Annotated in this window: 104 protein-coding genes, 2 tRNA genes and 4 pseudogenes (1 of these 110 running past the window's edge); 30 read left to right on the top strand and 80 right to left on the bottom strand. The window is 49.7% G+C overall.

Annotation, left to right across the window (positions count from 1 at the left end):
• The 3 genes from KQX66_RS24905 to KQX66_RS24895 all read right to left on the bottom strand — a co-directional run.
• A protein-coding gene (locus KQX66_RS24905; RefSeq protein ID WP_216795502.1) for a dihydrofolate reductase family protein crosses the window boundary here: on the bottom strand, positions 1–203 show its 5' portion. Its footprint begins 352 nt before the window's first position; only the first 203 of its 555 coding nucleotides appear in the window; it begins with the start codon at positions 201–203; its stop codon lies off the left edge, out of view.
• Between the two features lie 213 nt (positions 204–416).
• A complete protein-coding gene (locus KQX66_RS24900) occupies positions 417–1181 on the bottom strand; it encodes an SDR family oxidoreductase (protein ID WP_216795501.1) in 765 nt (254 codons plus the stop codon).
• A 130-nt stretch (positions 1182–1311) separates the two neighbouring features.
• Positions 1312–2133, bottom strand: coding sequence for a MerR family transcriptional regulator (locus KQX66_RS24895; protein WP_216795500.1), 822 nt, complete (start codon positions 2131–2133; stop codon positions 1312–1314).
• A gap of 358 nt (positions 2134–2491) precedes the next feature.
• Here KQX66_RS24895 and KQX66_RS24890 point away from each other — a divergent pair, with 358 nt between their 5' ends.
• On the top strand, positions 2492–3562 hold the full coding sequence (locus KQX66_RS24890; RefSeq protein WP_216795499.1) for an SDR family oxidoreductase: 1071 nt from the start codon (positions 2492–2494) through the stop codon (positions 3560–3562).
• Positions 3563–3610: 48 nt separating this feature from the next.
• On the opposite strand, the gene KQX66_RS24885 is transcribed toward KQX66_RS24890, so the two are convergent.
• The 3 genes from KQX66_RS24885 to KQX66_RS24875 form a co-directional block, all read right to left on the bottom strand.
• Positions 3611–3988, bottom strand: coding sequence for a winged helix-turn-helix transcriptional regulator (locus tag KQX66_RS24885; RefSeq protein WP_216795498.1), 378 nt, complete (start codon positions 3986–3988; stop codon positions 3611–3613).
• A 238-nt stretch (positions 3989–4226) separates the two neighbouring features.
• Positions 4227–4574, bottom strand: a complete 348-nt coding sequence (locus KQX66_RS24880; RefSeq protein WP_216795497.1) for a hypothetical protein — start codon at positions 4572–4574, stop codon at positions 4227–4229.
• A 167-nt stretch (positions 4575–4741) separates the two neighbouring features.
• Complete coding sequence (locus tag KQX66_RS24875) at positions 4742–5068, bottom strand: hypothetical protein (protein ID WP_216795496.1); 327 nt, start codon at positions 5066–5068, stop codon at positions 4742–4744.
• Positions 5069–6121: 1053 nt separating this feature from the next.
• Here KQX66_RS24875 and KQX66_RS24870 point away from each other — a divergent pair.
• Positions 6122–6799 (top strand): hypothetical protein, encoded by a 678-nt coding sequence (locus KQX66_RS24870; protein WP_216795495.1) that lies wholly within the window; start codon positions 6122–6124, stop codon positions 6797–6799.
• 448 nt (positions 6800–7247) lie between these two features.
• Here the strand turns inward: KQX66_RS24870 and KQX66_RS24865 are convergent, their stop codons facing one another.
• The 5 genes from KQX66_RS24865 to KQX66_RS24845 all read right to left on the bottom strand — a co-directional run bounded on the left by KQX66_RS24865 (position 7248) and on the right by KQX66_RS24845 (position 14280).
• On the bottom strand, positions 7248–8930 hold the full coding sequence (locus KQX66_RS24865; RefSeq protein ID WP_216795494.1) for a response regulator: 1683 nt from the start codon (positions 8928–8930) through the stop codon (positions 7248–7250).
• 12 nt (positions 8931–8942) lie between these two features.
• On the bottom strand, positions 8943–10676 hold the full coding sequence (locus KQX66_RS24860; protein ID WP_216795493.1) for a sensor histidine kinase: 1734 nt from the start codon (positions 10674–10676) through the stop codon (positions 8943–8945).
• A 38-nt stretch (positions 10677–10714) separates the two neighbouring features.
• A complete protein-coding gene (locus KQX66_RS24855; protein WP_216795492.1) occupies positions 10715–11599 on the bottom strand; it encodes a carbohydrate ABC transporter permease in 885 nt (294 codons plus the stop codon).
• Positions 11600–11630: 31 nt separating this feature from the next.
• The gene (locus KQX66_RS24850; RefSeq protein WP_216795516.1) at positions 11631–12491 is read right to left on the bottom strand and encodes an ABC transporter permease; all 861 of its coding nucleotides are present in this window, start codon (positions 12489–12491) and stop codon (positions 11631–11633) included.
• A gap of 145 nt (positions 12492–12636) precedes the next feature.
• Positions 12637–14280, bottom strand: a complete 1644-nt coding sequence (locus KQX66_RS24845) for an extracellular solute-binding protein (RefSeq protein ID WP_216795491.1) — start codon at positions 14278–14280, stop codon at positions 12637–12639.
• A gap of 424 nt (positions 14281–14704) precedes the next feature.
• On the opposite strand from KQX66_RS24845, the gene KQX66_RS24840 reads away from it, so the two are divergent.
• On the top strand, positions 14705–17305 hold the full coding sequence (locus KQX66_RS24840; RefSeq protein WP_216795490.1) for a DUF4855 domain-containing protein: 2601 nt from the start codon (positions 14705–14707) through the stop codon (positions 17303–17305).
• Between the two features lie 220 nt (positions 17306–17525).
• Here KQX66_RS24840 and KQX66_RS24835 read toward each other — a convergent pair whose 3' ends face one another.
• On the bottom strand, positions 17526–19934 hold the full coding sequence (locus KQX66_RS24835) for an S-layer homology domain-containing protein (protein WP_216795489.1): 2409 nt from the start codon (positions 19932–19934) through the stop codon (positions 17526–17528).
• 1563 nt (positions 19935–21497) lie between these two features.
• Here KQX66_RS24835 and KQX66_RS24830 point away from each other — a divergent pair.
• Entirely contained in the window at positions 21498–22646 is a 1149-nt protein-coding gene (locus tag KQX66_RS24830) for a response regulator (protein ID WP_216795488.1), read from the top strand.
• A 70-nt stretch (positions 22647–22716) separates the two neighbouring features.
• Here the strand turns inward: KQX66_RS24830 and KQX66_RS24825 are convergent, their stop codons facing one another.
• The 9 genes from KQX66_RS24825 to KQX66_RS24785 form a co-directional block, all read right to left on the bottom strand.
• Positions 22717–24114: an SMI1/KNR4 family protein gene (locus KQX66_RS24825; protein ID WP_216795487.1), complete on the bottom strand. Its 1398-nt coding sequence runs from the start codon at positions 24112–24114 to the stop codon at positions 22717–22719.
• Positions 24115–24171: 57 nt separating this feature from the next.
• Positions 24172–24969 (bottom strand): hypothetical protein, encoded by a 798-nt coding sequence (locus KQX66_RS24820; protein WP_216795486.1) that lies wholly within the window; start codon positions 24967–24969, stop codon positions 24172–24174.
• Between the two features lie 80 nt (positions 24970–25049).
• The gene (locus tag KQX66_RS24815; RefSeq protein ID WP_216795485.1) at positions 25050–25901 is read right to left on the bottom strand and encodes a DMT family transporter; all 852 of its coding nucleotides are present in this window, start codon (positions 25899–25901) and stop codon (positions 25050–25052) included.
• Positions 25898–26317, bottom strand: coding sequence for an NUDIX domain-containing protein (locus KQX66_RS24810; protein WP_216795484.1), 420 nt, complete (start codon positions 26315–26317; stop codon positions 25898–25900). Before KQX66_RS24810 ends, KQX66_RS24815 begins: the two co-directional genes overlap by 4 nt.
• Before the next feature lie 45 nt (positions 26318–26362).
• Complete coding sequence (locus KQX66_RS24805) at positions 26363–27052, bottom strand: class I SAM-dependent methyltransferase (protein ID WP_216795483.1); 690 nt, start codon at positions 27050–27052, stop codon at positions 26363–26365.
• 133 nt (positions 27053–27185) lie between these two features.
• Positions 27186–27602, bottom strand: coding sequence for a hypothetical protein (locus tag KQX66_RS24800; RefSeq protein ID WP_216795482.1), 417 nt, complete (start codon positions 27600–27602; stop codon positions 27186–27188).
• 172 nt (positions 27603–27774) lie between these two features.
• A complete protein-coding gene (locus KQX66_RS24795) occupies positions 27775–28020 on the bottom strand; it encodes a hypothetical protein (protein ID WP_253957419.1) in 246 nt (81 codons plus the stop codon).
• Positions 28017–28094 carry a hypothetical protein gene (locus tag KQX66_RS37535; protein ID WP_308647272.1) on the bottom strand — a complete coding sequence of 26 codons (78 nt, stop codon included), beginning with the start codon at positions 28092–28094 and terminating at the stop codon, positions 28017–28019. Before KQX66_RS37535 ends, KQX66_RS24795 begins: the two co-directional genes overlap by 4 nt.
• A 296-nt stretch (positions 28095–28390) precedes the next feature.
• Positions 28391–29719 carry a helix-turn-helix domain-containing protein gene (locus KQX66_RS24785; protein ID WP_216795481.1) on the bottom strand — a complete coding sequence of 443 codons (1329 nt, stop codon included), beginning with the start codon at positions 29717–29719 and terminating at the stop codon, positions 28391–28393.
• 306 nt (positions 29720–30025) lie between these two features.
• On the opposite strand from KQX66_RS24785, the gene KQX66_RS24780 reads away from it, so the two are divergent.
• From KQX66_RS24780 to KQX66_RS24770, 3 genes are all read left to right on the top strand, one after another.
• Positions 30026–30259, top strand: coding sequence for a helix-turn-helix domain-containing protein (locus KQX66_RS24780; RefSeq protein ID WP_306665892.1), 234 nt, complete (start codon positions 30026–30028; stop codon positions 30257–30259).
• A gap of 298 nt (positions 30260–30557) precedes the next feature.
• Positions 30558–31133 (top strand): sigma-70 family RNA polymerase sigma factor, encoded by a 576-nt coding sequence (locus tag KQX66_RS24775; RefSeq protein ID WP_216795479.1) that lies wholly within the window; start codon positions 30558–30560, stop codon positions 31131–31133.
• Positions 31123–32202: a hypothetical protein gene (locus KQX66_RS24770; protein ID WP_216795478.1), complete on the top strand. Its 1080-nt coding sequence runs from the start codon at positions 31123–31125 to the stop codon at positions 32200–32202. The genes KQX66_RS24775 and KQX66_RS24770 overlap by 11 nt, the downstream gene beginning before the upstream one ends.
• A gap of 201 nt (positions 32203–32403) precedes the next feature.
• Here KQX66_RS24770 and KQX66_RS24765 read toward each other — a convergent pair.
• From KQX66_RS24765 to KQX66_RS24740, 6 genes and pseudogenes are all read right to left on the bottom strand, one after another.
• Positions 32404–32559, bottom strand: a pseudogene (locus KQX66_RS24765) (NUDIX hydrolase); the annotation flags it as partial.
• A gap of 288 nt (positions 32560–32847) precedes the next feature.
• A complete protein-coding gene (gene ahpF / locus KQX66_RS24760; protein ID WP_216795477.1) occupies positions 32848–34377 on the bottom strand; it encodes an alkyl hydroperoxide reductase subunit F in 1530 nt (509 codons plus the stop codon).
• A 13-nt stretch (positions 34378–34390) separates the two neighbouring features.
• Positions 34391–34954 carry an alkyl hydroperoxide reductase subunit C gene (gene ahpC / locus KQX66_RS24755; RefSeq protein ID WP_108532544.1) on the bottom strand — a complete coding sequence of 188 codons (564 nt, stop codon included), beginning with the start codon at positions 34952–34954 and terminating at the stop codon, positions 34391–34393.
• 193 nt (positions 34955–35147) lie between these two features.
• Entirely contained in the window at positions 35148–36155 is a 1008-nt protein-coding gene (locus KQX66_RS24750) for an ABC transporter substrate-binding protein (RefSeq protein WP_216795476.1), read from the bottom strand.
• Between the two features lie 226 nt (positions 36156–36381).
• The gene (locus KQX66_RS24745) at positions 36382–37878 is read right to left on the bottom strand and encodes a malate:quinone oxidoreductase (protein ID WP_216795475.1); all 1497 of its coding nucleotides are present in this window, start codon (positions 37876–37878) and stop codon (positions 36382–36384) included.
• 399 nt (positions 37879–38277) lie between these two features.
• Positions 38278–38856 carry a TMEM175 family protein gene (locus tag KQX66_RS24740; protein ID WP_216795474.1) on the bottom strand — a complete coding sequence of 193 codons (579 nt, stop codon included), beginning with the start codon at positions 38854–38856 and terminating at the stop codon, positions 38278–38280.
• 194 nt (positions 38857–39050) lie between these two features.
• On the opposite strand from KQX66_RS24740, the gene KQX66_RS24735 reads away from it, so the two are divergent.
• Together KQX66_RS24735 and KQX66_RS24730 are read left to right on the top strand one after the other, a co-directional pair.
• Positions 39051–39641, top strand: coding sequence for a TetR/AcrR family transcriptional regulator (locus KQX66_RS24735; RefSeq protein WP_216795473.1), 591 nt, complete (start codon positions 39051–39053; stop codon positions 39639–39641).
• Positions 39642–39703: 62 nt separating this feature from the next.
• On the top strand, positions 39704–40870 hold the full coding sequence (locus tag KQX66_RS24730) for an MFS transporter (RefSeq protein ID WP_216795472.1): 1167 nt from the start codon (positions 39704–39706) through the stop codon (positions 40868–40870).
• A gap of 78 nt (positions 40871–40948) precedes the next feature.
• Here the strand turns inward: KQX66_RS24730 and KQX66_RS24725 are convergent, their stop codons facing one another.
• Positions 40949–41782 (bottom strand): glycosyltransferase family protein, encoded by an 834-nt coding sequence (locus tag KQX66_RS24725; RefSeq protein ID WP_216795471.1) that lies wholly within the window; start codon positions 41780–41782, stop codon positions 40949–40951.
• A 73-nt stretch (positions 41783–41855) separates the two neighbouring features.
• Positions 41856–43184, bottom strand: coding sequence for an SMI1/KNR4 family protein (locus KQX66_RS24720; protein ID WP_216795470.1), 1329 nt, complete (start codon positions 43182–43184; stop codon positions 41856–41858).
• Between the two features lie 95 nt (positions 43185–43279).
• Here KQX66_RS24720 and KQX66_RS24715 point away from each other — a divergent pair.
• Positions 43280–43402 (top strand): annotated as a pseudogene (locus KQX66_RS24715) (IS3 family transposase); the annotation flags it as partial.
• A 76-nt stretch (positions 43403–43478) separates the two neighbouring features.
• On the opposite strand, the gene KQX66_RS24710 reads toward KQX66_RS24715, so the two are convergent.
• From KQX66_RS24710 to KQX66_RS24700, 3 genes are all read right to left on the bottom strand, one after another.
• On the bottom strand, positions 43479–43943 hold the full coding sequence (locus KQX66_RS24710; RefSeq protein WP_216795469.1) for a DUF8821 family protein: 465 nt from the start codon (positions 43941–43943) through the stop codon (positions 43479–43481).
• 247 nt (positions 43944–44190) lie between these two features.
• Positions 44191–44970, bottom strand: coding sequence for a class B sortase (srtB, locus tag KQX66_RS24705; RefSeq protein ID WP_216795468.1), 780 nt, complete (start codon positions 44968–44970; stop codon positions 44191–44193).
• Between the two features lie 19 nt (positions 44971–44989).
• Positions 44990–51316 carry a DUF7601 domain-containing protein gene (locus tag KQX66_RS24700; RefSeq protein WP_216795467.1) on the bottom strand — a complete coding sequence of 2109 codons (6327 nt, stop codon included), beginning with the start codon at positions 51314–51316 and terminating at the stop codon, positions 44990–44992.
• A gap of 517 nt (positions 51317–51833) precedes the next feature.
• On the opposite strand from KQX66_RS24700, the gene KQX66_RS37530 reads away from it, so the two are divergent.
• Positions 51834–52130 carry a M13-type metalloendopeptidase gene (locus KQX66_RS37530; protein ID WP_308647269.1) on the top strand — a complete coding sequence of 99 codons (297 nt, stop codon included), beginning with the start codon at positions 51834–51836 and terminating at the stop codon, positions 52128–52130.
• A 14-nt stretch (positions 52131–52144) separates the two neighbouring features.
• Here the strand turns inward: KQX66_RS37530 and KQX66_RS24690 are convergent, their stop codons facing one another.
• Entirely contained in the window at positions 52145–53365 is a 1221-nt protein-coding gene (locus tag KQX66_RS24690; protein ID WP_216795514.1) for a hypothetical protein, read from the bottom strand.
• A gap of 94 nt (positions 53366–53459) precedes the next feature.
• Positions 53460–53837, bottom strand: coding sequence for a winged helix-turn-helix transcriptional regulator (locus KQX66_RS24685; RefSeq protein ID WP_216795466.1), 378 nt, complete (start codon positions 53835–53837; stop codon positions 53460–53462).
• A gap of 128 nt (positions 53838–53965) precedes the next feature.
• Here KQX66_RS24685 and KQX66_RS24680 point away from each other — a divergent pair, with 128 nt between their 5' ends.
• Positions 53966–55009 carry a zinc-binding alcohol dehydrogenase family protein gene (locus KQX66_RS24680; RefSeq protein ID WP_216795465.1) on the top strand — a complete coding sequence of 348 codons (1044 nt, stop codon included), beginning with the start codon at positions 53966–53968 and terminating at the stop codon, positions 55007–55009.
• A gap of 122 nt (positions 55010–55131) precedes the next feature.
• Here the strand turns inward: KQX66_RS24680 and KQX66_RS24675 are convergent, their stop codons facing one another.
• The 5 genes and pseudogenes from KQX66_RS24675 to KQX66_RS38025 all read right to left on the bottom strand — a co-directional run.
• Complete coding sequence (locus KQX66_RS24675) at positions 55132–57426, bottom strand: preprotein translocase subunit SecA (protein WP_216795464.1); 2295 nt, start codon at positions 57424–57426, stop codon at positions 55132–55134.
• A 55-nt stretch (positions 57427–57481) separates the two neighbouring features.
• Positions 57482–58192: an ABC transporter permease gene (locus tag KQX66_RS24670; protein WP_216795463.1), complete on the bottom strand. Its 711-nt coding sequence runs from the start codon at positions 58190–58192 to the stop codon at positions 57482–57484.
• Entirely contained in the window at positions 58189–59034 is an 846-nt protein-coding gene (locus tag KQX66_RS24665) for an ABC transporter ATP-binding protein (RefSeq protein WP_216795462.1), read from the bottom strand. The genes KQX66_RS24670 and KQX66_RS24665 overlap by 4 nt, the downstream gene beginning before the upstream one ends.
• Positions 59035–59172: 138 nt before the next feature.
• Entirely contained in the window at positions 59173–60108 is a 936-nt protein-coding gene (locus tag KQX66_RS24660; RefSeq protein WP_216795461.1) for a LytTR family transcriptional regulator DNA-binding domain-containing protein, read from the bottom strand.
• 480 nt (positions 60109–60588) lie between these two features.
• A pseudogene (locus KQX66_RS38025) lies at positions 60589–61747 on the bottom strand (ABC-F family ATP-binding cassette domain-containing protein); the annotation flags it as partial.
• Positions 61748–61766: 19 nt separating this feature from the next.
• Between KQX66_RS38025 and KQX66_RS24650 the strand changes: the two are divergent.
• Positions 61767–61943, top strand: coding sequence for a hypothetical protein (locus KQX66_RS24650; RefSeq protein ID WP_253957416.1), 177 nt, complete (start codon positions 61767–61769; stop codon positions 61941–61943).
• A 267-nt stretch (positions 61944–62210) separates the two neighbouring features.
• Positions 62211–62287, top strand: a tRNA-Met gene (locus KQX66_RS24645).
• 439 nt (positions 62288–62726) lie between these two features.
• On the opposite strand, the gene greA is transcribed toward KQX66_RS24645, so the two are convergent.
• The 6 genes and pseudogenes from greA to KQX66_RS24615 all read right to left on the bottom strand — a co-directional run bounded on the left by greA (position 62727) and on the right by KQX66_RS24615 (position 68394).
• Positions 62727–63206: a transcription elongation factor GreA gene (greA, locus tag KQX66_RS24640; protein WP_010501524.1), complete on the bottom strand. Its 480-nt coding sequence runs from the start codon at positions 63204–63206 to the stop codon at positions 62727–62729.
• 268 nt (positions 63207–63474) lie between these two features.
• Complete coding sequence (locus tag KQX66_RS24635) at positions 63475–64344, bottom strand: deoxyribonuclease IV (protein ID WP_216795460.1); 870 nt, start codon at positions 64342–64344, stop codon at positions 63475–63477.
• A gap of 79 nt (positions 64345–64423) precedes the next feature.
• A pseudogene (locus tag KQX66_RS24630) lies at positions 64424–65575 on the bottom strand (IS3 family transposase).
• A gap of 203 nt (positions 65576–65778) precedes the next feature.
• Positions 65779–66258 (bottom strand): 23S rRNA (pseudouridine(1915)-N(3))-methyltransferase RlmH, encoded by a 480-nt coding sequence (rlmH, locus tag KQX66_RS24625; protein ID WP_216795459.1) that lies wholly within the window; start codon positions 66256–66258, stop codon positions 65779–65781.
• Between the two features lie 623 nt (positions 66259–66881).
• The gene (locus KQX66_RS24620; protein ID WP_010501530.1) at positions 66882–67049 is read right to left on the bottom strand and encodes a CxxH/CxxC protein; all 168 of its coding nucleotides are present in this window, start codon (positions 67047–67049) and stop codon (positions 66882–66884) included.
• Positions 67050–67167: 118 nt separating this feature from the next.
• The gene (locus KQX66_RS24615; RefSeq protein WP_438804210.1) at positions 67168–68394 is read right to left on the bottom strand and encodes a S1C family serine protease; all 1227 of its coding nucleotides are present in this window, start codon (positions 68392–68394) and stop codon (positions 67168–67170) included.
• A gap of 176 nt (positions 68395–68570) precedes the next feature.
• Here KQX66_RS24615 and KQX66_RS24610 point away from each other — a divergent pair, with 176 nt between their 5' ends.
• A complete protein-coding gene (locus KQX66_RS24610) occupies positions 68571–68801 on the top strand; it encodes a hypothetical protein (RefSeq protein ID WP_216795457.1) in 231 nt (76 codons plus the stop codon).
• Positions 68802–68993: 192 nt separating this feature from the next.
• Here KQX66_RS24610 and KQX66_RS24605 read toward each other — a convergent pair whose 3' ends face one another.
• The 6 genes from KQX66_RS24605 to KQX66_RS24580 all read right to left on the bottom strand — a co-directional run bounded on the left by KQX66_RS24605 (position 68994) and on the right by KQX66_RS24580 (position 76214).
• On the bottom strand, positions 68994–69797 hold the full coding sequence (locus KQX66_RS24605) for an MBL fold metallo-hydrolase (protein ID WP_054975149.1): 804 nt from the start codon (positions 69795–69797) through the stop codon (positions 68994–68996).
• A 20-nt stretch (positions 69798–69817) separates the two neighbouring features.
• Entirely contained in the window at positions 69818–70564 is a 747-nt protein-coding gene (gene yycI / locus KQX66_RS24600) for a two-component system regulatory protein YycI (protein ID WP_216795456.1), read from the bottom strand.
• Positions 70565–70577: 13 nt separating this feature from the next.
• Positions 70578–71861 (bottom strand): YycH family regulatory protein, encoded by a 1284-nt coding sequence (locus tag KQX66_RS24595; RefSeq protein ID WP_216795455.1) that lies wholly within the window; start codon positions 71859–71861, stop codon positions 70578–70580.
• Positions 71858–73702: a cell wall metabolism sensor histidine kinase WalK gene (gene walK / locus KQX66_RS24590; RefSeq protein WP_216795454.1), complete on the bottom strand. Its 1845-nt coding sequence runs from the start codon at positions 73700–73702 to the stop codon at positions 71858–71860. The genes KQX66_RS24595 and walK overlap by 4 nt, the downstream gene beginning before the upstream one ends.
• 15 nt (positions 73703–73717) lie before the next feature.
• Positions 73718–74455, bottom strand: coding sequence for a response regulator YycF (gene yycF / locus KQX66_RS24585; RefSeq protein WP_216795453.1), 738 nt, complete (start codon positions 74453–74455; stop codon positions 73718–73720).
• A 187-nt stretch (positions 74456–74642) separates the two neighbouring features.
• Complete coding sequence (locus tag KQX66_RS24580) at positions 74643–76214, bottom strand: M23 family metallopeptidase (RefSeq protein WP_216795452.1); 1572 nt, start codon at positions 76212–76214, stop codon at positions 74643–74645.
• A gap of 308 nt (positions 76215–76522) precedes the next feature.
• On the opposite strand from KQX66_RS24580, the gene KQX66_RS24575 reads away from it, so the two are divergent.
• The gene (locus KQX66_RS24575; protein ID WP_216795451.1) at positions 76523–76786 is read left to right on the top strand and encodes a hypothetical protein; all 264 of its coding nucleotides are present in this window, start codon (positions 76523–76525) and stop codon (positions 76784–76786) included.
• 41 nt (positions 76787–76827) lie between these two features.
• Here KQX66_RS24575 and KQX66_RS24570 read toward each other — a convergent pair whose 3' ends face one another.
• The 12 genes from KQX66_RS24570 to rpsF form a co-directional block, all read right to left on the bottom strand.
• Positions 76828–77517: a hypothetical protein gene (locus tag KQX66_RS24570; RefSeq protein ID WP_216795450.1), complete on the bottom strand. Its 690-nt coding sequence runs from the start codon at positions 77515–77517 to the stop codon at positions 76828–76830.
• 168 nt (positions 77518–77685) lie between these two features.
• The gene (locus KQX66_RS24565) at positions 77686–78969 is read right to left on the bottom strand and encodes an adenylosuccinate synthase (RefSeq protein WP_216795449.1); all 1284 of its coding nucleotides are present in this window, start codon (positions 78967–78969) and stop codon (positions 77686–77688) included.
• Between the two features lie 284 nt (positions 78970–79253).
• A complete protein-coding gene (gene dnaB / locus KQX66_RS24560; RefSeq protein WP_025849860.1) occupies positions 79254–80612 on the bottom strand; it encodes a replicative DNA helicase in 1359 nt (452 codons plus the stop codon).
• Positions 80613–80729: 117 nt separating this feature from the next.
• Positions 80730–81173, bottom strand: a complete 444-nt coding sequence (gene rplI / locus KQX66_RS24555; RefSeq protein WP_127462024.1) for a 50S ribosomal protein L9 — start codon at positions 81171–81173, stop codon at positions 80730–80732.
• Positions 81170–83131 (bottom strand): DHH family phosphoesterase, encoded by a 1962-nt coding sequence (locus tag KQX66_RS24550; RefSeq protein WP_216795448.1) that lies wholly within the window; start codon positions 83129–83131, stop codon positions 81170–81172. Before KQX66_RS24550 ends, rplI begins: the two co-directional genes overlap by 4 nt.
• Before the next feature lie 28 nt (positions 83132–83159).
• Complete coding sequence (locus KQX66_RS24545) at positions 83160–84086, bottom strand: DUF2232 domain-containing protein (protein WP_253957415.1); 927 nt, start codon at positions 84084–84086, stop codon at positions 83160–83162.
• A 5-nt stretch (positions 84087–84091) separates the two neighbouring features.
• Positions 84092–84403 carry a MazG-like family protein gene (locus KQX66_RS24540; RefSeq protein WP_216795447.1) on the bottom strand — a complete coding sequence of 104 codons (312 nt, stop codon included), beginning with the start codon at positions 84401–84403 and terminating at the stop codon, positions 84092–84094.
• A gap of 49 nt (positions 84404–84452) precedes the next feature.
• On the bottom strand, positions 84453–84869 hold the full coding sequence (locus tag KQX66_RS24535) for a CBS domain-containing protein (RefSeq protein ID WP_054975162.1): 417 nt from the start codon (positions 84867–84869) through the stop codon (positions 84453–84455).
• 149 nt (positions 84870–85018) lie between these two features.
• Positions 85019–86731: a DUF4091 domain-containing protein gene (locus KQX66_RS24530; protein ID WP_216795512.1), complete on the bottom strand. Its 1713-nt coding sequence runs from the start codon at positions 86729–86731 to the stop codon at positions 85019–85021.
• Positions 86732–86844: 113 nt separating this feature from the next.
• The gene (gene rpsR, locus KQX66_RS24525; RefSeq protein WP_010501571.1) at positions 86845–87126 is read right to left on the bottom strand and encodes a 30S ribosomal protein S18; all 282 of its coding nucleotides are present in this window, start codon (positions 87124–87126) and stop codon (positions 86845–86847) included.
• A 44-nt stretch (positions 87127–87170) separates the two neighbouring features.
• On the bottom strand, positions 87171–87650 hold the full coding sequence (ssb, locus tag KQX66_RS24520; RefSeq protein WP_025849854.1) for a single-stranded DNA-binding protein: 480 nt from the start codon (positions 87648–87650) through the stop codon (positions 87171–87173).
• A gap of 83 nt (positions 87651–87733) precedes the next feature.
• Positions 87734–88018: a 30S ribosomal protein S6 gene (gene rpsF, locus KQX66_RS24515; RefSeq protein ID WP_036691811.1), complete on the bottom strand. Its 285-nt coding sequence runs from the start codon at positions 88016–88018 to the stop codon at positions 87734–87736.
• Positions 88019–88259: 241 nt separating this feature from the next.
• On the opposite strand from rpsF, the gene KQX66_RS24510 reads away from it, so the two are divergent.
• Positions 88260–88445 (top strand): YjzC family protein, encoded by a 186-nt coding sequence (locus KQX66_RS24510; RefSeq protein WP_163852889.1) that lies wholly within the window; start codon positions 88260–88262, stop codon positions 88443–88445.
• An 80-nt stretch (positions 88446–88525) separates the two neighbouring features.
• Positions 88526–88780, top strand: a complete 255-nt coding sequence (locus KQX66_RS24505) for a hypothetical protein (protein WP_216795446.1) — start codon at positions 88526–88528, stop codon at positions 88778–88780.
• 177 nt (positions 88781–88957) lie between these two features.
• On the opposite strand, the gene KQX66_RS24500 is transcribed toward KQX66_RS24505, so the two are convergent.
• Positions 88958–89272: a hypothetical protein gene (locus KQX66_RS24500; RefSeq protein ID WP_216795445.1), complete on the bottom strand. Its 315-nt coding sequence runs from the start codon at positions 89270–89272 to the stop codon at positions 88958–88960.
• A gap of 170 nt (positions 89273–89442) precedes the next feature.
• Between KQX66_RS24500 and KQX66_RS24495 the strand changes: the two genes are divergently transcribed.
• Together KQX66_RS24495 and KQX66_RS24490 are read left to right on the top strand one after the other, a co-directional pair.
• Positions 89443–89709, top strand: a complete 267-nt coding sequence (locus KQX66_RS24495; RefSeq protein ID WP_216795444.1) for a helix-turn-helix domain-containing protein — start codon at positions 89443–89445, stop codon at positions 89707–89709.
• 158 nt (positions 89710–89867) lie between these two features.
• Complete coding sequence (locus tag KQX66_RS24490; protein WP_308647271.1) at positions 89868–90110, top strand: helix-turn-helix domain-containing protein; 243 nt, start codon at positions 89868–89870, stop codon at positions 90108–90110.
• Between the two features lie 135 nt (positions 90111–90245).
• On the opposite strand, the gene KQX66_RS24485 is transcribed toward KQX66_RS24490, so the two are convergent.
• The 4 genes from KQX66_RS24485 to KQX66_RS24470 form a co-directional block, all read right to left on the bottom strand.
• A tRNA-Ser gene (locus tag KQX66_RS24485) sits at positions 90246–90336 on the bottom strand.
• 74 nt (positions 90337–90410) lie between these two features.
• Positions 90411–90644: a DUF951 domain-containing protein gene (locus tag KQX66_RS24480; RefSeq protein WP_216795442.1), complete on the bottom strand. Its 234-nt coding sequence runs from the start codon at positions 90642–90644 to the stop codon at positions 90411–90413.
• Positions 90644–91543: a mechanosensitive ion channel family protein gene (locus KQX66_RS24475; RefSeq protein ID WP_216795441.1), complete on the bottom strand. Its 900-nt coding sequence runs from the start codon at positions 91541–91543 to the stop codon at positions 90644–90646. The genes KQX66_RS24480 and KQX66_RS24475 overlap by 1 nt, the downstream gene beginning before the upstream one ends.
• Before the next feature lie 13 nt (positions 91544–91556).
• The gene (locus KQX66_RS24470) at positions 91557–91799 is read right to left on the bottom strand and encodes a putative Se/S carrier protein (protein ID WP_036691786.1); all 243 of its coding nucleotides are present in this window, start codon (positions 91797–91799) and stop codon (positions 91557–91559) included.
• 128 nt (positions 91800–91927) lie between these two features.
• Between KQX66_RS24470 and yyaC the strand changes: the two genes are divergently transcribed.
• Positions 91928–92542, top strand: a complete 615-nt coding sequence (yyaC, locus tag KQX66_RS24465) for a spore protease YyaC (protein ID WP_216795440.1) — start codon at positions 91928–91930, stop codon at positions 92540–92542.
• Here yyaC and KQX66_RS24460 read toward each other — a convergent pair.
• From KQX66_RS24460 to rpmH, 12 genes are all read right to left on the bottom strand, one after another.
• A complete protein-coding gene (locus tag KQX66_RS24460; RefSeq protein ID WP_216795439.1) occupies positions 92517–93011 on the bottom strand; it encodes a DUF4446 family protein in 495 nt (164 codons plus the stop codon). The two genes, yyaC and KQX66_RS24460, sit on opposite strands and share 26 nt — an antisense overlap.
• 20 nt (positions 93012–93031) lie before the next feature.
• The gene (locus tag KQX66_RS24455; RefSeq protein WP_216795438.1) at positions 93032–94186 is read right to left on the bottom strand and encodes an aminotransferase class V-fold PLP-dependent enzyme; all 1155 of its coding nucleotides are present in this window, start codon (positions 94184–94186) and stop codon (positions 93032–93034) included.
• Between the two features lie 104 nt (positions 94187–94290).
• The gene (locus tag KQX66_RS24450) at positions 94291–95151 is read right to left on the bottom strand and encodes a ParB/RepB/Spo0J family partition protein (RefSeq protein WP_054975171.1); all 861 of its coding nucleotides are present in this window, start codon (positions 95149–95151) and stop codon (positions 94291–94293) included.
• The gene (locus KQX66_RS24445) at positions 95148–95906 is read right to left on the bottom strand and encodes a ParA family protein (protein WP_216795437.1); all 759 of its coding nucleotides are present in this window, start codon (positions 95904–95906) and stop codon (positions 95148–95150) included. The genes KQX66_RS24450 and KQX66_RS24445 overlap by 4 nt, the downstream gene beginning before the upstream one ends.
• A 400-nt stretch (positions 95907–96306) precedes the next feature.
• Positions 96307–97128: a nucleoid occlusion protein gene (gene noc / locus KQX66_RS24440; RefSeq protein WP_216795436.1), complete on the bottom strand. Its 822-nt coding sequence runs from the start codon at positions 97126–97128 to the stop codon at positions 96307–96309.
• A gap of 158 nt (positions 97129–97286) precedes the next feature.
• Positions 97287–98009 (bottom strand): 16S rRNA (guanine(527)-N(7))-methyltransferase RsmG, encoded by a 723-nt coding sequence (gene rsmG / locus KQX66_RS24435; protein WP_216795435.1) that lies wholly within the window; start codon positions 98007–98009, stop codon positions 97287–97289.
• Between the two features lie 3 nt (positions 98010–98012).
• A complete protein-coding gene (mnmG, locus tag KQX66_RS24430) occupies positions 98013–99902 on the bottom strand; it encodes a tRNA uridine-5-carboxymethylaminomethyl(34) synthesis enzyme MnmG (protein ID WP_216795434.1) in 1890 nt (629 codons plus the stop codon).
• A gap of 30 nt (positions 99903–99932) precedes the next feature.
• Entirely contained in the window at positions 99933–101309 is a 1377-nt protein-coding gene (mnmE, locus tag KQX66_RS24425) for a tRNA uridine-5-carboxymethylaminomethyl(34) synthesis GTPase MnmE (protein WP_216795433.1), read from the bottom strand.
• An 84-nt stretch (positions 101310–101393) separates the two neighbouring features.
• Positions 101394–102011, bottom strand: coding sequence for an RNA-binding cell elongation regulator Jag/EloR (gene jag, locus KQX66_RS24420; RefSeq protein WP_036691758.1), 618 nt, complete (start codon positions 102009–102011; stop codon positions 101394–101396).
• Positions 102012–102023: 12 nt separating this feature from the next.
• Positions 102024–102758, bottom strand: coding sequence for a membrane protein insertase YidC (yidC, locus tag KQX66_RS24415; RefSeq protein ID WP_054975178.1), 735 nt, complete (start codon positions 102756–102758; stop codon positions 102024–102026).
• Between the two features lie 115 nt (positions 102759–102873).
• A complete protein-coding gene (gene rnpA, locus KQX66_RS24410) occupies positions 102874–103239 on the bottom strand; it encodes a ribonuclease P protein component (RefSeq protein WP_054975179.1) in 366 nt (121 codons plus the stop codon).
• 116 nt (positions 103240–103355) lie between these two features.
• Positions 103356–103490: a 50S ribosomal protein L34 gene (gene rpmH, locus KQX66_RS24405; RefSeq protein ID WP_054975180.1), complete on the bottom strand. Its 135-nt coding sequence runs from the start codon at positions 103488–103490 to the stop codon at positions 103356–103358.
• Positions 103491–103995: 505 nt separating this feature from the next.
• Here rpmH and dnaA point away from each other — a divergent pair.
• The 9 genes from dnaA to KQX66_RS24360 all read left to right on the top strand — a co-directional run bounded on the left by dnaA (position 103996) and on the right by KQX66_RS24360 (position 115039).
• Entirely contained in the window at positions 103996–105366 is a 1371-nt protein-coding gene (gene dnaA / locus KQX66_RS24400; protein WP_216795432.1) for a chromosomal replication initiator protein DnaA, read from the top strand.
• A 209-nt stretch (positions 105367–105575) separates the two neighbouring features.
• The gene (gene dnaN, locus KQX66_RS24395) at positions 105576–106718 is read left to right on the top strand and encodes a DNA polymerase III subunit beta (protein WP_216795431.1); all 1143 of its coding nucleotides are present in this window, start codon (positions 105576–105578) and stop codon (positions 106716–106718) included.
• A 16-nt stretch (positions 106719–106734) separates the two neighbouring features.
• A complete protein-coding gene (yaaA, locus tag KQX66_RS24390) occupies positions 106735–106950 on the top strand; it encodes a S4 domain-containing protein YaaA (RefSeq protein ID WP_216795430.1) in 216 nt (71 codons plus the stop codon).
• Between the two features lie 99 nt (positions 106951–107049).
• On the top strand, positions 107050–108156 hold the full coding sequence (recF, locus tag KQX66_RS24385) for a DNA replication/repair protein RecF (protein WP_216795429.1): 1107 nt from the start codon (positions 107050–107052) through the stop codon (positions 108154–108156).
• Between the two features lie 29 nt (positions 108157–108185).
• The gene (remB, locus tag KQX66_RS24380) at positions 108186–108434 is read left to right on the top strand and encodes an extracellular matrix regulator RemB (protein WP_010502242.1); all 249 of its coding nucleotides are present in this window, start codon (positions 108186–108188) and stop codon (positions 108432–108434) included.
• A gap of 57 nt (positions 108435–108491) precedes the next feature.
• The gene (gene gyrB / locus KQX66_RS24375) at positions 108492–110402 is read left to right on the top strand and encodes a DNA topoisomerase (ATP-hydrolyzing) subunit B (RefSeq protein ID WP_216795428.1); all 1911 of its coding nucleotides are present in this window, start codon (positions 108492–108494) and stop codon (positions 110400–110402) included.
• Between the two features lie 10 nt (positions 110403–110412).
• Complete coding sequence (locus KQX66_RS24370; protein ID WP_216795425.1) at positions 110413–111276, top strand: polysaccharide deacetylase family protein; 864 nt, start codon at positions 110413–110415, stop codon at positions 111274–111276.
• 65 nt (positions 111277–111341) lie between these two features.
• Positions 111342–113825, top strand: coding sequence for a DNA gyrase subunit A (gyrA, locus tag KQX66_RS24365; protein ID WP_216795424.1), 2484 nt, complete (start codon positions 111342–111344; stop codon positions 113823–113825).
• 146 nt (positions 113826–113971) lie between these two features.
• Entirely contained in the window at positions 113972–115039 is a 1068-nt protein-coding gene (locus tag KQX66_RS24360; RefSeq protein ID WP_216795422.1) for a cyclic di-GMP phosphodiesterase, read from the top strand.
• The last annotated feature ends 304 nt before the right edge of the window (positions 115040–115343 follow it).

The raw sequence follows: 115343 nt of genomic DNA, 5'->3' as shown, positions 1-115343 counted from the left end.
TCAAAATCCGTAGGTTCGATTTCCGGAGTAAATTGTCCCCATAAATCATAGCTTTTTCTTCCATAGAAAATGGCATCAATTTGATTTAAAAAATGATTAAACCCCAGCTCAGAGTCCATAATGCACCAATCAACTTCACCATTTTTCCCTTCAATAAAACCATCTAAAGTAACCGCTAAATCTAAAATAATTCTTCGTTTCATGATTTATTACTCCTTTCGTTAATCTACCACCCATTATAGACCTCAAATACGTCACCTTATGTCATATTAATAAAATTGGCTGCGACATCCCGTTCAACGATGTGTGGTATTATTCAACCATCAGGAACTTTACCATAAAGTAACGGCAAGTTTTACGATGATTAAACATAAAAACAGCCCCTCCATCTTGCCTAGAAGGGCTGTTGATTGAACTTATAAGTGTGATCCACCCGTAGCATCGACCATCTGTCCGGTAATCCAACGGCCGTCCGATGACGAGAGGAAAGCCACGATGTCCGCAATATCCGAAGCTTCGCCAATCCTGCCAAGGGCAGACATTTCGGCTGCATGCTGTTGGCCTTCCGGCGTATGCAGCCATTCCGCATTCACGTCCGTATCGACGATGCCAGGGAGTACGGCATTAACTGTAATGCCGCGGGGCCCTAATAGTTTCGCAAGATGCAGGGTAAACGTATTTATGGCACCTTTCGTCAAGTTGTACGCCATGATATGGGGATACGCAATTCGTGTAACGCCTGAAGAGATGTTGATAACTCGTCCTCCGTCACGCAGAAACTGTGAAGTTTGCTGGACGAGAAAAAACGGTGCTTTTACATTCACTGCAAATATCGCGTCGAATTCTTCCTCCGTAGTTTCCTCTAATGTTTTGGAAGTTCCTATACCGGCATTATTAACGAGAATATCGATTTGGTTCTGACCAGTTAGGCGAAGGAGCTCTTCCTTCATAGTTTGAACCAAATCCGTTACCCCGGCAACGGTTTCGAGATTTGCTCCTATAGCCAAAGCTTGTCCTCCATGCGCTTCAATGGTGCGGACAACTTCTTCTGCAGCAACACGACGATTGCCATAGTGAACGATAACCAGCGCGCCCTCTTGCGCCAGTCTCAGCGCAATTCCTTTTCCGATACCGCGACTTCCGCCTGTGACTAGTGCAATTTTTCCTTCCAATCGTTTCATAGATCTCACTCCCTTATGATGTGTAATGCTACTGTATACCTTCCCGTAAAGGGGAGAGTCAAGAGGGATTACAAAACTATTTTCAGAGAAAAAATGAACTCCGGAAGGAGGCATGGAGATACCAATGATCTTAACCAAGCTCAAGGGGAACGAGCAATTTGGCCAAGCGCATTTTTCCGTAAATATCTTTGTCCGAAGTTAAATAGGTTTCACGGATCGGATCTTTATAGGAACGGACATAGCCTTGAGACGAGATCCATGATGCTAACTGATCAGCAGCAAGGCAAGAGTCATCGTAAGGACTACAGAGGTGTACAAGGGATGCGGCCGCTTTTAACTCGGGCAGAAAGCGGACATTCACTCTTTCGCTGCTTGGAATAGCCTTTGTCAGCGGTACTGCAACCTCTAGATCGGCTTGATCCGTGTACGTGCCGCCATGATCATACCATAAAATCGTCAGATCTCGTCCTTCGTCCTCCCCATACGAATTGACGTACTTTGTAAGTTCGTCAAGCAGTAGACATAGGTGCGTACGCGGAACGATATCACGAATCGAAGCCGTAAGTTGTGGCTGTACGTTACGAACGGTTATCGGTGTTTCATGTTGGCGTTTATCCGCTTCTTCGACGCGGGCAATCCTGTTATCGATTTCTTTCAACTGCTGCTGCGCTTCCAGGATGGAACGCTCAAGTTCTTTCTTCTTATCGGCTAATTTTAGCTTTACTTCAGGTAATGGATGCTCTTCGAGAAAGGTTTTTATTTGATCCAGCGTGAAACCATGTTCCTTAAAGGCGGTAATGCGCTTAACGGTCAGAAGCTGCTCCTGGGTGTAGTACCGATAGCCATTATTAGGATCTATAACGGCGGGCTCAAGCAGCCTCACGCTATCGTAAAATCTTAACGCCTTGACAGAAATACCGCTCAACTTTGAAAAAGCACTGATCTTAAGCATTTCACAACTGACTCCTTTATCAGAGGCACTTTATCCAATGACTATACAATAACAAAAATCATAAAGAAATATCAGCGGGAAAAACTTGCCGTTACTGATAGCGCGATGATCCATATCATAAATACCATTAATCTGCTCGTTAACTTAATTTACCTTTGAAAAGCTAGCGCCGCCGAGTATACCCATCCACCATGATGATTAAGAAAGCAAAGAGGGGGTTGACTGACTTCTTTTCGTCTGAATATATCTCGATTACTTTAAAGTGCTTATGTCACTTTAAAGTGCGTACTTCCTATGTATGGTTAGTTGATGCAAAATAATGTTGTACAAAGAATAGTACAGAAGGAGCTGACACACTATGAATATTGAATCTACAACAACACGCAAAGTCGCCTTGGTCGTGGGTGCAAATGGTGTTATAGGTCGCAACCTCATCGATCACCTCATCACTCTCCCTGATTGGGACGTAATCGGCGTATCGCGTCGCGGTGGAGAATCTAGCAACCGTGTTCGATATGTGGCTGCGGACCTACTCAATATAGACGAGCTTCACGAGAAGTTAAGCGATTTAACTGAGGTAACACACATTTTTTATGCTGCTTACCAAGACCGTCCAACTTGGGCTGAACTTGTTCCACCGAATCTCGCCATGTTAGTGAATATCATAGAAGTGATCGAACCAATCGCGTCGGGCTTGAAACATGTCAGTCTGATGCAGGGATACAAGGTATACGGCGCACATCTCGGCCCGTTCAAAACTCCTGCTCGTGAGACAGACGCCAACCACATGCCTCCTGAGTTCAATATTGATCAGCAAGATTTCTTAGAACAACGGCAAAAAGGTAAGGCTTGGACTTGGTCGGCACTCCGTCCTTCTGTAGTCTGCGGCTTCTCGCTTGGAAATCCGATGAACCTCGCAATGGTCATAGCGATTTACGCTTCAATTTCGAAGGAACTTGGAATCCCTTTGCGGTTTCCAGGTAAGCCGGGAGCTTACAACAGTCTATTGGAGATGACAGACGCTGGGCTTCTCGCAAAGGCAACAGTATGGGCAGCGACCGACGAGCGCTGTGCGAATCAGGCATTCAACATTACGAACGGCGATCTGTTTCGTTGGAATGAGTTATGGCCGAAGATCGCTCAATACTTTGGCCTGGAAACAGCGCCTCCGTTGCAGATGTCTCTGGACGTTGTCATGGCGGACAAGGAGCTGCTTTGGAACAAAATGGTTGAGAAGCATGGGCTTGCTCGGAATTCCTATAAAGATGTATCCTCTTGGCAATTCGGCGATTTCGTGTTTGCATGGGATTACGATTTTTTTGCCGACGGAACTAAGGCTCGTCGTTTAGGCTTTCACGAATTCGTCGATACCGAAGCAATGTTTATGGACATCTTCAACGACTTCCGCAAGCGTAAAGTCATTCCATAAACTACCGTATAAAATAAGAAAGCCGACCTTGTATATTGGGTCGGTTTCTTAACTGTTATTTACGTCTGTAAGCATTGGATTAAGAACGGTAGCCTTTCCCTCGTACTTTCTCTCTATATGCGAATCCCCCCAACGGCACATCAGATGTAGGAGTTCCTTTAGACTCCAGCCGTAGTCTGTCAACTCATACTCAACTCTCGGTGGTACCTGATTGTAAGAGATACGTAAGATGACGCCCTCTTCTTCAAGCTCCCGAAGGTGCTGCGTTAACATCTTTTGAGTAATTGCGGGAATCAAGCTCTTAAATTCATTATTACGTTTCTTACCAAATGTCAGATGAAAGAGAATAACAGGTTTCCATTTCCCACCAATCACCTCTAAAGTTGCCTCTACTGCAGTGTTGTAAATTTTTTCAGTCTTTTGCACACAACTTGCCCCTTTTCGAATATTTCGACACAGGTCATTGGTAACTCCAGATGAATCGAAGCAATTAAATGGCCCCTATTAAACATTATAACCAAAACCAAAATAGACGCTATCCTGCCCGTTAATGATGCCGCCCGATTGATCCTGCCGCGGCCTCATGCTATTGTGTTGAGCTATCGTTTCCGTTAGTTTAATTTGATCCATGCATAAGATTAGTCACACTTGGTCGAAAACCCCATTAATACTCACCATTGTATTCTACATAGCTTGCTTTTTTGAAGCGGACTACATGATACGGCATATATCTATTCTTTGCATGCGGGATTAAATCTTCGATGTAATTAATTGCGGCGTCTACCATTTCCTCAGTAATAAAAATATCTTCATCTAAAAATCCGCTCAACAACGCTCCTTCGCCCTTAATTTTCAAAGAAATATACCCATAACCTGGATCTACAATAACAAGATTAATTATTTCGTCTTCGTTTTGTTCTTTTGCTTTATCATAAAACCTTACTACAAAATCATCGTTATCTTTATTAAATATCTCAACATCAGATGTGAAATTATTAAATATGAACTTCATAGGCTGACTCCCTTATCCAATTCATGTATGGGTTCTAATTATACCGAATTTACACCAGTTTGACGTTAAATAGTGAGAATAGTTTCGAGATAATCTGCCCGTTACTTCAATGACAAAGCTTACCGCTGCGACAGTTTGCTCAACTTCACTATCATTACCTGTTAGCTTCACTGTAACTTCCATCGTGCCAAACTTTCGCAAAGAGCCTTATAAGCACGCACCGCGATATTAGCATCATCTGCAAGGATGGTGATTGAATCCTCGAGATACGAGACAATTATTCGAAAATAGAATTCTCCATCCCCTTCAATCCAGTAATAAATTTGATAAATCTTTTGTTCTTTACTGTCGCGTTCTAGTACCACTTTAGCATCTATAAATTCATTAACTATAGCCTCAGGAAGAAAAGGTAAATAAGTACGCGAACCCAGAGGCTTCCTGTACCCGTAGATGATTAGTTTATTTTCCAAGTCTCCAACAATTCTATTCGCCATCTTTAAGCTCCCATCTCTATTTGATACTACTGATATTTTCATTTCCACTTTTTTGCTCGAGGACTGGTAGGCGCTGTTTCAGGTGTACGAGGAAGCCTGCGCGCTGCGGAGCAACGAGTTGATATAGCCAAGTCACCACTCCTAAATTGTTTATAATAATTTCGCCATTTATTGGAACCACCCTGCCCGTTAGCTTATTCCCAAGCCAGTCTATAACAAGCTCACACCCTCGGGTGTCTATTTTTAACGCCGGAGTGGTCAACTTTTAGATTGACAAATACAATCCGAATGCAAAGTCGACCAATGATCTGGATAGACTTATGGTACGTTCAGCTTTACTGTCATAATGGCCAAAAAAAGCTAAAAGGAGCTTACCGCAGCAGCTCCTTTTAGCAAACAAACCAGAATATCCTCAATCCAACGGGTCATCCAGCATAGCGCTGATGACCTTCAGTACCCTCTTTGCTCGCTTACACTTCTGCCTCAAGCGTAGACTCGCTTCCCTTTCTACCATTGATAGATCGAGCATGCGTAATTTTATCCCGGAATATATCCCTTTAGGGCTTATATTCAATAAACAAGCTCTATCGTCTCTTGGAAGATTCGACTTACTGGTCTATGGTTTGTTTAGAGTCAAAAGAAAGGACTGAACACCATTAGAGTACTGTGCATATACCCCGACGACACAGCGGCAGATATTTACGTCACCGACATTGGAGAATTTCTTCGCCTGTCCAAACTGGTAAACGGAATCACCATGGAAGGAATTACTCTGTAGTCCATACCGAATTGATTGTAGAAAAAGATACCTACTACATATCCATGTCGTTAAAACATAAGCATGCGCCATAAACTCGCTCGGAGTCGAGTAGCCTGCCTTAATGTAAGTGCAAGCGAGTTGATAACCCATATTAAATAATAGAGTGGCCTAGATCGATTTTTGATAAATAAATCTTAATAAAGAAAAAATCTCCAAATAATGTAATATACTAGTGGAATATGACATGCTGCGCAGCGATCATATCTACTAAAAATTTTGGAGGGAGACATACTTTGAAAAAGTTCGTTCTTGCTGTTGTTGCATTGTCAATGTTTGGCTCAGTGGTTAGTTCTTCTGTTTTGGCTGCATCCCCACCAGTAACGACTTCGGTTTACAAGAATGGTGATAGTGTTGTCCAAAACAATCAAGTAAGTAATGAACTTATCCAAAAAGCTTCCCCATTTGTAGTTTTGGATGAAAACTCAAAGCGGTATTATCTAAAGGATGAAGCCAAGAAAGAACTGACAGAGGGGGAATTCCCAAAAGCGCAGGATCTTATTGCCTTATCAAACAAACGAATCTCTGAAACTCTCAAAGAAGGATATCAGTTGCAAGTGACCTCGCAAAAGACTTTGAAGCCTCTTGCTAATGAAAGCAAAGGAATCGTGATGTCTGTTGACACAAACAAATATTTTGACTGGGAACTGCTTTGGTGGGGCTATCGTCTATATTCTTCTCATCAGTTTCTAGATGACATTAAGAATCATCCACTGTATATCGCTGGAAGTGCGGGTATCTTCAATGGCTTTATTCTTCAAAAACTACTTAATCTTCCGGGATGGGCAGCAAATATTGTAGTTGGCATTGGGCTTGTAAAGTTGGGTCAAATTATTTATGCAGACAATGGTAGGGGAACATATGTGGATATTTCATATTGGAACCCCAACATGCCTAACATTTATGGCGCTTAAGCAAAAACTTAGGTAATATATATCCACCTGTTTGAGTAAAACTAAACAGGTGGATATTAAGAAAAGAGGTTGCATCATGCTATTTACAATTCAAAGTGTACTAGGTTTAATAATATTATTTATTATTGATCATGTTGGACTAGGTAATATGTTTAATACAATATTAGTAGCAGGCTTTATTATAATGTCTATTATTTTTATGATTAAAGACTACGCCAAATTTCGTAATAAAATTGGTGCACTTATAAATGCCTATTTCTGGTACCTATTGATAATTACTATTGTGATTTTGCAACTAACATTGGGAGATAAGATTAAACTACCATGAAAGAATTTGCATCAGGCAACTGATGCCCTCAAATAGGTAAAAAACGAATTTATTTAAGATTATATTAAGTTCAAAAGTATCAAGATTATTCTATAGCCATCAAAGTATAGTTTCACTAATTCAGGTCGTTATATTAGGCGTCGGGCTTCGCGCCGTGCGAAAATCTTGCGGCGTCGTCTCGTTCTGCTTCTTGAAGAAGCGAATAAACGCAAGCGCCGAGTTATAGCCCAGCGCGGCCGCGATTTCGTTGACCTTCATCGAGGTGTTCAGAAGCATGTCTTTGGCGATCACGTTCTTGTAATCGTTCACATATTTCGATAGCCCGATCCCGGTCATTTGCTTATACAGCCTGGACAAATACGACGGGTTCAAGCCCACGTAATCCGCCAGCGCGGTGAGCGAAATATCGGTAGCGATGTGCTCCTCGATATAGCGGTGCACCTTATTCACCACCTCCGTCGGCAGCTGCAAGCCCCGCTGTGCGTTCCATTCGAAGACGCAATCGGCGATTTTCCAATAGTATTCGACCAGCTCCGGCCAGGAAGCCGAATCGTCATAACGGAACAAAATATCAAGGTCCACCTGTAAATTGACGTGATCGCGAATGTCCCGGTATTTGTACAGATAGAACAAAAACACGGACGAGAGGGAATGGTACAGCTCGCTCTTCCGCTCACAGGGCGTGTCCGGGTCGTTCCATATGGCGGTCAGCTCGACGAACAGCTTGTTGAACTGCTCGCGGTGATTGTTCTCCAGACAGGTCATGAGCAGTTGTACCCGGGCATGGAAGAACCCGTCATGATAGCTTTCCGCTTTATCGGTAGGGTCCGTCTTCTGCATGTCCTTATCGGTCATAATGACCTCATGCAACAATCCGTGTCCTTGCATCAAGCCGTATTTGATCGAATGAAACCGGTCCGACAGGCTGTTCCACGGGATCGCCTCGCTGCCGAGCAGGAACGACACCGACAGCCGCAGCAGCTTCTTGCACGTTTCCTGCACGCTGTCCAGAATCCCGCTCGTATACCGGTGGGCTCTCATCCAATCCAGACCGCCGACATGGCCGGATAGCTCGTCGGAAGCTTTCGGCTGGATGATCCAGACGATCTTGGACAGCTCGAAGACGACGGAAAAGCTTCGTACCTGTGCCGATAAATACTCATCGCAAATATTTTGCAGCGCATAGGTCAGCAGCGCTTTATCCGGCATGGTGAACATCTCTTTCCAGGCATCTACCCTTCCCATGAGCAAATACACCGGCATGGTCGCATCGAGCGGAATATCGATCTCTTTGAACGCCTGCCTGAGCTCCTCCTCCGTGACCTGCTTCCCTTGCAGGAGTCCCCACATGAACTCCTTTTGCAGCGAGGGCAGGGCCTGTCTCATCTTGGATTGCGCTCTCGCGACCACCTGCACTTGATCCTGTTCCTCTTCGATTTTCTCGATGGCCCGTTCGACGGATTGAATAATCTTTTCGTCGCTTTCGACCTTCAGAATATAATCGAACCCGCCGTAGGTAATGGCGCTTCGGGCATAGTGGAAATCGTTATAGCCGGTCAGAAAAATCACCTTGCAGGCGGGCCACTGCGACTTGATTTCCCGCAGCAGCTCGATCCCTTCGATGCCGGGCATCTTAATGTCGGACACGACGATATCGATCCGGTGATCGGACAGCACCTCCAGCGCTTCTTCGCCCGAATAAGCGCTCATCACCTCAAGCGGCAGATGGCTGGTTTGCTCGAATAGCTCAAGAAGGCCGTCGACGATAATGGGAAGATCATCCACGATCAGCAGTCGGTACATGCCGTTCCCCCTTTAGCTTACGCTCAGTTTGATGATGACTTGCAGTCCGCCCAGCTCCGAACGGGACACGGTAATGCCATATGCTTCCCCGTAGCGCAGCTGAATTCTGCGATGGACGTTCATAAGGCCGGTCGTCTCCTCGATCCGGTTCGAGGAATAGCGCAGCTTCTTCTGAAGCATGTCGATCTCCTCGTCCGTGATGCTTTGGCCGTTATCTTCGACATAGAGGAGAAAGTCGCCGTCTCTCCGCTCGCTATGTACCCACAATTCGCCGGGCTGCAGCATATTGCCCAACGCATGCTTATACGCATTCTCGATAATCGGCTGCAGAATGAGCCGCGGCACGTCGATCGCAGGGACATCTCCCTCGAACAAAACCTGAATCCGTTCCCCGTAGCAGATTCGTTGCATCTCGACATACGTACGGGAATGCTCTACCTCCAGCTCCAGCGGGATTTCATCCTCGTCGTTACGGGTAATGAACTGGAAGTATTGTCCGATATATAAGCAAAATTGATATGCTTTCTCCTTCTGACTCTCCGATTTAATCAACCGGCACAGCACAAAGAAGCAGTTATATAAAAAGTGAGGGTTAATCTGCGATTGCAGCCGCTTCAGCTCCGAACGCTGATTCCGGATTTGCTGCTCGTAGTTTTCCTCGATCAACGTTTTCAAGGACCGCACCGTGTCATTGAACGCCCGGTACAAATACCCGAATTCATCTGCCCCGCGGTCGATGAGGATCGGCTCCAGCCTGTTCTGCTGAACGCGGCGGAAGGAATGCACCAGCTTCATCAATGGCCGGTAAATAAACCGTAATAGAAAATAAGTAAAAAACATCACGATACAAACGGCCAGCGCGCACGCCCACCAGAACAACGTCCGATACATTTGCAGCGAGCCCAGAACCATCTCTTCCGGGATGCAGGTCATGGAATACGAATTCCAGAGATTGGAATATTTATACACCACAAGATACCTTTTATGGTCATGAACGATCGTTTCATGGCCTTCATCGGATTGCAATTCCCGCTTCTCCAAGGCAAAAGCCTTCATTCGCTGAAGCAAAGCCGTGTCCATCCCCGTCTCCATGCTCCACCCCAGCTCCAAATTCAGCAGAACGCTCTGCCCGCCCCGCGTCCGGCCGATTTGCGCGAGCGTTTCCTTGATCTTGGCCGCCGACAGCTCGACTCCCAGAATATATAACGGACTTCGGGCCGAATTCCCGGGATACGGCATCGTAATAAACAGCCGGTTGTTCCAGTAAATGAACGGCGCTTCGTACAGCTTCGCATTTTGCTGCATCGCCATATATTCCTCCGGGTCCAACCGGGTTTCATAATCGTTGCTGAGAATGCTGCGCTTGAGGAGCGGGACGTAGGCCTTCGCTTCTTCGATAAAAGGGCTTGAATTTTTCATCAGCTCAAGCCGCCGCTGAATATCCAATATTTTGCGTGTCCGCTCGTACGGACTCATGTCATTGCCGGTTGCCGCAAGCTCCATCAAGTCCGTATCCATCACATAGTTCGGCAAATAACGGCTGATGCGATCCGCTTCCTTGTCCAGCGAGTCCATATAGAACCGCGTCGTATTCAGTACCGACTCCGTAATTTCGCTGCGGATATTGTCCGAGCCCTTCTCGTTGATCGTCCAAGTAATCGCCATCAGCGGCAGCAAAGCCGCCAGAAAAGCGGCCATAACCTTTTTGAAAATCGAGGAATCACGCAAAAAGAATAAGCCGTTCATCGTATGTTCTCCTCTAATGCCTGCAGACCGCTTCGCTATTATCCTTTTACACTCCCCATGACGATTCCTTTAATGAACAGCTTCTGCAAGAACGGATACACCACCAGGATAGGAAAGGCCGCTACGAAAATTTGCGCCGCTCTGCTCGTTCGGTCGGATAGCTTAAGCATCAATTCGGCATTCTCCGCTTTAATGAAGCGGAAATCCATCTTGATAATGACCGTCTGTAAAAACGTTTGCAGCGGATAATTTTCAGTATGATTCATATACAGCATTCCGTCAAACCAGCTGTTCCAATGACCGACCATTGTGAACAGTCCCGTGGTGGCCAAGGCAGGCAAGGAGAGCGGCACGTAGATTTTCCATAAGGTCGTAAAATGGCCTGCGCCGTCGATCCGCGACGATTCCTCCAGCTCCTTCGGCAAATTGCGATAGAAATTGAGCAGCAGGATGACATTGAACACCGGGACGGCTGTCGGCAAGACCAACGCCCAGATGCTGTCGATCAGGTTCAACGATTTTATCGTGAGAAAGGTGGGGATCAGACCGCCGCTGAACAGAATCGTAAAGACGAAGAACCAGGCGTAAAACGTTCGCAGCCGGAATTGCCGAGGCTCCTTGGACAACGGATAGGCCGTGAGAATCGTCAAAAACATGCTGAGGGTCGTTCCCAGCACAACGCGCTGGACCGATACCCAGAACGCCCGCAAATATTCGGGCTTGCCGAACACGTTATTGTAGGCGGCCGTTGTGAACTCGACCGGCCACAGCGTAACCTGACCGGCCGCGGCGGCCGTGCCGGAGCTGAACGAAATCGCCAAAATATGAATAATTGGCATCAGGCACAGGAACGACAGAAGCGCCAGAAAGATGTAGTTGCACGCAATAAATAGTTTGCGGCCCAAGGATGTCTTTATCGCCACGGTAGGCCTCCTTTCTGATAACGGACGAAGCTTAGAAAATCCGGTAATTCGCTACGCGATAAGCGAGTACATAGGAAATGGCGATCAAGATGAACGATACGACGGATTTCAACAGACCTACCGCCGTGGCGAAGCCGAATTGCGCCTGCTGCACCCCCATGCGATAGACGAAGGTGTCGATAATGTCCGCGCTTTCATAGACCGGCGGGCTGTACAGGTTGAAGATTTGCTCGAAGCCGGCATTCAGGACGTTCCCGATATTCAGCGTCAGCATCAGGATGACGATCGGCATCATTCCGGGTAACGTAATATGGAAGGTTTGCTTCCATCGCCCCGCGCCGTCGATTTCCGCCGCTTCATAGAGCGACGGGTTGATGTTGGTTAACGCAGCCAGATATACAATCGTGCCGAAGCCGAATTCCTTCCATACATCCGACAGCACCATCGCATACGGAAACCAGGCGTTGCTTCCCAAGAAAAAGATAGGCTGGATACCGAATAGCCCCAGAAATTGATTGAGAATGCCGGACGATGGAGACAACACATCGACCAAGATCCCGCTTAACAGCACCCACGATAAAAAGTGAGGCAAGTAGACGAGCGTCTGGAACGTTCGCTTGATCCATTCTCTCCGCAGCTCGTTCAGCAGGATGGCCACCGTGATCGGCACGACCAGACCGGCGATGATTTTCATCACGGCAATATAGACGGTATTGAAGAAAATACGCCCGATATCGGGATAATCGATCAATAATTGAAAATTTTTCATCCCGATGAAGGGTGAGCCGAACAAGCCTCTGTTCGGAATATATTTCTGGAAAGCCATGATGAGGCCCGCCATCGGAACATAGCTGAATATCACCACCAGCACGATTCCCGGAATCAGCATCATATGCAGAGGCCACTCCCGCCTCCACATCCGTATCAGTCCATTCACGCCATTCACCTCGCGTATGCCTAAAGATGTTGTTGCCGCACCATGAAAAAAAGAGGGAGGGACGGTGTACGCCCGATCCCTCGATTCGCCCGGATAGCCGTTATTTCTTCGTTTTGTACCATTCGTTCACTTCTTTGGTCATGGCATCGCCGCCAAGCTTCTTCCATTCTTCCACGAACTTATCGAATTCATCGACCGATACTTGATTCATAATGATTTTAAAATAGACCTCGTCCCGCTTCTTGAGCAAAATTTCTTGTCTCTCGGCCATGGTCGGCGTCGGCGCGCCATAAAATTTGTTTTGCAGGTACTGCTTGTTCTTCTGGATGGCCGGAATAAGCGAATACACGCCATTCGGACCCGAAATCAGGTATTCCCACCACATGCTCGTATCGCCGTTCACGTACTTCAGCGCACGCTCATATCGCGTTTTCTGGTCCTTCGACTCCAGAATACTCGTATCCTTGTTGGCAATCGCTTTAGGCAGCACCTCGCCGTTGTTGTCGATTTGCTTGCCGACGCGCAGCGGATTGATCAGCCAGTAATTGTTGCCCTTTTCTTTGCGGTCTTTACCGAACTCGTACACCTTCTGCTCTTCGGTCGGGTGGTTGTCGACGGCGATCCATTGGTTCAGCAGCTTGATGACGCCCTCCGGATGCTTCGCTTTTTTGGAAACGACGTAATATTCATCCACACCCAGTCCGATTTGCGATAAAGCCGGGTTGCTGTCCACCGTCGGAATAGGGAACACGCCCCACTCCTGCACCACTTTCCCGTCCTTTACGGCGCCTTTGACGAGCTGGGCCGGCGTCCACGATGCGCCATAGACCATCCCGATGCCGTTGCTGTAGATGAGCTCAGCCTCTTTCTCCGCATCCTTCACCGCAAATTCGGGATCGATCAACCCTTTCTTGAACATGTCCTGCAATGCGGCCAGCGCCTGCTTTACCTGCGGCTGAATATCGCTGTTGACCAGCCCGCCCTTGCCATCCTCGATCCAAATATTTTCATAGGCATGGTATCCATTAAGGAAAGCCCGCAATCCCGTGACCCCGGTATCAATATGAAAAGGATTTTTGCTGATCGCGAGTCCGTACGGCTTCCCTGTACCGCCAGGATCTTTGGTTTTAAAAGCCTCGGCGATCGTCATCATGTCTGCCATCGTCTTGGGCTCGGGCAAATTCAGCTTCTTCAGCCAGTCCGTACGCACATACAGAAACTGGTAATTGTACGGATTATAGGTGTTGGGAATCGCCATCAGTTTATTATCGAACATGGCCGTCTTCATCTGCATGCCGCCGTCCATCGTCAGATACTTCTTCGTTTCGTCCGTGGCATACTTGTCGTACACTTCCGTCAGGTCCATGATCATATCGGCTTCGGTCAGCTCTTTCAACTGCGTCGCGTTCACCGGGAAAAAGTCCGGAAGATCGCCGGATGCGATCGTAATTTTGACCTTTTCCTTGAATTGGCTCGTATCGGCTACCCACTTGTTGGTCACTTTGACGCCAATGTCTTTTTCATACGCATCATATACGGCGTTCTTGGTAAAGTTCTCGCCTTCGTCGAACTTCAGATATTGATCGCTTGGCGAAACCGTCGAAACCTCGATCACACCGTTTCCTTGGCCGGACGCCGCGTTATCCGCTTTGTTTTCCGATTCGTTTGCGTTGTTGCTGCATGCCGTAACCGCCAAGCTCATCGCCAATGCGGCGAACGAAAGCGTCTTCGTTGTCTTCTTCATGCTACCCCTCCAACTTATGTTACAAGTCTCCGGTTGTCTTCCTCCGAGTGTTTCCTTCAGTATGGATAATGCCACCTTCATAGTTCAAGTATAGGCAGGGGACGCGCCTTCAACCATATACTACTCTTTACTTTCGTATACACCTCTTGACGTAGCCGTGCCTTGTACGGAAGCAAACAAGTAAACAATTGTATACAAAAGTCATAACTTATCTCTTTGAAAACAGGCCCGGATTTCTTATTCTTACAGTAAGAAGATTCCTGCATGCGTCAAGCGTTGACCGCGAAGGAATCGCCAGGAAAGGAGGCTCTGCCGCATGAATGGACCCGAGGTTTGAACGAAACGTCTCCTGTAAGCTGGATTCGAACGTGATCTATCCAGAGCTTGATGCTGCATTAACTCAACGTTGGAAGGAGCGGGATTGATGGGATTGAAAATAAAATGGACAGCCGCTGTTATGACTGCCGTCATGTTCTTGTCACAGATTTCGGCCGTGCAAGCGGAAGAGGCGAAGCCTAAGGAACGTAATCTTGCTTTAGGGCTGAATTATACATGGTCGCAAGCGCCGGAAGCGGCGCATCCGGATAATAACCGGAAGCTGACGGACGGAAAATATGGCGCATTGGATAAGTCGGACCCGGCGTGGGTAGGACACGTGCAGAAGATGACGCGCGAGGTCGTGTTCGATCTGGGCGAGCGAAAGTCGATCTCGAAGGTTAAAGCGCATTTCTTGCAGGATTGGCCGACGAACTCGATTCTTGTGCCGTTGTCGGTATCGATGTATGCCTCTGACGACAGCCAAAATTGGGGAGCGCTTTCACACAAAGCTACCCAGCTTCTCTGGGGAGACGGACCTCCGAGACAAGAGACCTTTGAATGGGACGGAAGCCGGGACGGCATCTACAGCGACAAAACCGTTACGGGGATGGTTTACACCCGTTATGTGAAAGTTACCTTCCCGATGCATACCCGGGCGTGGAGCCTCATCGATGAAGTCGAGATTTGGGGCACGGATGGAAAGGTAGCAGGAGCGGTAACAGTGCCTCCCGATCAAGTGGGCTTCTTAAAGCCGGGAGAAGCGACAGCCGGCATCAACCATTTAGGCTTGCTGTACAACGGGCATTACAAGGATAATCTGGGGGACTGGACGAAAGAACGGATCATTCCGAATATCAGCTATGTGAATCAGGCCGGGCAGCCGGTGGATCGGCTGTTTGACGGCGTGCTGTTTCTCGGTCTGACTTCGCCGGCCGGCCGAGGCTACGACGGAAGAGCCAATCTCGAAGATTGGCAATGGTATCTGAATAAGACTTTCGCCGCAACCGGCGACATGCAGCAGCTCAACGAAGCGACCAAGGAGGTCGGGGCCAAGCTGGGGCAGCCGGATTATAAGGAAAAGGTCGTCCTGATGATTCCGGACCCGGGGGAGTACTTGAACGATTTTGGCGTCGTGAACGGAGAGTCTTTAAGCTTTAACGCTTCGACGGTCGGGGAAGAGAAGGCGTTCGCCAATCGGGAAAAAGCGATCCAGTGGTGGCTCGATCAAGTGAAGCAAAAATGGGAAGCGGCTCGGTACTCCCACCTGGAGCTTGTCGGCATGTACTGGCTGGAAGAGCAGATCAGCACCAGCACGAAGGGCCCGGATTTGCTTCGTTCGACGAGTGCCAAGGTTCATAACATGGGCCTGAAATTTTTCTGGATTCCGCATTTCCTGGCTTACAAGAGCTTTATGTGGAAGGATGTCGGCATTGATGCCGTCAATTTCCAGCCGAACTATTTCTTCGAGGAAATGGGCTATGACCGTCTGGAGGATGCCGCCAACACCGCCAAGCGGTACGGGATGTCCAACGAGCTGGAGTTCGACGATCGCATGCTGACGGATAGCGTCTTCCGCGACCGGTATATCGATTACTTGAACAGCGGTGTAGAAACCGGCTTGATGCAGGAAGGCTTCAAAGCGTATTACCAAGGCAACAATGCCGTATATAATACGGCGGTGAGCACCGATCCGACCAACCGTGTGATGTACGACTGGCTGTATCAATTCGTCAAAGGCACGTATGTCAAAAACACGGCCGTCGCGCCGGAAGCCGAAGTGCAAATGAACGGGAAAACAATTCAAAGCAAAGCCCTCGTGCCGGACACGGAGCCTGTTCAGTTTGCATGGAAAAGCAATGACGGCAGCGGGCTGACGAAGGTCACTGCTACGTTTGACGGCAAGCCTTACACGGAAGGAACCGTCATGAATCTGGCAGGCAAGCTTGGAAAGCATGAGCTGATCGTTACCGTGATTACGGCGGGTAAATCCCGAAAAACCTCTTATGTGATTGAAGTGTCCACCAGCGCAGCAGCCATGAAACAATTAGCCGACCGTTTCGCGGCGGAAAACCAGATCACGAATGCCAAAGCGGCTCGTGCGCTCATCAAAGACCTGGAAATGATGACCCACCTCGAAGGGTCCAATCCAACGAAGTTTATCGATTTTTTGAAAGTATTTAACGCCCGGCTGGATCGTGTAAAGGAAGAGCACATGATTACGGATACGGCGTACAATGCGCTCAAGGAAGGCGTCTATTACCTGATCGGGAATTTGGCCGAAAATAAAAAGGCCGAAGCCTCTTCGGTGGAAGGCGATAAGCCCGGCTATGCCGCAGAGAAAGCGGTTGACGGCTCCCCTGTTACGAGATGGGCGAGCGAATACAGGGACAATACGTGGTTCCAGGTCGATCTCGGCGCGCCGACGGACATCGATACGGTGAGAATCGATTGGGAATACGCCCGGGCGAACACGTTCCAGCTGCTAGTTTCGAACGATAAGCAGAACTGGACCAACGTGACGCAGGAGAATGGCGGCATCATTACGGCAACGGACGGGAAACAAACGGTTCATTTTAACCCGGTCCAAGCCAGATACGTGAAATTCCAAGGCATCCAAAGAGCGACGGATTACGGATACTCCTTCTATGAGTTTGGCGTGTACAGCCTTTCCGGAGCTAAAAAGCTAGCGACGTTCGACGAGCAGTAAACGTAATGCAGGGGAGCGTGCTTCCCCTCCCTTTTTCCTGTGCAAAAACGGCCCTTGGTCGCAATCTTGCGGCAAGGGCCATTCTTTATTTGCAAGCGAAAACCCACCGCGTAAGGTTGGCAGCCTAACGGTGGGTTTCGCATGAGTTAATCTCTGCGCGCCGTGGGTGTCCACAGCCTTTTTGTCCCTAAAGTCTTTGCCGTTGCAGCGGCAGGGTAGCTTACTTGTCGATCAGATTGGTTGTCTTGAGCAACCTTGCGATTAATGCCGTCACTTCGGCGCGCGTCATATTCGACTGCGGGCTCAGAAGCTGCGGCCCGTTGCCTTGCACGATTCCCGCTTCAATCATCAGAGCGATATCCTCTCTCGCCCAAGCAGATACCTTTTTCGCATCTTCATATTTCGCCAGCAGAGCATCGGTCTGTTCCTGACTCAACGTGGCTTTTGGCTCGATCAATTTGTAGGCCCGGGCAATCATCGCCATGCCCTGCTCTCTCGTGATTTGCCGGTCGCCGTAGAAGTTGCCGTCCTCGTAGCCGCGGACGATATCGAACTCGTTCGCAATCGCTACGGAGCTGCGGTACCAAGCGGAATCCGAAACGTCAGGGAACTTGTTTTGCGGTGCATTTTGACGTTTCAAACCGAGACCGGTCACGACAATCTCCGAGAACTCGGAGCGCGTTACGTTGCGATCCGGCGAAAACGTATTGTTCCCGGTTCCGGCAAGATCGAGTCTCGCCGCAATATTGTTCACGTCCGCTTTGCCCCAGTGGCTCTTTACGTCATCGAAATCTTGCGGATTCCAGATGACCGAATAGGAGCCGTGGCTGTGCAAGTCTTTAATCAATGCATAATAACGGCTGTTGATCTTCGTTACTACCGTCGGCACATGGAACACGCTGCCGTCCGGATTTACGATAACGCCTGTCGTAATGCGGTTCGGATCGATGCCTTCCGGCAGCGCGATGTATTTCGCCGCGTATCCGTTCAATTGCCCCGCTCTTACCATCTTGCCGTCATGCGAGAAGGTCATATCCAGATCGACCGGAGTTACCAACAGTTCGTAGCCTTCCGCTGCCGCTTTGTTCTTGGTGTTGGTAATCAACGTGTCCGAAGAACGTGCGATATCGATACGAACGGCAATATCGCCGAGCGCCGCGTTGCCCAACTGCTTGGACACCGCGCTCAAATCCATTTTTCCGCCTGGAACTGGGTAGATCGCCAGCGGGTTGCTGATTTCGAGGCTTGCTCCCTTATCGGCAAGCTGCTTCACAGTTCCTGCCGTCAATCCGTCTACCTTCATATCGCCATCTTTCGAAGAATGAATCGCAAGCTTCTGTCCGTTCCCTTGCGATAATGCCTTGTTCAGCTTGTCCAAATCCACTTGAACCGAAGTCACCTTGCGGTCTCCCGAGGTGGATTCTTTCCCCGTTGCAAACGCATCGTCTTTGCCGTTCACCGAGGTTTCGATTCCCGAGCCATTTGGTGTTGTCGAACCTCCGGACGAAGACGAACCTGTAGAGGTTGAAGGCGTTGTGGTGCTTCCGCCGCTGCTGCTATCCGAGTCTCCGCTGTCGCTAGATTCCCTTGTAATCGTCAACGTATATTCCGTTACGTTGCCTTTGGCGTCCGTAACCTTCACAACAATCGTGTTCGTTCCTACATTTAAAGGCAGATTACCGCTTGCCGCACCATTAGCAGCTTCCTGCCAAGGGCCATTATTGACCGAGATTTCAATCTTGGCGTTCGGATCAAGCGGCAACGAGCTTACCGTCACGCTGTAGACGCTATTCGTTACGGAAGCCGTATACTTGGTCGTGCTTCCATTAAACGCCGGCGATAATCTGATCGGCGTTCCGTTCCAGCTGTTGAGCTGCAGTCCCGTCAAGGAGGAATGATCTGCAGTGTTAACCGTCAGTTCTTTACTTACGGTGCTGGACTTCCCGTCTTTCTCAGCCGTTACTTTCACCGTGTAGTTGCCATCGGCCAAATTGACTTCCGGGATATAGCTCCAGTTGCCATACGTGTCGGCCGTAACCGTCCCTGTAATCCCATCCGCGATGTTGACCGTAATCTTAGAGCCTGGCGCTGCTGTTCCTTTGAATACTGGCTTAGATACCGTTATGTTGCTGCTGGCCGGCTCCGTAATTTCCAATGCCGGCTCTCCGACCGAAGTCCGAATCGTAGTGGCTGGGCTAACGGCAGACGCCATCTGCGTCGCTGTCGCTTTCACCCGCGTCACAAACGTATGGTCGGTACCTGGTGTCAGTCCGTTAAAGGTTGGACTATCCTGCCAAGTTAACCCGCCGTCCATACTGTATTCCTGACCGCTGACTGGTTGCAGTGTAATGCTCGTAGGCGTCACGCTGTTTGCTGCTGGCGCACTCGGTGCGGCCGGTCCATCCCCTTTCGTAACCACTGCCGTTGCCAGACTCGTTACGCGGCCTACCGCATGCGTACCATCGGCGGTGACCGTCAGGGTGATGGTCGCGCCCAGGTCGTCTGCGGTTAACGTGTAGCTTGAACCCGTCGCATTCGTGATGGCGACTCCGTTTCGGTACCACTGGTAGGTCGGTACATTACCTGTCGTGTCCGGCGTATACGTGATTCCTGTTACGTTCGCCGTCAACGTCTGACCCGCCTTGGCAATGCCATCGATTGTTACGCTACCTCCCATTACTGGAAGAAGTTTGATATCTTTTGTGGTAGTGATGATGTTGCGAATGACACCGGAATTATACTCGACAATAACTCCTGGATCTTTATATGCGCTAGAGCCACCGTGAGTATTATTTACGCCTAAGTAACGTACTGTAGTATTATTGGTGTCTAGCAGAAGCGTAAGATGGACGTAGTCGTTTCCATTAAAGTAATAATAAGGCGGTGACTCAAGATTTGTATGCAGACCGTTGTTTGATACATAATGTGTCGCGCTATCACTAGAAGTGCTCCAACTAGGTGCTGTAGTTGCGGTAGCGCCAATAAAGCTTATAAAGTACCAGCCTCCTGTAAAGGGACTCTTAAATTCTTTAAACATACTGGAAATCGCTAACATTTCTGTAGCGCCAGCATCACCTGCTGCTGGTTCTACAAGATGTCCGTTATTGTTTGTTGCAGTAATCACAGCATCGTAAAAAGTCATGGTACTCTGTCTTGCCACATATACAAAATGGCGTCCATTGTAGGTACGCACAGAGGTTTTTCCATCGGTCAATGGTGCCCCTGGCGTTACATTTATTGTGACACTTTGGGTTTGCCCTGAAACTTGTGTAAATGTCATATTTCGAATTACAGCTTGAATATCTTCATAAGTATTGCCACTTGAAAAGTTGAACACTCTATTAGTAGGTGTAGATTTGTCAGAAATAACGCCACTAATTTTTATGCCATTCGTTAACTCGGTAATACCGCTTGAAAGAGCTCCAACAGCAATTGAGCCACTATTGACCGCCACAGTAAAGTATCCGCCTTTTACATCCACGACGCCTGTGCTGCCAAATGCAGCATTCGGCAGCTGATAGGTCGCTTCGGTTACTTTAACAGGAATACCAAGATCAAGTGTTGGTGTTGCCGCTGCTCTTACTTCTAATGGATGAAAAGGGATCATCGTCAATACCATGATGATTGCCATTAGCAAAGATAAAATTCTTCGATTTGTTAATTTCATCTTTTGTTCATTCCTGCTGGCGAAAGTATATAGAAATTCTATACTCGCAGATTTCTTTCTATTCAGCAGGTTTTCTCCCTTCTTTTTAAATAATTTGTCGACTACTTCTAACTCGAGCGCCTCTGCTTTCGCTTGAGTTATTTTATTTCTTCGTCTGCAGTCTGGAACGGATGTTGCACCCTGCATGCAATTCAACAAGAAAAGCCATTTGCTGAGCCTGCCTTTCGACCGTAGCCTTGTAATTACTCACCTCCAAACATGGTGCATCTTGTCATTCACCTCATTGAATCCGGTGAGCTTTACCATTCAGTCCAAATTTTTCCTACCGTGTGCATCAGCCCGGAATTTGCGCGCATACGGCTTGGAAAGTTCACCGATGCAAACGTTATTTCAAGAGCTATCTACTAGTGTACCAACCCAACATAAACAAAACCTAGACAGCGTCTGTTCAATATATTCGCATGAATGCCGATATAAGAATTGTGAAAGCCATTACAAGCATCAACTGTCAAGGAGGACGCTCCTGTGAAAGCCATATTGGTTGACGATGAACATTTAGCATTAATGGGACTTAAAAAAGCGATTGAGCGTGAAGCAAACGAAGTCGAGATCGTTGCTACCTATTCCGATTCCACCGAGGTCATGGCAGGCGTATTGGCTCATCGCCCCGCTGTGGTGTTTCTTGATATCCATATGCCGGATATTAACGGTCTGAATCTGGGGAAGCAGATCCAGGCGGCCGTTCCCGGTACCGAAATCGTATTTGTGACCGGTTACGATCAATATGCCGTGCAGGCTTTCGAGCTTTACGCCCTGGATTATATTATGAAGCCGCTACAAAAGGAGCGTCTGCGCCAAACGATTCTGCGGATAAAAGAGAAATTGGCTATCAGAGGCACCAGGAAAACACAGGACACGACTTCCCCCATGATTTGCTGCTTTAACCAGCTTCAGTTTAAGCTGCCCGGCATAGACGCCCAAAGTGTTAAATGGCGTACAAGCAAAGCGCAAGAGTTATTTGCCTATTTGCTCCATCATCGGGACCGCACTATCAATCGAAGCGTTTTGCTCGAACTGCTATGGCCGGAGCTGGAAGAAGCTAAAGCAGCGCAGCATCTCTATACAACGATTTATCATGTACGTCAAACCTTGAAAAATTCCAACATGGATACGGTTTCCATAAACAGCGGCAATTTGGAGGCGGGGTACAAGCTTGACCTGGGGGAGGCCAGGGTAGATACAGAGGAATGGGAATACGCCATGAGGCAATTGGGTGTCCTGGATGCAGGTACAGTTGACGCCTATGAGCATGTGTTGAACTTGTACAAGGGGGACTATCTGGGAAAATACGATTACCTCTGGGCCGAACATGAACGGGAGCGGTTCCGATTGCTGTGGTTGTACCATATGCGAAAGTTATGTGAGTTCTACGAGCAGCAAAAAAAACCGAAAAAAGCCATCCAAGTCCATCTCCGTATTCAACAATTGCTTCCGGACGAGGAGGAAAGCTATTTCTCGCTGATGAAGCTTTATGATTGGATTGGCGACAGGATCGGTGTGGAAGAGCAATATTTGCTCTTGAGAACGAAAATGGAACGGGATTTGGAGATGCCGATGAGACCTGACATTACGGATTGGTATACACGTTGGAAGTTCGTGAGCCTTACTTCCTAGATCAGCCACTTCGAGTTTCGTACGGAAGCCCCCCGGCGCCGCGCAGGTTTCGGTCCGGAGGGCTTTGAATTTAAGTCGCAGATGCGAATGCTTTCAGCTTTTCCAGCAATTGCTTCGTTGCCGTATCCTTGAACGTAAGCGCATCGCTTGTCCTGCCAATCATGCCTTGCCGGATTCGATCGTCCAGCCAGTCCGTAATAAAGCCGGGAGCATACCCACCCGTGCTAAACGATCCGCCGAAAGCGATCATTTTCTCATAGGCCTTCAGATACTGTTCACGATTGGTCTGGGGATAAGAATTGGTGTACAGCCAAAACTGCAGGTCATACATCAACGTAGAGAGCTCGTCCGCATGGAAAGCGAAGTACCCCTTTTCCTCTACAATTCGGGTACAAATCGCACGGATGATCTCCTCCATGTTATCGACCTCGGTGACGCGGGCACACAGCTCCGAAAGCAGCGGGGAAAATTCTTCATGGGTCACCTTCCGCAAGTCCTCATACTTCCCTTCCTCCGAGGTATCATAGACATCGTGATGCACCAAGCTGCGGACAAAGACCTCGAAGTTTTCGGCCAAAAACGTAATTTCATAATCGCATTCCTGATCGACGTGGACCACCTCGGGCTCTCCATGCCTGCCGCATTTCCGATAATCCAGCATCACGACATCGTGACCTGCCGAAGGGCAATCACAAATGACCACGCCAATATCGGGATAGCCCCATTCTTCAATCATAAACTTACTGCCAAATTCTGCGCAGAGCGAATAGGGCTTTTCGCGCCCGATCCCCATGATCCCCGTAATCGCAATATGGTCTTCCGCCCAAGACGTCGCTTCCTCCGTAGGGAAGCAAGTGTTGACCGGCACACCGCCGTTATGCAATTTCATCATCGCAATGTAAGAGGCCGGCAATTTGTAGCCCAGCTCTTGTTCGATCGAAGCAATAAGCTCATCCGTAGGCGGCTCGCTGACGTATTGTTTTAACGCGTAGTCGCTATCATCCCAAAAGCTCGACAAGTCAAACCCTTCAAAGGGGATTTTTCCCGCCTCGTGCTTTCTTCCTTGCTCGTTCCGGGCCTGTAGGGCCAACGACTGCTTGCGTTTGCGGTTCATTACGGCGAGACCATGACGGCTCTCTACTAAAAACGACAGCGTGGCCTGGTCCTTGGGGGCCAGTTGATCGGCGGTTTCGAATTCTCTTACAGCGTCCTCGTATTGTTCCAGATAGTAGTAGGCATAGCCTGCGCGGAAATGCCACAGAGGGTCGCTGCCGCCTTGCTTCTCAATCGTCAAAAGCTGCTGCAGCGCTTCCTCGTAACGTTCCAGATTGTTCATCGCTCTCGCCAAATGACTGATGCAATCATAATCGCGATCCTGTTCGGGGATTTCCAGAATCCGAGCGATGATTTGTTCAAATTCATCTTCTTCATGCCAGAGGTTTAGCTGCTCCAATAGGTTTTTATCCATACTCTTCCTCTTCTCGTTAGTAAGGTACATGGTCTACAGATACAGTTGAAAATAAACCTACAGAAACGCACCGAAGTAAAACTCCAGCGCCTCCCGGGAATACCGGTCACTTCCCTGCCACTCCGCAACGGAGTTAAAATCGTGACTCCCTCCCCGGAGCTTGCGGGGCGTATCCTGCTGGGCCAGCAATCCGGCATATCCCCATATTTCCATCGTTACATCCCGCTCCTGCTTGCTCGAAGGAAACGCATCCTTCCAGCGCTTCTCCAACTGCCGGGCGCCTTCATGTTCCGCACAGTCCTGAATCGCTTCAGTCATTCGGTTGAGCATGGCAGCATCCTCAGCGGTAACCTCGAACGCTTCTTCTTCCTTGCTGAACAATTCGAGATCCAGCCAGCAGTACAGAAGCTGGTTCAAGCGGACGCCTCCCCATTTGACCCGCTCGAAATTCAGCACGTTCAAATCCGCATGGACATAATCCCGGTCCGACATTAACCTGTGGAAATTGCAATCTCCGCAGCTGCTGTAGTTCGGCCGCACCGCCCCCCGCTGCCCGCAGGTATGCAGAGGCAATTGGGACGTCAGGGCCCAGCTCGACAGAGCGCTCCGCAGATGGACTTTTTTCGTAGACAGACTGTGCAGGAACGCAGCGGCTACCCGTTCCTTGGTAATCGTTTGATGCAATTCATGCAGCCGTTCGACCAATTCATCATGCGTAATCGTAATGGGATCGAACATCAGCCCTTTGCTTTTGGCATACAGGAAATCCTCGCCGGCAAAGGTATACGGCCGATCCTTCCAACCGCGGGATGACCAGAAGGTGTTCATGAGTATTTTTTTCGCTTTTTTATCCATGTTTTTTCTCCAAATGAATTTCTCGTTGCATGTGAGACATGAGTTCCCCCATATCATAGCACATTTTGGAAAAGCGTTGGTTACTCTTGCTTCAGGTTCAACCAAATGACCGAAACGACAATCATCACGCTGCCTGCGATAAATTTGGCCGTAATCTCAATCGGGAAGAAAGGATACGAATACAAGAACACAATGACAGGGTTCAACGAACGGATCAGATTGGCTACCGAGAATTTGATGTATTTAATGCTTTCGTAGAACAGGATAATGCCCAGAAAGCCGCTGCAAAATGCCGCAATCACAATGAACAGCAAGCTTTCTCCGGCGAAAAAAACCTTGTAATCTCCCCGAGCAATCCAGATAAACGCGCCGATCAACAAGGTAGAAATGATCTGGTTGTAAAATAAAATAATGGAGGAATCGATCCGATCCACCAGCTTCTTCGCCAGCAAATTGGTTAACGCAAACAAAAAGGTGTACAGCAGCCCCAGCATAATTCCCATCATATTATTGTTGGACGATCCCGTATTCACGACCAGAAAGGAACCTAAGATACAAATGACGATCGGAAAATAACTCGACGATTTGATTTTTTCACGGAGGATAAATACGGCCAAGGCCAGCGAAAAAATAATATAAAACCGGCCGATTAAGCCAAACGCGATCGGTCCCAGCATAAACAAGCTGAAATATTGGCACACGACGCCGATGGAGTTGGTGACCCCCAGCAGATAGATTCTTTTGTCGTTAACGAACGCCAGTCTTTTTTTTCTGATCCCTAAAAACAACAAGCAGAATAAAGCGGAAAACAGACTGCTGTAAAAGCTGGCGACCATCGGGTCGATCGACGATAGAGAGAACATATTGGTCAGCGGCGAGAGGCTCATCACCAGGACGGAAGCAACGCTGAGTAGAACGCCTTTAACTTTCATACTACATGTTCCTTGATATGGCTGAAGATCGATTTGTAAATTCCGTCTGTAAACGACAATTCCTCTTCGCTCGGCAGCGTTGCCGATAATCGGACTTCCGTCGTTTCGGAGAATGCGGGAATCTCCTCGAAATACAAGACTTCCGCGGCGGAAATAATCACGTTCTCATGGTTAGCCAATGTATAGTAGCCTACAACCTGTATATTTTCGATCACGGCGCCGGCTTCTTCCCAGGCCTCCCTCTTGGCAACCTCCAGAATCGTTTCGCCGTCTTCCTTCTTTCCCCCTGTAAATTCCCACTTTCTTTTTTTGTTTTTCACGAAAACAAATTGATCTTTATAATGTAAAACAACCAAAACATACTGATACGTCTCAGGACATTGGTCGTAATGGATTTCCATATCGTCGATCATCATGACCTTCACCTTCTTATCATTTTTAAGCGAGCATCGAGCGTTCCCCTATTGCTTTTTCTTCAGGTGAAGAAATAAATATCTGCCGCTCTGTTTATTGAATTTGTGAATCACATTATCCAGCAAGGTCCATACACCCTTGTCTCCGACGCACGGAACGACTTTGCAGCACAGCACATCAAATTTGCCGTCCAGAAACTCATAGATTTCCTTTACGGACATTTCCTTCTGAAAACCGTAGTTCCACAGGTTTAGCTTCTCATACCATTGACGCTGCCACTTAAAAATCGAATTCGCATGGGACCAGACCATGATGGCTTCCCCGGAGCTTTCCAAATGGTCGAACAACGTCTGCAGGCCTGTCTCATAATTATGAACATGCTCCAGCACGCTGAACGCCATAATAAAATCATGCTGTTCGGCATGATCCGTCATCGGAGCATTCAAGTCGTGCTGCTTAAAGCTGATATGGCTGTAATTCGCCAGATTTTCTTTGGACTTGAGCAGTGCATCTTCCGAATAATCGTATAATCTCACGCTTTCAATACTGGGATATCGGTTGATCAATTCAAGCGTCATATAGCCTCCACCCGCCCCGAAATCACCGACTTTTTTATATTTATGAAAGTTGACTCCCAAGCTTTCGTATATGTTAAATTTCTTCAGCGCCTTGTTGTTCCTTACTTTCTCCAATGCGTAGTTATCTTTTTTCCATACGACGTTCCACACCTTTTCCATACTTGGAATCACCCTCCAATTTTTTCTATCTGCATTATAGCCTTAGCCATGGAAGGTGTATATAGCAAATGTAGTAGATTTATGTCGATTTTTCAATTTTATGCTCTTTTTCATTTATTAGTTAAAACATAGTTTATTTTAAGTGAATTATTTTGAATAAAGCGCGATCTGAGAAAAAGAAAAAGGGTGCTCCCCCCATGGGATACCCCCCAATCACCGTTCGGTTACATCGCCAATAATCAGAAGTACATTTATTTCCGACCAAATCGACTTCTCTTTCCCATATACCGGCCGGCTGAATTTGATTGTGTTCGATTTTTATACCTTTTTTGTCATTTCTGGCTTCAGCTAAGACACGATCAATATCTTTCTGATCCTTGTAGTTTTTTACGGTAACTTTCTCCGTGTAGCCAACATGATGAATGATTCTTGTTCCTTCTTTCAAGTTCTCAAGGGCATTACTCTCGTTCTCGGATGATGCAGCTCCCGCAGAAAAAGCGCAACTTAAAAGCAGAACAGCAGACAAAGCTAAAGAGACCATTTTTTTCATTTTAATTCCACCTTTGTTTTTGATTGAATAGAAATACAGAGCAAAAAAGAAACACCTAACCTATAGTGCGCCGTCTTTAAACTAGTCCATTTTAGCCCCCCAAACCAAGGAGTATTTGGAGTTTTTTTCAATCCAACTACCTCAACGGAAAGAAACAAAAATTTTGCACACGCTAGTGTCCCATGTTGTTCACCCGATAAAAAAACAATCGCTCGCGTAGAAGTTCCTCAACTTGCTCATCGCTGTAGCCAAGCTCGGCCAATCTTCGGGCAGCAAACCCGGCACCTGTCGATGCTCTGTATACCGCGTCATGTAAATCCTTAATGCCGTATAACCGTTCAAAGATTGCGCCGATCCGGGCAAGGTAAACAATCCGCTCCTCACTTTCCCCGACCAATAACTTTTCATACTTCATCATCCACACACCTTCAGCTTAGAAGAAGACTTTTGAGCCATCAGAATATACCGATCTAAACGCTGGCTGAGCTGCACCACCTCCTTATCGGAAAACGAACCTTTTTTTCAACTAACCGTACCAATTGCCGCTGTAGTTTTCTGATGTTCCACTTTAGCTTTTTATTGATATCACCCTTCCCTTGAAATCAATTATAATACTTAAATTCCAAATAAAGGGCATTCAAGCTTTTTGAATAATTTTTTGACTATAAAAAAAGCATTCCGCTTTGTGCAGAATGCTGAGCATCCCCCTCAGGGTGCTTAATTATTTGTCAAAATTATACAACCAAATGCAAAATTGTATGGATAGTGGGATTTGGCATCTTGTGCGGTTAATCAGCCCAAAGCGTGATGGATTCATAACACTGGACTTGTTCTTCTGATGCATATTTTCGATGTTTCTCAAATAAAGAGATGCAGCGGGCCAAGTCCTCATATCGCTTCATGTCCAAGCATAGGAAAATACAGAGTAACGTTTCTTTCACCCCGTTTTCGTAACGCCCTTTATTAAAGTCATAAATAGCTTTGTGATACCTATATCGAAGATGTCGTTCCGCAAGAATCGGATCGTGGTTAAATAAATCGAAACGTGCAATGGAGCTAGAAAAACGCGCCAGCACATGGTCAACATTGAATCCATATGTATTCGCTGAAGCAATGATAGCATTCAACCCGGACACAACGTCATTTAACCGGTTAAGGCTCTCCAAATAATCGGCATATTCATTAACCATGCTCTTGTTTCCAGTTAACATTTCAAGCGTGTATAAGTTCGCTTTCCCCCAAACCTTAAACTGCTCCACTTCTTTCTGACCGGATGCATCAAGAGGTTCTAACCATTCCAGATCAGCATAGCTGCGTACATATTTTTTCGACTGCTCATATAACCCTTGCCTTTCAAGCACAGCTCCTCTGTACAGAAGCCCCATACCGTAATAATAAACAGGATGCCGTTTAGGCGCTACCTCTTTATCCCCGCATAGAACAGTGCTTAGCTCCACCAGCTCGCCCGCATATTCTTTAACCTTATTCCACTTTTTCAACGAATAACAAGTTCGCGCTAATTGTAACAACGCGTCCAGACAATAACTCTCTGGCAATCGGTTTCGAAACGGATCAAATCGGATAACGGCCTCCCAATTCTTTTCCACATCCGTACCTTGGGTTGTAATAGTAAATAACCGGTAGTGACTCATCGCCAGCATTTCGGAAAAGCTGTCTTTGACGTTCTGCACGACAAGCTCATAAAAACGTTCCGATTCTTTTTGTTTTCCTTTATGAAATAGCTTCTCTGCCGCAGCAAAGATGATTTGCACGTTTTTCGGGTTATCGAGAATTTTAGATACGACCGCGTCAATACAATCATGTCGGCCCACTTCCGCACATCGTACCAAATAAGGAACTAGCCGAGGCCGGGACAATCTTTCTTCGGAGATGCATTCTTCTGTGTACAGCTCATACAACCATCCGGGCACCTTCCCTAAAATTTTGCCCAAAGCATCCAGTTGGTTTATCGTCATTGATCGGGAAATGCCATTCAAGGCGCTGCTCAGATTACCTGGATTAATGCCGGTGAGTTCCGCCAATTGATTGATATTATAACCATGCAGCTTCATTTGGTCTTCAATTTCCCAACGCAAAGAGCGATTAACGACCCGCACGAAAAACCAAACCTCCCCTAAAAATATAAAACAATATTACCACAATATTCCATAAGAGTGAACTGAAAAAATTACATTTGTTAAAATGAAAAGATTGATGTTTACTTATAGTAAAATTCGCTCCTTCCATACCCTTCAGCCACTCTTGATAGATCTGGTTTGGTGAAGCTATCCAAAGTTCCCCCTTTTTTTGGTGCGTTGGTTTGTAAATACTTGGTGTGTCACTAGTAATTATAATACGTGTATTATAATTAACCAAATATATTTTATTATTTAAATATCTCGAAGTGTTTATCATAAGAGTAAATGCCGATAAGGGAGCTTCAAACCATTGAAATGAAATTAGTCGACGCGCGGAAACAAAAGCAATTATCCCAAGAAAAAATAAGCCGAATCATAAATGTATCATTGAAGCACTATCAAAACATTGAATACGGCATTACGATACCAACCGTCACCATAGCTTTGCATATTTGCGAAGTTCTTGGGATCGATCCGCGAGAGGTTGACGAATGGAAAGATAGACGGCAGCCATTCTAAAATGCCCAGAAAATCGGAATTGCCGACGAGATCCGGATTGAATTTTTGTATAGGGGTCCCGCCAACGTTTTAAAGAAAATATACACTAAGGGCTGTTCAATAGTTAAAAAGCCGGGTTTTCCTACTCTAAGGAATCCGGCTTTTGTTTTATTCTCGTAGTGGACGTAATGATTGTAGTCTTCCTGATCGATGGCCGCCGACACTCAGCCGCTTGCAAAAAACTAAGAAGGGAACCGAACCTTTTTCCGAAACAGAGACAATATAGGATGTAAGCTGCTTACTCAGGAGGGCCCTCTGAATGCAAAGTGAATATATGTACCAATTACTCATAAAAGTGAAGGCTGGTGATCAACAGGCGTTTCAAACGATGTATGATGCCACCTATCGGGATGTCTACCGAACCGTCTCCTTTCTGATGGATCATCAGCAGGATCGGGAAGATGTCATGAATGAGATCTATATGCAAATGTGGACCTCACTTGCCAACTACGATACGAACCGTCCTTTCCACTTCTGGCTGCACGGCTTGGTCATCCGCCAAGTGCAGCGATTTCGGGTCAAGAGCTGGAGGAGATTCCGAATTTTTGAACGCATCCGTATCTTCTCCCGAGAAGAGCATCATTGGGATGAGCCCACGGTGATCATGGAGGGGACGAACCGAGAGATATCGCAGGCAATCCAAAAACTGACCGACAAACAGCGAACGGTGATCATCCTCCGCTTTTTTCACGACTATACACTTGAAGAAATCGCGACATTGCTCGGTATTCCGCTGGGGACAGTCAAATCCAGATATCATGCTGGCCTCCAGGCGCTTCGAAAAAACATAGGGAATCTCCCCCTGGAAAGGATGGAAAAGACCAATGCCTATTGAACGAAAAATCCGTGAACATCTGCTCAAAGAGGCAGAAACGATGGAATGCCCTCCGGCCATTTCCAAACGAATTGAACAATCGTATTCTCAATATTTGCAACGAAAAAAGAGCGAACCAACCATGAAAAAACGATTAATTGGTGGAATAGTTGCTGCTGCGATTTTGATTCCAACCGCAGCATTTGCGGCCCCTCCCCTGATTGAAATGATTACAAGAAAACCAATGACTGCTGAACAAGTCAAGGTGGATGAGGTTGGCAAAGCAACACTTGAGAAGCTGTACAGCGCATTTCCCGAAACAAAATCGTTTGAGATTATCGATGCAAGCTACCTTGGAGACTCCAATAATTCAACCGATAAGAAAACGATCCAACAAAGCATCGTACTGCAGGAAAAAGGAGGAACCGGCAAAAAGCTTACCCTTCATACTAACGGTATTACGGGTGAGATTGAAGACCTGACTCAAGAGAATTGGGAGCCTAAGGAGAAGCCGCTCATTACTTTAAGCGATCAGCAAATCAAGGCGAAGGTAGATTCTCTCATTGATAAAATGTATGGCAACATCAAGGAGTACGAGGTTGCTATGGAGCAAATGGAGAACCCGGATCAAAAAACGTTTATGTTGAATTACACCAAAAAGGGATCAAAAACACCGTTCTACCAGGTATTCGTTCAGGGCAATACAATCAGTGTTGGGGTGGTCGGAGGCGACCCTACACCTTCGAACATTAAAGTAGAAGGTTATTTCACTTTAAATGGTCAGCCTGATCATTCTGCTGATAACTTTTTAAACGATGAAAAACTGTTTTCGTTGCTAAAAATGAGTCCGACAGATTTAAAACAAGAATTGGCAAAAGGTAAATCTGTTGTGGAGGTTGCAGCATCTAAAAATGTCTCAAAACAACAAGTGATTGATGTGATTGCAAAAACACAGGTTGAAAAACAGTTTCAAGCTGAACAAAATGGAGCAACTTTAAGCGATCGTTTCATGGAACAAATGATGAAAGAAATTGAACCAAAAGTATTATTCTTTATTGAACACAAAACTGAAACACCATGGAACAAATAGCAAGGCAAGGCGGATGAGGTTGGCAATATATCGTTTGAGAAGCTTTATTCAAGGTATACAATTCGTGTTGGGGTAGTCGGGGAATAGGAGTTCAATAACCTCAACTCTGAACGGTGACCCGTAAGATGGAACGCTTAAAAAAGTTCCCTCCTGCGGGTCATTTATTAGAGCGGGGCGGCTAGCGCAATAAGAGATTATTTACTCCATGAGACCTCCGGGGATTCCCCATGCCCCAAACGGATGTTTGCGTTGTTGAAGCAAGATTCTGTCATTGCTGTCCTGAACAATAACCACAGAGCCGACAAAAATTAAAGGCCGATGTCCTACAAGGCTTCGCAATTCCTCGATATATCCCATCTCCACACTCCCGCACACCAAGATGTAACCTTCCAATATCCATATCTTAGCATAGATTGACTCTTAAAGTCTTTTTTGCCACTGGAGTTAACTGTCCTGCAGCTTTCCAGGTACCTACCAAAGCCATGCAGCCTGCCAGCGTCTTGCCCTTGATCAAGCCGTGGTTAATAGGGCATTCTTGACATTAGGCAATGACCTCATAGCCGAATCCCCTGTTTATATTATAAACCTAAACAAAAAGCCCCTAAATAAAATAGGGGCTTTCCTTGGTATACGCAAAAGTTATTATTAATTTCGAATGAGATAATCAAATGCGCCTAAGGCAGCATTTGCACCCGATCCCATGGAAATAATGATCTGCTTATAAGGACTATTGGTGCAGTCGCCTGCCGCAAACACACCCGGTACGTTCGTAGCGCCATGACGATCTACGACGATCTCGCCGAAGCGCGTGCGCTCAACCGTATCCGCTAACCAATCGGTATTGGGAACAAGTCCGATCTGGACAAACACGCCCTGCAATTCGACATGATGCTCTTCTCCCGAATCGCGATCGACGTACGTAATCCCGTTGACTTTGTCCGTGCCGGTAATTTCTTTGGTTTGAACGTTCTTGTGCACCGTCACGTTCGGGAGGCTGTACAGTCGCTTCTGCAGGACAGCATCGGCCTTCAGCTCGGGCATGAACTCCAGCACCGTCACGTGCTTCACGATACCTGCAAGATCAATGGCCGCCTCGATACCGGAGTTGCCGCCGCCGATCACGGCTACGTCTTTCCCTGCAAATAAGGGGCCGTCGCAGTGAGGGCAGTAGGCTACGCCTTTGTTCTTGAATTCCGCTTCGCCGGGAACGCCGACATTACGCCAACGCGCACCGGTGGAGACAATGACGGTCTTGCTCTTTAACACAGCCCCGTTTTCGAGTTCGATCTCGACGAGATCCTTCTTCTCCAAACGCTTGGCGCGCTGGAGCTTCATCACGTCGATGCCGTATTCTTTGACATGCTCCTCAAGGCTCGCTACAAGCTTGGGGCCTTCGGTGTATTTGACGCTGATGAAGTTCTCGATGCCCATCGTATCCATGACCTGACCGCCGAAGCGTTCGGCGACAATCCCGGTACGAATGCCTTTGCGTGCCGCATAGATCGCCGCGCTGGCGCCGGCAGGACCTCCGCCGACGACAAGCACGTCGTACGGTTCCTTGTCCGCAAATTCGGATGCGTCCGGAGCCGTCCCCAGCTTGGCGAGAATCTCTTCAAGCGACATGCGACCGCTGCCGAAAAATTCGCCATTGAGGTAAACGGAAGGCACAGCCATAACGTCTTTGCTCTCGACCTCGGCTTTGTACGCCGCACCGTCGATCATCGTATGCGAGATGCCAGGGTTTAGAACGCTCATGACGTTCAGTGCCTGTACGACGTCGGGACAATTGTGACAGCTCAAGCTGACGTAGGTCTCGAAACGATATTCGCCGCGGATGTTCTTGATCTGATCAATGAGGTGCTGTTCCACCTTGGGCGGCCTTCCACTCGCTTGCAGCAGCGCAAGGACCAAGGAAGTGAACTCATGTCCTAAAGGGATGCCGGCAAAAGCAATTCCCGTCTCTTCCCCCGCACGGTTCACATGGAAGCTCGGCGTTCGGGACAATTCGGTTCTCTCCACCGTAATCTTGGAGGATAAGCTGGCGATTTCATCCACCAGCTCCAGCATTTCATGGGATACGGCATCGGACCCCGCACTCACTTGGATCTGCACATCGCCTTCCATGAGCTGCAGGTATTGACTTAGCTGTTCTCTAATATCTGCGTCCAGTGCCATAGGTTTTCACTCCTTAGATCTTTCCGACAAGATCAAGGCTCGGCTTCAGGGTTGCGGAACCTTCTTGCCATTTTGCTGGGCATACTTCGCCCGGGTTGTTGCGAACATATTGAGCAGCTTTGATCTTGTTCACCAGAATGCTTGCATCGCGGCCGATACCGCCTGCATTGATTTCGATCGCTTGGATCACGCCGTCCGGATCGATAATGAACGTACCACGATCCGCCAGACCGTCAGCTTCGATCAGCACGTCGAAATTGCGGGAGATCGTATGCGAAGGATCGCCGATCATGATATACGTGATTTTACCGATTGTCTCGGAGCTATCGTGCCATGCTTTATGCGTAAAGTGAGTATCTGTGGAAACGGAATATACTTCAACGCCGAGGCCTTTCAACGTTTCGTATTGGTTTTGCAGATCTTCAAGCTCCGTCGGGCATACGAACGTGAAGTCGGCCGGGTAGAAGCAAACAACGCTCCACTTTCCTTTGAAGTCAGCTTCCGTTACATCGATAAACTTCCCGTTGTGATAAGCCGATGCTTTGAATGGTTTTACTTCTGTTCCGATAAGAGACATACTGATTTTCCTCCTTAGATTTGGGTTGAATTTTCGCTTATGTATAAATAATACCATAGACCGTCGCTTTGATCATGAAGCTACAATGAGGATATTATGAAGGTATGATGAAGATCGTGAAGCTAGACCAAGCGCCCTTCGGCAGAACCGGAAAAAGGAGATGTAACTGGTCCTGTTGAATAGCGGTCATGGCTTACTTGTTTTTTTCCTTCAAGATACTCTCCAGCACGTTGTCGATCATCTGGCGATTCGCAATGGCACCTGTATACAGCCAGCTTGAGGTACGATCATATTCGAATACGTGCCCGTTTTTGACTGCAGGAATACCGGCCCAAACCGGATCCTTTAGTATCTGCTCTTTCGTTGCGCCCTTGCTGTTCACAAGAAACAGATAGTCAATGTTCATTTGAGCAAGCTTCTCCATCGTAATGGGATTCCAATTGGCTTTAGCCGTTTCGGAAATTTCCTTAATTTCTTCCGGCACGGTTAGCCCCAGGTCCCGGTACAGAACGTCGCCGCTGGACAGATGCTCGTTAGGCACATATACCGTTTTCTCGGTTACCCAGAGAACAGCCACGGATTTGTTTCCGATGGCCTGCTTTAATTTCTCCTTGGCTTCCTTCACCTTCACATCGTAATTCTCCAAAACCTTCTTAGCTTCCTCGCTTTTATTCAACACCTCGGCCACAGTCATGAATTCCTGCCGCCAGTCATTGTTGACTCCGTTCCCCACGGTGAATGTCGGAGCAATCTTGGCATATTGGGCGTATTTGTCCCCAGCTACCTGCTCCGCACTATCCATGAGGATTAAGTCCGGAGCAAAGCTCATGACCGATTCAAAGGGAAGATCGCTTGGAATGGTCGGAATCCCGTAAAGCTCCTTCTGGAGGTAGCTTTGCACCGATTTTCCGTTGCCGACGGACCATTGGGCGACCGGCTTCACCCCAAGAGCAACCAGATGATCCTCCAAATAGGATGCTACAATCCTCTGGGGGTTAGACGGTATTTTCACTTCGTGCCCCAACGCATCCTTCAGCACACGCTCAGCGGCGGGCTTCACTGTTGAAGAATCATCCGGAGAGGATGCTGACGGAGAAGTGCTGGAGACTGCGCCGTGATCCGTTGTGTTTGAGCATCCGCTTCCCGCTATTATAGCTCCTAACAGCAGTCCTACCCATGGATATGTACGTTTCCAATTCATAGGATGCCCTCCCTCCGTTTATTTATGATGGATGTTGCCGCAAACAGCTTCAACCGAACAATAGATTGATCAGCAATCTAATTGATAACTATAATCATTATCAATTAGCCTGTCAAATGGATTGTCCGTTGACCCGTTACGAAGGATTGCAGGCAAAACTAAACGGCCTCCGTCCCAGGGAATTTCAGGACGAAGGCCGCTTAACTTATTTTATGGTTTATATCGTCTATGCAGGCTGCAGTTCGTTGGTTAAACCAAGCGTCCGCCCTGTTGAAGTATGAATTTCTTCGATAAGCTCCGGGTTTTTCAATAAAGACACGCCATAAGAAGGAATCATTTCTTTGATTTTCGGTTCCCACGCTTTTAATTGCTGCGGGAAGCATCGCTTTACTAACTCAAGCATAACGGAAACAGCAGTCGAAGCGCCCGGAGAAGCGCCGAGCAGTGCAGCGATCGAGCCATCGGCGGCACTAATCACTTCCGTACCGAATTGAAGCGTTCCTTTACCGGCAGCCGTATCTTTAATAACTTGCACACGTTGGCCCGCTACCACGATATCCCAATCCTCGCTTTTGGCGTTCGGGATAAACTCGCGTAGCTCTTCCATGCGCTGCTCTTTCGATAACATCACTTGCTGGATCAGGTATTTCGTCAATGGAACGTTTTTGGCACCTGCCGCCAACATCGTAAAGACATTATTCGGCTTCACGGAACCTATCAAATCAAACATGGAGCCGGTTTTCAAAAACTTGGGCGAGAAGCCGGCAAACGGTCCAAAGAGCAACGATTTTTTATTGTCGATAAATCTGGTGTCCAGATGTGGAACAGACATCGGAGGAGCGCCAACCTTAGCCTTACCGTATACTTTGGCATGATGCTGCGCTACAACATCCGGATTTTTGCACACCATAAATAGTCCGCTTACCGGGAATCCTCCGATATGCTTCCCTTCGGGAATACCGGATTTTTGCAGCAAAGGCAAGCTGCCTCCACCGCCGCCGATAAAGACGAATTTCGCCGTATGGCGTTCGACGGTACCGTTATCGACATTGCGCACTTTCAATTCCCACGAGCCGTCGCTGGCACGTTTAATGTCATCTACACTATGCTTGAATTTGATATCGACGTTCTTGCTCTTTAAGTGATCAAACAACATACGCGTTAAAGCGCCAAAGTTGACATCCGTTCCGGATTCGATTCTTGTGGCCGCCATAGGTTCATTCGTGGTCCGGCCTTGCATAATCAGCGGAATCCATTCCATCAGCTTGCCCGGGTCATCGGAAAATTCCATGCCTTGGAACAGAGGATTGTCTGACAGCGCTTCAAAACGTTTTTTCAAGAACGTTACATTTTCTTCCCCTTGTACCAAACTCAAATGAGGCAAGGGCATGATAAAGTCCTGCGGATTGCGAATCAGATTGCTTTTTACAAGATAAGACCAAAACTGCTTGGAAACCTGATACTCTTCGTTAATTTTGATGGCTTTGCTAATATCTATCGATCCGTCCTGTTTTTCGACGGTGTAGTTAAGCTCGCACAGTGCAGCATGCCCCGTTCCCGCATTATTCCATTCGTTAGAGCTTTCCTCTCCTGCGGTTGCGAGCTTCTCAAAAACTGTAATGTTCCAGTCCGGTACTAATTCCTTCAGCAGCGTTCCTAAAGTCGCACTCATGATTCCAGCACCAATTAAGATAACGTCTGTTTTGGTTTGTCTGTTACTCATTTTAACCGTCCTTACGCGCTATTATTTGAAGAAAAGATGTGGCACTCTTGCTTTAGGCTACACAGCAAGCTAGGGCGCGACCTAGTCACACCCTTTTCTGGATCAATTATAACCTGTCATTCTTAAATCAAGATTAATATATCTACTATTATATGATAGTTGCCTGCTATTTAAAAGCCGGAAAATTCAAGTGATTGCAGTTAAGAAGTGAGAAATCTCCCATAAAACCCTAGGAATTCACAAAAAACCAAGGCCTTACCCCCGCTAATTGCCAGAGTCATGGCTTTGGTTTGTCGTTTCTCTTGATTATTAAAACATGCTACGAAACCAATTCCCCGCCATCATCTCTTTTTGATCACGCTCGCACAAGATCCCTCATCGATCCCGGCCTCCTCTCGCTTACTGTCCTCTCAGCGCATGCTCGATTCGCTTATCCGGTACGAACCAGATGACGGCAACAAGTACGAAAAAGAAGCACGATATCCAGGAACTCACATAGGCGGTCAACACCGCGATCAAGTAGAGAAAAGGAGATAATTTCACCTTCCAGTCTTTGCCCATCGATACGACGAAGGAGGAATCGCCGGAATGCTGTTGAATAATCGCGCGCTGAAGCAGCCGGTACGAGAACGCCGATAGCAGTAGAATAATGCCGTACAGCGCCGTTGGAGTGGGTGCAAAATGGCTTTCCCCCATCCAAGCCGTCGTGAACGGTATAAGGGATAGCCAGAAGAGCAGCAGCAAGTTAAGCCACATCAACCGCCCGTGCACCGTTCGAACCATGTGCAGCAGGTGATGATGATTATTCCAGTAGATGCCGATATATACGAAACTGAAGATGTAGCTGAGAATTTTCGGACCAAGTCCGATTAACGCATACCAGTCATGGTCTTCCGGCACTTTGAATTCCAGCACCATGATCGTAATAATAATCGCCAACACGCCATCGCTGAACGCTTCCATCCGATTTGCTTTCATCGTGTCTCACCTTTTCTCGCTTCTCGCGCTCGTTTAGCTTTTTCGACACCAGTAACTTGTCATAAAACCATACATCTTGTCAAGCCAAACTTGCACGCACTCGCATGATACCCGCTCCAAACTTATATTTGACAGGTCAGTACAAAATTATTATTATGTTTTTATTAGAACGTGCAGGAAGGGAGTGGTATGAGGTGAGTAAAAGCGGAAGGCCGCGGGAGTTTAAAGATACCGCCGTGATCGATGCGGCTATGGAATTGTTCTGGGCAAATGGCTACGAGGCTTGCTCGACGGAGGATCTGTGCAAACAAACCGGTCTTGGAAGAGGAAGCTTATACAATGCCTACGGAAGCAAGCACGAGCTTTATGAACAAGCCCTCTTGCGTTACCATGAAACCGGCATCCAAGCCCAGATTGAGATTCTTAACCGGCAAGGACCTGTAAAAGACCGACTTCGTGCTTTGCTCAATTGGGCGATCCAAGAGGACTTTTCAAACGAGAATCGAAGAGGCTGCCTACTGATCAATGCTGCCATGGAGCGCGCACAAAGAGATCCGGCGGTCGAACGCCTATTCAAACGACACGTGGACTTGCTGGAGCAGGCTCTGCAACAGGCGATTGAGGCAGGGCAGCTGTCGGGAGAAATCTCGCGGACGCATCAGGCTTCGGATTTAGCCCGCCTCTTTCTAAGCAATTATTATGGACTACGGGTACTCAATGCCGCTGCTCAGAATCGTGAAAGGGCCGTTCAGATGGCTAATGCAACGTTGGAAATCGTATTCTAGCGTTGCACTTTTTTACGGGTAATTTTGTACTAACCATTACAAAAAAACCGGAGGTTACTTGTATGCCGTTTGCTATTTATGTACTTGGAATGATGATCTTTTCCATGACCACAGCTGAATTCACGGTGGCCGGAATCATGACTTCGCTATCGAAGGAATTTGACGTATCCATTGCTTCCATCGGCTATCTTATATCCGCTTATGCTGCGGGGATGATTGTGGGGGGGCCTTTGTTAGCGATTGGTTTGTCCAACGTGTCGAAGAAAAGGGCCTTCTTATGGATTTCGGCCCTATTCCTCTTCGGTCAGACACTTGGCGCGTTAGCCATCGGATATGAGATGATGATGGTTGCCCGGATCATTACCGGCGTTTCCTCCGCTGCTTGCTTCGGCGTTTCGCTTGGCATTTGCTTTGAGTTAGTCAGTCCTCAGTATCGCGGTCGTGCCGCTTCCGTCGTCCTTGGCGGTTTAATGGTGGCTACCGCGCTTGGCTTGCCCGCGGCGATGCTCTTCAACCAATACTTTGGATGGCGCTCCAGTTTTTGGGCGGTTGTCGTACTGGTTTTGCTGTCCGGACTTTTGGGCATGAAAGTGATCCCCGCCGCGGCCAAGCCGGAGTCCGTTAGTTTGCGCGGCGAACTGGCGAGCTTCAAAAATCCAAATCTATGGGCTGCCTATGCGACCAGCCTTCTCATTATCGGCGCGACGTTTGCCGCATTCAGTTATTTTGCGCCTATCTTGACCGACCTCTCCGGCTTCGACACAGCGACGATTCCGCTTCTGTTAGGGATATACGGCATAGCGACAGTGGCAGGAAACCTGGTTACCGGCAGACTTGCCGATCGATTTATGATGCCAACCTTAACCATAGGATTGGTACTCTTGACTGCCGCGCTGATGATGTTCGGAATCTATGCCTACAGTCCGTACGTTTCTGTCATTGCCGTCATTCTGATTGGACTAACAGGAGTGACCCTGAATCCCGCGATGTCGACCCGCATCACCCGCGTTGCTGGGACCGGCACGCTGGTTACGACCGTTCACGGGTCCGTTATTAGCCTCGGCGTCGTCGCCGGCTCTTCCATTGGAGGATTGGCCATCGACGCCGGATACGGGCTCCGTTCTCCGTTATGGGTAGGTTTCATTCTGGCGATCCTGGGCTTGATTTCATTACTTCCTTACTTCAAGCGAGCTGAAGCGCCAGCCATCACGGTGAAGAGCAAGTGTTAATTTTTCCAACCGATAAATAAAGAAGGAGCTTGTCGCGGCGTGACAGCTCCTAGTTTCTTCCCCTCTTAACTTGCAGCTCTACATCGCAAATGTGCTAAGTAAAGACGGCCATATAGAAATTTTCTCACGGCAGGACGGACATGATGTTTCCCCCGCTAAATAATGCAGATGCCCGGCCAATGATTGCTCTCCGATCGCTTCCGCCCGCTCCGCCAATGTCCGTATTTCTTCATCTGCAAATGACGCTGCCGGAACGATGACATGTGATTCCTGACCAGTGTGAAAGACGGGATCATGTTCGTAGGCTTGAAGGATTTCTGCATGATCTTCATTAGGCCATAGGAATACATCTTCCTCGCAGGCCGGACACACGGCCACATACTCATCCCCGTGAATAAACGTCATCAGCATGTTGGCAACGACATACGAACCTCGATAAGCAGCGTCCGCGACAAGAATATAACGTTTCTCCGTCTCCTCGATGGAATTGTGGACTGTATAGGCGAATACTTCCTTTGTAAGCGCCTTGAGCTTGCCAATGGCCTCTATATATTCACGATACAATTCGGTACAAACGGAGCTGCCTGCATCATCGGCCAGTTCCGTCCAAGATTCCGGAAATGGCGCCTCATCGCGCCCATTACGGCTTGCCTCGATTATACCGCAATTGATAAACAGCTCCTTGCGCACTTCCGCATCCGATGTAGAACAGGCGATTTGTGCCAAAAACGGCATCGCCGCATATGTAGCCGTATAGATCGTATTTTGATGGAACAAATGCTCCTGAAAAAGTTCGTCAAAAATCTCCTGGCTATATTGCCCCATGAGCTGCTGCAATAACACAGGTACGTTCTCGGCAGATCCGTACGGTCCTGTCAGCTTTCTCCATACATCGCTATTCCACTTAAGCAAGCTTTCCCTCCGTTCACAAAGTTATTCCTCTTGTCTAACTTTTATGAAACAACCGTAGATATAAGTTGTAAAATTATTCTTTGTCAAAATAATCATCTGGCAAATTTAATTCTTTCAAACACTCTATAAATTTTTCCCTGAAATTATTATTGCTTTTATATTCCGGCCATGCAGCCTTATAATAAGGCAATAACTTCTCATGGGGGATAATGCCCCAAAATAGAATAGAGTTTTTCATAACCTCCTTGTCGCCACCCATTATCATCTGCTCAATGATCTCCCAACTGTCCGATTTGTCATTGCAACTGCGTGTGGCATAGATGGCGGCGGTTTGTATATTCGAGTCGGCGTGGCACAAAAAGGGCGCAAAGTTTTGGAGTGTAATCGCGCCGGAAGATTCCAAAACATACCCCACATGACGTAACGTTTCCGGGTCGTGAACCCTGTCGAGACTTTGCACGATCACTTTTATAAATTCCGATAAATCAACGGATTTCCCATACCAGTTCAAAATCTGTAAAGCGTGTAATAAATCCTCATTTCTATCCGAATGCAGCAGCTCCAGAAGATAGCCTCTTCCCGCGTCAATAGAGGTTTTGCAGATTAGCCGAATGGCTGTGGTGCGATCGTTTTGTCCTTGATCGGCAACGTTTTTTAAAAAATCAATGGTTGGCTGCGAGATTTTCTTAAACTTGAACATTCCATCAAGCGCTTTTGATTTGACTTCTTCGTTTGGGGCGTTTTGATAAACCTGGATCAACGCATTTTCATCGCCCGGCATTTTGCTGCCAAACCACGCGATATCATAATCCAGAATAATTTCATCCAGCCAGCGCTCATACCAGTCCAGAAAATTGTCTTCATAGACAAAGAAAAAGGGATGATCGGGATAAAAACCTGAAGTATAAACGATTTTCCCTCTGTGTTCTCCTTCAAGCACGAGATACATATCGTATTCGCAGCCTTGTGTGCCAATGCACAACATGCCGCCCATCACCATATTATAAGCGGCGTCGTATTCCGAGTCGGAGATGTCCTCATCATTAATCAAGGGTTCGATTAGATGGTTCCATTCCTCTTTTGTCATTCTGGGATGCAGAACGCATTTTGCAGCCAGTGCATTTCTTTCGGTATAGGAAGTGGCCTTTTCAATCGAATAAATCCCGTAATACGGCCCGGCGCCTCCATTTCCGACTTTCGTTAAAAACTGCGTATAAGGCTCCGGGAGTGTGACCTGATTTTTTGCTTGCCAGTCCACAAGCTCTTTTGCTGTAAGCTTTTCATAAACCTTGTATTTGTGTGAGGATGCTCCAAACACCAAAAAGTCCGTGTCTTTGCGCATGGCCTTTTCGAGTTTGGTTGTTATTCGATCAAGCTGCGTTTCTTTCTTCCAAAACAACATATTGCCCTCCCTTGTTGATTATAGCCGGGCTTGTTTCGTTTGCTCATCCAGCAATTTCAGCAGATGCAGAAATCGGTATTCTCCGTACATACTCTCTGACAACGACGACCATCGTTGAACAGACCGTTCGAGACTACATTCACTACTATAAAGCAACTCGTATCCAAACGAAACTAAATAACCAGTCACCGATAGATTTTCGGCGACTGGCTGCTTAGTCTTGTAAGGTATTTTGATCCCTGTCTCACAAACGGGGGTCAGTCCCCCACCGCTGTGCTTGCGCTTTTGCTTACTTTAATATTCTCCTTTAATCACAAAAAACGAACCTCGAATTGTTCCAGCTAGTTTAGACTTCTGTCTAGCAAACTTAAACTTCCCTTCTAACTCCTTCGGTATCTCCATCCCCTCAGAAAGCTTAAAACCAACGGCCCGCTTCTTAGGGTCATCAACCGTATACATGACGTTGACCGCTAGACCATCCTCATAAAAGACGAAGGCCCATTTAATATTTTCCACTTGAAAACGCGACGTTTCTAAAGGTTTGGCCGCAAACGCAATATCACGTTCTTCTTTCAAAATTCGGTTCACATAATCAATGGTCTCCTGGCTTTCGCTAGCTGGTATAACCGTAAATTCATGCTTGTACTTGTTCATGAAGTAACGGGCTTCATTAGCACGTAAACCAGCAAGCGCATCTACTACAGGCGAAGACTCCAAACCAACCGTAGACACATTTTTAAAATCAACGATATAGGACATTTCCTTTCCTCCCATTATTTCTTTATAGAGTGCGAAACTGAAAACGGTGTTCGGCGTTTCCAAATTGCAAAATTCCAAAATTCCAATCCGAAATCGGCCACCCTTTGGTGTCTATTTTGATTATAGGACACCTTTTAGTGTCATGTCAACAATGTTTATAAAATACCGTCGGCTGCTATTCAAAAAAAATCACGTCCTCCAAGGGAGAACGTGATATGAAGCAGTAAGACTCCGTGTTTCAACATCGTCATTTACGCTTTCGGGCGACCACCGCTAACCGACCGTTTTCGGTCGAGTACTCACACGTAGACAGTACAATAAGCTTGTCGCCATACCGGGCTGATACGCCCGTATCGTAAAGAGCGAGTTTTTTGATGTTTTGAACATACGCATCGAACTCGGCAGGCGTACTTACCTTCTCAATCTGGTAGTATTTAAAAACGTCGTCTGATTTGCGATAAACTTCTGACTCAATAACGGCGACAATCTCATACTCTTCCTTTTCGTAAAGCGTACTGAACTGGAATGTAGCATGCTCCTTATAGAAGCTTTCTTTCTTGTACTTCAACAAATCTGCAAACATCCAGCCGCTTTTCATGTGATGTCCGTGAATCAGCAAAATATCCGAACCGTTGATCCGGCTGTGCGCGTCCAAAAAGGGGAGGCCGCTTTTGTTTTCATTTTTATCGAAATCATGATCGAGATAGTACTCCGCATCCTGCGGGTTCTGCATAATCGGGTAATTCATTCGGGTATCGTCAATCTTCAGCCAACCGACGATGTCCGGGTTTCTCTCGTAAAGCTCTCGAAATTCGGGAAGCATGACCGGCTCATGTGCCTTCTTGATCAAAGCGGAGGGGATTACCTCCCCTCCGCCTTTGTCCAACTCTTCCTCCCGAACCTTTGCAATATCTTCCATCTTCTGTTGCTCGGCGTAATCCCGCAGGAGAGTTCTCGCAACAGTGACAAGAGAAAATACCAACAGAAGGAAGGAAACGGCGATAAGAAATTTTTTGATCTTACTCATTTTCTTACCGCCTTTCCGGTTACTGGATGTGCTTTTTCTTCTTTCTGTCGAGCAGACAGAGTCCGATCGTAATCAAGGACATCAGCGCCAAAGCCATATAGAAGATTGGCGATGCGCTGCTATCCCCTGTTTTCGGAACATCGTCCAGATCGTTGTCGACATTGCCGGGTCCCTTGTTGTCGTCGCGGGTTCCGTTGTCGACGTTGCCGGGTCCCTTGTTGCCGTCGCGAGTTCCGTTGTCGACGTTGCCGGGTCCCTTGTTGCCATCGCGGGTTCCGTTGTCGACGTTGCCGGGTTCCTTGTTGCCGTCGCGGGTTCCGTTGTCGGCGTTGCCGGGTCCCTTGTTGCCTTCGCGAGTTCCGTTGTCGACGTAGCCGGGTTCCTTGTTGCCTTCGCGGGTTCCGTTGTCGGCGTTACCGGGTCCCTTGTTGCCTTCGCGGGTTCCGTTGTCGACGTTACCGGGTTCTTTGTTGCCATTGCCGGACCCGTTGTTGCCATTGGCGGGTCTGTTGTCGACGTTATCTGATCCATCGTCGTCGCTACCGGTTCCGCTATTGCCTTCGCCGGGCTCGGGCTTGACGGGGCCAGGTCCAGGGTTGCTGGGTTCAGTTCCTCCGCCATCGCCGCCGGAACTTACCGGCTTCAACTGTACATCGTGACGTACGATGTCGCTTCCAACCGAGATAGTTGGGCTCGTATACGTCTCATACCCGGCTTTCGTTACAATCAGATAGTAATCCGTGTTCGGGAACACCATGTACGCATATGCGCCGTTTACATCGCTGTTCTGACTTGGGCTGGCGTTATCGTTCGGCGCAAAGCCCGGAATCATAGGCAGCGTCACTTTCGTGCCTGCCACGATGCCATTCGCCTTGTTCTTCGGCGTATCGGCATAGTACAGCGTCACTTCGGCGCCTTCAATCGTTGCGCCGGTCGTTGCATCCGTAATGATGCCATACGGGTCGACGAGCTGCTGAGAAATATTCAATTCCCCATTCGCCTTCACGTCCAGCCCCGCATCCCGAATGAGCGTCAGTTCTCTGCCCGGCTCAACTTCGTAGCGCACTTCCATTTTGTAGTGCTCCGCAGATAAACCATTCACAGCGAATGCGCCGTTCGGTTGCAAGCTGAATGCTTTCGGAGCGCCGTTCTGATCCACAATATATTTGCCGCTCGCATCCCGCAAATAAATGCGCGCCTTGCCCGCGAGCGTGCTGTTCAGCAGCGAAGACTGCCCTTTGGGCTGCTTCAGGAGCACGACGCCTACAGCCGTAATGTGCGCCGGAACCAGCTCGCCGCCCTTCACATTGCTGTCAACTTCCGCTTTTTGCGTGAAAGTGATCGACTCGTCAACACCGTTCATTTTGATCTTTTTCGTGAAGCTGATCGTGTAGTCGCCACCATATGCTACAGGCAGGAAGTACGCGCCAGCGGCATCGGTCGTGATCGTATGCTTCTCGCCATTCGCCTCGTTGGTGATGACAACGGTCGCATTCGGAATCACTTCGCCCGTTGTGTTGTCGCGCAGCACCCCGATGATTGCCGCCGGCACGGCAGTTACCGTCGTGGTGGCGATCAATTTCCCTTCCGTCAGGCTGTTCACCCTGGCTGTGATGTGGTGATCCTCAGGCGTTGTAGCGCCCAGCTTTGGCGGTGTATAAGGGATGACCGCTTTCCCTTGCGCATCGGTCTTGGCCGTTACTTCCGATTGATCCGGCAGGATGAAGACGACATCCTGGTTCGCAACCGGCTTGCCTTCATAATCGGTCAACGTTGCCGTCAACTGTGAAGGCGTCGTACCGTTGCCGGGAACGACCGCGGGATCCGCCGTCAGCGTCAGCTTGCCAGACAGATGCTTCGCATTGACGAATCGGGCTTCGGCAATCTGCTTCGCTATGATCGTGCCGCTATGCATCCGATTCACCGGGTCGGTGGTGTAACCCTCGCCCGAATAATCGGTCTCGGTGACGATATAGCGAACACCGCTCGGAATGCCTTCAATGGCGACGGTCTGCCCATGCTTGAGGGTGATCGTCTCGCCGGATCCGATCGTTCCCGTCGTGCCGTCCGATTTCGTGTAGGCGTACGGATTACCTGCAGCGGCGTCCGGGAATTCGACAGTAAACTTAAATTCTTTATTCTTGTCCGCCCCGCTGCCTTCCACCGTCTGCCCGATCAGCAGACCTCCGTACACCATCCGCGTGTTGACGACCTCCTCTTTATGGTCGCCCTCCTCGGCAATGGTGCCGTTCGTTTGCCAGTCCGGCCAAGTCGTCGTGTAGCCGTCAGCTGTATAATCGGTCTCGGTGACGGTGTAGGTTGTATCCTTGGGAATCCCGTCGATAACGGCGGTTTCCCCATGCTTGAGGGAAATCTTGCCGCCGGACCCGATGGTTCCCGTCGTACCGCCCGATGTCGTATACGCATACGTCTTGCCCGCACCCGCGCCTTCGAAGGTGACGGTGAACTCAAACACCTTATTCTTGTCCGCGCCATTGCCCGCGACCGTCTGACCGATCGTCAGCTTGCCTGGGAGGTACTTGCCGTTGACGAACTTCGCTTCGACCGTTTCGTTCGCCACGATGCTGCCGGTACGCTTCAGATCCGCCGGATCGGTGGCGTAGCCCTCGTCTGTGTACCCCTTCTGGACGATGGTGTAGGTGATGCCGTCCGGGATATCCTTGATGGTGATGGCCTGGCCGCCTTTCAGCTTAACGGTTCCGCCGCTGGGCAAGGTGCCGCTTATTGCGCCAGAATAGGCATAGGACTTGCCGTTGCTGAAGGTAATCGTATATTCAAATTCCTTGTTGGGGTCCGCCGCTTTCCCCTCTATCGCCGTGGCCAGCTTCAGATGGCCAGTCTCCCACACCGGGGTTGGCACAACGAGCGGCTTGGCGCTGGTCACCTCCACCCCGTCTACCCAGATGGGATTCCAGGGAGTAGACGCCACACGCACCTGATAAACCGTTGTGGTCGGCAGATAGGTGATCGGGTCGATATACGTTTGCTTGAGCACGTAAAGCCCGGCTTTGGCAAACAGGCTAAGCTTGCCGTCCGAACCTGTAGTTCCGCTGGTGACCTCTGTTTTGCCGTCGGGCTCATACAGCGTGAATATTACGCCGCCGAGCGGCTTGCCTTTGGGGTCGACCTTGACCAGATCCAGCTTGCCTTGGGTGTCTGCGCTACCGCCCACGTCACTGTTGTCGACCGCGTGTTCGCTTTTGGCACCGATGTTCTTCAGGGTGTCATCGCCCATCAGCTTGATCTCGTTGCCGACCTTCCCGCCGCTGGGCACTTCGGTGACCTCGGTCTGATACACGATCTGGTAGAGCTGGTTCGGATTCGCTATCCGGAAAATCAGCCGGGTCGCGCCGCCTTCTGTGACGGTTTCCACCTTGATCTCGCTGTTCGGGTCGTACAGGTTCAGCGCATCGCCGTCCCTCGACAGCTCGCCGCTGGGGGTCAGCTTGGCACGGTACACCGCCATGTCAGGGCGTCGCAGCGAGAGTTTCCCGCTTTCATCCTTACGCAGCACCAGCCCTTGGCCAAGGGTATCCTGCAGATAGACGCCGTCCTTCACCTCGAAAGGCGGGGTGTAATTCACCGTCCATTCCAGCACGCCGGGGTTCGGCTTCTTCACCGATTTGCCCAGCGACTGCATCGGGACGATGACCTTACGGGCGGCTGCGACTGTGCTAGGCTCATCCCCCCATGTGATTTTCATCTCGGCGGTGTTCGTCATCTCATGCTTTGCTGCGCCGGTTTCAAAATATTGACGCAGGGTCGCCTCGGTAGGTCTTGCCTTGACCAGAACGACATAGGGACTTTCCAGCTTGGTAAAGGAAAAAGTACCTATGTTCCCTGCGGCGGAGAAGCTCACGAGATCACTTGGGTCGGAAATAAGCGTTACTGCGCTAACAGTCGCTCCATAATCTGCCCGGGTTCCCTTGTAAATTGCAAAAGCCTGTCCCTCCGAATAGGGCACAAACTCCCAGCCCTCGGGTAGAGTATCGACGAGTTTAATGTCGCTGGCAACGTGATTGCCGCCATCCTTTGCCATCTCCTCGGTCTTCAGGCCGTTCATATTGACCGACAGCCGGAAGGTCACCGTCTTGGTCACCTGATCATAGGCTGCCAGTGTATGTGCTTCGCTAACGTCGTTTCGGATGTAGTGGTTGACATTACCAGGGCTAACGGATGTTCCCGCCGGCTTTGACGCATAGAGCATCTCTTTGGCCAGCATACCGCTGTTGACCTGGTGATAAGGCAGACTTGAATCACGTGTCCGCTGTGTACCTTCAAACAGAAACGCCTGATTATAGTGAGTTGTGGACCCATTGCCCGCGAAGTGCTGCCACTGCGTCATCAGGGAATTAAAGGTGAAGGAAGCGGGCGCATCGCTATTGTATCCGGTGACACGAAGCAAGTCGGCGACAGGCTTCCCATCCTGTGAAAGTGTGTATACCTGATGCGTTAAGCCGTCACTCGACTGAAAGGAACCGGACTGAAACCGCTGGAAGTATCTCGCTCCATTGTTCCCCTTCAACTGATTCAGGATTCCAGCGTCAATCTCCGGGCTGGCGGTAACCTTGGCGAAGTCGATGGAGCTCGCATCCCCATACACCAGCAGATCGTACACCGCGCCGTCCGGAAGGGCCTCCTGAGGTGTAAGGGTAACCTTCCACGGCAATATGCCCAGACCAAGAGTATCACCGGTACTTGTGGTCTTTGTCAGGGTATGGGCGCCAATGGTGACAGCGGCAGCATCCCTCACAGTAGCTTGGTCATTGTCTTGCACAGTATTGACATCCAGCTTCCACTGGGTGGTTGCCGTGTTGGTGAAGCCGGTTGTATTGCCCGTAACTTCGGACACAATGACCAACCGGATCGGGCCGTTGACCTCGCCGAAAGAATACACATTGTTTGCGTCGGGGGTAATCGGCGTTGCTGTAGCTGACCAGTCCTTCTTGGCACTGTCCCACGACTGCCATGCGGCTGATCTCCAGGTAAGTCCGGCCGGCAGGGCATCGGTGATGGTGAAGTTTTTCAGCCCCTGCTTGCTGTAGTTCTTGTTGACATCAATCGTCCATGTAATGGTACGCGGGTCTGTGGAACTCGACCGCTTGTCCAATGTGCCGCTCTTCTGAATCCAGTCGGGCTTGAAGGCGACGCGCCACGAATTCGAGGAAAGCAGCTTGCTATCCGACGAGTTCCTCAACTCCGCGGTATTGGTGACGGTCTCGTACCCATTATTACCGCTGTTATACTCATGGTAATACTTCGCCTTGGGAATCCACGTCTTGAAGGTGACGGTCGCCTTGTCGCCGAAGCCCGCAGGGAAGGTGTAGGCCAGCGCGTTGGCGGTGCCACCGTCAGGTGTCGTCGCACTGCCGTTGACCTTGAGGGACCCCTCCACGTAGGTGCCCACCTGAATCGGATCGAGCGCGTTATAAAACTTTTGCCCGTCCAGCGGCTGCGGAATAGTGGGGTCAAACATATCCTTGGCGGCAATTTCCGCCTGCCACTCGATTGTACCCTCCGTCAAATGCGCCGTATAGATCCAGTTGTTTTCGGAAGCGTTGCTGTTGGACTTCAAGTTGATGCTGTACGTAGGCGTGACATTGGGGTTTTCGAGCATGTAGCCCGCCCCGAAAATGCCAATCGGCTTTTGGTGGCCGTAGTCTATACCCGATACATCCGCCTTCGCGGTGGATTCAAAGCCGAAGGTAATGTTCTTGCCCTGGCCGTTGAAAAAGCGTTCTTCGCCGTTAAACACCACCTTGATGCCCGCTTCGGAGAAATAGGCCGTTCCAATGGTGTAGCCCGATCTTTCCTTCAGCGTCATGGTGGCAGCCGGCAAAATCACTTCCGGAAAGTAAGTCGCTTTGTCCAGCATCACCCAATCGCCATACAAAATGACGGTGCTGCCATCCACCGTGTTCGGGTCGGCGGCGTCACCCTTCACCGGAACCTTGATGTCGCTCGATTTCAGGGAGAAGGGCTTTCTACCGTGAATGGCGTCACCCTTCTTTAAGACATTCCCGTCCTGTAGGACTTCCAGCGGAAAGGGCGAGTTAGCTCCCATGAGCACCGCCGTTTTGTCCACCGGGACTGCCTGGATCGCTGCGAAATTGACCGGCTTAGCGTACACCGCCTTAGTTACCGGCGGCGGTTCGTCCGGCGCATCGTAAACCGCCCCAGTTACCGACGACGGTTCGTCCGCGCTCGGCGAGCCGCCTTCGCTCGCCGCATAAGCGGCAGCAGAGAACATCAGCGTCTGCCAGACAAGCAAAACTGCTAGGCAGAAAGATAGCACAGCTTTACCTACACTGCGTTTTCGTTTCAATACAAAAATCTCCTCCACTCCCCAAATTCCCGAAAATTTTGGCGACAGCAGAATCATCTGGCCGATATAACGAACAAGCGAATAGACACGTGCTATTGCTTGATCCCAACGGCCCATTACATCATAGAAATCTTGCGGAGTTCCAGATGAACGGTTAAGTGCCGCGGGCATACAGGCCGGTGATCATGCTTAGGACTTTCTTCCCCCTCTCCTTCGATCATTTTTGTCATTTACATACTGTAAATGACAGGGTACGCCCAGTTTAGACGCGTATGTCACCATTATATTACTGGGACCTATACAAAAAATAGACAACCACTCCCGTATCCGTTAACGCGGTATAAATCATGATGACGATTCGTTTATGCCCTCTTGAAAATGAACAGACTCCTTACAACATGTTCAAACAGAATGTCAGAAACAACAAAAGCTAAAGCGATGAAGAAGCTGGATACGATGATTGTTAAGATCGGATATCCGGATAAGTGGGATACGACATTATGAGATTGTTCCGGGTGTGGTGAACGACGGTCTGCTTACCCTAAGCGAGAACGTTGCCGATTTAGGCGGAATGGCCGCTTCGCTTCAAGTTGTATCCGAAATGAGCAATCCGGATTATAAAGCGTATTTCGAAAGCAACGCGAAAATGTGGAAATCAACAACCACGAAAGAATTTGCAGCGACTCTAAGCACAAACGATGTACATTCAGCCAATAAAGTGCGAGTCAATCGCACGATTGTGAACTTCCCGGAATTAAGCCTGGGATGGCATGTTTGTCGCTCCGGAGGATCGCGTCTCGATTTTCTTTCATGATTCTCACTTTCAATTCAGTAATCGCGCGCTGCATCGAACCAGCGTTGAGCCATCTCCTCTGGTATAGGCTGGCCGATCAGGTGGTCAGACTGGCTTAGTTGCCATACTGCTTCACCAAGGTCTTCACGTTCAGTGGTTTCGATGCCTTTGAGGGAATTGAAGCGTACGGTAAAGGCGGTAATGGCCGCCTCGGCATCGGCAAAGCTGCGGGCCTGAGCCAAGGTTGCCTGTGCATTGTCGTAAGCTTCGTTAGCAAGCTTGGCCAGACGTTTAGGCCACGACGAGAACGGACGGCCATACTCGGTCGTCCACCATTCAGGCTTTCGCAATTGGCTCACTGAAGCATGACCGGTCCACGGGCGGGTTTTAGCGCGTGCTTTCATTTGCTGCTTTAGGCGCTTGCCCGCGGTCTCTTCCACGTTGTAGGCGATAAATCTGTCAAGCAGCGGCCACGCGCTCAGGGGCGGCAAGTCACCCAGATCGGGCATAAAGCGCAGCTCCAGATTCGTTAACCGGGCATGATGGACCAACAAGCCCAAGTCGCAGAAGTTCCCCCACAAACTCAGTGAGCTGAGGTTTGGGAACCGGTTCAGGCACTCCAGCGAGATAGCTTGTCCCATCGGCGCGTTCTGGAGCGTCAGGCTCGTGACCTGGTGCAAGTCACCCATGTCGGGCAGCAAGAAAGGGGCATCACTTTTGCGTCGGCTGGTGCGCGGCGCCAGTGTCAGAGAATATGGCAAATCGCCAGTGGCCGAGAAGCGTGATAGATCCCCGGCCACACGTAGGCGGAAATATTCAAAGACCTGCCGCGTCGGAAGCTTCAGGTGCAAACGGCTCCCGGACTGGTCCAGTTCGATATGCAAGCCATGCACAATGGACTGACTGGCGTCCGCCACCATGTCTGCAGACAGGATCGGAACCCATGCCATTTCCTCAATGGGGCGTTCCTGCGCCCAGTCGAAGAAGCCCTCGTCGCTGCCCGTATAGCGCAGAAATCGCGGCCAGGGCGAGCCGGCCGGCGTGGCAAAGACATTGAATACGGTCCAATCGACTTGTGCATCGGACGCGACGTGAAGGTCTGCCTTTTTGCCCAATTGCGACGGTCCAATAGAGAGGCTGCCCACACCGGGCTCAATGACAAGCGTGTGACTGCGAGGACCCGTCAGGTCGATAGGATAGCGACCAGCTCCTCTAATAGAACCGACAGGAGGACAAGCCTGGTTATTATTTGGCATTTCTATCATCCTTTCTTCTAGATGCCTGTATACTGCTTTATGTGCCCTACGTTGTTTGGTTCCGTAATTAGTTTAAATCTATGCAAGAAGGCCTTTAACTCTCCTCCGCTTGTATCGTGCGAATTTCATCAAGCCGCGCTTTATAAGACTCCCCCCATGCTTTCATAGACATAATCACCGGTTCCAAAGTCCTTCCGAAATCAGTAAGGGAGTATTCCACTCTTGGCGGAACCTCTTTATATATTTCTCGATGAATGATGCCGTCCCGTTCAAGCTCTCTTAACTGCAATGTGAGCATAAACTGCGTAATTCCCGGATTGAGGCGCCTGAATTCATTGAATCTTTTCGTTCCGTCCAGGAGCTGATAGAGAATAATCCCCTTCCACTTTCCGCCAATAACATCCAGCGTTGTTTCAACCGGACATGCTTGCATATCTGGACGCATTCCATATTTATTCCTTCGGTCTCCCATCAGCTTATCCTCCCAAAGGTTTGATTTTTAATACTATACCATAAAAATATGCGTACTTACTTAAAGTAATCTAACTGATATACAATGCTATCTGTACAACATTTGCTATTTGAGAGGATGGGATACCTATGAATACTCGCCAAAAGATGAAAGCAATCGGTGCTTACCGATACCTCCCCATATCTGATCCGGAAAGCCTCGTTGATCTGCATTTGGATAAACCGGAACCGACAGGCCGCGATTTGCTTGTAAATGTAAAAGCTATCTCCGTCAACCCTGCAGACGTAGGCGTTCGCGAAAAACATAACTACGAAGCCGAATCACCGAAAATTCTTGGTTGGGATGCTGCTGGAATCGTAGAACAAGTTGGCCCTGACTGTCAATTGTTTAAACCAGGGGACAGGGTCTATTATGCGGGCAGTGTGGCTCGACCAGGCACTAATAGCGAATTTCACTTGGTTGATGAACGAATTGTAGGAAAAATGCCAGGAAGTTTGGATTTCGCAGCAGCCGCCGCATTACCGCTTACCTCGATAACGGCATGGGAGGGCCTATTTGATCGTTTAGGAATTAGCTTAAACGGTAATGAAAACAAAAGTATACTTATTATCGGCGCTGCTGGAGGAGTAGGATCGATTGCCGTGCAACTTGCCAAATTAGTAGGTTTGACAGTCATCGGTACGGCTTCGCGTCCGGAGTCAACTCAATGGGTCAAAAGTTTAGGTGCGGATTTTATAATAAACCACAATAACCCTTTCCAACCTCAGCTCAAGGAATTTGGTATAGATACTGTGGATTATATTTTCTGCTTGAATGATACGGTACAACACCTGGCGAATATGTCGGAGGCCATTACCCCCCAAGGTAAAATTTGCTGTATCGTTCCTACGGATAAGGCTTCCTGGGCAGGAAGCTTGAAAATGGACTTGCTGTTTGCTAAAAGCGTAACGTTTGTATGGGAGTTCATGTTTACACGGTCCTTGTTTTACACCGAAGACATGATAAAACAACACGAATTGCTGAATGACCTGGCGGACTTAATCGATGATGGAAAATTAAAAACTACACTAAATGAACGACTAGAACCCATTAATGCAGCAAACCTCCGTTTAGCGCATGAGAAGTTGGAAAATGGACGGTCTATTGGCAAAATTGTTTTAGAAAACTTCTGATACCTGCAAAAGAAGGTACGGCCGAAGTAATAATCGAGTGGATGATGCAAAAGCCGCCATAGCTTTGGCGGCAGTGGTATGTTTATACCGATTATAAAATTGAGAAATCCAAGCGGTCCCGATCAAAATTTCGGCCACCCGAATACCGGTTTCAGCATCTTGCGCATCCAATAAGCGATTATCGTCCCTGGGTTCCATGAACCGGGATTCTGCAAGTACTCCATGTATTGATCGTTGATAGTATAAGTCCAAGTGGAAGTAGGGCTCTTCAGCCCGAACTTTTCCCACTTCGCCGGATCATTCGAACCTCCGAGCTTTACGAGCATATTTGCCGACTCTCTATTTATTTTTGTCGGAATTTGCTCGTAGGCTTGGATGATTTGCACATGAAATTCATCGATCGGATTGCGGTTGGTAAGGCTCGTCAAATGGATGCTTTCGCGAATGTAAGAAACGTAGGCCAGATGGTCAGCCCAGAACTTGTCGATATAATAAAGCCGTACCCGCTGCTCCGAAGGGCTCATCGGCGTCTCGCCTTTCAAAATTCCGAGCCGCTCCTCGTATAGAATACGCCGCTGTTCCTCCACCATATCCGAATAACGGTTCAGTTCCTGGCGGATATGGAAGTTTTGGCCCATAATAACGCGCTGAATGTGGGCGATATTGCTGCGGAGCACCGACTCCTCGAGAGCATCATCCTGCCTGAGATCGCGATAGGCGGGCGGAATCACTTTATCGATGCCGAACCGAAGCATCAACTCGTCCTCCAAGCTTACGAAAAATACGGAAGCTCCCGGGTCGCCTTGGCGGCCAGAACGCCCGCGCAGTTGGTTGTCGATCCGCACGCTTTCGTGCATATGCGTACCAATCACGTACAACCCGCCCAGCTTGGCGACAACTTCTGCTTGCGTGGGGTTGCCGCCGCCGAGCCGAATGTCGACGCCGCGCCCCGCCATATTCGTAGACACCGTCACGGCGCCGATTTCTCCTGCTTTGGCGATGATCTCGGCTTCTTTTGCGTCGTTTTTCGCATTCAGAACATGACAAGGTACGTTGGCAGCCGCTAGCGCCTCCGCCAGCATGTCAGACTCCTCGACGCTTGACGTACCAACTAGAATTGGACGTCCCGTCGCATGGACGGACGAGATTTCTTGTACAAGCGCCTTAAATTTGGCTTCTTTATGGGTATAAATCCGGTGCGGAAGGTCGATCCGTATGTTTGGCCGGTTCGGCGGAATTTGCACGACCTGCAGCTCATAAATATCTTCGAATTCCATTGCGGAAGCGAGCGCGGTAGCCGTCATTCCGCAAATCTTCGGATATAGGCTAAGGAAGTGTTGAAGGGTGATCGTACCGAGAATTTTCCCGCCGGCTTTCGACTGCAGTCCTTCTTTGGCCGCAAGCGCGGCTTGCAGCCCGTCCGGCAAATGCCTGTTCTCCGCTACGCGGCCGGTATATTCGTCGATCAGCTCGATTTTACCGTCCCGGACGATGTAATCGACGTCTTTTTTCAATAACGATTCCGCATGCAGTGCGCAATTTAACGATATTAACAAATGACTATTATGGCTTTCGTACAAATTGCCGCATCCCAGCAGCGATTCCGCTTTCGCAGAGCCCGCTTCATTCAAATAAACGTTCCGCTTGAACTCGTCGAAGTCGTAATGCTCATCTTGCTCGAGCTGCCTAGCCACTTCTGCAAAACGAATGCCGTCGTTGCCGGAAGAGCCCGGCTCGCCGGCGATGACTAGCGGCACCCGCGCTTCGTCGAGAAGCAGTGAATCCGCTTCGTCGACGATGACGTAGTGGAAAGGACGATGCACGGTATCGGCTTCGTTTAGTGCGATCGCGTCGCGCAAGTAATCGAATCCTGCCTCTTTGGCCGTAACATAGGTTATATCCGCGGCGTACGCTTCCCGTTTCTCGGGCAAGCTCATGCCCGCTTGAACCGAGTTTACCGTTAGCCCGAGGAAACGATAGATCGGGCCCATCCACTCCGCATCCCGATTTGCCAAATAATCGTTAAAAGTCAGCACATGAACGCCTTCGCCGGTTAGCGCATGTAGATAAGCAGGCATAACAGCAGAGAGCGTTTTTCCTTCGCCGGTATGCTGCTCGATCAAAAATCCCTCGTGCAGAGCGATGGCAGCCATGATCTGGACATCGTAGGGCTGTAATCCGATCGTTCTCTTCGCTGCCTCACAAACTAGCGCATAGGCATCGACAAGCAGCTCGTCCAAAAGCGTACCCGATTTTGCTTCCTTTTTCAGCCGGAGAGATTCCGCTTGCAGCTGCTTTTCGTCCCATGCTTCCAAATTCCGTTTCCTGACGAGCTCCGCTTTGTCCCGATAGCCTTTCAGCTTATGCCGGGTATCTCGGTCTTTGAATTCTCGCATCCACTTGACGGCTAAATTCATCGGAATTTGATCCCTCCTCGTTAGAAATACGCGATTCTTTTTTGTAATTTTTTTCTTACCCGTCCTTTAACCGTCGGTTATACAAAACAACAGACACAATCGTTAATCCAACCGTCCATGCCAAAGTAATGAGGAGGGGTTTTAATAAGTCTCCCGTCGCAAAGACTATATTGTGTATACCTAGCAAATACACAAGTTGACTGCTTGGTACGTACTCCAGCACTTTGAAGATCGGAAAATCTTTCACTAGTAACACTCCAAATGGCGCTGCAATGAATACGATCGCCACAGGAATTATAGATAATGATGTTTCAAGCAGCGTCTTGGAGAATAAACCACATATCGTCCCGACGGCTGTGTATAGAATAATCGAAAGAATGATTGCTGCCACAAACGCCCATATCCAATCTGGCTGATAGCCAAATATATATGTAACAATAGCCAGAACAACAGCAGACATTACAAAGACTAGAGCGCTTTTACCTATTAAAACATCCATGGACGTGGCCGGAGTCATCATTAATGATCGTAAAGTGTTACGCTCCTTTTCTTCCGCAATCAAGCATGCTTGTACAAAGCTCGTTAAAAACGTAAACGAAAAATTTAGAACAAAACCAAAAACTCCAATCGAAGATATGCCTTGGCCTCTATAAAGGAAGGCTAAGAGTATTGGAAAAATCAACATAATAGAGATCGCATAATTGCGTGAAAACTCTTTATAATCCTTCACAAATATCGCTCGAGCACGTTTTAATGAGATACTCATAGTAACTCACTTCCTGTCATTTTAATAAAGATATCACCTAGACTTGGCTCTTTCGTTTCCAATCGATCAATTAACCCTCGTTTCATCCAATCGGCTATTTGATCGGCCGTTCCCTCATCGATCGGGAGCTCGTAGGCTTCCCCATGGATTAAGGCAACACAAACTACGTTTTCCCGATGTTGTTTTTTAAGTTCCTTGGGTGAGCCGATGGTTTGGATTTGTCCTTGGTACAAAATCGCTACACGGTTACATATCAATTCGGCCTCAGCCATATCATGCGTAGTTAAAAAAATCGTTGTCCCTTTCTCATTTAAGTAGCGTAGGCCTTTATAAATATGTGCCGAGTTTACTGGATCTAAAGCCGAAGTAGGTTCATCTAAAAATAATAATTCCGGCTCATGGATAATCGCGCATGCCAACATGACACGCTGACGCATCCCTTTCGATAAGCGATTGACTTTCTTTTTGCGCTCTCCGCTTAAGTTTACAAACTGCAGCACCTTATCGATCGAAGATCTGGGAAGATCATATAATTGTCGATACAGCTCTAGATTTTCTTCAATCGTTAATCTCTCATATAGACCACTGTTATCCGTCAAAATGCCAAAGCGCATCTTCTGTGCAGACTGATGCATCATCTCCGCCGGCTGGTTAAATACATTTGCCTGTCCACTTGTCGGATTTAATTGCGCCGTTAAAATCTTTATTAATGTTGTCTTTCCTGAACCACTCGGACCCAGGAAACCAAAAATTTCCCCTTTTGGAATGGAAAAGGACACGTCTGATAACGCATCCTTATTTCCAAATCTCTTTCGAATATGTTCTACTTGGATAACATCCATGAACACCACTTCCTTAGAGTTGATGGCTTAAATATATAAAAATTGCATGCCTCCAGCCATCAAAACCCGCCGAAATGTAGCTGTTATCGCCTGAATGGTACCCTGGAATGCTTGATTGGTTCGATATTACCCCGGAAATTAAATGTTAAGAAGTGCTTTTAATTCATGCAATTTTGAACGAGATAACGGAACCACGGCATCTTTGCTTGTATTTAATCGCAAGCTGTAGCTATTTTTCGTCCATGTAATAATCTCTCTTACTTTTTGCAAGTTAACGATGTAGGATCGATGACACCTAAAAAATCCGAAATTTAACAATCTCTGCTCGAGCTCGGTTAGCGTCAAAGCACAGTCATAATGTTCCCCACCCACATGAACAAGGATGGAGCCATCTATGCTTTCTATGTAATCGATTTCAGGCGGATTAAATAAAATCACTTTGTCATTTCTTTTCGTATAAATCTTCTGCAAGGTTATATTGGCCCGATCTTGTTCCTGCACTTCCTGCTTATCCTCTTCTGAGTCCCGAATATCCAATGGATGAAGTCCGAATTCGTTCAATCGATAAATGGCATCACAGGAAATAAGGGCATCCTCTAAATTCGAAGTTAAAATTAATATCTGCTTTTCTTTCGAAAGGTCATCTAAAATCCGTTTAAAATGACGACGATCTTGTTCTTCCAAGTAAAAATAGGGTTCCTCCAGTACAAGTGTAGGCTGATGCGCAAAAAAGACACGCAGCAACGTCACATACATCCTTTTCGATGAGCTTAGATCCTTGATTTTTACCTTCCGTTCTTCTTTTAAAGCAAAATAATCCATTAACAGAGCGACATGCTCATTCCTCTCCGTTACTTTGATTAGAAAAGTGATTAGCTCTTCCACCGTTAAACGCATATACTCGCCTTGCCCGGCTCGAAATAAATAATATTGGGAATGATTCACTAATTGATTCATTAAAAGCTGCTTTCGCTTCAAGTCCGTTATAATGCCAATCGATTGGTTCAATGTCATATTTAATTCGAGCTTCGGTAGAAATAATTCCCCATCATAATACATTGGTTGAAATTGCATGCCGTCCCCCTGATCAGTGCCGCTATAGGATATATATAACAATTATAATGTTGGGATACTTTTTTGTCAGTTTCTATCGAAAAATATAGCGGCATGTCTTTTCGAAGCCATAGGTCGGGAAAATACGATGAGAGGGGATTTTTCATGCAACAACGCATTTAAAATCCGGATCGGCTCATTCATTCGCGGTAGATCATAAACGTATTTTGGGGGCGGTTCTGCAAGCGGATTCAGGAGATGGACGACTGTCATGGAGCAGAGCGGCCGGTTGAGCTCTGCTAGCCGATTCTTTGTCGCTAACACAACTAAACTCTACGTAACCGCAACCTTATTGAACCTAAGAGCGCTGAATAAAATCGCCTGCACACATATATTCAAACCCATGCCCCGCAAGGAAAGCCACAAAAGAACTTGCCTATTTATGATATGGTTCAGCTTAGCGGGTCTATCGGCGAATAAATGCGAAAGGAGCTTACCACCGACCGCGCCGGGAAAATGGATCAGAGCTTGCTCCATTACCTGTATGCTCGTGAGGTCCAGATGGTTGGTCGGCTCGTCCAAGATAATAACGGCCGCACCCGAGAGAAGACACTTAGCCAGAGCCACCCGAGCCTTCTGCCCGCCGGACAGATTGCCGATCGCCTTGCTTAGATCTGCCTCCGAGAATTGCAGCATAGCTAGGAATTTGTTCACCTTTTTGCGCAGAGCGTCCAATCTCAATCCATACGTATTCACCGCGTGGCTGACGGTATCCTTAGGATCAAGTTCCTCCCACATCCGGTTGAAGTAGGCATAGTTAACGCCTTTCTCCCAGACAACCTCCCCGGAAACCGGCTTCTCCTGCCCGGAAAGCGCCTTAATGAGTGTGGACTTCCCGCTTCCGTTCGGTCCCACGATGACCAAACGATCTTCCTTCTGAATATCGAAGCTAACGTTCTCGAAGATCTGTCTACCCTCGTATGTCTGCCCGATCTTCTTCACTTCGCATAGCTTGTCCGGGAAGCGCAACCTCTCGTAGATATCGGTAATCAGCACGTTAACGGGATGCGGCTCTATCCGCTTCTTGTTATCCGCCAGCTTACGCGAGAGTCGGTCCTTGGAACCGGAATTCCGGTTCGCGCGATCGTCGATCGCCTCGGATTCCATGAGCAGCAGCTCTTCCTCCCACTCGAACTGGCGGTCCAGCTCTTTCTTGCGCATCTTCTTCTTACGGACGTAATCGGTTTAATTGCCTTCGTATTCCTGAAAATGATAGTTCTCGATCTCGATCGTACGCGTGACGACCTTGTCGATAAATTGCCGATCATGCGACACCAGAATCATGGCTCCCTTGAATCGGTACAGCCACTGCTCCAGCCATGCGATCCCTTCCATATCCAAGTAATTCGTCGGCTCGTCGAGCAGAACGACATCAGGCAGCTCGATTAGCATCTTCGCAAGCGCCGCGCGGTTACGCCATCTCTCGTTCGATAAGGGCAACCTCCTCGAAGCACGCTTCCAGTTCTTGCTGAACGGACAGGCTTCCGCTGAGTTCCGAGAATTGCGAAAAATATCCGATTCGCACCTGAGGATCTATTTCTACTCTGCCGGACGTCGGCTCTTCCTTGCCCATGATGAGCTTAAATACCGTGCTGCAAGAGGTCGGAGATAAGCTGAGTATGGTTACAGATGATCGCGAGATGAATGCGCTGTTAGCAAGGCAAGCGGGGTTATTCGAACAAATGGATCATCTCGATGGCTGGAACGTTTCCGTCGAGATTAATACGGTCCTTACGAAGTTAGGGTTTAAAGACAGATCCCGCAACCAACCAATCGATGAGTTATCCGGAGATTAGGCCGATACGTTCCCCTTGCATAACTCGAAAATAAATGTCGCGAAAGATCATAGACTCTTCGTACTTCTTCGTGACGTTCTCCAACCGTATTACGCTCATGGCTATCACCCTTCTGATTTCAACACTCTAGAGTGATTATACCACCCTCGCCTTAAGGATACTTCACGCTCTAGAGAGATCCCATAAATGAGCTTGCATATTAACACCAATTAGTGTAATATAAGAGACCTGGCGAACGTTAAAGGTTACTATACTTTGTTATTCTATCGCGGGGTGGAGCAGCCCGGTAGCTCGTCGGGCTCATAACCCGAAGGCCGCAGGTTCAAATCCTGCCCCCGCAACCAACTTACAATTTTGTCTCGACACATATATGAGAATGCCTTTAAATCACTGATGTGGCTTAAAGGCATTTTTGCGTTATCTTATATATTTATGGATACTGTATATGCCCTGCGAGGAAACGAGCAAGTTGCTCTTATTTGTGATACGGTTCACTTATCACCAAAAAGGCGAAATCGCATGGCGCCGCAGCAAGTAGGTTTCGCCTGAATTGGGGCATCTTCTGCCTATTGAACGCAACTGCAACTTATTCTCATCAATTGAATCTCGTCAAAACCTGTGCTGATCACTTATGCATGACCTCACCAGTACGAGCGAAACCATACAGGAGTGCCTATACCGTCACCATATTCGGCGGATCTGACACCGACCCTCAGGATCACAACAGACCGGAAGTTATTATAGCATCGATCCTAGGAGTGCCGACGGAAGTGCTAATTATGACTAAATCATTTTGATTTCGAGCAGCTCATACTGAAGATTGCCCATCGGCGCGTTTACGTTAATTATATCCCCTACCTTTTTGCCCAAAAGACCCTTTCCGAGCGGGCTTTCGTAAGATATTTTGTTCTCCGCTACATTCGCTTCAGCCGGACCGACAATGCGGTATTCAATCCTCTCGGCAAATTCAATATCATTCAAGATCACATAAGAACCTACGCCGACTTCATTCAAGTCCACACTGTCCGCACTCACGACTCGTGCCCGCTTTATTATCCGCTCCAGGACCAAAATCCGGGTTTCCATGTGCGATTGATCATCCTTGGCAGAATGGTACTCACTGTTTTCTTTAAGATCGCCATAACTAATCGCCACTTTCAACCGCTCTGCCAACTCCTTACGCTTGACCGTCTTGAGCTCGTTGAGTTCTTCCTCTATCTGCTCTAAGCCCTCTTGCGTCAATATTACTTCATCTTTATTCATAGTTTCAGCCCTCATTCCCTGTAGTCTATACCATATTACCTTACTTGGAGTGCAATAGCTAAAATAATTATTGGATATTTGGATGGCAGAAAATTGACTTTTCACTATGCTTCGGATATCACAAGGGTTTCGCTTGGCAGACTAGCCTTCCATGCCCGCCACTCCATGTAGAATCAAGTCTTTTTTTACCCATTTCGAGTAGCGAGGAAGCCAAATTCCTCAGTCCCGTCAGGGCGGCGCGAAATTCGGATGGACCGAGCTAAGCGTCTTATTTTTCTATCGGTTCTGTTAACTCTCTTTTCAGTAAAGCAATTTCATGTTTATACGGAGGGTTTTTATATTTAATAGGTCCTATAGATGGGGTTTCGAGCAGTTTGGGGATATTAGAAAGTTGAGGATGGTGAACAATATAGTCTAAGGCTTGCAGACCTATAAGTCCATGTCCGATATTCTCATGCCGATCTTTACGGGAGCCGCGTTCGTTCTTGGAATCATTAATGTGAAGCACCTTTAACCGATTAAGCCCAATGATGCGATCGAACTGATCAATCACGCCGTCAAAGTCATGGACAATATCGTATCCGGCATCATGAACGTGGCAAGTGTCCAAGCAAATTGAAAGACACTCATTGTTGGTTACTCCGTTTATAATGCGAGCCAGTTCCTCAAAGCGAACGCCACATTCCGTGCCTTTACCGGCCATCGTCTCTAACGAGATTTGAACTTTTTCATTCCGGGTAAGAACTTCATTAAGCCCCTTAATGATCTTGTTAAGTCCCTTGTCTACTCCTTCTCCAACGTGTGATCCGGGATGCATAACAATCTGTTCCGAACCCAATGCTTCCGTCCGTTCCATTTCATCGCGCATAAAGGCAATGCTATGACTGAATACTTGATTGTTCATAGAATTCCCCAGATTGACCAGGAAAGGAGCGTGAACAACAATATTGCTGATTCCATGCTCTTTCATATGCGCATGCCCCTCTAGAATCTTGTAATCAGAGATCGGTTTTCTTTTAGTATTTTGTGGAGCACCGGTGTATATCAGGAATGTATTCGCTCCATAAGAAGCTGCCTCTTTGCTGGCTTTAAGTAACATCTCCTTGCCGCCCATGGATACGTGACTTCCGATTAGCATGTATTATCCCCCGAATTCCGCATTTCGTTTAACAGATTTGGACCACTGTCAATAGATTGGACGCATAGAATCGAGAGAATTACGCAGCAGGTCGGTACATACGTTCGTACTGATTGGGTGTAAAATACCCGATGGAGGAATGGATTCGTTTTCCATTATAGAAGCACGCAATATACTCAAAAATCCGCTCTCTGGCTTCTTTGCGGGTCTTGAACTTCTCTAAATATACGAGTTCTTTCTTCAGCACGCTGTGGAACGATTCGATACAAGCGTTATCGTAGCAATTTCCTTTGCGGCTCATGCTGCCCTTCATCTTATACTTTTTGAGTCGCTCCTGGTACTCTAAAGAAGCATACTGACTGCCTCGATCAGAGTGGTGGAGAACTTCACCGCGTGGCTTCTGAAGCCGATAGGCTTGATCTAGCGCCTTTATCACAAGTGACTTCGTCATTCGTTCATCCATATGAAACCCTACGATTTTACGGCTGTATAAGTCCATGACGCTCGCTAAATAAAGCCATCCTTCATCCGTCGAGATATAGGTGATGTCTGTCATCCAGACCTGATTGGGCGCACTCGCTTGAAACTGTTGATTCAGCACATTCGCGGCTACCGGCAAATTATGCTTGGAATTCGTTGTTGCTTTATATTTCTTGATTGTTTGGGATTTCAAGCCGAGCTCCTTCATGATTCGAGCAACGGTTTTCTCGGCTACCTGAACGCCTTGTTTCTTCAGGGTTTCCCAGATTTTCTTGCTTCCATAAAGACGCCTATGGTCAAAAAAGATACGCCGAATCTGTTTTTTTAAGCCACTCATGACGTTGGCTTCGACCGCCTTCTTTCCGCCGGGTCCAATCATAATAACCGCTTCGGGAGATTCCAAATACGGCGCACATCTTCGCGACACGGAGCTTGAAGCAATGATCGTGGATGAATTTATAGATCAGCGCCGGTCTTTTGCGAAGTAGTGCATCGCCTTTTTTAAGATTTCGTTCTCCTCTTCCAGATCACGAATCCGCTTCTGAAGATCACGCATGGCCTTGTCTTCCGGTTTTAGTTGCCCCCTACCCAGAAACGCCCCGCTGCCGTCCTGTTTAAACTCGGCGATCCAGCGATAGATCGTATTCTCATGCAGACCCATCTCACGGGCTACCTGCGCCACCGACTTCCCTTCTTTTTGAACGAGTCGAACGGTTTGAAGTTTGAATTCTTTGTCGTATTTTTTCGTCATGTCGGACACCTCGATTATGAATGCTTTTATTTTCGCACTCTCGGTTCTCCGTGTACAATATTGAGTCTAGCATCAGATTATTTTCAGCGTTTACGGGAAGAGAGGATGTTATACATCAGGCAATTAACAACTGACAAACTGAAACGACAACGTTCGACCCTAGTCCACAACACCCTATCTGGCGCTTCCCCTTAATTTTCGCCTCACTTATGATATGGTTCCCCCCGCATAATCTTAAACGCCCGATACACTTGCTCCACCAGCACCAGCCGCATAAGCTGGTGCGGCAGCGTCATGCGCCCGAACGAGAGCTTGAGGTCAGCGCGCGCAAGCACTTCGGGAGCGAGGCCCAGCGAGCCTCCGATAACAAAAGCCACGTGGCTCCGCCCGTACGTGGCAAGGTCTTGCACCTGCCGCGCGAGCTCCTCGCTCGACAGCGGCTTCCCGTCGATGGCAAGCGCCACGACGTAAGCGTCGGCGTGCAGCTTCGCGAGAATACGCTCGCCCTCGCGCTGCTTCACCTGCGCCTCCTCCGCGGCGCTCATGGATTCCGGCGCCTTCTCATCCGGCACCTCGACGATCTGTACCTTGGCATACGGCCCCAAACGCTTGACGTACTCGGCGATCCCCTGTACCAGATAAGTCTCCTTCAATTTCCCTACTGTGATAATCTGAATATTCATCCGCTTGCTCTTCCTCTCTCGTCTACCCTTTACTTGTCCTGTTCGAGGTGTCGTGGAATTTCCTTCGCCTTCTCATTGTTCTCTCCAAAGAAACTTTAACTTAACAAGAAACAAATGTGATATTATGTAAATTGAACTATATTATTGCTGAAAAGAAGGTAAAAGCAATGGCCCATAACCGCATACCTGCCATTCTGGTCGCTTCTTTCGCAGCTCTAACACTCGCTGCTTCTCCAGTCGCTACAGCGCCAAACTTGGGGAACGCTCCCGTCGAACGGTTCATTTAAACACGCCTATTCCAAAACAAAAGTATACTCTGCTCCGGAATCCGTTCTTAACCATCGTGATTACTACGGTGCGATCCAGTATGATTTAGGAACAGCCGTTGTGAATCGAACCGACATTTACCATGTATATAGCGGAGACCGAATCCTCTATACTGCCTCCTATGACCGCGGCCAACAAACAGTTTACGCCAAAATCCCCAAAGCCGTTGAATACTCTGGAGACTTCTACCTCTAAAATCACAGCCGCTACACCATAACCAGCTATAAAAAAGGAAGGCCCACCATGCCAGCCCTCCGACAATCATTCTATGTTCTTCTCCATACCTCGACAAATTCCTACACAACCAGGAAACGCCCCGGTTCGGCACATCGTTCACAATGCGGAGGCGGGTCCCAGCCTGTAAACTTCACTTCCTCCAAGTCCACAATATCCGGCGCGTCCTCGTATTCGTCCACGAACATATCGATGGCCAGCTCCAGATGCTCTTTACAAACTACATGCATAAAATAAGACCCCTTTTTCTTTTTACCCTTATAAAATTGCACACCGTTTCGCTCTATACGGCCTCTACTTTCATTGTTCCCCAAAAGCGGCCGAGACTTACAGCTTTCCCTAATCCCATTAGCGATCCTTTAACTCAGCCAGCGTGACCTGAACCGTGTTCTTCTTCGCTCCCCGATAATACGTAACGGCGAGCTTTTCTCCGATCTTTTTGTGCCCATAAATGTACTTGCGCAGCGCCAGCGTACCGTCAACCGGTTTGCCGTCCAGCTCCACGATGACGTCGCTTGTTTTCAGTCCTGCGTCCTTGCCCGGACCGACGGCCTCGATCACCAGAACGCCTTTCTTGACATCCGACGGCAGCTTCAAGCTTTCGATACCCGCATACGACTGCAAATCCTGCGTCACCACGCCGATGTAAGGACGCTTGATTTTATGATCCTTGATCAGCGTCTCGATGATCGATTGGGCCTGGTTGATCGGAATCGCGAAGCCGAGGCCCTCTACGCCCATATCGGCGACCTTGAGCGTATTGATGCCGACGACCTTGCCGTCCAGATTCACGAGAGCGCCGCCGCTGTTCCCTTGGTTGATGGCCGCATCCGTCTGGATGACCTCCATCTCCCAGTCAAACTCGCCGTCCTTGCCAAGTGATACGGGAATCGTCCGTTTGGGCCAACTGATAATGCCCCGGGTCACCGTCGGCGCATATCCGAGTCCGAGCGGATTGCCTACGGCTAACGCCGTCTCGCCCGGCTTGAGCGCATCCGAATCGCCGAATTCGGCGACCTGCTTGATCCCGCTTCCGTCAATCTCCAGTACGGCCAGATCCGTTATCTGATCGCGCCCGACCAACGTCGCCTTACGCCGCTCGCCGGTGATCGTAATGACGTCTAGCTGTTGGAACCCTTCCACGACGTGGTTGTTCGTTACAATGCGCGCCTGATCCCCCGCCCGGGCAAAAATAACGCCCGAACCGAGGCCCACCGCACCGCCGCGTGCGTTTTCCTTCTCTCCCTCCCGACGGGAGCCGATGATGCTCACAATCGTCGGCGATACCTTCGCTGCCGCGCCTACCACCGAATCGCTCGTCAGCCGCTCGGTGTCGACGCCTCCGCCGGTGGACGCTCCCGGAGACGGCGCGGCCATCACTGAAACCGCCTGCGGCATCACATCATGCCCTGTTCCCCGATCGAACAGCATGAACAAACCTGCCGTGACAACAGCGCCGCCAACGGCCGGTAGCAGCCACGTCGGCAGCTTGACACCGGACCGGCCGGGCGGCAAGCGCCAAGTCTCCCTTCGGGGTGCCTTCGTCGAATAAAAATCGTCGTCAAACAAACTCACCGCTGCCGCCCCCTGTTCCATCCCCGCTCTGCACCCCATCCGAGGCCGAAAAATCTGCTATATCCATTGTACCTTAAAATCTGGCAATCTCAAAAACTAAAAAAGAGGAATGATTTCCCTAAAGCTAGACTAGAATAAGAACATAGCCTGCACCTGATCAAGGAAGGATGATGGAGATGTCGAACCGCCGCATATCGTCCCATCTGGATGAAGTCGCTTGGATCGCCAAGCTTGCGGACCTCAAGGAAGACCATTACCGGAACTCCCTTTTACTGGGAGCCATTCTCGAGCTGCTGCTGGAAAAAGGGTTACTCACCGCTCAAGAATTAGCCTCCAAAGTCCACACGCTCGAGGCGTCCGACCAGTCCACACTCCCGACTGGCATTGGCAATCGTCACCGTCATTAAGGCCATACGCCGCAAATCGCCGAACAACACAGAGCTTCCCCAACACGACATCGGCAAGCTTCGCTTGAGCCGCCCTTGCGATTCACCATGCGCCATCCTGATCGAACCACATATGTACAGCGCTTAATCCGACCCGATCCTTAATCGAGGCTCCAAAAGCATTCTATCCCCGTTGCCTCGTCCCGGGAACGGCTAATCGTCCTTCAACACGTCCCACTCCGTCGCCCTGTCATGATACGTGTCCATCAGCTTGGCACGATGATCGTCCGGAGCGAGCCGCTCCTCTACCATACTATTCACGGTCAGCCTGGCTAAATCCATCAGGTTGTGGTCCCGGCTAAGATGCGCGAGATACACCCGCTTCGTCTTCGCCGTCATCACGTCGACGAGGCCGATCCCGGCCGCTTCGTTGGACAAGTGACCGACATCGCTCAAGATGCGCCGCTTGATGTTCCACGGATATCGGCCCATCCGCAGCATCTCGATATCGTGATTGGACTCCAGGACGAGCACGTCGCTGTCCTGAATTTTCTCCTTCACCTTGGAGCTCATGTAACCGAGATCCGTCGCGACGCTCAGCTTTTCTTCCTCGTGATAAAAGCAGTAGCCGACCGGTTCCGCCGCATCGTGCGAAATGCCGTACGATTCCACCTGCAGCGAGCCAAATTCAAGCATTTCCCCCGTCTTCATCACGCAGCGGTTCTCCTCCGCAATCTCGCCGATTTGCCGGTCGAGCTCGGCCCAGGTCTTCTCATTGGCATAGACGGGCAAGTCATATTTGCGCGCAACCGCGCCCAGCCCTTTAATATGATCGGCATGCTCGTGCGTCACCACAATCGCATCCAGCTCGCTGGCCGACATGCCCCGTTCCTTCAACAGCTGATCTATCTTTTTCGCGCTGAGCCCGGCGTCGATCAGCACTTTGCCCTCTTCGGTCGCAACGACCGTGGCGTTGCCCGTCGAGCCGCTACCCAGCACACAAAACCGTATCCCCATGTTCAAAACTCCTTAGCCGCTTACTTTTTGCTCTTCTGCGGCCCTTCCACCGCACCGTTCAAAGCATGAACGTAATACACGTCTCCGTCCGCATTCCCCAGCGACACCCGCCAGGACGGCCACATATTCAACGTCTGCGAATTGTACACCTGTCCGTGATAGCCGAGCCGGACGCTCGTAATGACCGCTCCCGACGGCAAATAGTTCTCGATCAGACTCCGCAAAGCGATGTAGGCGGTAATGACCTTCTGCTCCTTCTGCTGCACGTCGGACTGCACCTCCACATAACCTTGCTGGTAAGAGGTGATTTGCCCGTTTTTCTCGAACAGCCTCAGTTGCACGTCGAACATCGGAAGCGTGCCGTACAACTGATGAAACACATAAGTACCGCCAAGACTCGTCATCGGATCGAACTGGTACGACTCGATCTTTGGAATTCCCGTTCTCGCCAGTACGTCCCGGAACGAGCCCTTGCTGATCAACGGGTCGAATTTGAATGGCGCCGCCAACGGTACCGCCTTCTCCGGATTGAAATTATCGTCGAACCGGACGACAATTTCCCGCAGCTTCGGCACATCCTTCGGAATATCCGGCGGCACCTGGATATTTTTACTCTTCGACAGCCTTTGAATCTCCTCCGCCGCTCCGATCGCGTTCGCCTCCAGATCAAGAAGGTCCGCACGGCTGGACCACAGCTGGATGCCGAGCACCACGTTCAGCAGCAGGAAGGACAATATCAATATCGTTTTAGCCCGTCCCCATTCCATGCCGGCATCCTCCTTAGTCCAAAAATTCGTACGAACCGTCTTGAAGCTCGGCCACCCAGGCCGGAACAAGAAGCATGGCCTGCTCCGTCACGACCATGCGGTAAGCTGGGAAGATCGAATACACCCGCGCCTTTTTAGCGAACGCGGCCAGCTTCTGCTCCAGCGGCTCTCCTCCCGCCAACTGCACTTCGGTGCGGACAGAGCTTCGCAGATCGGGAGTAAGCAGCGAACGCTCGTAGCTGGCTACGATGCCTTTTTGCAGCGATATTTTCATAAAGCCCGTATTCTCGTTGCGCGTATTGATGACCGGGTACGAATCGTAGTACTGCCGGAACACATACTGCTGACTGCCCGGCAGCAGCCGCTGCGGAACCTTCTGTACCCCGTACTTGCCGTTCCATCCCCCATGCTGGTTGATGAACTGCACCGCCGACAACAAGCTCTCGCGCAAATCGACTTTGTTGTTCTCCGTCGCGGCCACCGGATCGGTATACGTCATCCAGTGCTGCTCGTTTCTCAGCTTCAGCCCGCGCTTTCCGTCCGTATAAATCTCCGAGCCGTCCCGCTCCGTCACATTGCGCGTCAGCGTCGGATCGACAAAAAACGTACGCTTCAATTGATCCGCCGTAAACTGCGTATACGTCATCTTGAAGCTTGGGATCGCCAGCGGCTTCATCGGCAAATAATAATCTCCGTTCATCGCCTTATAAGGGGTGAACGATTCGTCCGCCTGTACGAACTTCTCAATATCCTTTACCGTAAAGTCGGCTTTGATCGCTTCGTATACCGTATTCGCCGTATCCGTAAACAGAATCGCTCGGACCTCGTTCGTATCCTTGGCAAAAATCCAGATGCGCGTAATCAAGTCGTTCTCGCCCTGAAGATCGCCCTTTAGCTGCATAATCTCCTGCAGAACGTTCATCGGCAGCCCGTCGCGGAACCGGATCTCGACTCCCTGCTGCTTATTCCGCACATCGTCCCAGTTAAAGCCGAGCGAAGCGACGTTCGTCTTTCGGAACCCTTCCAAAAACCGCTGCTTCAAAATCTCCATCACTTCATTGTACTTCACGGTATTTGGGTAGAGCACCGTATGCTGCTGATTGCCCAGATGCAGCACCAGCTGATCCGGAAACAGCATATCCTTCAAGGACGCATGGGTGCCTAGGATGTCGGTTTTCACGTATTCCTCGGGCTTGACCGGGTCGTATTTCGGGTAGCTGTAAGCCAGCAGGTAGCTTTGCAGCAGACTGAGCAGCACCAGCAGCGTCAGCGCGGCGGTTTTCAGTTTCTCGATCATACGGCCGCCTCCTCCTGTTGATACGGCAGCGTGAACGTTACCCTCGTCCCTTGCCCGAGCTCCGACTCCAATTGAATGGCGCCGCCGTGCGCCTTCACTATTTCCCGGGCAATCGATAAGCCGAGACCGGTCCCACCCATGCTGCGGGAACGGGCTTTATCTACCCGGTAGAAGCGTTCGAAGATCCGGCTCAAATCTTTGCGCGGTATCCCAATGCCGTTATCCTGCACGGAAATTTCCAGCACGGCGTGTTCTCTCCGGCCCGCATGAATGCGGATATGTCCGCCCTCCGGCGTATATTTGATCGCATTGGAGACCAGGTTGTCGAGCACTTGGTCGATCCGGTCGCGGTCCAGCATAATTTCGCCCACGTGCTTCTCGACGTCGATTTCGATGGCGATCATGCGCTGCTCCAGTTGAAAAGAGAAGCGGTCCGCCACTTCCTCCAGCATCTCGGTCACATCCGTCGTTTCCTTGCTGATAATCGCCTGTTTCGAATCGAGCCGGGACAGCTGCAGCAGGTCCGTGACGAGCCGGATCATCCGCTCCGTTTCGTTCCTCGCCACATTGACGAACTTGCCTGCAAGCTGCGGCTCCTCCAAGGCTCCGTCCTCCAGCGCTTCGAGATAGCTCTTAATCGTCGTAAGCGGCGTCCGCAGCTCGTGCGATACGTTCGCTACGAATTCCCGGCGCGCTTGATCGAGCTTCTCCTGACCGGTGACATCCTGCAGCACCGCAATCGTCCCGGCGGAGCCTTTGCCCTTGCTGTGAATCGTCGTATACGTCACTTTGACGAACAGCGGATCTTCCTCGCCCTCATGATACAGATGCAGCATCGTCGAATGATCCTCCGTGCCTTCCAGCACCTGCATCTTCTCCTGCTGCATTCCGAGCAGCTCGCCAAGCGACATGCCGAGCGTCGTATCCTCGTTGACCTGCAGGATCTGCTTCGCCCGCCGGTTGATCACGATAATCCGCCCGTGATCGTCCGTGGCAATCAGCCCGTCGTTCATGTTGGACAAGATCGAAGCGAGCTTTTCCTTCTCCTCTTCGTTCAGCGATAACGCCTCGCGCAGCCGCTCCATCATGAAATTGAACGTATTGCCGAGCTGACCGATCTCGTCCTCGCCCATCACCCGGATTTTTTCCTCGTACTCGTATCGGCCTTCGGCTACGGCTGTCGCCTGTCTCGTAATGGCCTTAATCGGATTTGTAATCGTAGACGACAAAATCACGCCGAGCCCCGCCGTAAGCGCGAGCGCGATTAACGTGCCGGAGATGAAGAAGTTGTTGATCTGGGTCAGCGTTTTGTAGACATCGTCCATCGAGGCAATGATATATACGGCGCCAAGCACCTTGACGCCCGAGCCGATCGGCTTGGCGATAATCATTTTGCGGACGCCGTCGAAGTCGGTGAACAAACGCTGGTTATCCTTAATGCCTTGCAGCGCCCGCGTCACTTCGGTCTGCGTGTTTTTGCTGTTCACGACCGATTGGTTCATCGGCCTTGTCGTCGTAAGCACGACACCGTTCGCATCGATAATCTGGATTTCCGCCTTGCTCGTCGCGAAGAGGCTGTTTACAAAATCGTTCAGATCGGCATACGATTTCTTGGTCGTATCCGAGTTTTTATTTTCCTGATTTTCCGTCAGATACGTCTCCGCATACTGCGCAAGCAGCTGCGCCTGCGAGTTCCGGTTCTCGATAAACTCGTTTTTGAGCGACGTTTCCAGCGTTTTGATAAAATAAACCCCGATGAGCTGGAGCGCAACCAAAATCAGAAGCAAATAAATAATAATCAGCTTGGCTTGAATCGACTGGAAGAAACGGATCGGTTTCATCGGCTCGGCCTCTGCTTAGTAGCCGCCGGCGCTTGCCTTCGAATTGCGCATCATGTACCCCAGCCCGCGCCGGGTAATAATGTACTCCGGACGGCTCGGATCGTCCTCCAGCTTCTCGCGCAGTCTGCGGATCGTCACGTCGACCGTCCGCACATCGCCGAAATACTCGAAGCCCCATACCGCTTGAAGCAGATGCTCCCGCGTCATGACTTTGCCGCTGTTCTTGGCCATGTACTGCACCAGCTCGAATTCCCGGTGCGTCAGATCGAGCGGAACGTCGTCCTTATACACGACATACATGTCCGTATCGATAAACAAGCTCTGGATACGCAGCCCTTGCCGGGCTTCTTCTTCGTTCGGCTGCGCTTGGGCTGCCGCCGGCACTGCCGACTTCGTATGACGGCGCAAATGCGCTTTCACCCGGGCCAACAGCTCGCGCGTGCCGAACGGCTTCGTCACGTAATCGTCGGCTCCAAGCTCCAACCCGAGCACCTTGTCGATTTCATTATCCTTGGCCGTCAGCATGATGATCGGCGTGTTCAGCTTCACCCGCACCTCCCGGCAGACGTCCATACCGTCCTTGACCGGTAGCATCAGGTCGAGCAGAATCAGGTCCGGCTCTTCGGAATAAGCAAGATCCACGGCTGCTGCACCGTCATAAGCGCAGATGACCTCGTGGCCTTCTTTTTCCAGGTTGAATTTCAATATATCGGCAATCGGCTGTTCATCGTCGACGACGAGAATTTTGGCCATGCTTCGTTCACCGCCTGTCAGAGACTGCGTTGCATCCGTACTACGCTCCTTGCTTCACGCGGCCGAATGTCAACGATATCCTATCCATGGTAAGCTATTCTATTATTTTACCACATCCTGAAGCAAAAAGAGACACGGAAGCCCAGGTTTCCTGCGACTTCCATGCCCCTCTATCTCTCTAGCCTTCTTATTGGTTCAAATACTTCAGCGGATTTTCCGGCGTTTCGTTCTTCTGCACCTCGAAGTGCAGATGCACGCCCGTCGAATCTCCGGTGCTGCCCATATAACCGATCTTCTCGCCCTTCTCGACGATCTTGCCGACGCTCGTATTGATCTGGTTCAAATGGCCGTACAGCGTGCGGTAGCCGTTCATATGATCGATGATAATGCAGTTGCCGTATCCGCTCTTCTCGCCGGCAAACACGACTTTGCCGTTATCCGACGCCATAATGTTGCGGTTGCCGGTCAAATCGACTCCCTTATGGAACGCGCCCCAACGGGTGCCGAATGTGCTTGAAATCGATGCCGACTGTACCGGCCAAGCGAATTTGCCCGTTCCTTCGCCTTTGATCACTTTGGTGCCTTTCTTCACGACGGCTTTGACCGGCTGTTGAACGATCTCTTCGCTTAAGACCGTCTCTGCCTCCAATAGACCGTTTACTTTCGTAAGTTGATAGGTCATTTTCTTGAGACCGTTCTTGCCGGGACTCAATACTTCGGACTCGCCGAGACGCATATTGTCATCCTGCTTCACTTCGGTCTCGTAGGCGATCTCTTGGTTTTCCACCACTTTTTCGACCGTCCGCACGGCAAGTGTCGGCTTCAAGACCGTCAGGTCGAGCTGCTGGCCGACCTTGATCATATCGTCGCTGATCGTGGGATTGTTCTGATAAATGACCTGCTTCGGAATATCCAGCTTCTTTGCGATACACGAGACGCAATCGCCCTTCTCCACCGTATATTTCGTCGGCTGAACATCGCCGGTCTCCAACTTTTTGCGCAAGTCCTCCGGATTCACCAGCTGCTTCGGCTCAATCTTCACTTCCTGAAAATCGACCTTTTGCACGAAGTCCGCTTTTTGCAGCTCCGTTTGCACGGGCGTACCCGCCGCGGGCGACGCCGACAAGATGCTTACGCGCCCCGACATCTTCTTCGTTTGCATCGATGCGATCGCATTGTTCTTGATTTGGTCCAGCACCGTCTTCGCCGTCGCTTCGTCCTTTACGATCCCCATCGGTTTGCCGTCCACCACAAGCTGCACGCCTACGGGGTACGAGGAGAAATAGCCCCCGAGCTTATCGAGCACGGCTTGGTCATTCCCATTGTGGCTGAAAACCCTTTCAGGCGTTAATTCGAGCTTCGGTTCCGTTACGACCATCCGAAGATCGGCCTCGTTCTTGGACAGCTGTTCCCGCTTCTTTTGCTTATATTCCTCGACCTTGGAAGGATCGGATACGATTCCGATCAGGTCACCGTTCGCATATACCTGATAATAATCGTTCATATTGGCTTCGACCAATTCATGTCCGCTAACCACAACCGCCGCCATCAAGCCCAGCGCAGATACGGATTTGATGACCATCCATTTATGTAAAATAATTCGGTTTTTCATCCGTTCAAGCGCTGTCGCTCCCGGTACTTCCGACACCGCCGCTGGCTTTACGCTTTCGTCCAAATTATTTGACCGATCCTCAGACCTTAGAGTGCGAAGCTTGTCCAACAGGCCTTTGAGTCGATCCGCTCCTTTGAAAAATTTCATTTTCTTCTCCTTTTAAGCCGTTTTTTGCCGCATTCGAACCTCAGCTTCCCCGGTCTTAAGACCGACGGATGCGATGCTTTTCCTGATGACACGTTTCTTCTCTCTAAGTCTATAGTCTCATGTTGTCTGGGCGTACGTTCTCAGGTTCGCTTACGATGTGCACATAAAAACACTAAAAAAAGGGACAATAATCCAATGGGTTAAAAAACTACTTTATAAATTTACCACATTGACTTTGCCGATTTCAACAAAATCGTATCTTATCCCACATGAAGGTGGAGAAAGTGACAGGAGTGTGAAGACAATCGATGGAAAATTTTACGGCGGCTTTCCGAAGCGAACATGACCTGCAGCAAGCCATAGATGCGCTGCGCAAGCAGGGCGTCGTCGATCTCCAGATCGAGCCGGTTGTGGAACCGCATCAGCCGATGCCAACATCCCTTCTGGGCGGCGGACTATCCCATTTGTCAATAGCCGAAAGTCCCGGCTGCTTGCTGCAGGTCGTTGTCGAATCATCACGGATTCGACAGGCCGAAGACACGGTGACCCGCTTCGGGGGGGCTATTGAATAGGGTAACTCCGAACGAGGAAAAAAATAAACGCCCTGCTCTCGTCAGGGCGTTTCCTTTTGAATTAAATCCATCAATTGCTTATACTCGTCAGACTTCAACGATTTTTGGAGAAGCCGCTCGATTTCCTTCAGCTCGCCGGCCGTAATGCCGTCCTCCATCAGCTTCGATATCGTCTGCATGTCTTCCTGCGGCACGCGCGAGACCATGAGGGAAAAGATTTTCGCCTTGTCCGCTTCGGACAACTGCTCCTTCTTCTTCGTCACTTCCTCGCTCGAGACCACGACCTTCCGGTCCTGCTCCGCGAGACTGTCCTGCTTGCTGCTCGCTTTCCCGGATTGGCGGCTCCAGACGGCGACCGCATCCTCCGGCACCCTATAAGGGTCGTCGTTCGCCTTGCCGCTGCCAGGAGCCGTCGTTTTGCCTTCCGTCTGCGTGCGTTCTTTCGTGCCGGCTTCCGAAGAGGAAGACGGATTGCCGCCGGCTGGAGGCACGGAAGCCGCCAAGTCTTTAGGCTTCGCAGTCCCGCCCCCCGCGCCAAGCCCCAGCTGCGCCGTGAACCGACTCATAAAGGCGCTCCATTCGATCTTTTGGCCGGCCGGACGCGGAATATGATATTGGTCGAGCAATAAGTCCACATAGGTATTGGCAGCGGCAAACGTCAGCGCCACACAGCAAAGCGAGGTAACCGCCGCACTGACCGCCAGCTTGGCGATCCCAATCAGCCATTTCATCCCGGACATCTCCCATCTTGCCTTCTGCTACTGTATTCACAGTATTGACCTTTTTCTGGGAAATCAACCGGGGACGCCGGGGAAAAATGCAAATGCGCGCATGAAAAACCCCTCGCCACCGTCATGAGTCAAGAACGGTTCGAGGGGTTCCCTATTTCAACTTCCGAATTAATAAATCGGCTTCACCAGATTCGTCTGCTCGCGGTTGCGGCCAACCGAGAAGATCGCAATCGGAATGCCTGTCAGCTCGGACACGCGCTCGACGTAACGTCTGGCGTTCTCCGGCAGATCCTCAAGCTTGCGAACGCCGGACAAGTCTTCGCTCCAGCCCGGAAGCTCTTCGTACACCGGCTGGCACTCGGCCAGCATTTTCAGGCTTGCCGGGTAATGGCTGATCGTCTCGCCGCGGTACGTATAGGCAGTGCAGATTTTGACCGTTTCCAGACCGGCGAGCACGTCAAGCGAGTTCAAGGACAAGCCCGTGATGCCGCTCACCCGGCGGGCATGACGGACGACGACGCTGTCGAACCAGCCGACGCGGCGCGGTCTGCCGGTTACTGTACCGTACTCGTTGCCGCGCTCGCGAATCCAATCGCCGGTTTCGTTCATCAGCTCCGTCGGGAACGGACCGTCGCCTACGCGCGTCGTATACGATTTGGCCACGCCGATGATTTGCTGAATCTTCGAAGGACCGACGCCCGAACCGATGCAGACGCCGCCCGCCGAAGGGTTCGACGAAGTAACGAACGGATACGTACCTTGGTCGATATCGAGCATGACGCCCTGCGCCCCTTCGAACAGCACCTTCTTACCGTCGTCGATCAGATCGTTCAAGACGACCGACGTATCGGTGACGTAAGGACGAAGCTGCTCGGCGTATCCCAGATATTCCTGGATGATCGAGTCGGCGTCGATCCCTTTGGAGCCGTACACTTGCTCGATGAGCGTGTTCTTCTCGGCGACGAGACGACGCACTTTGCTCTCGAATTCTTCCGCATCCATCAGATCGGCGATCCGGACGCCGTTGCGCGCCGCTTTGTCCATATAGCAAGGGCCGATCCCCTTGCGGGTCGTGCCGATTTTGTTATCGCCTTTACGCTCTTCTTCCAGCCCGTCGAGCAGCAAATGATACGGCATGATGACATGCGCGCGGTCACTGATGCGCAGGTTGTTCGTCGAGAAGCCGTTCTCGTGAATATAGCGGATTTCTTCAAGCAACGCACCCGGATTAATAACCATCCCGTTGCCGATGACGCATACTTTATCTTCATAAAAAATGCCGGAAGGAATCATCGTCAGCTTATACTTTTTATCGTTAATGAGAATGGTGTGTCCTGCGTTGTTCCCGCCCTGATAGCGCGCGACAACCTCAGCGGACTCTGCCAGAAAATCGGTAATCTTTCCTTTTCCTTCGTCTCCCCATTGGGTTCCGACAACCACTACCGTTGACATCTTCACTACCCCCGTGAGGTGGGAAACCACCTAATATTAGCCTTTACGGTGCAACGCACCATGACTAGTTTAGCAGTTGACCAGCGCAAAGTCAATAAAAACGAACAATTATAATCCGTTGCCCATCATTGTTCGGAAAACATAAACCAACCCTTCCTATCGCAAAAAAAACGGCACCTGCGCGTATTCTACCGCAGGATGCCGTCCTTTATGCTAGCTTAAACCAACTTCCGCAAAAAAATGTTCCCCGTGCAACAAACCACATCCCGGAAGCTGCCAAGCCGTTAACGCGCCATTGCCATCTCCTGGTGCGACCGGTCGAGATTGACGAATTTGTTGTAATTTTTAAGAAACGCCAGCTCCACCGTTCCGACCGGACCGTTCCGCTGCTTGGCGATAATGATCTCGATGATGTTTTTCTTCTCGGATTCCTTGTCGTAGTAGTCGTCCCGGTACAGGAACGCCACGATATCGGCATCCTGCTCGATCGAACCGGATTCCCGAAGGTCGGACATCATCGGCCGCTTGTCCTGCCGCTGCTCTACGCCCCGGCTGAGCTGCGACAGCGCAATGACCGGCACGTCCAGCTCACGCGCGATTTGCTTCAGTGTACGCGAAATTTCCGATACTTCCTGCTGCCGGTTGTCGCCCTTCCCACGGCCGTGAATCAGCTGCAGGTAATCGATCAGAATCATGCCGAGGCCCTTCTCCTTCTTCAGCCTGCGGCATTTCGCCCGAATGTCCGCCACCGTAACGGACGGCGAATCGTCGATGTAGATATTCGCCTCTGACAGCGATCCGATCGCCATCGTCAGCTTCTCCCAGTCGTCCGGCTCCAGAAAGCCCGTCCGCATCCGGCCGGCGTCCACATTCGCCTCCGCACAAATCATCCGCTGCACGAGCTGGGCCGCGCCCATCTCGAGACTGAAGATGGCCACGGTTTCCTTCTCCCGTACCCCAACGTTCTGCGCGATGTTCAGGGCGAAGGCCGTTTTCCCTACCGAAGGACGCGCCGCTACAATAATGAGGTCCGACCGTTGGAAACCGGACGTCATCTTGTCGAGATCGGCAAAGCCGGAACGGACTCCCGTCGTACTCCCCTTCTGGTTAAAGAGGAACTCGACCTTGTCGAAAACCTCCATCAGCACGTCTTTGATTGCAATAAAGCCGGAGCCCGAACGTGCCTGCGAAATCTCCATAATCCGCTGCTCGGCGTCGCTGAGTAGCGTTCCCACTTCGTCCTCGCCGGAATACCCGTTCGTGACGATCTGGGTCGCGGCGCGGATCAGGCGGCGGAGCATCGACTTCTCTTCCACGATCTGCGCGTAGTAATCGACGTTGGCTGCCGTCGGCACCGCATTGGCCAGCTCCGACAAATAGCTGATGCCGCCGACTTCCTCCAACTGCTTCTTATCCTGCAGCCGGGCCGTCAGCGTGATCAAATCGACCGGTTCGTTCGCCTCCGCAATTTCGATCATCGCTTCGAAGATGCGCTGGTGCGACCCGCGGTAGAAGTCGTCGCTCGTGACCCGCTCCATCGCCGTGACCAGCGCGTCACCGTCAAGCAAAATAGCGCCGAGCACCGCCTGCTCGGCTTCCAAATTTTGCGGAGGGATGCGATCCATAAACAAACTCTCGTTCATCCGTTATCCTCCCCACTGGATACTGCCTTATAACGACGCAGGAGCCGGCTGTCTTTCACCGCCCGCTCCTGCATTGTCATTTCCCCAAAATACCATATATTCATCGGTCCAGCCGATCTATTCTTCCACCACGTGAACCTTCAGCTTGCTGCTCACTTCCGGATGCAGCTTAACGACTACCTCGGTCACGCCGAGTGTACGGATCGGCTCATCCATTACGATTTTGCGCTTATCCAGCTTGATCCCCTGCTTCTCCAGCGCTTCTGCTACCTGCTTGTTCGATACGGCACCGAACAAGCGGCCGTCCGCTCCGGATTTCGCTTTCAGCTGAACCGTCAGCTCGCCGAGCTTCTTGCCGAGCTCCTGCGCGTCCGCTTTCTCCTGCGCTTTTTTACGATCCTCGGCCTTCTTCTGCTGCTCCAGCGTCTTCATCGCCGCGTCGCTGGCCGGTGCAGCCAACTGCTGTTTAAATAAGAAATTCGTCGCGTAGCCTTCGGAAACCTCTTTCACTTCGCCTTTCTTTCCTTGGCCTTTGACGTCCTTCAACAAAATGACTTTCATTCGAACAACCCCTCCTCCGCATGAATCTCGCTAAGTATTTGCTTTAACCGCTGCGTAGCTTCCGCAAGCGTACCTTCCAATTGCGTAGCCGCATTGGTCAAGTGGCCGCCGCCGCCCATTCGCTCCATCACGACCTGGACGTTCATCTCGCCGAGCGACCGTGCACTGATGCCGATCAGGCCGTCCGGCCGCTCGCTGATGACGAACGACGCCATAATTCCTGTCATAGTTAACAATGTATCAGCAACTTGGGCAATGAGCAACTGTGAATATTTACGTCCCGGCTCATTCACCGCAAGCGCAATATGGTCGAAGATGACGACGGCGTTTTTGATCACGTCCGCCTTCTGAATGTAATGCTCCAGATCTTCCTTCAGCAGCCGCTGGATTAATGAAGAATCGGCTCCGCTCCGCCGCAGGAACGACGCGGCTTCGAACGTCCGCGCGCCCGTGCGCAGGCTGAAGCTTCTCGTATCGACCATGATGCCGGACAGCAGCGCCGTCGCCTCCAGCACGCCCATCGTCAGCCGCTCGTGGAAATATTGCAGCAGCTCCGTCACCAGCTCGCAGGTAGATGAAGCGTACGGCTCCATATAGACGAGCGTGGCATCATGGATGAAGTCCTCGCTGCGGCGGTGGTGGTCGACCACCACTTTGCGCGGCGTGAGCTGCAGCAGCCGCGGCTCCGGCGTCATCGAGGCCCGGTGCGTATCGACAATGACCGCAAGCGTGCGCGAATTCGTAATCTGCATCGCCTGATCCGGCGTAATGAACCACCGGTTCAGCTTCTCGTCCTCGTATACCGTCTCCATCAGCTTCTGGATGGACGGGTTGATCCCTTCCAGCACGATATAGCCTTCCTTGTTGCTCACATGCGCCATTTTGAGCACCCCGATGGCCGCGCCGATCGCATCCATGTCCGGCATCCGGTGCCCCATGATCACGACCTTGTCGCAATCCTTGATCAAGTCCCGCAACGCGTGGGAAATGACCCGGGCCCGCACTCGCGTCCGCTTCTCGATCGCATTCGTCCGGCCGCCGTAGAACGACAGCCGCTCTCCGACCTTCACGGCCGCCTGATCGCCGCCGCGCCCGAGCGCCATATCGAGGCTCGTCTGCGCCCAATGGCCGAGCTCGGTGAGCGACGATGTGCCCGAGGCGATACCGATACTCAGCGTCATCGGCAGCTTGTTCTCGATCGTGATGTCCCGCACCTCGTCGAGAATCTCAAAGCGCGACTGCTCGAGCGCCTTCAGCCCTTTTTGATCCATCATGACCAAATAACGGTCAGACGCCGTCCGGCGCAGGTACATTTGATGCTTTTGCGCCCATTCGGTGATCTCGCCCGTCACTTTGGCCATCATGATGCTGCGCGTCTGGTCGTCCAGCCCCTGCGTCGCCTCGTCAAGATTGTCCATCATGACGAGGCCGATCGCCAGCTTCTCTTCCTCATAGCGGAGCTGCAGCGATTTCAGCGCCGTGATATCCGTAAAATAAAGCAGCCGCTCATCCGGGCGGACCTGTACTTCATAAATCTGCTTGTCGATCGTCATCTCAAGCTTGAGCTCTTTGTCCTTGCGGGTTTTGAGCACGGGAAACATCTCGTTGACCGACTCGCCGATCACCGAATCTTTGCCCAGCATTTTCGCGACGAACGGGTTGTGCCATTCGATGATCTTATCCTCGTTATACAAGAGAATCCCCAGCGGCAGCTCGTGGATGACCTCGCTTCCCGCCCGCTTGACCCGATGGGACAACGTACTGACGTATTCGTTCAATTCCTTACGGAACGCCTGTTCCGCCTGCAAGGTGTAGTACCCCAGAATGCCGCACAGAACCAGCGCGATCACGCTGATGATCCACGAGTACATGAAAAGAATAAGGATCAGCACCGTAAGCAGCGCAAAAATCCATACGATATGCATTCCGTGCCAACGCTTCAACAGGAACTTCGGCATTTCATTCGCTCCTAATCCCTAAGATAAGTCATTTGCTGGTCATGCGGTCGCGGATCGGAAAAGCTACGTCGAAGACGCCCAGCAAGCTGAACATAAAGTAAGCCGGCGGGAAGAACAGCAGAAGAAGAATGCCCACAATCGGCAGCGTTTTGTTCCATCGTTTTACATGCGCAACGAAAAATAAAAAAGCTATCGCCTGAATCGCAAACGCCGCCATCAGCAGCGGAAGCAGATTGAGAAGCACGGTGAAGATCATCGATCGCGAATCCTTCACGAACATCTCCAGAATGAGCGCAAGCAGATACAGCCAGACGAACGATTTGGGCAGCATCCAGTCCTTAATCGGTTTAAACGCCGGGATCGACTCCCCCGAACGTACCAGCACCTTGCGCGCCAGCCAGTGCGATATGACGACGTAGAACAGCGAAAAGCCGATCATATACAGAGGCAGCATCTGTACCATCAGCTGCACCAAAGTGTCCATGTCGATGGCCATAATGCTCTGCACCTGAGCCGGCAGCGTCTGCACGCTCTCCATCATAAACCGTTTCATGTTTCCGACCGGATTCAGGCCGAACATGGAACAAATGACCAGAGTGAGCAGCAGCTCGCCAAGCAAGGTAAGCGTTCCTGCCGTTAGCACCGTTCGCGCCGCGGCCCGTTTTTTGTACAGATTGCCCATCTGAATGACCGGCGGCAGGAAAAAGATCGACACCGAGACGAGCAGCGCCCCGAGCCATCCGGCAAGCAGCGAGGCAATGAAATATACGACAGCCAGGCTAACGACGTAATGAACCAAAAACCGGCGGGTTCCGAGCTTCACATACATGATCAGCACCGGCACCATCAGCAGAGCGGCCGTAATCAAGCTCAGCGGCGGCAAAAAGATCGATAAAAGCAAAATGATATACGCAATGCTCCACCCGAGCATACGCGGTTTTTGGCTTCCTTCCAAGCAGTTCACCTCTTACGCAAATGATCTTCCACAGCGGATATGTCGCCGTACCACTCTTCCAATTGATGTCCTTCTTCGCGGTGCTTTTTCATTTTATCCAATACCGCTTCATCCAAACTGCGCGAAGAGATGCCAAGCCGTCTTCCCAGGATATAGCAGCAGGCGATAAGACTGGACAGCCCGTCGAGAATTTTGGCATGGCTGCCTTCCCACATGCCCTTCAGCAGATGAGCCAGCTGATCGACCAGTTCGGTTTTGAGCCATTCGATGATTTTGGCCCGTTTCGCCAAATCGACGTCACGATCCAGATTGGACATGGCGGCTTCTCCCCTTACCCCAGACGCTTTCGTTAATTATAACACATTTTTACACCTTTTGTTCCGACTGCCACAGCTTGAAGCAATAATCGATAATTTCGCGGCGGCGAATAATGCCGATGAACACCTCGTTGTCGTCGAGTACCGGTACGAAGTTCTGGTTGGTAGCCAGCGTGATCAGATCCTGCATCTGCTGGTTAATTCGCACCGGATGGATCGTCATATGCTGTGGCACGTCTTTGAGCTGCACCTTATGCGCATTCTCGAAGCCGATCTCCGGCGAATGCTTCAGCTTCCAGAGCAAGTCCCCTTCCGTAATCGTGCCGACATACTTGCCGTGATCGTCCACCAGCGGAACGGCCGAATACCGGTGATACTCCATACGCTCCAACGCTTGACGCATCGTATGATGAGGGGAAAAATAAATGACATCGTCCTTCGGGACAAGGAAAAATGCAATATTCAACGGATCTCCCTACTTTCCTCTTACTTGACCCCCGAGGCCGGGCGGTCATCCCTTCCATCATATCATGATACGAGCCCCGAAGAAAAATCATGCCGGACGCGCCAGAATAAGCAAAAACCACAAGCCTTTGAGCCTGTGGTTGGCACCATTTACATATAAAGCCGATCGTAATCCTCCGGATGAAAGCTGTATAATTGCTCTGCCGTTTTTCCCGAACCGGGACATAATTGCGCCGGATGGTCGAACTTGAAAACGCGCTGCAGCGCCTGTTCTACGCGCTCCTCAAACCCGTTTCGCTTGAGCAGCTGCATGTACTCGAAATCCCGGATCCCCCGCTGCAGCCATTTGTAACGAAGCGATAGCAGCGGTCGGCCCCCTTTGCCGGGATAGACGAAGTTCGTGTCTCCCGCCTTCCACAGCAATGGCCGGTAAGACAGCTTTTCCAGCGGATTATCCGGCCAAACCGTGTAATTCCACCGCAAAAATCCGTCCATCTGCAGCCTTTCCGCCAGCCACGGAATGACCCTCGATTCGATCGCCGGCGAGCTGATAAACGTATTCGGCTTGTCCGGCACGCAGCAGACGTAATACATCATCCGTCCTCTCGCCTCCGACCGCACCTGCATCAGCTGCTCGAACTCGCCCGCCGCACAGTCCAGAATCGGCACATAATCGACGATGCCTTGGACCCCTTTGCGAATAAATTCGCTTTGATGAATCGCCGCCTTGTATTGGAAAGCAGGCGCCATCTCCCGAAGACACGCCATCCGTTTGGCAAACAAATCGAAATCCTCCGGCTCGTCGGCTACGACCCGCACCCGATCGATCCATCCCTTTTCGATAAAATGCCGCTCCAGCGCCTGCACATAGGCCGCAAGCTCGTTTTGATCACGGATGAACTTGTAGCTTCCCTCTGCTTCGTCGTAATAACGAACTCGAATGGCATCGGGGTAACCCTGCACGATGCTTCCGAAGCCTTCCTCCTCGTGCTCCCAGACGTTAATCAGGCCGAAAATTTCCAGTTCCTCGCGAATGCCATGCTTCTCCCCAAGCTCGACATACCGGTCCAACCGGGAAAAATCGTACGTGAACTCGCCGGAACGGCGTTTCACGATGGGCACGATGCTGTATTCGTTCAAATCGGACGGTTCCGCGTCGATGAACGAGCGCTGGCCGCACCACGGCTCCTCGGAGACGATCAGGGTCAGCGCCTTTTGCCCGAGCTGGGCTAAGCTGTACAGGTAGGAGTCCAGGATCTCAAAATGCTCATCCGACCAGTAGGCTACATTGTACTTGCGGGCAATATTGCAGTTATGCTGCCACAGATCCAAGTAAAACGAATAGTTCCGCGGGTCCGGCAGCACGCGTTCGCCGATCGTCAAGCTGAATGTCAGCTCCCGCTCCAGCACCTCGTCCTCGAACATCGAATGCGCGTAAAATTTCACCTTCCCGCCGTACGTTCCGGCCGCGGCCGACTCCCCTGCATGCAGCTCAATCCAAAGCGGTTGAATTTTCCGTTTCTGCACATAGGCATGCCGGTCCTCCAGCAGCACATCGGACTTGAGCGTCCGATCGTCGTCTTCGATCAGGCCGATCAGCCTGATCTCTACCTCACATGGCGCGTCAGTCTCTACCTCGCAGCGTACGATCTTAATCGGGCCGCTTTTGCCCAGGATCGCTTCCCCGCCGATCGTAAGCAGGAACTCGTTCCGGTCCGAGCTGACCAGCGCTTGAAACGCAGCGCTATCGCGCTTTTGGCAGCGAAGGTCGAGATGAGAAGCCGCTGCATCCTTCGCCCCTTGATTCCACCAGTTTGCCGACCATATGTATTTGTAGAACATGTTTTGCAGGCCATAATGCATCAAGGTTCATCGTCCTCCGGTTCAGATTAGGCATGCAGGATCTGAAGAGCATCTTGAAGAAGATATAGAAAAAGACAGTCGGCATGATGCCAGCTGTCTTTTTTCCAATCTTTCTATTCCGTTGTATAAGGCAGCAGTGCTACTTGACGCGCGCGTTTGATCGCAACGGTCAGCATACGCTGATATTTAGCGGAAGTACCTGTCACACGACGAGGAAGAATCTTACCGCGCTCGCTGATGAACTTCTTGAGCGTTTCGATATCTTTGTAGTCGATGTGCGTAATTTTGTTAACCGTGAAGTAGCACACTTTCCGGCGCTTGCCGCCTTTTTTGCCGCGACCGCCGAACTTTCTTTCGCCGCGCTCTTCCGGATTACGTCTCTCTCTTTGTTCCACTTGTTTTCAGTCCTTTCTACGTAGATTGTCCTACCGCTCTATCGCTAGAACGGCAAATCATCATCGGAAATGTCGATCGGTCTGCCGTCATCCTGGAAAGGATCCTGTTGTTCGCGTCCTCCGCCGTAGCTTCCGCGGTTCCCGCCGCCACTGTTGCCACCGCCGCCGCTCATGCCCATACCGCTATCATCACGGTTTGCGCTGTTAGCAGATTCCAAGAAACGCACATTGTCCGCAATGACCTCCGTCACATAGACGCGACGGCCTTCATTGTTGTCATAGTTGCGTACTTGAATACGGCCTTCGACTGCAGCCAAACGCCCTTTGCGAAGGTAGTTTGCGCAAGTCTCCGCAAGCTGGCGCCAAGTTACGACCGGAATGAAATCCGCTTCCCGCTGCCCTTGGTTGCTTGTGAAGGGGCGGTCTACCGCAAGCGTAAACTGGGTTACAGCTACACCTGCCGGCGTATAACGTAATTCGGGATCACGTGTCAGCCTTCCGATCAGAATTACACGATTCAACATCCGCATTCCCTCCCGGATCGTTGCAACGGCCGCATCGTCTGACGATGCTCGTTGTCAACAAAACTCAATTACGGCACGAAGCCTTAAGCTACGTCTCTAACGATCAGGTAACGAATGATTTCGTCGGAAATCTTCATTACGCGGTCAAGCTCGCTAATGACTTCATTGGTTGCGTTGAAATGAACCAACACATAATGACCGTCACGCAGCTTGTTGATCTCATACGCAAGACGGCGCTTACCCATCAGGTCGTGTTTCGTAATTTCGCCACCGTTGTTGATGATGTTTTGGAACTTCTCCACCGTAGCCTGAACAGCTTCCTGTTCCAGGTCAGGACGGATGATGTACATCACTTCGTATTTGCGCATGTTGCCACCTCCTTTTGGACTAACGGCCCCCGAGTCGGCTTGTACCGTCAGGAGCAAGGAGCGAGAATTGATAATATCCAAACTCGCACCATAATACTATAGCAAAATCGAGCACGCAACGCAAGCAAAATCCGTAAGCTGCACCCCTTTTTATGCGGTATTTTGGCAATTATTAGCCCGCATGCTTCCGAAGCTTTATGGAAAATCTAACATTAGATTTCAGTACAGGAGGTGGCTTGTTGTGGGGGAATGGAGTCAGTTCCGTCCGGGAGACAAAGCGCCGAACGACGGCGAGTATATGGAAGTCGGTGAGAATGCCTTTCATATGGGCATCAACAATCCGAAGATCGTCAATTTGAAAAAGGGAGATCCCTTCCCGGAAACAACGAACCATAACCGCAAGTGGAAAAAGCTGTTTCGCGGCTGAACCCCAGCTCGCTCCCTTCCGGATGGTTAATCGGTGGGGAGCCTGCTTCCTCTGCAACTTGGACAAAGGAGGCGCAACCGATGCGCTATAAATATACAAAAATCTTGACCATTGTGGGCCTTGTGCTGTGCTTTATCCATTATATCGGACACGAATACGATCCGGTGTATCTGCTCTTCTATTCGCTCAGCGTGCCCGCCTGGTTTTACCCGATCTTCACCTACACCAATATCAATCCTTGGCCGCTTTATGTGCTCACCGTTCTTTCGTGGACGATCATCGGTTACGCCGTTGACCGCTTCTCCGTCTACCGACGGACGAAGGACGGGAAATGAGTCCCCTAAAACTTGTACCAGAAGATTTGAGTATCCTAATAATATATGACGTAAAGATAAAGGAACCTTGACTTGGTTCCTTTTTAAATCTCCTCCTGGGAAGATCCCTTTTTTTGTCCTCTTGTTTAACGCTGGTCTTCTCCCTGGTCCTCTCCCCTAGCCACCAAAATTTCAACTTTAGTTTTCATTTATTAATTTGAGATCATCCGTATGGTGAATGACATGGAAATTTAAAAGCTGGTATGCACTCATACGGTTCAATTTATCATGTAAATCATAAATGGTTACTTCGCCACGGGTTGTATCTCCTAATTGCATGGATACCTGACTTTCAACGTAAACCCGTTCGTTTTGCGTTCGTACGGCTATCGTGTAATGAATGGTACCTTCATAAATATAAAATGCGTGCGACCCATCAGGAGTCAAATAAGCATCAACTAATTCAAATTCGTTTTCCCCTTGCTCAATCACCATTTTAATCCGTTTTAGCATAATCCTTATTCCTCCTTGTTTATCGGCAAATATTACTCTTATGGTAATACTTTTGAAGTACATATTAGTACTTCTAAAGTATTACGTCAATAGTAATATTTAAAAAATTTTACCCGTCTCGTATAGTTACGTTATAATACAAGAAGGATGCAAACTAAGGAGCGTAACAAATGACGGAGAAAGTACGATTTAACCTTGGTAGAACTATTGAAGAGTTAGGAATTACAAGGAATAAATTGGCTGTCGAGTCAAAAACGCGGCCGGCAACAGTATTAGATCTCGTGAGCGGAGAAACAAAACGAATCGAAATTCATACATTGGTTAATTTGCTTGATGCCTTGAATACAATTGCGCGCGAGCAAGGGATTACTCGTAAAATAACCATATCCGATATAATCGAATACATACCAGACGATAAAAACGCGGAGACCCCGTAACATATACCATATAAAAATAACGTAAAAAACGCCGTCAAATCGATTGATTTCGATTGATTGGCGTTCTTTAGTAATGTTTCTGGCACCCTCTTCTTGGACTCTATCCTTTTTCGAGTAATAAAGAAAGACCGTATTAGGAGCGTGATGTTTAATTGATCGTGTTTAAGCTTGCCGAATTATTAGATCAACGTCAAATGACCATGTACCAGCTCAGTAAGAAAACAGGGATTCGTCCCAATACACTTAGTCAATGGGTTAATAATGACAAACTGCGAGAAGAGGATAAGCACGTTAAAGCTATAAGCATTGAGGTACTTAATCTGATGTGCAAAGCCTTAGATTGTACACCCGGAGACCTGCTTAAATATGCACCTGACGACGATAACGCAAAATCCCCGTAACAGTGACATAAAGTCCTGAACACGGGGATTTTCTTATGTATGGTAAAATGGTTCAGCCTTCCGGCCAACTGCGATGCTGTCACTTTCCACACAAACAAAAAAACGACCCTGCGGTCGTCTCGATTTTTTATGTTATGGCGGAAAGAGTGGGATTCGAACCCACGCACGGCTTGCGCCGCCTAGCTGATTTCGAGTCAGCCCCCTTGGGCCTCTTGGGTACCTTTCCGCATTAAAGGGACAAGAAATATAATAGCATACACACCCGCATGTATGCAAGTGCTTTTTAATATTTACCAGCGATCAAACTTCTCCCTCATCCGTTGCCACAGAATCTTCAGCCGGTGCAGCGGAACGAAGCACTTTTTTCAGCTTGCTCTCGAACTTGGACCGGGGAACGAGCACGCTGTGCTTGCACCCGACACACTTGATGCGAATATCCATCCCCATCCGGATGATCTCCATCTCGTTCGTACCGCACGGATGCGGCTTCTTCATCTGAACGACGTCACCCAACTGATACTGCTTCTTTTCCATCACGATTCCGCCTTTTCCGTTCTATGATAAGTGATCATCCGTGGATAAGGAATTTGAATCCCGTTGGCCTCGAATGCTTTTTTTATCTCCGCATTCAGCTTCCTTGCTACCCCGAACTGCTGGTTAGGCTTGCACTCCGCCGTAATCCGCAGCGTAATTTCTGTTGCTCCCATCATATGGATCCCGAGTACCTCAGGCTCTTTTACCATGTCCACACTTGTATCATAGAATGTTTTGACGGTATCCTCAAGAATCTTCATCGCAAAATCGATATCCGTTTCATACGTTACCGAGACATCAATGACGGCAAGCGAGTTATTGACGGAAAAGTTGGTAACTTGCACAATCGTCCCGTTCGGAATGATGTGCACTTCCCCTGTCCAGCTCTTCACCCGGGTGACCCTCAAGCCGATTTCTTCAACTGTTCCTTTGTAATTGCCCACTTGAATAACGTCGCCTACCGCAAACTGGTCTTCAAAAATAATGAAAAATCCGGTAATGACATCCTTCACCAAGCTTTGTGCACCGAAACCGATCGCCAGCCCAACGACACCAGCGCCAGCTAAGACTGGTCCAAGATTCACTTGAAATTGACTCAAAATCATCAAGATCATAATAAAGTTAACAACGTAAGTAATAATATTTCCCACGAGCTTGCCTACCGTTTTCGAACGTCTTGCATCGAACTTGATCGGCCCTTTATCCCGTGTCATCATCATATGCTGCAGCGCTTTTTCCGCAACCTTAATGATCACCCTCGCCGCGGTAAAAATCAGTATGATTTTAATGACGGTGAACAGCAGTCCTGTCCACAATTCGGGGTTAGAAATATAGTTAATCAGCTTTTCTTGAAATTGTCCCCATGTGGATAAACCACTTTCCTTCAGCATTTCATCCATTGATCTCCCACCCTTACAACTCTATGTTAACATAATGTCCGTCCTCTTTACTATAGAGCCCGTGGATATCTACCCGTTCTTCTTTAATAATACGCTTAACCTCCGAAAGATCCGCCTCCTGAAATTCCAGCGATAACGCGCAGCCAGCCGTAATTTCTTTGGGGGTAGGACACATATCGTTTTCGATATCCGCATAATCGAGGAGCATTTCCGCCCTCAGAGCTTGCTGTGTTGAATCGAAAGCCATGAGCAGCACCCTTCCCACCCCCTTTCTATTTTTTTCTGCCCCGCGTATATTTCGTTCCTAGCAACCGTATACTAGTAACAGCCCAATTTCTGGCATTTCCGATTATCACTCTACCCTTTTCCGCAGGAGGCGTTCCTATGAAACTGCCCTTTCAGAGAGATGCTCACAAGCCTAAAGCCAGCGAAACTTTAAAAATTATGCACTCCGAAGCGAACAGCATCGATCTGCTTTCAGATAAACTAAGCGCTGTTTTGCGAGCGATTCCAGCTCAACAGCCCATCGTCATCGTATGCGTAGGCACAGACCGTTCCACAGGCGATGCGCTGGGACCACTGGTCGGAAGTCAGCTTCAAAAGCAAGGCATCGAGGGCCTCCATCTATACGGTACATTGGAGCATCCGGTACACGCCATGAATCTGAGCGAAACCTTAACTACGATTCAGCAGCATTTTAACGATCCTTTCGTCATCGCGATCGATGCCTGTCTCGGCCAGTTGACCAGCGTCGGCTATATCCAAGTGGGCGACGGTCCAGTTAAACCGGGTGCCGGTGTTAACAAAGAGCTCCCTCCTGTCGGTCACATGCACGTTACCGGTATTGTGAACGTAGGCGGATTTATGGAGTACTTTGTCCTGCAAAACACTCGGTTGAGCCTGGTCATGAGCATGGCCGAGGTCATTGCCAAATCGTTTCAAACCGCATTCAGCGGCAAGAGCCAATGGTCTCCTACCTCTTTGGTACGGATCGATTAATCGCTTCCTTTTCTTCGGGGGACAACGCATACTTGGACTGACCCTGCTCGATCGGCTTCGCATACACATACGTTTCATCACGACCATGAATACCCGAAAGCACGACTCCTGTCTGCTGTTCATCCAAAATCGCTACGGAGAAGCTCAGATCGCTTCCCGTCTCCGAAAACGCATTGTACCGGTGTACACCGATATGCGATTTCATCGTGGACATGTCCCGGCGTATCGCTTGAATTTGCTGTTCGTTTCGACTGTCGTTTTCCAGCAAAATGTTCCCTTTCTCCTGCAGCTCCATTAGGATCTGTTCCACATTTAAGCTCCCGGTCCCGTTCAGCATGCTTTTATAATTCCGGCGGAGCTTATTTAACTTCACCCACAGTACGATAACAAGAATTAAAAACAACAAAGAGATGACTGCTGTGATGAGCAACAGCACCTCCACAGGCATTTCCAGTACAACATCCCCCACGCTAAAAGCCTCCTGCTCTCCTATTTAAAATGCTTGGCAATTTCACGAACCGCATAGAGCAGTTGATCCGTCTCCTGTTCCGTCGTAAAGCAGCCGACACTCGCCCTTACGGCTCCGCGTTCCAATGTGCCGACCATCTCATGAGCAAGCGGCGTACAATGGAAGCCGGCCCGAACCGCAATATGAAACGATTGATCCAGGATGAAAGCGACTTCGGACGAATCGGCACCAGCGATGGTAAAGGCAACAATTCCTGTTTTATTTTGCCCGATTTGTGGCCCTAAAATGGTCACTCCATCAATTTCCATCAATCCGTTCATGATCCTTTGGGTGAGCTTCCATTCTTTCGCATGAATCTGCTCAACCGTTTGCTTGTGTATGTACTTCACGCCTTCCACAAGTCCGGCAACCCCTACCGTATTTTGCGTCCCGGCTTCATACCGATCCGGCCGAACGTCAGGTTGTTCCGCGGCTTCGGATTGACTGCCGGTACCTCCATGCAGCAGAGGCTCCAGATCGATCTCAGGATCGATATACAGTCCGCCTGTTCCTTGCGGCCCTAGTAAACCTTTATGTCCCGGAAAAGCAAGCATATGAATGCCCAGCTTCTGTACATCGACTTCCATCGTTCCGGCCGTTTGCGCAGCATCGACCAGCAACTTAATATGATGGTCTCTGCACAACTGTCCCAATTCCTCAATCGGCATAATGCTGCCTAACAGATTGGAGCTGTGCGTGCTTACAACCAAGCTTGTCTTCGATGTGATTTCGTGACGCACATCGTCCAGGCTCAGCCGTCCTTGCTCATCGGTTTTTACATAGGTCACTTGCACATTTTTCGTTCTCTTCAAGTATTCCAGCGGTCGTCTTACGGAATTGTGCTCGACGGCCGTACAAAGAATGTGATCCCCCTCTTTGACATACCCTTTAATGGCCAGATTCAAGGCAAAGGTCGTATTGTGAGCATACGCGATATCGTTAGGGTTTTTGATATTGAACAGCCTGGCCAGCTGCTTCCGTCCTTCAAACAATACGCGGCTCGCTTTGACAGCCAGCTCATGACTGCCTCTCCCCGGATTAGCAGCATACTGCTCCATGCAATCATACATCGCTTTCAACACTTCCGGCGGCTTCGGCCAGGAGGACGCCGCATGATCCAAGTAGATGACCGACATTTGTTCTCACCTCTACTGTCAATTCAGATCCGTTACACAAATATAGCATACCTAGTTTAACCTGTACTTATCAGGCATGACCCGGGTATGCTATACCATCATCATTAGGAAGTTTTCCCTTGGAGCAGCTCCAACAGACGATCCAAATCATCTTTTGAATAATACAATAACTCGATTTTCCCTTTGTTATTGCTGTGTTTGATTTTCACCGTCGTCCGGTACATTTCTCTCAAGCTTTCTTCCAATTGATTAATGTACGGGTCTTTACGTTTCGGCTTCAGCTTCATCTTTTTCGAATCCGCTTTTTCTTCCAGCTTCTTTACTTCCTCTTCAAGTTCGCGAACGCTCCACTGCTCTTTTATCGCGGTATCGGCTAAAGCCTTAATGACCTTCTTATCCTTCAAACCTACGATCGCTTTAGCATGTCCCATTGATAATGTTCCACGTGAAACATATTCTTTAACTTCTTCCGGAAGCTGCAGCAAGCGAAGGAAGTTTGCAATGTGCGAACGGCTCTTCCCTACCTTTAAGGACAGCTCTTCTTGCGTCAGTTTGAATTGATCGATCAACGCTTGATATGCAATCGCGATTTCCAAGGCATTCAAATCTTCGCGCTGCACGTTCTCAATTAACGCAATTTCCATAACCTGCTGATCGCTGAATTTCTTTACAACTGCAGGTATCGTCGGTTTTCCGCAAACTTGAGAAGCACGGAATCTTCGCTCACCGGCAATAATTTCATATCCTTTAAGAACACTGCGAACGATGATCGGCTGAATGACACCATGCTCTTTAATCGAATCAGCCAATTCCTGAATCGTCTCATCGTTGAAATTGCGTCTAGGCTGATATGGGTTTGGCCGAAGCTGAGCCAATGGAATTTCTACTACTTTGTCGTCTTCGTTAATGCTCAATGCAGGCAACAGTGCATCCAGTCCTTTACCTAATCCAATTTTTTTGCTCAAAGTGCGATCACTTCCTTTGCCAACTCCAAGTATACCTCTGCCCCTTTGGATCTCGGATCATACGTAATGATCGGTTGACCGTGACTGGGCGCCTCGCTCAATCTAATATTTCTTGGTATGATTGTCTGATACACCTTCTGTTGGAAGTACTTTTTCACTTCCTCAATGACCTGCATACCCAAGTTCGTTCTCGCATCGAACATGGTCAACAGCACGCCTTCAATTTGCAGCGTGGTATTGAGATGCTTTTGAACCAACCGAACCGTGTTAAGTAATTGGCTCAATCCTTCCAGAGCATAATATTCACATTGAATAGGAATAATTACCGAGTCGGCAGCCGTTAATGAATTGACAGTCAATATCCCCAAAGATGGCGGACAATCGATTAAAATATAATCAAACATATGTTTGATCAACTGCAATGATTTTTTTAAGCGCAGTTCCCTGGAAATGGTTGGAACAAGTTCAATTTCCGCACCGGCCAATTGAATGGTAGCCGGTATGATTTTCAAATTTTCCAAGGCCGTGTCGGCCATAGCTTCTTTCGGATGAACATCGTTAATAAGAACGTCGTAAATACAGTGAACGACATCTGCTTTATTAATGCCAAGTCCGCTTGTCGTATTTCCTTGCGGATCGATATCGACAAGAAGCACTTTCTTTCCCAAGGATGCCAATGATGCGCCTAAGTTGACGGATGTCGTTGTTTTGCCAACCCCACCCTTCTGGTTGGTTATGGCGATGATTTTAGCCAAAATCTGTTCACCTCAAATAATAAAAACTAGAGTAAATACGATCTTTTCGAGGAGTCGAATAGAAGACATACATTAACGACAGTAGCGAAAAAAAAGAATCATTGGAGAGCTTCATTCCCTCCCCAATGATCGGTTGGTAAGAAAAGCTTCGAACAGAAGCTTTTTCGAGGAAAATACGTTTGTGCCTCAGCTAAAGCTTTTCTAGTAAAAATTGAATGCTCTATTAAAACTCAAACATTCTCATCATAACAGAAAAACTCAAATCGAAGTCATGTCAAAGATGCATGATGCTGTATTACCTTAATCACTATCAGAAATTCATAGATACTTTGCGAGAATATGTATTCTGACAGCTAAACAAAAGCCTCATTCGAGGCTTCAATAATCTCTACTCTCTATTTTACCGCTTTGGAATCCGAATTACAATCTCATAGTGATCTTCATGATCCTGTTCCGTCGTATTGATCGGAAGGCCGGATGAAGTGACCATATCCACCGATTGACGAATCGTATTCAGGGCTAACCTTACATCCTTGGAGAACGAAACTCGTTTTGTCTTGCTGTTTTTAATCTTAGTCGCTTCCTTCAAAAAGGCGACTCTCGCTTCGGTTTGCTTTACGTTCAGCTCTTTACTTACAATATCCTCCAGAACGCGCAGCTGTTGTTCCTCTTGATCTAAAGCAAGCAACGCCCTGGCATGCCGCTCCGTAATTTTCCGTTCCATCAATGCATTTTTTACCGGATCGCTCAACTGAAGAAGCCGGATCTTGTTCGCAATCGTCGATTGACTTTTCCCGAGGCGCTGAGCCAGACTTTCCTGAGTCAAACTGTGCAAATCGATCAGTTGCTGGTAAGCTATCGCTTCCTCGATGGCCGTCAAGCCTTCCCGCTGCAAGTTCTCGATCAGAGCAATAGATGCCGCTTGCGAATCATTAAAATCGCGAATAATAGCCGGGATCGTTTCATTCCCCAGCTTTTTGACTGCGCGCCACCTGCGTTCCCCTGCAATTAATTCATAGCGGTTATTCCGAAGACGAACAACAATCGGCTGAATAACACCATGTGTCTTAATCGTTTGACACAGTTCATCAATCCGCTCACCGTCAAAAATCGTTCGAGGTTGGTAAGGACTTGGAACGATGTCATTGACAGGAACATTTTTCACTTCGTCAGTCGGCGCCTTTTCAGCAAAACCAAACAATTTTGAGATTTGTTCCTTCATTACGATAACCACCCGATCTTTTTCACCGATAATGAATCTCCACTCTATAAACAATTCTCCAAATATGCCCAAAATCCTGCAAAAGTCTCCGAAGAAGTTTATTATTGACTTTCACAAAAAGAAGCCACCTGCTCCAAAATGTTCCACGTGGAACACCATCAAACTAGCGGCGTTTTCAAAGGAGTTCCCGCTTTTCTGGGATACTTTTTGGGAGTTGGAGCTGTCTTTTCTATGTCAATAATGTGTCTAGTCGATTCTTCCAAAGGAAGCTGAAAACGATATGTATAGTTCCATTTACCTTTTAGCTCTTTCAAGCTAAGCACCGCTTCCTCCAACTCTACCTGAACGTCCTGCCCTTTCATGGCAGAAAACCTCCCACCAGGTTTAACAAAAGGAAGGCAAAATTCGTTAAGAACAGCTAATCGGGCAACAGCCCTCGCAGTGGCAAGATCGTAACGATCCCGATGTTCGGGCATACGTGCAACGTCTTCCGCACGTCCATGAATAAACCGCACGTCCGTTAATCCAAGCGTATTTCCCAGATGCGTCAAAAACTGTATGCGCTTGTTGAGCGAATCGACGATCGTGACGTGTAAATGGGGATAAACAATTTTCAACGGAATGCTCGGAAATCCGGCTCCCGATCCGATATCCGCAACGGAACGAATGTGTTCCATCGGAATAAAAAAAGAAACAGAGAGAGAATCATAAAAATGCTTCACGTACACTTGTTCTCTCTCTGTAATCCCCGTCAAATTCATCCGCTCGTTCCATTCGACGAGCTCCCGGTAATAGAGCTCGAACTGATGAAGCTGCGCTTCCGTCAGTTCGATGCCCTTCTCTTTCAACAGTTCGGTAAATTGTTGTTGTACGGCGTCCATATTTTATCCTCTGGCTGCAACGACTTTATTGTAATGCTCCAAGTGAACAAGCAAAATGGAGATGTCCGCAGGCGTAACGCCGCCAATACGGGACGCTTGACCGATGGAGATCGGCCGGATTTTCGCCAGCTTTTGCTTCGCTTCGGTGGCGATTCCATGGATTTCATCGTAAATGATATCGTCCGGAATCCGCTTTTTCTCCATCTTCCGAAGCCGTTCCACTTGCGCGAGCTGCTTCTCAATATAGCCGCTGTATTTCACTTGAATTTCAACCTGCTCCTTCATGTCCTCCGTCAGCTCATAGGGAGCCGGAGAAATGCCATGAATGTGCTCGTAAGTCACTTCCGGCCGGCGGAGCAAAGACAACAGATCGACGGAGTTGTTCAGCTCGGCGCTGCCGAGCGAAGCAAGCATCGCTTGAACCTCCGGCGTCGGCTTCGTCTTCGTCGTTTTAAGCCGCTCAAGCTCGGCTTCGACAAGACGTACTTTCTCCTGATAACGCGCATACCGATCTTCCGTGATCAACCCGATATCGTAACCGATCTGGGTCAACCGCAGATCCGCATTATCGTGGCGGAGCAGCAACCGGTACTCGGCACGCGACGTCAGCAGGCGGTAAGGCTCGTTCGTCCCTTTCGTTACCAAGTCGTCGATCATCACTCCGATGTAAGCTTGTGAACGATCCAGAACAACCGGTTCCTTCCCTTGCACTTTGCGGGCCGCATTGATTCCGGCCATAATCCCTTGTCCTGCCGCCTCTTCGTAGCCGGATGTGCCGTTAATTTGCCCGGCCGTAAACAGCCCGTCGATCACCTTCGTTTCAAGCGACGGCTTCAGCTGCGTTGGAATCACGGCATCGTACTCGATAGCATAACCGGTGCGCATCATCTCGACCTTCTCCAGCCCAGGAATCGAGCGAAGAATTTGCAGCTGCACATCTTCAGGCATGCTCGTAGAGAGTCCTTGTACGTAGTATTCCTTCGTATTGCGGCCTTCCGGCTCCAGGAAAATTTGGTGCTTCGGTTTGTCGCTGAAGCGTACGATCTTATCTTCGATGGACGGGCAATATCTCGGTCCCGTACCTTCGATCGCTCCGGAGAACATCGGAGCCCGGTGCAAATTATCGTTGATGATTTGATGCGTTTCCTCCGACGTATACGTCAGCCAGCAAGGCAGCTGATTCGGCACTTCCTCCGTCGTATCGTAGGAGAAAAATTTCGGCTTCTCGTCCCCGGGCTGAATCGACGTTTTGCTAAAATCGATCGTATCCTCATGCACCCGCGGCGGCGTCCCCGTCTTAAAGCGGACCAGCTCCAAACCGTGCTCGCGCAGATTTTCCGACAGCTTGACGGCCGGCTGCTGATTGTTCGGTCCGCTCTCGTACATCAGCTCGCCCATAATGATCTTGCCGCGCAGATACGTTCCGGTCGTCAGTACGACCGTTTTTCCCATATATACGGCGCCGCTTTTCGTAACGACACCCTTGCACACGCCGTCCTCGACGATCAGCTCTTCCACCATCCCTTGACGAAGCGTCAAGCGGTCCTGCTTCTCAATCGTTTCCTTCATCGCGTGTTGGTACAAAAATTTATCGGCTTGCGCCCGCAAAGCATGCACAGCCGGTCCTTTCCCCGTGTTCAGCATGCGCATTTGAATATACGTTTTGTCGATGTTGCGGCCCATTTCACCGCCGAGCGCATCGATTTCGCGCACAACGTGCCCTTTCGCCGGTCCGCCGACGGAAGGGTTACACGGCATAAAGGCGATCATATCCAGATTGATCGTAAGCAGCAGCGTCTCACAGCCCATCCGGGCTGCCGCCAAAGCTGCTTCACTGCCGGCATGACCGGCTCCGATGACAATGACATCATATTGACCTGCAGTGTAAGTCATTCTTCCAACCTCCTAACCCTTTTCGAGAAGTTATTTACCTAAACAAAATTGCGAAAAAATCTGATCTATTAACGATTCGCTTACCGAGTCCCCGATAATTTCCCCGAGGTGCTCCCAAGCGTTACGAATGTCGATTTGAATCATATCGATCGGCACGAAAGCCTCCGCTGCTTCATGTGCCTCCGTAAGAGCCGATCTCGCCTGCTTCAGCAGATGAATATGACGAGCGTTGCTCACATAAGTCAGGTCACTTGATTCTACCTGACCGCTGAAAAAAATACTAGCGATAGCTTTTTCCAAGTCAGCGATGCCCTGCTGGGCAAGCAGCGACATCCGCACAACCCGGTCCTCGCCGAACGCTTCCTTCAAAACCTTTTTCTCAATAAGCTGCGGAAGATCCTGCTTGTTGATAATCGCGATCACCTGACGGTCCTTGAGCTGGTCGATCAGCGCATATTCATCCGGCTGCAGAGGCTCCGCTCCATTGCATACGAACAGGATCAAATCCGCGTCCGACAGCGCCTGGCGTGACTTTTCCACACCGATCTGCTCGACCAGATCCGACGTTTCCCGTATCCCGGCCGTGTCGAGCAGCTTCAGCGGAATGCCGTTCACATGCACATACTCCTCCACCACATCGCGAGTCGTCCCGGCAATTTCGGTGACGATGGCCCGCTCCTCCTGTGCCAGCGTATTGAGCAGCGACGATTTGCCGACATTCGGCCGGCCGACGATCGCCGTAACCAGACCTTCCCGCAAAATCTTACCCTGCTGGGCCGTCGTCAGCATGCGTTCGATATCCGACAGCGCGTCTGCGCATTTTTCCTTGATAAAAGCGTTCGTCATCTCTTCCACATCGTGCTCGGGGTAATCGATATTGACCTCAATGTGCGCCATCAGCTCGACCAACCGGTGGCGAAGCCCCTTGATCGTTTTCGATAAGCTGCCCTCCGATTGCTTGAGCGCGATGCGAAACGCCCGGTCCGACTTGGCGCGGATCAGGTCGATGACCGCCTCCGCCTGGGACAAGTCGATCCGGCCGTTTAGAAAAGCGCGCTTCGTGAACTCGCCCGGTTCAGCGAGCCGCGCTCCGTGCTCCAGCAGCAGATCCAACACCTTCCGTACCGAGACGAAGCCCCCGTGACAGCTAATTTCGACGACGTCTTCCTTCGTAAACGACCGTGGCGCGCGCATCACCGTCACGAGCGATTCCTCCACTCGGGCGCCGGTTTCCGGATCGCGAATATAGCCGTAATTCACCGTATGCGTCGGCACATCCGTAAGCTTCGATTTCCCTGCAAAAATTTTATCGCACACAGGCACCGCTTCATCGCCGCTGACGCGAATGACCGCGATCCCTCCTTCGCCCATCGGGGTGGCAATCGCCGCAATGGTGTCTTGATTCATGATAGCACCTCTATCTGACTTTCTTCGTAATTAAAGAAAAAGCAATGAGGTCATTACGGACATGACATCATTGCAATGTGGCAATCAACGTAAAACGATAACGATTCGGCGGTTCGGCTCGTCTCCGCGGCTGAACGTGCGAACCTTGTCGTGCTGCTGCAGCCAAGCGTGAATCACCTTGCGTTCCGCAGGCGACATCGGCTCCAGCACCACTTCCTTGCGTGTCCGGACGACGCGTTCCGCCAGCCGGTCGGCCAGCTCCTGCAGCGTCTTGGTCCGGCGCTCGCGAAACTGCTCGGCGTCCAGCACGATGCGCACATGACGGTCCGAAAAGCGGTTCGCGACAATATTGACCAAGTACTGCAGCGCATCCAGCGTCTGGCCGCGGCGCCCGATCAGCATGCCGAGCTCCGAGCCGTGCAGATGAAGCTGCGTACCGTCCTTGTCCTGCTTTTGTTCGATTCGCACATCCAGCTTCATGCTGCGGAGAACCTCCTGCAGGAACGCGACCGCTTCCTCGATCGCATCGGGCAGCAGCTCAAGCTCCACCCGGGCGTCCTTCGCCCCGATGAGGCCGAACAAGCCTTTGGAGGGCTGCTCCAGCACGCTGATTTTCACCCGTTCCTCCGGCACGCCCAGCTGCCCGAGTCCGTTTTTGACGGCTTCGTCAATCGTTTTACCCGTAACCACGATTTTCTTCATATCATCGCACCCTTACTTTTTAGATCCGCCCTTTTTATTAGGTACACCATAAATAAAGTAAGATTGAACAATGGTGAACAGGTTGCTGTATACCCAGTAAAGCGGCAGCGCCGAAGCGAAATTCATCGCCATCACGAAAATAAGAATCGGGAAAATAAACATCAGGCTTTGCATTTGCGGGTTCATTTGCGACGACATCATTTTTTGCTGCAAGTACGTTGTTAGCGCAGCCAGGAGCGGCAGGATATAATAAGGATCTTTCGTGCCGAGCTGCATCCATAGGAAGGAGTGCTCGCCGATGTGATGGTTGCGCATAATCGCGTTGTAAAGCGCAATCAAAATCGGCATCTGCACAAGCACCGGAAGACAACCGGCAAGCGGATTGACGCCTTCCTTCTGGAACAGCTTCATCGTCTCTTCCTGCTGCTTCTTCACGTCGTCTTTATGTTTTTCCTTCAGCTTCTGCAGTTCCGGTTGCAGCTCCTGCATCCGCTTCGAGCTTTTGTATTGTTTCAACGTCAACGGCAATATAATGAGCCGGATAATAATCGTTACGATAAGAATCGATAATCCGTACTGTCCCCCGAACAGGTTGGCGAACCAGTCGAGCGTATTGGCCAGCGGCCCTACGGCATACTTGTCCCACATACTGTTGGTCGGGTCGATGGGGGCGTTGGCGGGGCTGCATCCAGCCAGCAGCAGCAATACCGACACGAGCGGTATATATTTCAGTAATCGACGCGTCAAAAGAGTATCCTCCCAGTATCATCTTTTCCAATAATCAACTATATCATATCTTTGGACACAAAGAAACTGATCCCCGCGAATCACTGGCCTCGAAGGCAGCGTACCATCGCGAAGCTCAGCCTGGTCCCGGGCTATTTTCTTTGCGCTGCAGCAGCGACGCGCGTTTAAACACGTGCAGCACGCTCTTTTCCATCTCGTGATAGGACATTTCGGCCGCCGGCTTCCTGGCAATGAGGATCAGATCGTACCCTCCCGGAATCCGGGCGGCGTTCAATCGCACAATCTCCTTTAGTAGGCGCCGGATCCGGTTGCGCACAACGGCGTTGCCGAGCTTCTTGCTGACCGAAACCCCAAGCCGAAACGAAGCCTGCTGCGGCTGCGCTTTATAATACAGAACGAACTGGTGATTCGCAGCGGATTTCCCGTGACGATATACCTTATCGAAATATTCTCTTTTGGTCAGTCGGTTTTTCTTTTCCACGCGGCATCGCTCCATATGGTCAAATCCTTAGCGGCATAGGCTTTCCTATCGTTCGCGAATTCGACCCGATTTAAACGAATGCAACAAAAAAGACCACCTGACAGTGGTCTCTCGTCTTATGCGCTCAGTACTTTTCTTCCTTTTTGACGGCGAGCAGCCAGTACTTTACGGCCGTTCTTCGTACTCATTCTTTTACGGAAGCCATGAACTTTTTTGCGCTTTCTAACGTTCGGTTTGAAAGTCGGTCTCATCTATCGTGCACCTCCTCAAAGGATTTGGTTCCCAATCCCCAAAAATACCTTTTAACATTAAACCACTTTACGTGTCAAAAGTCAACTTCCAGCCTACAAAAAGTTATGCACAGGCTTCGGCCAAATTCGACCATTTCTCCCCTGTGAATAAAAAAATCGAGTTTTCCACCGCTCTTGTCGAATTGTAAACAGATTATAAACAATATCTAGTACTGTTGATAACTTATATACACAAGGTCTTGGGTATGTGGATAATCCCAAACATTCCATTGCGAACGTGGGTCTTTTTTGATATCATGAATATGTTTTCCTTTGTGGATACGGATTTTTTTCAACAATGTTATCAACAGCCTGTGGATATCTCTGTGAACAATTTTCAGTGCCTCTGTATAATGAAAATTTCGTAAACCTGCACATTGTGGATAGTTTCGACAGCATCTGATTTTTTTCTACAGGGTCGCGGCTTATGCCATACCGGTTATTTTTTTTAAGGAGTGAATAGATTGTGGAAAGCCATCCCAACGACCAGTGGCAGCAAGTTCTTTCCATATTGCAAAAAAGGGTGAGCAAGCCAAGCTACGAGACGTGGCTGACTTCCACAAGAGCCGTGGCCTTCAACGATTCCACGGTCGTCATCTGTACCCCCAACAATTTTTCCCGGGAATGGCTTGAAAACCGGTACACCAAGCATATAAAGGAAGCCGTATTCGATTACTGCGGCAAGCAGGTCGAATTAAAGTTCATCATCGAGTCCGAAGACGAAGCCGATTCGTTCAGCCGCTCTTCCTCCCCTTCAACCATTCCCGCAAGCGCGCCGCAAACCGCCGTTTCCGAGGAAACGGTCAGCCACATGCTTAATCCCAAGTATTTGTTCGATACGTTCGTCATCGGATCGGGCAATCGCTTCGCTCATGCCGCGTCGCTCGCGGTCGCCGAAGCGCCGGCCAAAGCATACAATCCGCTGTTTTTGTACGGCGGTGTGGGACTGGGCAAAACGCACTTGATGCACGCGATCGGCCATTACGTGCTTGAGCATAATCCGAGCGCCAAGGTCGTCTACATCTCGTCCGAAAAATTCACGAACGAGTTCATCAATGCGATCAGGGACAACCGGGGGGAAAGCTTCCGCAACAAGTACCGCAATATCGACGTGCTTCTTATAGATGATATTCAATTCATTGCGGGAAAAGAATCAACGCAGGAAGAATTTTTCCACACGTTTAACGCACTACATGAAGAGCGGAAGCAGATCATTATCTCCAGCGACCGGCCGCCGAAGGAAATTCCGACGCTCGAAGAACGGCTGCGCTCCCGCTTCGAATGGGGACTCATCACGGACATTCAGCCTCCGGACCTGGAGACGCGTATTGCCATTCTTCGCAAAAAAGCGAGAGCCGAGAACCTGGATATTCCCAATGAAGCGATGGTCTACATAGCGAACCAGATCGATTCGAACATTCGGGAGCTGGAAGGCGCCTTGATTCGGGTGGTCGCTTATTCTTCTCTAATTAACGAAGACATTACGTCACATTTGGCGGCCGAGGCGCTCAAGGATATTATCCCGAGCAGTCGTCCTCGGGTGATCACGATTCACGACATCCAGCAGAAGGTCGGCGAATTTTACGGCTTGAAGCTGGAGGATTTCAAAGCGAGGAAACGAACCAAAACCGTAGCTTTCCCGCGGCAAATCGCCATGTATCTGGCCCGCGAGATGACAGACTTTTCGCTGCCGAAGATCGGCGAAGCGTTCGGCGGGCGCGATCATACGACCGTGATTCATGCGCACGAAAAAATATCCGCAGCACTCAAATCGGATCAGGAATTATATAAAATCATCCAGAACCTTACCGAAAAAGTGAAAAACGTGACGATGTAACGATTGGCGTCCATTCACAGCCCTCAATCCACAACTGAATAAAGGGGAGCCTATGCACACACTTATTCACATGTGGATAGGCTCTCTTTTTGCCTTATTGACGCAGTTATCCACATATCCCGAGGCCCTACTACTATTACTATAAAAAAACATGTAATATAGAGGTATATGCGCGACTCTCCCATTTTAGAACCCGTAGGAGTGAAATTATGAAGTTAACCGTACTGAAAGAATTTTTAAACGAGTCGATTCAGCACGTTTCCAAAGCCATTTCCAGCAAAACGACGATTCCCATTTTAAGCGGAATTAAAATAGACGCCGATTCCACCGGCATCACGCTGACGGCCAGCGATACCGATATTTCGATTCAGAGCTTCATTCCCACCGAAAAAAATGAGCTGCAAGTCATCGACCTGAAGCAATCTGGCAGCGTCGTGCTCCCTTCCAAGTTTTTTGTGGAAATTATCCGCAAGCTTCCGGCGCAGCAGATCGAGATCGAGGTCAAAGACCATTTCCAAACGACGATCCGTTCCGGTTCTTCGGAAATTCAGTTGGTCGGACTCGATCCGGAGGAATACCCGATCATGCCGGGCATTGAAGAAAACAAACGGATTCAGATCCCGAGCGATCTGCTTAAAACGATGATCAAGCAAACGTCGTTTGCTGTGTCCACGAACGAAGCGACGCCGATTTTGACCGGGATTCTGTGGACCATTGCAAACGGAAAGCTGAAATTTACCGCCTGTGACCGGCACCGTCTCGCTTCCAGAGAAACGACAATCGACACCGATGTCGACCTCACCCTTAATAATGTTTCCATATCTGGGAAAACTTTGAATGAACTGTCCAAAATTCTGCCTGATCAAAACACGCTGATCGACGTCGTATTCGCCGAAAACCAGGTGCTGTTCAAAATGAACTCGATTCTTTTCTACACGCGTATCTTGGACGGAACATATCCAGATACGTCGAAGCTGATTCCGCAGTCGTATCAGACCGAGCTGGTTGTCAACACGGACAATCTGGCGGACGCGATCGACCGCGCCTACCTGCTTTCGCGGGAAGAAAAAACGAATATCGTGAAGCTCGTCATGCACGAGGACGAGACCATTGAAATTTCCTCGAGCTCGTCCGAGCTGGGGAAAGTCACCGAAGAGCTGACGACGGCCAGCCTCAAAGGGGAGCTGTTGCGCATTTCGTTCAACTCCAAATATATGCTGGATGCGCTCAAAGTTATGGACAGCGAGCAGATTCATATCGGTTTTACCGGTGCGATGCAGCCGATCATCATTCGTCCCGACGAAAATTCGAGCCTGCTGCAGCTTATTTTGCCGTACCGGACTACAGGCTAAAGGAGCCCTTTCACGGATGAAAAATATCGGCATTCGCACCGAATATATTACGCTCGGCCAATTTTTGAAGCTCTCCGACTGTATTTCCACCGGCGGACAAGCCAAGAGCTTCCTGCAGGAGGCTACCGTCATCATCAACGGCGAGCCGGATAACCGCCGCGGCCGCAAGCTGGTGGCCGGCGACATCGTCAACGTTGCGGGCTGCGGCGAGTTCCAAGTCGTACAGGAATAAAGTCCGGCATATGCTATTGAAGCCGGCATTGCTCCGCAATGCCCAAGCACATGCTTTCGAAGTTAGCTTTGCTGCGCAAAGCCCTTAGGAGGAACTCTTTTGCAGTTAAAACGGCTTTCATTGCAGCATTACCGTAACTATGACCAGATGGAATTCCAGACCGACAACATGGTCAACATCATTGTCGGACCGAACGCACAAGGCAAAACGAACCTGCTCGAATCGATCTTCGTGCTGGCGCTAACCAAATCCCACCGGACGCATCAGGATAAAGAGCTGATCCGGTGGAACGCTTCCTCCACGCTGCTGCACGCCGAAGTCGAAAAGCGCTACGGTACGGTTCAGCTCGATTTATCCATATCGCAGCAAGGCAAAAAGGCCAAGGTGAACGGGCTGGAGCAAAAAAAGCTCAGCAATTTCATCGGGGCCTTAAACGTCGTTATGTTTGCGCCTGAAGATTTGGAGATCGTCAAAGGCTCTCCCGGTGTCCGCAGGCGCTTTCTCGATATGGAGATCGGGCAGGTTTACCCGGCCTATTTGCACGACCTTTCGCAGTACAACAAAATATTGCAGCAGCGCAACAATTACTTGAAGCAGCTGTTTTCCTCGCCGGGCAAAGCTTCCATGCTGGACGTGTGGAATGAGCAATTAATGCAGTTCGGTGTTAAAATTATGAAAAAACGTCAAAGCTTTATAAAGAAGCTGCAAGCATGGGCCGAAAAGATCCATGCCGGCATTACCAACGGCTCCGAGCAGCTTCGCATCGAGTACGACTGCGCCTTGTCCCACGCGCTGGAACAAGAAGACGCTGTTTTATTTGACCATTTTATGATAAAGTTATCACAGGTGAAGGATCAGGAGCTTCGCCGGGGCGTGTCGTTGGTCGGGCCGCACCGCGACGATCTGCGATTTTATATCAACGACAAGGAAGTGCAGACGTTCGGCTCCCAAGGGCAGCAGCGGACGACGGCTTTGTCGCTTAAGCTGGCCGAGATCGAGCTGATCCGCGAGGAGGTCGGCGAATATCCCCTTCTCTTGCTCGACGATGTGCTCTCCGAGCTTGACCGCTACCGCCAAACCCAGCTTATCGAGACGTTTCAACGCAAGGTCCAAACCTTCATAACAACCACTGGCATTGAAAGCATAGATTTGTCAAAACTGGAAAGCGCTTCTGTGATTCACGTTCGGGACGGAAGCTTGACATAGATAGTTTTGCCGATAAGGAGTGGGCCAGCGTGTTTATCCATTTGGGCGGAGAAAAAATTATTCGCGCCGCAGAGCTTGTCGCCATTTTTGACCTTTCCATTGAGAAATCATCGAAAATATCGAAACAATTTATAACGTATGCCAATAAAGACAAGAAGGTGGAAGTCATCGGCGAGGAGGAAAGCAAGTCGCTCGTGGTGACCCAGACGAAAGTATACTATTCTCCGATTTCGTCCATGACCTTGAAGAAACGGGCTCATCATCTGTTAACGAACTAGATCTTTGAAACGCTTCGTAAGGAAGCTTTTCTTAATTACGGAAAAGTGGGTGTCTGCATGTCTGTGAATCCAGGTACAACTTATGATGAAAGTCAAATCCAGGTGCTTGAAGGTCTGGAGGCCGTTCGCAAGCGTCCGGGGATGTACATCGGCTCAACAAGTAGCCGCGGCCTTCATCATCTGGTATGGGAAGTCGTCGACAATAGTATAGACGAAGCTTTGGCAGGATACTGTACGAGAATCCATGTCATCGTTCACCAGGATAACAGCATTACCGTTATCGACAACGGACGCGGTATTCCGGTCGGCGAGAATCCGAAGCTGAAGAAATCGACGGTTGAGGTCGTCCTCACCGTGCTTCATGCCGGCGGCAAGTTCGGCGGCGAAGGCTACAAAGTTTCCGGCGGCTTGCACGGGGTAGGCGTATCCGTCGTGAACGCCCTTTCCAAGAAGCTGATCGTAGAGGTCACGCGCGAAGGCAAGGTGCACCAGCAGGAATACCGTTACGGTGTTCCTCAGCAAGAATTGCAAGTGATCGGCGAGTCCGATGAAACGGGGACGAAAGTAACGTTTTGGCCCGATGAGCAGATCTTCACCGAAACGACGGAGTACTCGTACGAGACGCTCCAATCGCGGATTCGGGAGCTGGCGTTCTTAAATAAAGGCATCGAAATTACACTGACCGACGAACGGACGGACGTATCCCAATCGTTTTTCTACGAAGGCGGGATCGTTTCATTCGTCGAGTTTTTAAATCAGAACCGGGAAGCGCTGCATCAGCCGATCTATGTCGAAGGGCAAAAAGACAACATTCAGGTTGAAATCGCTCTGCAATACAACGACAGCTATACGGAGAACATTTATTCGTTCGCCAACAACATCAACACGCATGAAGGCGGTACGCACGAATCCGGCTTCAAAAGCGCATTGACGCGCATCTTGAACGATTTTGCGCGGAAATTCAATGCGATTAAAGACAACGACGCCAATTTGACCGGTGACGACGTGCGCGAGGGAATTACCGCGATTATTTCCGTCAAAATCCCGGAACCGCAGTTCGAAGGCCAGACGAAGACGAAGCTCGGCAACAGCGAAGTTCGCGGCATTGTCGAGTCGCTTTTTGCCGAGAAGCTGCAGGAATTTATGGATGAAAATCCGACAGTAGCACGCAAAATCATCGAAAAAGGCGTCCAGGCGCAAAGAGCCCGGGAAGCCGCGCGGAAAGCCCGCGAGCTAACGCGCCGCAAGAGTGCGCTCGAAGTCAGCTCCCTGCCGGGAAAGCTGGCCGACTGTTCCTCCAAGGACGCTTCGATCAGCGAAGTGTATATCGTCGAAGGGGACTCTGCCGGCGGCTCCGCGAAGCAAGGACGCGATCGGCATTTCCAAGCCATTTTGCCGTTGCGCGGTAAAATTCTTAACGTGGAAAAAGCGCGTATGGACAGGATATTGTCCGACAACGAAATCCGGGCCATCATTACGGCGCTCGGTACGGGAATCGGGGAAGATTTCGATATTACCAAAGCGCGTTACCATAAAATCATTATCATGACGGACGCCGACGTCGACGGCGCCCATATCCGGACGCTGCTCCTGACGTTCTTCTACCGCTACATGCGCAAGCTGATCGAAGCCGGCTACGTCTATATCGCCCAGCCGCCGCTTTACAAGCTCGAACGGAACAAAACGGTGCGCTATGCATACAACGACAAGCAGCGGGAAGCGATCTTGGCCGAATTCGGCGACGGCGTCAAAGTGAATATTCAGCGCTATAAAGGCTTGGGCGAGATGAATCCGGAGCAGCTGTGGGAGACGACCATGGACCCGGAAAGCCGTACGATGCTCCAGGTCAGCATTCAAGACGCGATCGATGCCGATACGATGTTCGATACGCTGATGGGCAGCAATGTCGAGCCTCGGCGCGACTTTATCCAGTTGCACGCCAAATACGTCCAGAACCTGGATATTTAACGGCTCGGCCATGCGAAACCTAAAAAAATACGGCTTGCAGTGGCTGCTCGCGGCAGTCGCTCTGCTGCTGCTCGTTCCCGGCATGTTTCATGCACGCGGATCGGACGTCTGGTACACAGACCGGGTAGCGGTCATTGCCTATCACCATATCGACGATCACACGCAGGGCGATGTTACGATAACGACGGCGCGCTTTCGCGGCCAACTGACCGATCTGCTGCAGCGGGGGTACCATTTCATATCGCTGCAGCAGTTTCGCGATTTTATGGCCGGCGGGCAGGTGCCGACCAATGCGGTGCTAGTCACGTTCGACGACGGCTACCGAAGCTTTTATACGAATGCTTACCCGATCTTGAAAGAACTGAATATTCCTGCCGTGAACTTTGTCATTACGAAAGATCTTGAGCATCCCGATCAGAGCCTGATTCCCTCGCTTTCCAGGGATCAGATCCGTTTTATGACCCGGGAAATGAAAGACATCGACGCCCAGTGCCACTCGGATAGCCTGCATGACCGAGCGCCTGACGGCGGGCCGCTGCTGACTTCCCGGCTTCCCAAGGATGGCGGCACCGAAGACCTGCCGCAATTCGAACAGCGGATTACGGATGATACGAAAGCATGCGTCAACAAGCTGAAGGAGCTTTATGATCGTCCGGTGGATGCCTATGCGTATCCATTCGGCTACTATGACGAGCAATCGATTACTTTGCTTCACAAGGCAGGCATTCGCTACGGTTTTACAACGGCTAGCGGTTTGACCGGCCGGGATGCGGACCCGATGCAAATTCCGCGCATTAACGCAGGCAGTCCATTTGTTAAAGAGAACTCATTGAATAATTTAATTATTAAATCGATTGCCCGTAAGTCTTCATAGCAACGTTCTTATACTTTTTTATAGCAGTAGTTCTTAAGAGCAGATAGCATGTAGGAGGGGTACACATGTCGGAAGAATCTCGTTCGCAGATTAGAGAAATCGATATCGGCTCGGAAATGCGCACCTCCTTTATGGATTACGCAATGAGCATCATTGTCAGCCGTGCTCTGCCGGATGTACGGGACGGGCTTAAGCCGGTGCATCGCCGTATTTTGTATGCGATGTCGGAGCTCGGTATGGCGCCGGACAAGCCATATAAAAAATCCGCCAGGATCGTCGGCGAAGTCATCGGTAAATACCATCCGCACGGCGACTCGGCCGTTTATGAAACCATGGTCCGGATGGCGCAGGATTTCTCCTTGCGCTACATGCTTGTCGACGGTCACGGAAACTTCGGTTCCATCGACGGCGACATGGCCGCGGCCATGCGATACACCGAAGCGCGCTTGTCCAAGATTGCGATGGAGCTGCTACGCGACATCAACAAAGAAACGATCGACTTTGTGCCTAACTACGACGGCGAAGAACAAGAACCTGCTGTCCTGCCGGCGCGTTTTCCGAACCTGCTGGTGAACGGTTCGTCCGGGATTGCGGTCGGTATGGCCACCAATATTCCGCCGCACAATATGATCGAGGTCATCAACGGCGTTCAGCAGCTGATCGAGAACCCGGATGCAACGCCGCTTGATTTGATGCAGTCGATCAAAGGCCCCGACTTCCCGACCGGCGGTTATATTATGGGCCGTGAAGGAATCAAGCAGGCGTATGCGACCGGACGCGGTTCCGTCACCATGCGCTCGAAAGCGACAATCGAAGAAAACGGCAATAAAGCGCGGATTATCGTGCACGAGCTGCCATATCAAGTAAACAAAGCCCGGTTGATCGAAAAAATCGCCGAGCTGGTCCGCGATAAAAAAATCGACGGCATTACCGATTTGCGCGACGAATCCGACCGCAACGGAATGCGTATCGTCATCGAGCTGCGCCGCGACGTCAATCCGAATGTCGTGCTGAACAACTTGTACAAGCAGACGGCGATGCAGTCGAACTTCGGCATCATCATGCTTGCGCTTGTCAACGGCGAGCCGAAAGTGCTCAACCTGCGCGATATGCTGTTCCATTATTTGGAGCACCAGAAAGATGTTATCCGCCGCAGAACCGAATACGATCTTCGCAAAGCGGAAGCGCGCGCGCACATTCTGGAAGGACTTCGCATCGCTTTGGATCATTTAGACGAAGTCATTGCCTTGATCCGCGGGTCCCGTACGACCGAAGAGGCCCGTGACGGCTTGATGCAGCGTTTCAGTCTCAGCTTCGACCAAGCCCAGGCGATTCTGGACATGCGTCTGCAGCGCCTCACCGGGTTGGAGCGCGAGAAGATCGAAGAGGAATATGCCGAGCTGCAGAAGAAAATTGCCGAATTCAAGGCGATTCTTGCTGACGAAAGGCTCGTTCTGAATATCATCAGCGAAGAGCTGAACGAAATCAAAGAGAAATTCGGCGACGACCGCCGTTCCGAAATTACGATCGGCGGAGACAGCATCGAGGATGAGGACTTGATTCCTCGAACCGACGTTGTCATTACCATCTCGCATACCGGTTATATCAAGCGATTGCCGGTATCGACATACCGCAGCCAGCGCCGTGGAGGCAAAGGCGTGATCGGGATGGACACGAAAGACGACGACTTTGTGGAACATCTGTTCGTAACGAACTCGCACCATTATTTGATGTTCTTTACGGACAAAGGGAAAGCGTATCGTCTTAAGGCGTATGAAATTCCGGATCTAAGCCGTACCGCACGGGGAACGCCGATCATCAACCTGATTCAGATCGAACAGGGCGAGACGATCAATGCGGTTATTCCGGTCGAAAGCTTCGATTCTGACAAATATTTGTTCTTTGCCACGAAGAACGGCTTGGTGAAGAAGACGCCGCTTGACGATTATTCCAATATCCGCAGGGGCGGACTTATTGCCGTTACCCTTAGGGATGACGATGATTTGATCGGCGTCAGGCTGACGGACGGCAACCAGTCGATCATTATGGGAACGAAGCAGGGCATGTCCATCCATTTCCCTGAACAGGAAGTTAGAGCGATGGGCCGGGCCGCCACCGGCGTCAAAGGGATTCAACTCGACGAGGGCGACGCGGTCATCGATATGGATGTCGTGCATGAAGATAACAGTGTGCTGATCGTAACCTCCAAAGGATTTGGCAAGCGTACGCCGGTTTCGGAGTACCGTCTCCAGTCCCGCGGCGGCAAAGGTATCAAAACGCTTAACGTAACGCCGAAGAACGGTCCGGTTGTCGGCCTGAAGATTGTACGGGAAGAAGAAGACCTCATGATCATTACCGCTCTGGGTACGATCATCCGGACCAGCATGTCCGGTATCTCGCTCATGGGCCGTAACACGCAAGGGGTCAAGCTCATCAACATTCGGGAAGAGGACGAGGTATCGACCTTGGCTCGTGTGGATAAGAGCGAGGAGCAGCCGGAGTTCGAAGAGGGCGAGGAGTCTTCGGAAGGCCAGGAAACGCAAGAATAGCAAAAGATTTTAGACGAAGATGAGAGGAATGGGGCTTACATCCCCATTCTTTTTCGTTTATAATAATAATATATGGGTCTAAAGTATTACTTTTTTAAGAAACAATGATCCACGGAAGCTGACAAGAGGTAAGGTGAGGGAATCCCATGGTAACCGTTCCTGTTTCCCAATTGAAACCCGGCGAAAGAATTATCGAGAATGTTCTCACCAAATTTAACAATATTTTGTTCATGAAAGGAAAAATCGTATCGGAGCGCGATCTGGATATTTTGCGGGCATTCCTCATTCCAGCCGTTCAGATCGAGTCCAAAGACGGGGAAGCAGAGCCTGCCGTGCAGGAACCGACATCCGAGGAGCAAGCCGACAACGTCCTGCCTTTTCATGAGCATTATCATAAAATGCTGCATTTGCTTCGCCGCGTATTTAATACTGCGGCATCGGGAGGGCATAACCCGCCGATTTTGGAGATTCGTACGACGCTTGAAGTGCTTATTAAAAATATTGACCAGTATAACGTGCTGACGTTCACTCCGCGCCACTATCAACTGAGTGATTTTATTTACCACAATAGCATTATGGTGAGCCTGACCTCCTATCTTTTGGCCAAATGGCACGGGTTGTCTTCCAAGGAGTTAATGCAGGTTGCGCTTGCCGGATTACTGCATGATATCGGCAATGCCAAAGTGGACGCCGCTATTTTGTTCAAGCCTGCCAAGCTTACCGCCGAGGAAGCCGAAGATATGAAGCGGCATACCATTATCGGCTATAACATGTTGAAGCTTGTTCCGGCGATCAACGAAGGGGTCAAGCTGTGCGCCCTCCAGCATCATGAGCGGGAGGACGGTTCCGGCTATCCGCTTGGCATTCATGGCGATAAAATTCATACGTATTCCAAAACCGTAGCCGTCGCCGATATGTTCCACGCCATGACGACCGACCGTTTTCATAAAAAGGCTGTCTCGCCGTATCTTGTTTTGGAGCAGCTTCAAAAAGAGTCGTTCGGCAAAATGCAGCCTGCCATCGTTCAGACATTTATAAGCAAAGTAACGGCATTCCACAACGGCATGCTTGTCCGGCTTAGCGATAACCGGGTCGGCGAGATCGTGTTTTCCGACCGTACACATCCGACCAGACCATGGGTTAACGTGAACGGCAAAATCATCAATCTTACAGTAGAACGTCATCTGTATATTCATGAAGTTATTCAGAAATAAAATATTTTCGGATCAAGGCTTGACTTTCGGTTCGATTATATGTTACATTAGTCTTCGCCCTTCGAAGGGCGAGGGCTTTTTTTCTCTCTTGCAAAACTTGGTAGAAAAAAAGTACTTGCAATCGAATAGGCGAATGTGATATATTAATTAAGTCGCCGCTAAACAAGGCGGCAAGGAAATTGCCCTTTGAAAACTGAACATCGAGTGAGTGTCATAAAAGAGAATGCAAATTCTCGTCAGTAGTAACTTTTGAGCTTTAATCAGCTTTTCTTTAATGGAGAGTTTGATCCTGGCTCAGGACGAA

It is taken from the genome of Paenibacillus oleatilyticus (genome assembly GCF_018998565.1).
Lineage (GTDB): Bacteria > Bacillota > Bacilli > Paenibacillales > NBRC-103111 > Paenibacillus_G > Paenibacillus_G oleatilyticus.
This window is presented reverse-complemented; position numbering and strand designations above follow the sequence as displayed.

Coding starts and splice junctions, on each gene's coding strand:
- KQX66_RS24505 (WP_216795446.1), top strand. CDS start 88,526: ATGCGCTATAAATATACAAAAATCTTGACCATTGTGGGCCTTGTGCTG.
- KQX66_RS24745 (WP_216795475.1), bottom strand. CDS start 37,878: ATGAGTAACAGACAAACCAAAACAGACGTTATCTTAATTGGTGCTGGA.
- rpmH (WP_054975180.1), bottom strand. CDS start 103,490: ATGAGACCGACTTTCAAACCGAACGTTAGAAAGCGCAAAAAAGTTCAT.
- walK (WP_216795454.1), bottom strand. CDS start 73,702: ATGAAACCGATCCGTTTCTTCCAGTCGATTCAAGCCAAGCTGATTATT.
- KQX66_RS24370 (WP_216795425.1), top strand. CDS start 110,413: ATGCGAAACCTAAAAAAATACGGCTTGCAGTGGCTGCTCGCGGCAGTC.
- KQX66_RS24890 (WP_216795499.1), top strand. CDS start 2,492: ATGAATATTGAATCTACAACAACACGCAAAGTCGCCTTGGTCGTGGGT.
- jag (WP_036691758.1), bottom strand. CDS start 102,011: ATGAAGAAAATCGTGGTTACGGGTAAAACGATTGACGAAGCCGTCAAA.
- KQX66_RS24815 (WP_216795485.1), bottom strand. CDS start 25,901: ATGAAAGTTAAAGGCGTTCTACTCAGCGTTGCTTCCGTCCTGGTGATG.
- noc (WP_216795436.1), bottom strand. CDS start 97,128: ATGAAGGAACAAATCTCAAAATTGTTTGGTTTTGCTGAAAAGGCGCCG.
- dnaB (WP_025849860.1), bottom strand. CDS start 80,612: ATGAACGAGAGTTTGTTTATGGATCGCATCCCTCCGCAAAATTTGGAA.
- yycF (WP_216795453.1), bottom strand. CDS start 74,455: ATGGCCAAAATTCTCGTCGTCGACGATGAACAGCCGATTGCCGATATA.
- KQX66_RS24360 (WP_216795422.1), top strand. CDS start 113,972: ATGGTAACCGTTCCTGTTTCCCAATTGAAACCCGGCGAAAGAATTATC.
- KQX66_RS24895 (WP_216795500.1), bottom strand. CDS start 2,133: ATGCTTAAGATCAGTGCTTTTTCAAAGTTGAGCGGTATTTCTGTCAAG.
- KQX66_RS24720 (WP_216795470.1), bottom strand. CDS start 43,184: ATGTTGTTTTGGAAGAAAGAAACGCAGCTTGATCGAATAACAACCAAA.
- KQX66_RS24680 (WP_216795465.1), top strand. CDS start 53,966: ATGAATACTCGCCAAAAGATGAAAGCAATCGGTGCTTACCGATACCTC.
- KQX66_RS24780 (WP_306665892.1), top strand. CDS start 30,026: ATGCCGATAAGGGAGCTTCAAACCATTGAAATGAAATTAGTCGACGCG.
- KQX66_RS24685 (WP_216795466.1), bottom strand. CDS start 53,837: ATGGGAGACCGAAGGAATAAATATGGAATGCGTCCAGATATGCAAGCA.
- KQX66_RS24660 (WP_216795461.1), bottom strand. CDS start 60,108: ATGCAATTTCAACCAATGTATTATGATGGGGAATTATTTCTACCGAAG.
- rpsF (WP_036691811.1), bottom strand. CDS start 88,018: ATGCGCAAATACGAAGTGATGTACATCATCCGTCCTGACCTGGAACAG.
- KQX66_RS24540 (WP_216795447.1), bottom strand. CDS start 84,403: ATGTCCAATCTGGATCGTGACGTCGATTTGGCGAAACGGGCCAAAATC.
- yaaA (WP_216795430.1), top strand. CDS start 106,735: ATGAAAAATATCGGCATTCGCACCGAATATATTACGCTCGGCCAATTT.
- KQX66_RS24865 (WP_216795494.1), bottom strand. CDS start 8,930: ATGTACCGACTGCTGATCGTGGATGATCTTCCCATTATCGTCGACGGC.
- yycI (WP_216795456.1), bottom strand. CDS start 70,564: ATGGAATGGGGACGGGCTAAAACGATATTGATATTGTCCTTCCTGCTG.
- KQX66_RS24730 (WP_216795472.1), top strand. CDS start 39,704: ATGCCGTTTGCTATTTATGTACTTGGAATGATGATCTTTTCCATGACC.
- KQX66_RS24770 (WP_216795478.1), top strand. CDS start 31,123: ATGCCTATTGAACGAAAAATCCGTGAACATCTGCTCAAAGAGGCAGAA.
- rlmH (WP_216795459.1), bottom strand. CDS start 66,258: ATGAATATTCAGATTATCACAGTAGGGAAATTGAAGGAGACTTATCTG.
- KQX66_RS24500 (WP_216795445.1), bottom strand. CDS start 89,272: ATGCTAAAACGGATTAAAATGGTGATTGAGCAAGGGGAAAACGAATTT.
- gyrA (WP_216795424.1), top strand. CDS start 111,342: ATGTCGGAAGAATCTCGTTCGCAGATTAGAGAAATCGATATCGGCTCG.
- ahpC (WP_108532544.1), bottom strand. CDS start 34,954: ATGTCTCTTATCGGAACAGAAGTAAAACCATTCAAAGCATCGGCTTAT.
- srtB (WP_216795468.1), bottom strand. CDS start 44,970: ATGAGTAAGATCAAAAAATTTCTTATCGCCGTTTCCTTCCTTCTGTTG.
- ssb (WP_025849854.1), bottom strand. CDS start 87,650: ATGTTGAATCGTGTAATTCTGATCGGAAGGCTGACACGTGATCCCGAA.
- KQX66_RS24530 (WP_216795512.1), bottom strand. CDS start 86,731: ATGCATTATGGCCTGCAAAACATGTTCTACAAATACATATGGTCGGCA.
- rsmG (WP_216795435.1), bottom strand. CDS start 98,009: ATGGACGCCGTACAACAACAATTTACCGAACTGTTGAAAGAGAAGGGC.
- KQX66_RS24810 (WP_216795484.1), bottom strand. CDS start 26,317: ATGATGATCGACGATATGGAAATCCATTACGACCAATGTCCTGAGACG.
- KQX66_RS24795 (WP_253957419.1), bottom strand. CDS start 28,020: ATGATGAAGTATGAAAAGTTATTGGTCGGGGAAAGTGAGGAGCGGATT.
- KQX66_RS24550 (WP_216795448.1), bottom strand. CDS start 83,131: ATGCCGAAGTTCCTGTTGAAGCGTTGGCACGGAATGCATATCGTATGG.
- dnaN (WP_216795431.1), top strand. CDS start 105,576: ATGAAGTTAACCGTACTGAAAGAATTTTTAAACGAGTCGATTCAGCAC.
- KQX66_RS24495 (WP_216795444.1), top strand. CDS start 89,443: ATGACGGAGAAAGTACGATTTAACCTTGGTAGAACTATTGAAGAGTTA.
- KQX66_RS24595 (WP_216795455.1), bottom strand. CDS start 71,861: ATGATCGAGAAACTGAAAACCGCCGCGCTGACGCTGCTGGTGCTGCTC.
- KQX66_RS24580 (WP_216795452.1), bottom strand. CDS start 76,214: ATGAAATTTTTCAAAGGAGCGGATCGACTCAAAGGCCTGTTGGACAAG.
- KQX66_RS24455 (WP_216795438.1), bottom strand. CDS start 94,186: ATGTCGGTCATCTACTTGGATCATGCGGCGTCCTCCTGGCCGAAGCCG.
- greA (WP_010501524.1), bottom strand. CDS start 63,206: ATGAATAAAGATGAAGTAATATTGACGCAAGAGGGCTTAGAGCAGATA.
- ahpF (WP_216795477.1), bottom strand. CDS start 34,377: ATGGCACTGGACGCAGATATTAGAGAACAGCTAAGTCAATACCTGCAG.
- KQX66_RS24800 (WP_216795482.1), bottom strand. CDS start 27,602: ATGAAAAAAATGGTCTCTTTAGCTTTGTCTGCTGTTCTGCTTTTAAGT.
- KQX66_RS24820 (WP_216795486.1), bottom strand. CDS start 24,969: ATGGATAAAAAAGCGAAAAAAATACTCATGAACACCTTCTGGTCATCC.
- KQX66_RS24690 (WP_216795514.1), bottom strand. CDS start 53,365: ATGCCAAATAATAACCAGGCTTGTCCTCCTGTCGGTTCTATTAGAGGA.
- KQX66_RS24635 (WP_216795460.1), bottom strand. CDS start 64,344: ATGCTAATCGGAAGTCACGTATCCATGGGCGGCAAGGAGATGTTACTT.
- KQX66_RS24480 (WP_216795442.1), bottom strand. CDS start 90,644: ATGGAAAAGAAGCAGTATCAGTTGGGTGACGTCGTTCAGATGAAGAAG.
- gyrB (WP_216795428.1), top strand. CDS start 108,492: ATGTCTGTGAATCCAGGTACAACTTATGATGAAAGTCAAATCCAGGTG.
- mnmE (WP_216795433.1), bottom strand. CDS start 101,309: ATGAATCAAGACACCATTGCGGCGATTGCCACCCCGATGGGCGAAGGA.
- yyaC (WP_216795440.1), top strand. CDS start 91,928: ATGAAACTGCCCTTTCAGAGAGATGCTCACAAGCCTAAAGCCAGCGAA.
- KQX66_RS24610 (WP_216795457.1), top strand. CDS start 68,571: ATGTCGAACCGCCGCATATCGTCCCATCTGGATGAAGTCGCTTGGATC.
- KQX66_RS24880 (WP_216795497.1), bottom strand. CDS start 4,574: ATGAAGTTCATATTTAATAATTTCACATCTGATGTTGAGATATTTAAT.
- KQX66_RS24845 (WP_216795491.1), bottom strand. CDS start 14,280: ATGAAGAAGACAACGAAGACGCTTTCGTTCGCCGCATTGGCGATGAGC.
- KQX66_RS24650 (WP_253957416.1), top strand. CDS start 61,767: ATGGTTACAGATGATCGCGAGATGAATGCGCTGTTAGCAAGGCAAGCG.
- KQX66_RS24900 (WP_216795501.1), bottom strand. CDS start 1,181: ATGAAACGATTGGAAGGAAAAATTGCACTAGTCACAGGCGGAAGTCGC.
- KQX66_RS24860 (WP_216795493.1), bottom strand. CDS start 10,676: ATGAACGGCTTATTCTTTTTGCGTGATTCCTCGATTTTCAAAAAGGTT.
- mnmG (WP_216795434.1), bottom strand. CDS start 99,902: ATGACTTACACTGCAGGTCAATATGATGTCATTGTCATCGGAGCCGGT.
- KQX66_RS24740 (WP_216795474.1), bottom strand. CDS start 38,856: ATGAAAGCAAATCGGATGGAAGCGTTCAGCGATGGCGTGTTGGCGATT.
- KQX66_RS24840 (WP_216795490.1), top strand. CDS start 14,705: ATGGGATTGAAAATAAAATGGACAGCCGCTGTTATGACTGCCGTCATG.
- KQX66_RS24575 (WP_216795451.1), top strand. CDS start 76,523: ATGGAAAATTTTACGGCGGCTTTCCGAAGCGAACATGACCTGCAGCAA.
- KQX66_RS24775 (WP_216795479.1), top strand. CDS start 30,558: ATGCAAAGTGAATATATGTACCAATTACTCATAAAAGTGAAGGCTGGT.
- KQX66_RS24670 (WP_216795463.1), bottom strand. CDS start 58,192: ATGAGTATCTCATTAAAACGTGCTCGAGCGATATTTGTGAAGGATTAT.
- KQX66_RS24475 (WP_216795441.1), bottom strand. CDS start 91,543: ATGGATGAAATGCTGAAGGAAAGTGGTTTATCCACATGGGGACAATTT.
- KQX66_RS24605 (WP_054975149.1), bottom strand. CDS start 69,797: ATGGGGATACGGTTTTGTGTGCTGGGTAGCGGCTCGACGGGCAACGCC.
- KQX66_RS24875 (WP_216795496.1), bottom strand. CDS start 5,068: ATGGCGAATAGAATTGTTGGAGACTTGGAAAATAAACTAATCATCTAC.
- KQX66_RS24665 (WP_216795462.1), bottom strand. CDS start 59,034: ATGGATGTTATCCAAGTAGAACATATTCGAAAGAGATTTGGAAATAAG.
- KQX66_RS24850 (WP_216795516.1), bottom strand. CDS start 12,491: ATGATGCTGATTCCGGGAATCGTGCTGGTGGTGATATTCAGCTATGTT.
- KQX66_RS24570 (WP_216795450.1), bottom strand. CDS start 77,517: ATGAAATGGCTGATTGGGATCGCCAAGCTGGCGGTCAGTGCGGCGGTT.
- KQX66_RS24750 (WP_216795476.1), bottom strand. CDS start 36,155: ATGAATTGGAAACGTACATATCCATGGGTAGGACTGCTGTTAGGAGCT.
- KQX66_RS24675 (WP_216795464.1), bottom strand. CDS start 57,426: ATGAATTTAGCCGTCAAGTGGATGCGAGAATTCAAAGACCGAGATACC.
- KQX66_RS24620 (WP_010501530.1), bottom strand. CDS start 67,049: ATGCATGTAGTTTGTAAAGAGCATCTGGAGCTGGCCATCGATATGTTC.
- KQX66_RS24825 (WP_216795487.1), bottom strand. CDS start 24,114: ATGGATAAAAACCTATTGGAGCAGCTAAACCTCTGGCATGAAGAAGAT.
- KQX66_RS24565 (WP_216795449.1), bottom strand. CDS start 78,969: ATGTCAACGGTAGTGGTTGTCGGAACCCAATGGGGAGACGAAGGAAAA.
- KQX66_RS24805 (WP_216795483.1), bottom strand. CDS start 27,052: ATGGAAAAGGTGTGGAACGTCGTATGGAAAAAAGATAACTACGCATTG.
- rplI (WP_127462024.1), bottom strand. CDS start 81,173: ATGAAAGTCATTTTGTTGAAGGACGTCAAAGGCCAAGGAAAGAAAGGC.
- KQX66_RS24710 (WP_216795469.1), bottom strand. CDS start 43,943: ATGTCCTATATCGTTGATTTTAAAAATGTGTCTACGGTTGGTTTGGAG.